General features: G+C 62.5%; 101 protein-coding genes and 2 pseudogenes (1 of these 103 only partly in view). 60 read left to right on the top strand and 43 right to left on the bottom strand.

Annotation, left to right across the window (positions count from 1 at the left end; all coding sequences use genetic code 11):
- From J2J99_RS27430 to J2J99_RS27420, 3 genes are all read right to left on the bottom strand, one after another.
- On the bottom strand, window positions 1–289 hold the 5' portion of the coding sequence (locus J2J99_RS27430; RefSeq protein WP_168296488.1) for an ABC transporter permease. Its footprint begins 416 nt before the window's first position; only the first 289 of its 705 coding nucleotides appear in the window; the start codon lies at window positions 287–289; its stop codon lies beyond the left edge, outside the window.
- A 10-nt stretch (window positions 290–299) separates the two neighbouring features.
- Window positions 300–1,025 (bottom strand): ABC transporter permease, encoded by a 726-nt coding sequence (locus tag J2J99_RS27425; RefSeq protein WP_168296487.1) that lies wholly within the window; start codon window positions 1,023–1,025, stop codon window positions 300–302.
- Window positions 1,026–1,130: 105 nt separating this feature from the next.
- Window positions 1,131–1,973, bottom strand: coding sequence for a transporter substrate-binding domain-containing protein (locus J2J99_RS27420; RefSeq protein WP_168296486.1), 843 nt, complete (start codon window positions 1,971–1,973; stop codon window positions 1,131–1,133).
- Between the two features lie 193 nt (window positions 1,974–2,166).
- Between J2J99_RS27420 and hutC (J2J99_RS27415) the strand changes: the two genes are divergently transcribed.
- Entirely contained in the window at window positions 2,167–2,922 is a 756-nt protein-coding gene (gene hutC / locus J2J99_RS27415) for a histidine utilization transcriptional repressor HutC (RefSeq protein ID WP_168296485.1), read from the top strand.
- A 33-nt stretch (window positions 2,923–2,955) separates the two neighbouring features.
- Here hutC (J2J99_RS27415) and hutC (J2J99_RS27410) read toward each other — a convergent pair whose 3' ends face one another.
- Window positions 2,956–3,678 carry a histidine utilization transcriptional repressor HutC gene (gene hutC, locus J2J99_RS27410; protein ID WP_168296484.1) on the bottom strand — a complete coding sequence of 241 codons (723 nt, stop codon included), beginning with the start codon at window positions 3,676–3,678 and terminating at the stop codon, window positions 2,956–2,958.
- A 61-nt stretch (window positions 3,679–3,739) separates the two neighbouring features.
- Window positions 3,740–5,086, bottom strand: coding sequence for a formimidoylglutamate deiminase (locus J2J99_RS27405; protein ID WP_168296483.1), 1,347 nt, complete (start codon window positions 5,084–5,086; stop codon window positions 3,740–3,742).
- 122 nt (window positions 5,087–5,208) lie between these two features.
- On the opposite strand from J2J99_RS27405, the gene hutI reads away from it, so the two are divergent.
- From hutI to J2J99_RS27375, 6 genes are all read left to right on the top strand, one after another.
- The gene (gene hutI, locus J2J99_RS27400; protein ID WP_168296482.1) at window positions 5,209–6,471 is read left to right on the top strand and encodes an imidazolonepropionase; all 1,263 of its coding nucleotides are present in this window, start codon (window positions 5,209–5,211) and stop codon (window positions 6,469–6,471) included.
- Window positions 6,468–8,003: a histidine ammonia-lyase gene (gene hutH, locus J2J99_RS27395; RefSeq protein WP_168296481.1), complete on the top strand. Its 1,536-nt coding sequence runs from the start codon at window positions 6,468–6,470 to the stop codon at window positions 8,001–8,003. The genes hutI and hutH overlap by 4 nt, the downstream gene beginning before the upstream one ends.
- Before the next feature lie 202 nt (window positions 8,004–8,205).
- Window positions 8,206–9,009, top strand: coding sequence for an N-formylglutamate deformylase (hutG, locus tag J2J99_RS27390; protein WP_168296480.1), 804 nt, complete (start codon window positions 8,206–8,208; stop codon window positions 9,007–9,009).
- A gap of 24 nt (window positions 9,010–9,033) precedes the next feature.
- Entirely contained in the window at window positions 9,034–10,707 is a 1,674-nt protein-coding gene (hutU, locus tag J2J99_RS27385; protein WP_168296479.1) for a urocanate hydratase, read from the top strand.
- A 5-nt stretch (window positions 10,708–10,712) separates the two neighbouring features.
- The gene (locus J2J99_RS27380; protein WP_168296478.1) at window positions 10,713–11,288 is read left to right on the top strand and encodes a HutD/Ves family protein; all 576 of its coding nucleotides are present in this window, start codon (window positions 10,713–10,715) and stop codon (window positions 11,286–11,288) included.
- 175 nt (window positions 11,289–11,463) lie between these two features.
- Window positions 11,464–12,093 carry a J domain-containing protein gene (locus J2J99_RS27375; RefSeq protein WP_168296477.1) on the top strand — a complete coding sequence of 210 codons (630 nt, stop codon included), beginning with the start codon at window positions 11,464–11,466 and terminating at the stop codon, window positions 12,091–12,093.
- Window positions 12,094–12,105: 12 nt separating this feature from the next.
- Here the strand turns inward: J2J99_RS27375 and J2J99_RS27370 are convergent, their stop codons facing one another.
- Window positions 12,106–12,807: a DUF899 family protein gene (locus tag J2J99_RS27370; protein ID WP_168296476.1), complete on the bottom strand. Its 702-nt coding sequence runs from the start codon at window positions 12,805–12,807 to the stop codon at window positions 12,106–12,108.
- Between the two features lie 467 nt (window positions 12,808–13,274).
- Complete coding sequence (locus J2J99_RS27365; RefSeq protein WP_168296475.1) at window positions 13,275–13,457, bottom strand: hypothetical protein; 183 nt, start codon at window positions 13,455–13,457, stop codon at window positions 13,275–13,277.
- 69 nt (window positions 13,458–13,526) lie between these two features.
- Between J2J99_RS27365 and J2J99_RS27360 the strand changes: the two genes are divergently transcribed.
- Window positions 13,527–14,165, top strand: coding sequence for an alpha/beta hydrolase family protein (locus J2J99_RS27360; protein WP_168296474.1), 639 nt, complete (start codon window positions 13,527–13,529; stop codon window positions 14,163–14,165).
- A gap of 1 nt (window position 14,166) precedes the next feature.
- Here the strand turns inward: J2J99_RS27360 and J2J99_RS27355 are convergent, their stop codons facing one another.
- The 3 genes from J2J99_RS27355 to pcaQ are packed head-to-tail and all read right to left on the bottom strand — an operon-like array spanning window position 14,167 to window position 16,373.
- Window positions 14,167–14,865: an RES family NAD+ phosphorylase gene (locus J2J99_RS27355; protein ID WP_168296473.1), complete on the bottom strand. Its 699-nt coding sequence runs from the start codon at window positions 14,863–14,865 to the stop codon at window positions 14,167–14,169.
- Window positions 14,862–15,383, bottom strand: coding sequence for an MbcA/ParS/Xre antitoxin family protein (locus J2J99_RS27350; protein ID WP_168296472.1), 522 nt, complete (start codon window positions 15,381–15,383; stop codon window positions 14,862–14,864). Before J2J99_RS27350 ends, J2J99_RS27355 begins: the two co-directional genes overlap by 4 nt.
- A gap of 57 nt (window positions 15,384–15,440) precedes the next feature.
- Complete coding sequence (pcaQ, locus tag J2J99_RS27345; RefSeq protein WP_168296471.1) at window positions 15,441–16,373, bottom strand: pca operon transcription factor PcaQ; 933 nt, start codon at window positions 16,371–16,373, stop codon at window positions 15,441–15,443.
- Between the two features lie 451 nt (window positions 16,374–16,824).
- Between pcaQ and pcaD the strand changes: the two genes are divergently transcribed.
- The 8 genes from pcaD (at window position 16,825) to J2J99_RS27305 (ending at window position 23,096) form a co-directional block, all read left to right on the top strand.
- Window positions 16,825–17,634: a 3-oxoadipate enol-lactonase gene (pcaD, locus tag J2J99_RS27340; protein WP_168296470.1), complete on the top strand. Its 810-nt coding sequence runs from the start codon at window positions 16,825–16,827 to the stop codon at window positions 17,632–17,634.
- Complete coding sequence (gene pcaC, locus J2J99_RS27335) at window positions 17,631–18,029, top strand: 4-carboxymuconolactone decarboxylase (RefSeq protein ID WP_168296469.1); 399 nt, start codon at window positions 17,631–17,633, stop codon at window positions 18,027–18,029. The genes pcaD and pcaC overlap by 4 nt, the downstream gene beginning before the upstream one ends.
- Window positions 18,030–18,038: 9 nt before the next feature.
- A complete protein-coding gene (gene pcaH, locus J2J99_RS27330) occupies window positions 18,039–18,788 on the top strand; it encodes a protocatechuate 3,4-dioxygenase subunit beta (protein ID WP_168296468.1) in 750 nt (249 codons plus the stop codon).
- 2 nt (window positions 18,789–18,790) lie between these two features.
- On the top strand, window positions 18,791–19,402 hold the full coding sequence (pcaG, locus tag J2J99_RS27325; RefSeq protein ID WP_168296467.1) for a protocatechuate 3,4-dioxygenase subunit alpha: 612 nt from the start codon (window positions 18,791–18,793) through the stop codon (window positions 19,400–19,402).
- Window positions 19,403–19,563: 161 nt separating this feature from the next.
- Window positions 19,564–20,610, top strand: a complete 1,047-nt coding sequence (locus J2J99_RS27320; protein WP_168296466.1) for a 3-carboxy-cis,cis-muconate cycloisomerase — start codon at window positions 19,564–19,566, stop codon at window positions 20,608–20,610.
- A 312-nt stretch (window positions 20,611–20,922) separates the two neighbouring features.
- The gene (locus J2J99_RS27315) at window positions 20,923–21,753 is read left to right on the top strand and encodes an MBL fold metallo-hydrolase (protein ID WP_168296465.1); all 831 of its coding nucleotides are present in this window, start codon (window positions 20,923–20,925) and stop codon (window positions 21,751–21,753) included.
- 96 nt (window positions 21,754–21,849) lie between these two features.
- Entirely contained in the window at window positions 21,850–22,224 is a 375-nt protein-coding gene (locus J2J99_RS27310) for a GFA family protein (RefSeq protein WP_168296568.1), read from the top strand.
- 29 nt (window positions 22,225–22,253) lie between these two features.
- On the top strand, window positions 22,254–23,096 hold the full coding sequence (locus J2J99_RS27305) for an alpha/beta fold hydrolase (protein ID WP_168296567.1): 843 nt from the start codon (window positions 22,254–22,256) through the stop codon (window positions 23,094–23,096).
- A gap of 108 nt (window positions 23,097–23,204) precedes the next feature.
- Here J2J99_RS27305 and J2J99_RS27300 read toward each other — a convergent pair whose 3' ends face one another.
- Both J2J99_RS27300 and J2J99_RS27295 read right to left on the bottom strand, forming a co-directional pair.
- A complete protein-coding gene (locus tag J2J99_RS27300; protein WP_168296464.1) occupies window positions 23,205–23,957 on the bottom strand; it encodes a polysaccharide deacetylase family protein in 753 nt (250 codons plus the stop codon).
- A complete protein-coding gene (locus tag J2J99_RS27295; protein WP_168296463.1) occupies window positions 23,954–25,048 on the bottom strand; it encodes a glycosyltransferase family 4 protein in 1,095 nt (364 codons plus the stop codon). Before J2J99_RS27295 ends, J2J99_RS27300 begins: the two co-directional genes overlap by 4 nt.
- A gap of 183 nt (window positions 25,049–25,231) precedes the next feature.
- Here J2J99_RS27295 and J2J99_RS27290 point away from each other — a divergent pair, with 183 nt between their 5' ends.
- Complete coding sequence (locus J2J99_RS27290; protein WP_168296462.1) at window positions 25,232–26,944, top strand: adenylate/guanylate cyclase domain-containing protein; 1,713 nt, start codon at window positions 25,232–25,234, stop codon at window positions 26,942–26,944.
- Window positions 26,944–27,822, top strand: a complete 879-nt coding sequence (locus J2J99_RS27285) for an FkbM family methyltransferase (protein ID WP_168296461.1) — start codon at window positions 26,944–26,946, stop codon at window positions 27,820–27,822. The genes J2J99_RS27290 and J2J99_RS27285 overlap by 1 nt, the downstream gene beginning before the upstream one ends.
- A 38-nt stretch (window positions 27,823–27,860) precedes the next feature.
- Here the strand turns inward: J2J99_RS27285 and J2J99_RS27280 are convergent, their stop codons facing one another.
- Window positions 27,861–28,772 carry an ankyrin repeat domain-containing protein gene (locus J2J99_RS27280; protein WP_168296460.1) on the bottom strand — a complete coding sequence of 304 codons (912 nt, stop codon included), beginning with the start codon at window positions 28,770–28,772 and terminating at the stop codon, window positions 27,861–27,863.
- A 328-nt stretch (window positions 28,773–29,100) separates the two neighbouring features.
- Here J2J99_RS27280 and J2J99_RS27275 point away from each other — a divergent pair, with 328 nt between their 5' ends.
- The gene (locus J2J99_RS27275) at window positions 29,101–31,014 is read left to right on the top strand and encodes an adenylate/guanylate cyclase domain-containing protein (protein ID WP_168296459.1); all 1,914 of its coding nucleotides are present in this window, start codon (window positions 29,101–29,103) and stop codon (window positions 31,012–31,014) included.
- A gap of 58 nt (window positions 31,015–31,072) precedes the next feature.
- Here J2J99_RS27275 and J2J99_RS27270 read toward each other — a convergent pair whose 3' ends face one another.
- From J2J99_RS27270 to J2J99_RS27230, 9 genes are all read right to left on the bottom strand, one after another.
- Window positions 31,073–31,702 (bottom strand): DUF2314 domain-containing protein, encoded by a 630-nt coding sequence (locus J2J99_RS27270; RefSeq protein WP_246735352.1) that lies wholly within the window; start codon window positions 31,700–31,702, stop codon window positions 31,073–31,075.
- Window position 31,703: 1 nt separating this feature from the next.
- Window positions 31,704–32,603 (bottom strand): RDD family protein, encoded by a 900-nt coding sequence (locus tag J2J99_RS27265; protein WP_168296458.1) that lies wholly within the window; start codon window positions 32,601–32,603, stop codon window positions 31,704–31,706.
- Window positions 32,600–33,676 carry a stage II sporulation protein M gene (locus J2J99_RS27260; protein ID WP_168296457.1) on the bottom strand — a complete coding sequence of 359 codons (1,077 nt, stop codon included), beginning with the start codon at window positions 33,674–33,676 and terminating at the stop codon, window positions 32,600–32,602. The genes J2J99_RS27265 and J2J99_RS27260 overlap by 4 nt, the downstream gene beginning before the upstream one ends.
- A complete protein-coding gene (locus tag J2J99_RS27255; protein WP_168296456.1) occupies window positions 33,676–34,995 on the bottom strand; it encodes a DUF58 domain-containing protein in 1,320 nt (439 codons plus the stop codon). Before J2J99_RS27255 ends, J2J99_RS27260 begins: the two co-directional genes overlap by 1 nt.
- Window positions 34,996–35,952, bottom strand: coding sequence for an AAA family ATPase (locus J2J99_RS27250; protein ID WP_168296455.1), 957 nt, complete (start codon window positions 35,950–35,952; stop codon window positions 34,996–34,998).
- A complete protein-coding gene (locus J2J99_RS27245; protein WP_168296454.1) occupies window positions 35,939–37,213 on the bottom strand; it encodes a hypothetical protein in 1,275 nt (424 codons plus the stop codon). The genes J2J99_RS27250 and J2J99_RS27245 overlap by 14 nt, the downstream gene beginning before the upstream one ends.
- Window positions 37,206–37,952: a hypothetical protein gene (locus J2J99_RS27240; RefSeq protein WP_168296453.1), complete on the bottom strand. Its 747-nt coding sequence runs from the start codon at window positions 37,950–37,952 to the stop codon at window positions 37,206–37,208. Before J2J99_RS27240 ends, J2J99_RS27245 begins: the two co-directional genes overlap by 8 nt.
- 3 nt (window positions 37,953–37,955) lie before the next feature.
- A complete protein-coding gene (locus J2J99_RS27235; protein WP_168296452.1) occupies window positions 37,956–38,399 on the bottom strand; it encodes a DUF805 domain-containing protein in 444 nt (147 codons plus the stop codon).
- Window positions 38,400–38,613: 214 nt separating this feature from the next.
- Entirely contained in the window at window positions 38,614–39,519 is a 906-nt protein-coding gene (locus tag J2J99_RS27230; RefSeq protein WP_168296451.1) for an NAD(P)/FAD-dependent oxidoreductase, read from the bottom strand.
- 134 nt (window positions 39,520–39,653) lie between these two features.
- On the opposite strand from J2J99_RS27230, the gene J2J99_RS27225 reads away from it, so the two are divergent.
- Entirely contained in the window at window positions 39,654–40,109 is a 456-nt protein-coding gene (locus J2J99_RS27225; RefSeq protein WP_168296450.1) for an Rrf2 family transcriptional regulator, read from the top strand.
- A gap of 10 nt (window positions 40,110–40,119) precedes the next feature.
- Here the strand turns inward: J2J99_RS27225 and J2J99_RS27220 are convergent, their stop codons facing one another.
- Together J2J99_RS27220 and J2J99_RS27215 are read right to left on the bottom strand one after the other, a co-directional pair.
- Window positions 40,120–40,629 (bottom strand): GFA family protein, encoded by a 510-nt coding sequence (locus tag J2J99_RS27220; protein ID WP_168296449.1) that lies wholly within the window; start codon window positions 40,627–40,629, stop codon window positions 40,120–40,122.
- Window positions 40,630–40,715: 86 nt separating this feature from the next.
- Complete coding sequence (locus J2J99_RS27215) at window positions 40,716–41,195, bottom strand: class I SAM-dependent methyltransferase (protein ID WP_168296448.1); 480 nt, start codon at window positions 41,193–41,195, stop codon at window positions 40,716–40,718.
- Between the two features lie 122 nt (window positions 41,196–41,317).
- Here J2J99_RS27215 and J2J99_RS27210 point away from each other — a divergent pair, with 122 nt between their 5' ends.
- Entirely contained in the window at window positions 41,318–42,493 is a 1,176-nt protein-coding gene (locus tag J2J99_RS27210; protein WP_168296447.1) for a DUF3095 domain-containing protein, read from the top strand.
- On the opposite strand, the gene J2J99_RS27205 is transcribed toward J2J99_RS27210, so the two are convergent.
- Entirely contained in the window at window positions 42,483–43,820 is a 1,338-nt protein-coding gene (locus J2J99_RS27205) for a nucleotide sugar dehydrogenase (RefSeq protein WP_168296446.1), read from the bottom strand. The two genes, J2J99_RS27210 and J2J99_RS27205, sit on opposite strands and share 11 nt — an antisense overlap.
- On the opposite strand from J2J99_RS27205, the gene J2J99_RS27200 reads away from it, so the two are divergent.
- The 11 genes from J2J99_RS27200 to J2J99_RS27150 all read left to right on the top strand — a co-directional run bounded on the left by J2J99_RS27200 (window position 43,813) and on the right by J2J99_RS27150 (window position 58,916).
- Complete coding sequence (locus J2J99_RS27200) at window positions 43,813–44,079, top strand: hypothetical protein (protein WP_168296445.1); 267 nt, start codon at window positions 43,813–43,815, stop codon at window positions 44,077–44,079. The two genes, J2J99_RS27205 and J2J99_RS27200, sit on opposite strands and share 8 nt — an antisense overlap.
- A 203-nt stretch (window positions 44,080–44,282) precedes the next feature.
- Window positions 44,283–45,626 carry an adenylate/guanylate cyclase domain-containing protein gene (locus J2J99_RS27195; RefSeq protein WP_168296444.1) on the top strand — a complete coding sequence of 448 codons (1,344 nt, stop codon included), beginning with the start codon at window positions 44,283–44,285 and terminating at the stop codon, window positions 45,624–45,626.
- A 154-nt stretch (window positions 45,627–45,780) separates the two neighbouring features.
- Window positions 45,781–47,670, top strand: a complete 1,890-nt coding sequence (locus J2J99_RS27190; RefSeq protein ID WP_168296443.1) for an ABC transporter ATP-binding protein — start codon at window positions 45,781–45,783, stop codon at window positions 47,668–47,670.
- Window positions 47,670–49,577 carry an ABC transporter substrate-binding protein gene (locus J2J99_RS27185; protein WP_168296442.1) on the top strand — a complete coding sequence of 636 codons (1,908 nt, stop codon included), beginning with the start codon at window positions 47,670–47,672 and terminating at the stop codon, window positions 49,575–49,577. The genes J2J99_RS27190 and J2J99_RS27185 overlap by 1 nt, the downstream gene beginning before the upstream one ends.
- A gap of 3 nt (window positions 49,578–49,580) precedes the next feature.
- Complete coding sequence (locus J2J99_RS27180; protein ID WP_168296441.1) at window positions 49,581–50,579, top strand: ABC transporter permease; 999 nt, start codon at window positions 49,581–49,583, stop codon at window positions 50,577–50,579.
- Window positions 50,579–51,751 (top strand): ABC transporter permease, encoded by a 1,173-nt coding sequence (locus J2J99_RS27175; RefSeq protein WP_168296440.1) that lies wholly within the window; start codon window positions 50,579–50,581, stop codon window positions 51,749–51,751. Before J2J99_RS27180 ends, J2J99_RS27175 begins: the two co-directional genes overlap by 1 nt.
- Window positions 51,752–51,847: 96 nt before the next feature.
- Complete coding sequence (locus tag J2J99_RS27170) at window positions 51,848–53,056, top strand: glycosyltransferase family protein (RefSeq protein ID WP_168296439.1); 1,209 nt, start codon at window positions 51,848–51,850, stop codon at window positions 53,054–53,056.
- 9 nt (window positions 53,057–53,065) lie between these two features.
- A complete protein-coding gene (locus tag J2J99_RS27165) occupies window positions 53,066–54,313 on the top strand; it encodes a glycosyltransferase (protein ID WP_168296438.1) in 1,248 nt (415 codons plus the stop codon).
- Entirely contained in the window at window positions 54,310–55,470 is a 1,161-nt protein-coding gene (locus J2J99_RS27160) for a glycosyltransferase family protein (RefSeq protein ID WP_168296437.1), read from the top strand. Before J2J99_RS27165 ends, J2J99_RS27160 begins: the two co-directional genes overlap by 4 nt.
- A gap of 165 nt (window positions 55,471–55,635) precedes the next feature.
- Window positions 55,636–58,350, top strand: a complete 2,715-nt coding sequence (locus J2J99_RS27155; RefSeq protein WP_168296436.1) for an ABC transporter ATP-binding protein — start codon at window positions 55,636–55,638, stop codon at window positions 58,348–58,350.
- Window positions 58,351–58,448: 98 nt separating this feature from the next.
- Window positions 58,449–58,916, top strand: a complete 468-nt coding sequence (locus J2J99_RS27150; protein WP_168296435.1) for a cyclic nucleotide-binding domain-containing protein — start codon at window positions 58,449–58,451, stop codon at window positions 58,914–58,916.
- A gap of 85 nt (window positions 58,917–59,001) precedes the next feature.
- Here J2J99_RS27150 and J2J99_RS27145 read toward each other — a convergent pair whose 3' ends face one another.
- The 3 genes and pseudogenes from J2J99_RS27145 to J2J99_RS27135 all read right to left on the bottom strand — a co-directional run bounded on the left by J2J99_RS27145 (window position 59,002) and on the right by J2J99_RS27135 (window position 61,305).
- Window positions 59,002–59,631 carry a metallophosphoesterase gene (locus tag J2J99_RS27145; RefSeq protein WP_246735351.1) on the bottom strand — a complete coding sequence of 210 codons (630 nt, stop codon included), beginning with the start codon at window positions 59,629–59,631 and terminating at the stop codon, window positions 59,002–59,004.
- A 349-nt stretch (window positions 59,632–59,980) separates the two neighbouring features.
- A pseudogene (locus J2J99_RS27140) lies at window positions 59,981–60,212 on the bottom strand (type II toxin-antitoxin system RelE/ParE family toxin).
- Window positions 60,213–60,267: 55 nt separating this feature from the next.
- A complete protein-coding gene (locus J2J99_RS27135; RefSeq protein ID WP_168296433.1) occupies window positions 60,268–61,305 on the bottom strand; it encodes a saccharopine dehydrogenase NADP-binding domain-containing protein in 1,038 nt (345 codons plus the stop codon).
- A gap of 106 nt (window positions 61,306–61,411) precedes the next feature.
- Between J2J99_RS27135 and J2J99_RS27130 the strand changes: the two genes are divergently transcribed.
- Complete coding sequence (locus J2J99_RS27130) at window positions 61,412–62,068, top strand: TetR/AcrR family transcriptional regulator (RefSeq protein WP_168296432.1); 657 nt, start codon at window positions 61,412–61,414, stop codon at window positions 62,066–62,068.
- Window positions 62,069–62,101: 33 nt separating this feature from the next.
- Here J2J99_RS27130 and J2J99_RS27125 read toward each other — a convergent pair.
- The 3 genes and pseudogenes from J2J99_RS27125 to J2J99_RS27115 all read right to left on the bottom strand — a co-directional run.
- A pseudogene (locus tag J2J99_RS27125) lies at window positions 62,102–62,227 on the bottom strand (IS30 family transposase); the annotation flags it as partial.
- 236 nt (window positions 62,228–62,463) lie between these two features.
- Window positions 62,464–62,997 (bottom strand): alpha/beta hydrolase family protein, encoded by a 534-nt coding sequence (locus tag J2J99_RS27120; protein WP_168296431.1) that lies wholly within the window; start codon window positions 62,995–62,997, stop codon window positions 62,464–62,466.
- Between the two features lie 79 nt (window positions 62,998–63,076).
- Entirely contained in the window at window positions 63,077–64,408 is a 1,332-nt protein-coding gene (locus J2J99_RS27115) for an MFS transporter (RefSeq protein WP_168296430.1), read from the bottom strand.
- A gap of 377 nt (window positions 64,409–64,785) precedes the next feature.
- Between J2J99_RS27115 and cyoA the strand changes: the two genes are divergently transcribed.
- The 5 genes from cyoA to J2J99_RS27090 are packed head-to-tail and all read left to right on the top strand — an operon-like array spanning window position 64,786 to window position 69,824.
- On the top strand, window positions 64,786–65,952 hold the full coding sequence (cyoA, locus tag J2J99_RS27110) for a ubiquinol oxidase subunit II (RefSeq protein WP_168296429.1): 1,167 nt from the start codon (window positions 64,786–64,788) through the stop codon (window positions 65,950–65,952).
- Window positions 65,953–65,994: 42 nt separating this feature from the next.
- Window positions 65,995–67,995: a cytochrome o ubiquinol oxidase subunit I gene (gene cyoB, locus J2J99_RS27105; protein ID WP_168296428.1), complete on the top strand. Its 2,001-nt coding sequence runs from the start codon at window positions 65,995–65,997 to the stop codon at window positions 67,993–67,995.
- A gap of 5 nt (window positions 67,996–68,000) precedes the next feature.
- The gene (gene cyoC / locus J2J99_RS27100) at window positions 68,001–68,621 is read left to right on the top strand and encodes a cytochrome o ubiquinol oxidase subunit III (protein ID WP_168296427.1); all 621 of its coding nucleotides are present in this window, start codon (window positions 68,001–68,003) and stop codon (window positions 68,619–68,621) included.
- Window positions 68,618–69,019, top strand: a complete 402-nt coding sequence (cyoD, locus tag J2J99_RS27095; protein ID WP_168296426.1) for a cytochrome o ubiquinol oxidase subunit IV — start codon at window positions 68,618–68,620, stop codon at window positions 69,017–69,019. Before cyoC ends, cyoD begins: the two co-directional genes overlap by 4 nt.
- 46 nt (window positions 69,020–69,065) lie before the next feature.
- Entirely contained in the window at window positions 69,066–69,824 is a 759-nt protein-coding gene (locus J2J99_RS27090; protein WP_168296425.1) for an SURF1 family protein, read from the top strand.
- A 31-nt stretch (window positions 69,825–69,855) separates the two neighbouring features.
- Here the strand turns inward: J2J99_RS27090 and J2J99_RS34220 are convergent, their stop codons facing one another.
- Window positions 69,856–70,104, bottom strand: a complete 249-nt coding sequence (locus tag J2J99_RS34220) for a hypothetical protein (RefSeq protein WP_246638791.1) — start codon at window positions 70,102–70,104, stop codon at window positions 69,856–69,858.
- On the opposite strand from J2J99_RS34220, the gene J2J99_RS27085 reads away from it, so the two are divergent.
- On the top strand, window positions 69,988–71,106 hold the full coding sequence (locus J2J99_RS27085; RefSeq protein ID WP_246638787.1) for an acyltransferase family protein: 1,119 nt from the start codon (window positions 69,988–69,990) through the stop codon (window positions 71,104–71,106). The two genes, J2J99_RS34220 and J2J99_RS27085, sit on opposite strands and share 117 nt — an antisense overlap.
- 53 nt (window positions 71,107–71,159) lie before the next feature.
- Here the strand turns inward: J2J99_RS27085 and J2J99_RS27080 are convergent, their stop codons facing one another.
- Window positions 71,160–73,094 carry a hybrid sensor histidine kinase/response regulator gene (locus J2J99_RS27080; RefSeq protein ID WP_168296423.1) on the bottom strand — a complete coding sequence of 645 codons (1,935 nt, stop codon included), beginning with the start codon at window positions 73,092–73,094 and terminating at the stop codon, window positions 71,160–71,162.
- A 373-nt stretch (window positions 73,095–73,467) separates the two neighbouring features.
- Entirely contained in the window at window positions 73,468–74,364 is an 897-nt protein-coding gene (locus J2J99_RS27075) for a LysR family transcriptional regulator (RefSeq protein ID WP_168296422.1), read from the bottom strand.
- A gap of 113 nt (window positions 74,365–74,477) precedes the next feature.
- Between J2J99_RS27075 and J2J99_RS27070 the strand changes: the two genes are divergently transcribed.
- From J2J99_RS27070 to J2J99_RS27025, 10 genes are all read left to right on the top strand, one after another.
- Window positions 74,478–75,560: a 4-oxalomesaconate tautomerase gene (locus J2J99_RS27070; RefSeq protein ID WP_168296421.1), complete on the top strand. Its 1,083-nt coding sequence runs from the start codon at window positions 74,478–74,480 to the stop codon at window positions 75,558–75,560.
- 48 nt (window positions 75,561–75,608) lie between these two features.
- Window positions 75,609–76,610 (top strand): ABC transporter substrate-binding protein, encoded by a 1,002-nt coding sequence (locus J2J99_RS27065; protein ID WP_168296420.1) that lies wholly within the window; start codon window positions 75,609–75,611, stop codon window positions 76,608–76,610.
- 12 nt (window positions 76,611–76,622) lie between these two features.
- Window positions 76,623–77,453 (top strand): ABC transporter ATP-binding protein, encoded by an 831-nt coding sequence (locus J2J99_RS27060; protein ID WP_168296419.1) that lies wholly within the window; start codon window positions 76,623–76,625, stop codon window positions 77,451–77,453.
- Window positions 77,437–78,210, top strand: a complete 774-nt coding sequence (locus J2J99_RS27055) for an ABC transporter permease (RefSeq protein ID WP_168296418.1) — start codon at window positions 77,437–77,439, stop codon at window positions 78,208–78,210. Before J2J99_RS27060 ends, J2J99_RS27055 begins: the two co-directional genes overlap by 17 nt.
- A gap of 455 nt (window positions 78,211–78,665) precedes the next feature.
- Window positions 78,666–80,474 (top strand): ABC transporter ATP-binding protein, encoded by a 1,809-nt coding sequence (locus J2J99_RS27050; RefSeq protein WP_168296565.1) that lies wholly within the window; start codon window positions 78,666–78,668, stop codon window positions 80,472–80,474.
- Window positions 80,475–80,693: 219 nt separating this feature from the next.
- Complete coding sequence (locus J2J99_RS27045) at window positions 80,694–82,601, top strand: ABC transporter ATP-binding protein (protein ID WP_168296417.1); 1,908 nt, start codon at window positions 80,694–80,696, stop codon at window positions 82,599–82,601.
- Window positions 82,602–82,790: 189 nt separating this feature from the next.
- Window positions 82,791–83,075 carry a hypothetical protein gene (locus J2J99_RS27040; RefSeq protein ID WP_168296416.1) on the top strand — a complete coding sequence of 95 codons (285 nt, stop codon included), beginning with the start codon at window positions 82,791–82,793 and terminating at the stop codon, window positions 83,073–83,075.
- A 515-nt stretch (window positions 83,076–83,590) separates the two neighbouring features.
- Window positions 83,591–83,890 carry a hypothetical protein gene (locus J2J99_RS27035; protein ID WP_168296415.1) on the top strand — a complete coding sequence of 100 codons (300 nt, stop codon included), beginning with the start codon at window positions 83,591–83,593 and terminating at the stop codon, window positions 83,888–83,890.
- 392 nt (window positions 83,891–84,282) lie between these two features.
- Window positions 84,283–85,323: a LacI family DNA-binding transcriptional regulator gene (locus J2J99_RS27030; protein WP_168296414.1), complete on the top strand. Its 1,041-nt coding sequence runs from the start codon at window positions 84,283–84,285 to the stop codon at window positions 85,321–85,323.
- Between the two features lie 81 nt (window positions 85,324–85,404).
- Window positions 85,405–86,442 (top strand): LacI family DNA-binding transcriptional regulator, encoded by a 1,038-nt coding sequence (locus J2J99_RS27025; protein WP_168296413.1) that lies wholly within the window; start codon window positions 85,405–85,407, stop codon window positions 86,440–86,442.
- Window positions 86,443–86,452: 10 nt separating this feature from the next.
- Here the strand turns inward: J2J99_RS27025 and J2J99_RS27020 are convergent, their stop codons facing one another.
- Both J2J99_RS27020 and J2J99_RS27015 read right to left on the bottom strand, forming a co-directional pair.
- Complete coding sequence (locus J2J99_RS27020) at window positions 86,453–87,745, bottom strand: MFS transporter (protein WP_168296412.1); 1,293 nt, start codon at window positions 87,743–87,745, stop codon at window positions 86,453–86,455.
- A 138-nt stretch (window positions 87,746–87,883) separates the two neighbouring features.
- Entirely contained in the window at window positions 87,884–89,083 is a 1,200-nt protein-coding gene (locus J2J99_RS27015) for a multidrug effflux MFS transporter (RefSeq protein WP_168296411.1), read from the bottom strand.
- Between the two features lie 174 nt (window positions 89,084–89,257).
- On the opposite strand from J2J99_RS27015, the gene J2J99_RS27010 reads away from it, so the two are divergent.
- The gene (locus J2J99_RS27010) at window positions 89,258–89,998 is read left to right on the top strand and encodes a TetR/AcrR family transcriptional regulator (protein ID WP_168296410.1); all 741 of its coding nucleotides are present in this window, start codon (window positions 89,258–89,260) and stop codon (window positions 89,996–89,998) included.
- On the opposite strand, the gene J2J99_RS27005 is transcribed toward J2J99_RS27010, so the two are convergent.
- Window positions 89,999–90,439 carry a response regulator gene (locus tag J2J99_RS27005; RefSeq protein WP_168296409.1) on the bottom strand — a complete coding sequence of 147 codons (441 nt, stop codon included), beginning with the start codon at window positions 90,437–90,439 and terminating at the stop codon, window positions 89,999–90,001.
- 268 nt (window positions 90,440–90,707) lie between these two features.
- On the opposite strand from J2J99_RS27005, the gene J2J99_RS27000 reads away from it, so the two are divergent.
- Entirely contained in the window at window positions 90,708–91,247 is a 540-nt protein-coding gene (locus tag J2J99_RS27000; RefSeq protein ID WP_168296564.1) for a L,D-transpeptidase family protein, read from the top strand.
- A gap of 8 nt (window positions 91,248–91,255) precedes the next feature.
- Here the strand turns inward: J2J99_RS27000 and msrA are convergent, their stop codons facing one another.
- Window positions 91,256–91,960, bottom strand: coding sequence for a peptide-methionine (S)-S-oxide reductase MsrA (gene msrA / locus J2J99_RS26995; protein ID WP_168296408.1), 705 nt, complete (start codon window positions 91,958–91,960; stop codon window positions 91,256–91,258).
- A gap of 208 nt (window positions 91,961–92,168) precedes the next feature.
- On the opposite strand from msrA, the gene J2J99_RS26990 reads away from it, so the two are divergent.
- From J2J99_RS26990 to cueR, 5 genes are all read left to right on the top strand, one after another.
- Window positions 92,169–97,640 (top strand): alpha-2-macroglobulin family protein, encoded by a 5,472-nt coding sequence (locus J2J99_RS26990; protein WP_168296407.1) that lies wholly within the window; start codon window positions 92,169–92,171, stop codon window positions 97,638–97,640.
- Window positions 97,637–99,718, top strand: a complete 2,082-nt coding sequence (pbpC, locus tag J2J99_RS26985; protein WP_168296406.1) for a penicillin-binding protein 1C — start codon at window positions 97,637–97,639, stop codon at window positions 99,716–99,718. Before J2J99_RS26990 ends, pbpC begins: the two co-directional genes overlap by 4 nt.
- A gap of 187 nt (window positions 99,719–99,905) precedes the next feature.
- On the top strand, window positions 99,906–102,512 hold the full coding sequence (treY, locus tag J2J99_RS26980) for a malto-oligosyltrehalose synthase (protein WP_168296405.1): 2,607 nt from the start codon (window positions 99,906–99,908) through the stop codon (window positions 102,510–102,512).
- Between the two features lie 137 nt (window positions 102,513–102,649).
- On the top strand, window positions 102,650–105,169 hold the full coding sequence (locus tag J2J99_RS26975; RefSeq protein WP_168296404.1) for a heavy metal translocating P-type ATPase: 2,520 nt from the start codon (window positions 102,650–102,652) through the stop codon (window positions 105,167–105,169).
- Between the two features lie 9 nt (window positions 105,170–105,178).
- Window positions 105,179–105,568, top strand: a complete 390-nt coding sequence (gene cueR, locus J2J99_RS26970; protein WP_168296403.1) for a Cu(I)-responsive transcriptional regulator — start codon at window positions 105,179–105,181, stop codon at window positions 105,566–105,568.
- Between the two features lie 17 nt (window positions 105,569–105,585).
- Here the strand turns inward: cueR and J2J99_RS26965 are convergent, their stop codons facing one another.
- Entirely contained in the window at window positions 105,586–105,879 is a 294-nt protein-coding gene (locus J2J99_RS26965; protein WP_168296402.1) for a hypothetical protein, read from the bottom strand.
- Window positions 105,880–106,064: 185 nt separating this feature from the next.
- On the opposite strand from J2J99_RS26965, the gene J2J99_RS26960 reads away from it, so the two are divergent.
- The 3 genes from J2J99_RS26960 to J2J99_RS26950 are packed head-to-tail and all read left to right on the top strand — an operon-like array spanning window position 106,065 to window position 108,089.
- Window positions 106,065–106,604, top strand: a complete 540-nt coding sequence (locus J2J99_RS26960; RefSeq protein WP_168296401.1) for a sigma-70 family RNA polymerase sigma factor — start codon at window positions 106,065–106,067, stop codon at window positions 106,602–106,604.
- Complete coding sequence (locus J2J99_RS26955) at window positions 106,591–107,358, top strand: anti-sigma factor family protein (RefSeq protein WP_168296400.1); 768 nt, start codon at window positions 106,591–106,593, stop codon at window positions 107,356–107,358. Before J2J99_RS26960 ends, J2J99_RS26955 begins: the two co-directional genes overlap by 14 nt.
- 20 nt (window positions 107,359–107,378) lie before the next feature.
- The gene (locus J2J99_RS26950; RefSeq protein WP_168296399.1) at window positions 107,379–108,089 is read left to right on the top strand and encodes a Bax inhibitor-1/YccA family protein; all 711 of its coding nucleotides are present in this window, start codon (window positions 107,379–107,381) and stop codon (window positions 108,087–108,089) included.
- A gap of 120 nt (window positions 108,090–108,209) precedes the next feature.
- Here the strand turns inward: J2J99_RS26950 and J2J99_RS26945 are convergent, their stop codons facing one another.
- The gene (locus J2J99_RS26945) at window positions 108,210–109,355 is read right to left on the bottom strand and encodes an RHE_PE00001 family protein (protein ID WP_168296398.1); all 1,146 of its coding nucleotides are present in this window, start codon (window positions 109,353–109,355) and stop codon (window positions 108,210–108,212) included.
- Window positions 109,356–109,369: 14 nt separating this feature from the next.
- Here J2J99_RS26945 and J2J99_RS26940 point away from each other — a divergent pair, with 14 nt between their 5' ends.
- Window positions 109,370–111,043, top strand: coding sequence for an IS66 family transposase (locus J2J99_RS26940; RefSeq protein ID WP_168302465.1), 1,674 nt, complete (start codon window positions 109,370–109,372; stop codon window positions 111,041–111,043).
- 269 nt (window positions 111,044–111,312) lie between these two features.
- Here J2J99_RS26940 and repC read toward each other — a convergent pair whose 3' ends face one another.
- The 3 genes from repC to repA all read right to left on the bottom strand — a co-directional run bounded on the left by repC (window position 111,313) and on the right by repA (window position 114,870).
- A complete protein-coding gene (repC, locus tag J2J99_RS26935; protein WP_168302217.1) occupies window positions 111,313–112,527 on the bottom strand; it encodes a plasmid replication protein RepC in 1,215 nt (404 codons plus the stop codon).
- 154 nt (window positions 112,528–112,681) lie between these two features.
- Window positions 112,682–113,677 (bottom strand): plasmid partitioning protein RepB, encoded by a 996-nt coding sequence (repB, locus tag J2J99_RS26930; protein ID WP_168302216.1) that lies wholly within the window; start codon window positions 113,675–113,677, stop codon window positions 112,682–112,684.
- Complete coding sequence (gene repA, locus J2J99_RS26925; RefSeq protein WP_168302215.1) at window positions 113,674–114,870, bottom strand: plasmid partitioning protein RepA; 1,197 nt, start codon at window positions 114,868–114,870, stop codon at window positions 113,674–113,676. The genes repB and repA overlap by 4 nt, the downstream gene beginning before the upstream one ends.
- Between the last annotated feature and the right edge of the window lie 9 nt (window positions 114,871–114,879).

The following is a 114,879-nucleotide window of genomic DNA, read 5'->3' as shown; positions in this document are numbered from 1 at the left end:
AAACCATCGGCTCGCGCAGGAACGGCCAGAGGAAGGAATAGCGGATGACGCCGAACTGGCCGAGGCCGTAGAACACCAGGAACATCTGGATCAAGAGCGGCGAGCCGCGAAAGACGAAGATATAGCCCTTGGCGAAACCCGACAGATAGCGGTTGCCGCTGACCCGCATCGTGACGATGACCAGCGCCAGCAGACCGCCGAAGAAGATCGACAGCGAAAACAGGATCAGCGTCGTCGGCACGGCTTTCAGCAGCGTCACCATGGTCGAGGCGAGAAAGGTGAAATCCATCGTCGTCCCCTTACGCCTGGCCCATGGCGGAGGCCGGCATGCTGCGATTGGCGCGGCGTTCCGCGCCGTTGAAGATGCGGTCGGAAAGGCTGGTCAGGATCAGGTAGAGGCAGCCGCCGGCGATGAAGAACAGAAAATATTGCCGGGTCGAACCCGCCGCCACCTGGCTGGTGCGCATCAGCTCGGCAAGGCCGGTGACGGAGATCAGCGCCGAATCCTTGAGGCTAAGCTGCCAGACATTGCCGAGGCCGGGAATGGCGAAGCGAAGCACCTGCGGGATGATGATGCGGCGGAAGCGCATGCCGCGATTCATGCCGATCGCCGAAGCGGCTTCGAGCTCACCCTTGGCGATCGCCAGATAGGCGCCGCGGAACACCTCCGCCTGATAGGAGCCGGAGATGATGCCGACGGCAAGCGCGCCGGCGGCGAAAGAAGGCAGGCCGAGGAAACCCTCGTAGCCCATCGCCTTGCCGATCGAAGTGACGGCGGAGGAACCGCCGAAATAGATGAGATAGATGATCAGCAGTTCCGGCACGCCGCGAAAGACGGTCGTATAGACATTGCCGAAGGCGACGAGGAGAGGATTGCCGGAGAGCTTCGCACCCGCGACGATGGCGCCGAGCACCGCGCCGATCGCAAGCGCCGTCGCGGTGACGGCCAGCGTCATCAAGGCGGCGAGAATGAGCAGCGCGCCCCATCCCGTCGAGCCGAAGCCAAGCAGTTCCAAGGTTGCCATAGCGTCGTTCCCCGTCCGTGGCAGTGTTCTTGTCGATCGAGAATAACACGCGGTCTCCGGCGATAAAGCCGGAGACCGGCGCCTGCGGCCAAACGGCCGAAGCGATTACTGCTGCGGACTGACGTCGACCTTGAACCACTTCATCGAAAGGTTCTTGACCGTGCCGTCGGCGAGCGCCGACTTGATCGCCACGTTGAACTTGTCCCGCAGATCGGTGTCGGCCTTGCGGACGCCGAGGCCCTCGCCCTCGCCCCAGATCGAGCCGACGATCTCCGGACCGGTGAAGTCGAGCGCGCCGTTGGCGGCCTGGAAAGCATTGGCGAAATAGACGGCGTCATCGAAGCCGAGGTCGATGCGGCCGTTTTGCAGGTCGAGATCGCGGTCGGCGCCGGTCTTGTATTCGCGGATCTCGGCAATGTCGCCGAAATTGTCATAGACGAACTTGGCATAGACGGTCGCCGCCTGGATGCCGATCGTCTTGCCCTTGAAGGCCTCTTTCAGCGCGTCGATCTCCTTAACGCCGGTCTGGCCGGGCGTCATCTTGATCGTGGCGCCGGTGCCGGCGGCTTTCGCCAGCGGGCTGTCCTTGGCGGCGGCGAAGGCGGCGGGTGTCGCGGCATAGGGAACGGTGAAGTCGATGACCTGCTTGCGCTCCTCGGTGATCGACAGCGCGTCCATGATGACGTCGAACTTGCCGGCATTGAGCGCCGGGATCATGCCGTCCCAGTCGGAAGCGACGAGCGTGCATTCGATCTTGGCGCGTTCGCACAGCACCTTGGCAAGCTCCGGCTCGAAGCCGCCGAGCGTGCCGTCGGCATTGGTGAGGTTCCACGGCGCATAGGCGCCTTCAAGCGTGATGGTCGCCTTCGTCCAGTCCTTGGCAAAGGCGGGGGCAGCAAAGGCGGAAAGAGCGGCGACGCCGCAAAACAGGATTGTGCTGAATTTCATTGATGAATTCTCCTCTGGAGTTGAAACAGACCTTGCGGCGCCACGCCGATCTTCGCCGGCTTGCCCTTTCCGTCCTATTTTTGTGTCCAGGACCGATTGGGAGGTTGTATATGGTACCATATGAGATATTTTGTGATATGCAAGAGGAAAGTCGTTTATGTGGCAAATTGCATCCGTGCAAAAGGAATAGGCAATGAAGCGTTCCGGCGAAATGAAGCGCGACCTGGCGGGAAATGACAGCACGCCGCTCTACGCCGGCGTCAAGCAGGTGATCCTCGACCGCATCCACAGCGGCGAATGGCCGCCGAAATACCGCGTGCCGTCGGAAAACGAACTGGTCGTCGAACTCGGCGTCAGCAAGATGACCGCCAACCGGGCACTGCGCGAGCTTGCCAACGAAGGCGAACTCGTCCGCATCCAGGGCGTCGGCTCCTTCGTGGCCGAGCGCAAGGGTTATTCAGCGCTGTTCGAGGTGCGCAACATCGCCGAGGAGATCGCCGAACGCGGTCATATCCACGAGGCCACTGTCGTCGTTCTGGCCCGGGAAACCGCCTCTCCCGAGATTGCTGACGCCTTGGAACTGGCAATCGGCGCGGCCGTTTTCCACTCGCTGATCGTGCACAGCGAAAACGGCGTTCCCGTGCAGATCGAGGACCGGTTCGTCCATCCGGAGGCCGCTCCCGAATATCTGGAGCAGGACTTCACGACGCTGACGCCGAACGCTTATTTGACGGCCGCCGCCCCGCTCAGCGGCTCCGAGCACGTCGTCGAGGCGGCGATGCCGCAGGCCTGGGAATGCAAGCTCCTGACCATCCTGAAGAGCGAGCCCTGCCTGACGATCCGCCGGCGCACATGGTCGGCCAAACAGGTGGTCTCGACCGCCCGCCTCGTCTATCCCGGCTATCGCTATCGGCTCGAGGCGCGCAGCGGCAAGATGTTCGAAGATTAAAACACTCGTTACCTTGTATATGGAACCTGTAGTTTATTGCGACGCCGGTGTGAATCGCGCCACCAGCGCGTGACGATCGCCGGGATAGGTGAAGCGCACGTGGGTCACCGGGCCGGCGCCGCTCCAGGTGCGGCGCTCCACCACCAGGCACGCGGTGTTGCGGGCGATGTCGAGGACGGCCGCCACCTCGGCGCTGGCGGAGACGGCGTGGATCCGGTGTTCGGCGGTGCTCCACGGCACCTGGTTGAGCAGCCACGGCCCCGGCGCCACCGTCAGGAAATCGGCATCGGCCGCCTCCGGCACGGTCGCAAGGCTGATCAGCCGCTCCTCCAAACAGAAGGGCCGTGCGCCGGCATTGTGGATGCAGACGACCTCGACGACCGAGGACCCGACCGGCAGCTCCAGCCGGCGGCTGTCTTCCGCCTTGGCCTTGCGGCTCGCCTTCTTCGACACCGCATAGGAATAGGGCAGGTTCAGCGACTGCACCTCGGCCTTGATGTCGTGGATTTCGAGAACCGCCGATTGCGCCTGCGGCTGGGTGACGAAGCTGCCGGATTTCTTGCGGCGCTCGATCAGGCCGGCCTTGGCGAGCTGGGTCAGCACCTTGTTCACCGTCATCCGCGAGACGTCATACTGCGTGGCGAGATCGACCTCGAAAGGAATGCGATGCCCCGGCGGCCATTCGCCCGAGACGATACGGCCCTCGATGTCGCCCAGGATGCGCTGATGCAAGGTGGTATCCCTGCTTTGATTCATCGCCAAGTTCCGATTTGGTTTTCCGATCTAGATCGAATGCGCCACCGTGAAAAGCGCTTTTTCAGGCAGCCAGCAACTCACCCATCGCAGCAAGGAATCGACGATCGATGGCGTCACGCTTGAGATGGCGACCGCCCTCTACCTGCCTGCGGCCGCGCGCCCAGACGCAATCGACGGAAATGCCGCCGGCAAACAGCCAGTGATCGAGGATCTGATCGCCGGAAAGATAAGGAACGGCCGTGGCATCGAGCGCAACGAGATCGGCATGACCGCCCTCGGCGATGCCCGCCGGGGCCTTCAGCGCCGCGCCGCCGCCGGCAAGCGCCTGGTTGAACAGGCAAAGCGCCGTCGAACCGCCGGGCGCGGCCACGACATTGCGGGCGCGCAGCGCCAGGCGCTGCGAATATTCGAGCTGGCGCAGTTCCTCCGGCAGGGAGATCCGCACGTTGGAATCCGAGCCGATGCCGTAACGCCCGCCCTCTTCAAGGAAGAGCGGCGCGGGAAAGGCGCCGTCGCCGAGATTGGCCTCGGTGATCGGGCAGAGGCCGGCAATCGCGCCGCGTTTCGCCATCCGCCGCGTCTCGTCCTCGGTCATGTGCGTCGCATGGATGAGGCACCAGCGCTCATCCACCGGCATATGATCGAGCAGCCATTCGACCGGCCGCGCGCCCGACCAGGCGACGCAGTCCTCGACCTCCTTCACCTGCTCGGCGACATGGATATGGATCGGGCCTTCGCCCGCCAACGGCACGACCCTGGCCAGTTCCTCCGGGGTAGCCGCCCGCAAACTGTGCGGCGCCAGTCCGAGTTCGGCGCCGTCGAGCCTGCCGATCACCGCCCGGCATCCTTCCATCAGCCTTTCGAAGCTTTCGAGCGAATTGATGAAGCGCCGCTGGCCGTCGATCGGCTGAGCGCCGCCGAAACCGGAATGGGCATAGAAGACCGGCAGCAGGGTCAGACCGATGCCCGTCTCCTGGCTCGCCGCACCGATACGTTCGGCAAGCTCGGCAATATTGGCATAGGCCGCTCCGTCCTTATCATGATGGAGATAGTGGAACTCGCCAACCCGGGAAAAGCCTGCCTCCAGCATCTCCGCGTAGAGCTTGGCTGCGACCGCCTCGACATGCTCCGGCGTCATCGCCAAAGCGAACTTGTACATGACCGTGCGCCAGCTCCAGAAGCTGTCGTTTGTCGGGCCGCGCACCTCGGCAAGACCGGCCATCGCCCGCTGGAAGGCGTGGCTGTGCAGATTGCCCATGGCCGGGACGATCAGGGCATGGCGCTCATCGCCGGGCGCGGCGCCAACGCCCACCTCGACCCGGGCGAGGCGCCCGGCCTCGAGCGTCAGCCGCACGTCCTTCTGCCAGCCTTGCGGCGTCAGCGCCGTGCCTGCGTGAAGTGTGGTCATGGCCTTTTCTCCCCTTCTGCCGCGCCGCCGATCTTTCTTTTCCAGAAGAGCGCGCAAAATTTCTCTTGTCACCTGCTTATTATGTATATACATGTTTCGGCATAAGGAAAGGCGCAAAGCTGATGACCGGGAACAATTTTTCTGAAGAGACCGCATCCGCCGACGTCAGGCCGGCGCTGTGGCGCAATGCGCGCCTGGCGACGCTCGCACCAGACAAAGCCGGGCTCGGCATCATCGAAAAGGGCGCCGTTCTGATCGAAAACGGCCGCATCGCCTTTGCCGGCGCTGAAAGCGAGCTGCCGGCATCGGCGATCGAACGCTCGGACATCATCGATCTCGAAGGCCGCTGGGTGACACCGGGTCTCGTCGACTGCCACACCCATATCGTTCACGGCGGCAATCGCGCCCGCGAATTCGAGATGCGGCTCGAAGGCGCCTCCTATGAGGAGATTGCGCGGGCCGGCGGCGGCATCGTCTCCTCCGTTCAGGCAACCAATGCCCTGTCGGTCGAGGAACTTGTCGCCACGGCGCTGCCGCGGCTCGATACGCTGCTTGCCGAAGGCGTGACGACGATCGAGATCAAATCCGGCTATGGTCTCAACCGAACCGGCGAAGTGAAGATGCTGCAGAGCGCCCGCCTGCTCGGCCATGTCAGGCCGGTCCGCGTTGCCACCAGCTATCTCGGCGCGCATGCGACGCCTGTCGACTATAAGGGCCGCAACGGCGACTATCTCGACGAAATTGTGCTGCCCGGTCTCGACGACATGTATAATCTCGGCCTAGCCGATGCCGTCGACGGCTTCTGCGAAGGCATTGCCTTTTCGACGGCCGAGATCGCCCGCGTCTTCGACAAGGCGAAGGCTCTCGGCCTGCCGGTCAAGCTGCATGCCGAGCAGCTCTCCAATCTCGGCGGCGCCAAGCTGGCGGCCGCCTATGGCGCGCTCTCCTGCGATCACCTCGAATATCTCGACGAGGAAGGCGTTGCGGCAATGGCCGCCGCCGGCACCGTCGCCGTGCTGCTGCCCGGCGCCTTCTACGCCATTCATGAAAAGCAGAAGCCGCCGGTGGAGGCGCTGCGCCGGGCGGGCGTGCCGATCGCAATCGCCACCGATTGCAATCCGGGCACCTCGCCGCTCACCTCGATGCTGCTCACCATGAACATGTCGGCGACGCTGTTTGGCCTCACCGTCGAGGAATGCATCGCCGGTGCCACCCGCGAAGGTGCCCGCGCCCTCGGCCTCATCGGCGAGACCGGAACGCTCGAAGCCGGCAAATCTGCCGATCTCGCCGTCTGGAATATCGAGAGCCTTGCCGAGCTCGTCTACCGCATCGGCTTCAACCCGCTTCATACACGCGTCTTCAAAGGCGAAAGGAACGGTCGATGACCATTACGCTCCACCCGGGCTCCGTCTCGCTCAAGGATCTGGAAAGCATCTATTGGACCGGCGAGCCGGCAAGGCTCGATCCCGCCTTCGATGCCGGTATCGCCAAGGCCGCCGCCCGCATTGCCGAAATCGCCGCCGGCAATGCGCCGGTTTACGGCATAAATACCGGCTTCGGCAAACTCGCCTCGATCAAGATCGACAGCGCTGACGTCGCCACGCTGCAGCGCAATCTCATCCTGTCGCATTGCTGCGGCATCGGCGCGCCGCTGCCGGAAAATGTCGTCCGGCTGATCATGGCGCTGAAGCTGGTCTCGCTCGGCCGCGGCGCCTCCGGCGTGCGGCTGGAGCTGGTGCGGCTGATCGAAGGCATGCTTGATAGGGGCGTCATCCCGCTGATCCCGGAAAAGGGCTCGGTCGGCGCCTCCGGCGATCTTGCGCCGCTCGCCCACATGGCGGCGGTGATGATGGGCGAGGCCGAAGCCTTCTTCGGCGGCGAGCGCCTTTCCGGCGCAGCTGCCCTTCAAAAGGCCGGACTGAAACCGGTCGTGCTCGCCGCCAAGGAAGGCCTGGCGCTGATCAACGGCACGCAGACCTCGACGGCGCTGGCGCTTGCCGGCCTCTTCCGCGCCCATCGCGCCGCGCAGTCCGCCTTGATCACCGGCGCGATGTCGACTGACGCCGCCATGGGCTCCTCGGCACCCTTCCATGCCGATATCCATACCTTGCGCGGCCACAAGGGCCAGATCGATACCGCAGCCGCGCTTCGCGGCCTGCTGGAAAACTCCGTCATCCGCCAGAGCCACATCGAGGGCGACGAGCGCGTGCAGGATCCTTATTGCATCCGTTGCCAGCCGCAGGTCGACGGCGCCTGCCTCGACCTCTTGCGCTCGGTCGCCCGCACGTTGGAGATCGAGGCCAATGCGGTCACCGACAATCCGCTGGTGCTGTCGGACAATTCGGTTGTATCGGGCGGCAACTTCCACGCCGAACCGGTCGCCTTCGCCGCCGACCAGATCGCCCTCGCCGTCTGCGAGATCGGTGCGATCTCGCAGCGCCGCATCGCGCTGCTGGTGGACCCGGTGCTCTCCTACGGCCTGCCGGCCTTCCTCGCCAAGAAGCCGGGCCTCAACTCCGGCCTGATGATTGCCGAGGTCACCTCGGCGGCGCTGATGTCTGAGAACAAGCAGATGTCGCACCCCGCCTCGGTCGATTCGACGCCGACCTCGGCCAACCAGGAAGACCACGTCTCGATGGCCTGCCACGGCGCCCGCCGCCTGCTGCAGATGACCGAAAACCTGTTCGGCATTATCGGCATCGAGGCGCTGACCGCCGCCCAGGGCGTCGAACTGCGCGCGCCGCTCGCAACGAGCCCGGAGCTTTTGAAGGCGATCGCGGCAATCCGCAGGCAGGTGCCGAGCCTGGACGTCGACCGCTACATGGCAAACGACCTCGCCGCCGCCGCGGAACTGGTGGCGACGGGCGCGCTGAACGCCTCGGTTTCGTCAGGCATCTTGCCGGTTCTGGAGGGTTGATCGTGATGGTTGCGCACTCGGTACCCCCCTCTGTCCTGCCGGACATCTCCCCCACAAGGGGGGAGATCGGCATGCGGATGGCACCTCCCCAAACAGCTGATGTTGGAGCAAGCGGGTGCCCCCAGCTGATCTCCCCCCTTGTGGGGGAGATGTCCGGCAGGACAGAGGGGGGTAACCCCCGCACCGCCGGAGCGCTTTGCCCATGACCGTCCCATACGAAATTCATCGGGGCACCTCCCCCGTCATCCTCGCCTTCCCCCATACTGGCACCGACGTGCCGCCGGCGATTTACGATCGCCTCAACGACAATGGCCGGATCCTCGCCGATACCGACTGGCATATCCACGAGCTGTATGATGGCCTGCTGTCCGACGCCACAACCGTGCGCGCCACCTTCCACCGCTATGTGATCGACGCCAACCGCGATCCCCAGGGCGTCAGCCTTTATCCAGGCCAGAACACCACAGGCCTCGTCCCGGAAACGGACTTCGACGGCAAGGCGATCTGGAAGGATGGGCAGGCGCCTGACGAGGCCGATATCGCGGCGCGGCTGAGGGACTTTCATGCGCCCTATCATGCCGCCCTTGCCGCCGAGATCGAGCGCGTCAGAACAATGCACGGCGTGGCGATCCTCTATGATTGCCACTCGATCCGCTCGCACATTCCCTTCCTCTTCGAAGGCAAGCTGCCGGATTTCAATATCGGCACCGATATGGGCAGGACATGCGACGGCGCCATCGAGCAGGCGACGCTGACCGTCGTCGAAGCCGCAGATGGCTATGACAGCGTGCTCAACGGCCGCTTCAAGGGCGGCTGGACGACCCGCCATTATGGCCGGCCCGAGACCGGCGTGCATGCGATCCAGATGGAGCTCGCGCAATCGACCCATCTGCAGAGCGAGGCGCCGCCATTTGCCTACGACACTACGAAAGCGGACAGGCTTCGCGTCCATCTCAAAGACATTCTGGTGCGCATCGAGCAGATAGCGCCAGGCCTGAAACGATAACGATCACTCGACAGGGGAACCGCCATGAGCAATCCACGCCACAATATCCGCGAAATCCGTGCGCCTCGCGGCAACGAGCTCAATGCCAAGAGCTGGATGACCGAAGCGCCGCTGCGCATGCTGATGAACAATCTCGATCCCGATGTCGCCGAAAATCCGAACGAGCTCGTCGTTTACGGCGGCATCGGCCGAGCCGCCCGTACCTGGGAGGACTTCGACCGCATTGTCGCGACGCTGAAGACGCTGACGGAAGAAGAGACGCTGCTGGTGCAATCCGGCAAGCCGGTCGGCGTCTTCCGCACCCACAAGGATGCGCCCCGTGTGCTGATCGCCAACTCCAACCTCGTGCCGCACTGGGCGACCTGGGACCATTTCAACGAGCTCGATAAGAAGGGCCTTGCCATGTACGGCCAGATGACGGCCGGCTCGTGGATCTATATCGGCACACAGGGCATCGTGCAGGGCACCTACGAGACCTTCGTCGAGGCCGGCCGCCAGCACTACGGCGGCAATCTCAAGGGCAAATGGATCCTGACCGGCGGCCTCGGCGGCATGGGTGGCGCCCAGCCGCTCGCCGCCGTCATGGCCGGCGCCTGCTGCCTCGCCGTCGAATGTAACCCTGACTCGATCGATTTCCGCCTGCGCACCCGCTATCTCGACGCCAAGGCCGAGACGCTCGACGAAGCGCTCGAGATGATCGACCGCTGGACCAAGGCCGGCGAAGCCAAATCCGTCGGCCTGCTCGGCAATGCCGCCGAAATCCTGCCGGAAATGGTCCGCCGCGGTATCCGCCCCGACATCGTCACCGACCAGACCTCGGCCCACGACCCGATCAATGGCTACCTGCCGAAGGGCTGGACGATGGCCGAGTGGAAGGCCAAGCGCGAAAGCGATCCGAAGGCGGTCGAAAAGGCCGCGCGCGCCTCGATGCGCGAGCATGTCGAAGCGATGATCGCCTTCTGGAATGCCGGCATTCCGACCCTCGACTACGGCAACAACATCCGTCAGGTCGCCAAGGACGAAGGCCTCGAGAACGCCTTCGCCTTCCCCGGCTTCGTGCCGGCCTATATCCGGCCGCTGTTCTGCCGCGGCATCGGTCCCTTCCGCTGGGCTGCCCTGTCGGGCAATCCGGAGGATATCTACAAGACCGACGCCAAGGTGAAGGAACTGCTGCCCGACAACAAGCACCTGCACAACTGGCTCGACATGGCCAGAGAGCGCATCTCCTTCCAGGGCCTGCCGGCGCGCATCTGCTGGGTCGGCCTCGGCGACCGCCACCGCCTGGCTCTGGCCTTCAATGAAATGGTCAAGAACGGCGAACTTTCCGCCCCGATCGTCATCGGCCGTGACCATCTCGACTCCGGTTCCGTCGCCTCGCCGAACCGCGAAACCGAAGCGATGAAGGACGGCTCCGACGCCGTCTCCGACTGGCCGCTGCTGAACGCACTGCTCAACACGGCGTCTGGCGCCACCTGGGTATCGCTGCACCATGGCGGCGGTGTCGGCATGGGCTTCTCCCAGCATTCGGGCGTCGTCATCTGCGCCGATGGCACCGACGATGCGGCCAGGCGTCTTGAGCGGGTGCTCTGGAACGACCCGGCGACCGGCGTCATGCGCCACGCCGATGCCGGTTACGACATCGCCCTCGACTGCGCGAGGGACAAGGGTCTGCGCCTGCCCGGCATTCTCGGGAACTGAGCCCCATGCGGATCCTGCGCGCCAGCGATCACAGGCGCATGCCGTGGAAAAACGGCGGCGGCGAGACGGTGGAGATCGCCGTTTCGCCCGAAGCGGCCGGCCTCGCCGGCTTCGACTGGCGCGTCAGCATGGCAACCGTCGCGGCCGACGGGCCGTTCTCGATCTTTCCCGGCATCGACCGCACGCTGGCGATCCTCGACGGCAACGGCATGGTGCTCGACATCGAAGGCAGGGCGCCGGTGCTGCTGACGACGGCGAGCGATCCGCTGGCCTTCCAGGCGGATATCCCAGTCACGGCGAAACTGCAGGACGGCGCAATCACCGATCTCAATGTCATGACCCGCCGCGAGGGGATTACCCACCGACTGGTCCGCATCGAAATCGCCGGCGGCAAGACCCTGCCGCTGATGTCGTCGACATGCCTGTTGCTCTGCCACCGCGGCGCCCTGTCGTTCCGGCAGGGCGCCGAGACCGGCGCGCTGGCGGCCGGCGATGTGCTGCTGATCGAGAATCGGGCAGAAAGCGTGCTTGAAGTCGACGGTGAAGCCCAATGTTATCTCGTCTCGATCGTTACAAACTGATCGCGGCACAACGACTTGAAACAATTTGATAATCGCGCAACAGTCCCGGCGTCCGCAGCGGCTATTTCCATGTCGGGCCATGGACGTCATTCGTGCTTTCGGTCTAAACTTCGCCTTTCTGATACAGAAGAAGACCTAGACTGCCCGCGAGACCAGGGGCAGCAGGGGAGCAGGCGTGACGGATCCATACGATATTCTCGGCGTTGAACGCGATGCGGACGAAGCGCAATTGAAGGCAGCCTATCGCAAGCTTGCGAAGGTCGCCCACCCGGATTCGGGCGGCGATTCGCAAGCGTTCGACAACCTGCAGAAGGCCTATGCGCTGCTCCTCGATCCGGTCCGCCGCAAGGTCTACGACGATACCGGCTATGATGTCGAATTCGCCGATGCGGCCGAGTTGCAGGCGCTGGTCATGATCGAGAAGCTCGTCACCGATGCGGTACTCGATGAGCGCGCGCCGGGAAGTTTCGATCCCGTCGCCGTCATGCAGGACAGCCTTTCGGAGGAACTGCGCAAGGCGCGTTTCAGCAAGAGCGAGTTGGAGCGCCATGCCTCGCGAATCCGGCTGCATCTAGAGCGGCTCGCCAAAGAGTCGGGCCGGGATGTGCTCGCGCACATGTTCCGTGCCCGCATCGAGGCGATCGGCAAGGCGGTGGCCGAAACCGAAGCCAAGATCAAGGCGACGGAACGCGCCGCCGACATGCTGAGCGGCTATGTCTACGATATCGACCCGACGCCGCTGCCGGAGGCCTCGGTCACCAACATCGAATGGGCCGAGGCGCCGAGAAACCGTTCCATCGGCTGACGGCCTGCAGCCTCAATAGGACAGTTTCGGATACCAGTCCGGCGCCCGGCCTTCCGGCGTGCAGTCGAGCACGGTCCAGAGCGGCATCAGATCGGGCGCGCCACGTGGATCCTCGCCCGGATCGGCCGTCACCTCGCCCATCTCGCCGCTCCAGAAATGGCGGACGGTGCCGTCGCGCCGCGTGAAGACGTTGAAGGCCGCATCATCGCCGCCGCCCCTGCCGATGGCGTGATAGTCGCGGCTGTAATCGCCCGTCGGATCGGAATAGAGCGGCAGGTGTTGCCAGCCACGCTCCTTCTTGAAGGCCAGCAGCCTGCCGATCGGCGAAAGCGCAACGACCGCAAGCGCAACGCGCTGCTGGATATCGGGCACCTCGCCGTCCCAGGCCGACAGCAGCGAGGTGCACATCGGGCACGGGCGCTCGCGCTCGGGGCCGAACATGTAGCTGTAGACGACCAGCGTTTCCTTGTCGGCAAACAGCTCGCTGAAGCTTATCGGACCGCCGGCGCCTTCGAAGCGGTAGTCTTTCGTCACCGCGCCGCCCGGCGGCAGCGCCCGGCGCTGTACCGCAACGCGTTCGATGTGGCGGCGCAATTCGATCTCTTCGGCGAGCAGCGCATCGCGAGCGATGCGATATTCCTCGCTCTCGTTGGGGAACCGGACGCCGTTCTTGGCCGCCAGTACGGCGGCGGGTACCAGCTGACTGCTATCCATGACAATCCTCCTGTCGTTGCCTGATGTGCCGACCAAAGGTGAATTGGAGCACATCGTTACAATGACGATCGGCGGACGTGAAAATCGACAGGGTAATAAAAAATTTCCCACTTCGGAATCCCGAAATTACCCCGCTTCGGTATTCCGAAATTCGAGCCGGTTTGGGCCATCGCGCCGCAGAGAAATAGTGAATGAATTCAATCCCGCAACCTATTTCGCGATCCCGAAGTGCTATATAGATCTTGGTGGGGTTCCTCCGATCTCGACACAGAAACTGCTTGGAGGCACCGAGGGCTGAAAAGCAAAAAGGGCGCTCGACCCTTGCGGGGAGCGCCCTTATCCTGTCGGACAGCGATCAGCTCGACGACGTCGATACCGGGCGCATCCATTTTTCAGGCAGGCCCGCTATATGGACGCTCCCTTTCTCGGTTTCAAGGGGTTTCTGTATCACCTTCAGCGAGTCGCCGCTAAAGCGCGGCGCCGGTGACGGGATTGACCACCGGCCGCTCGCTTTTATCGCCCTCCCCAGCCGGCTGCACCGCCGGCGGCGCCATCGATTTGGCGTCGGCCGGTTCAGGCTTGCCGGGAACGGAATTGACATCCTTGGGACGGCGCTGCTCCGGCTTTACGTTTTCGTCGTTCGTTGACATTGTCTGTCTCCTTTCCAGGAACAAGTCACGGCCGTCGACATGGTTCCGAGGGCGGATGGAGGATTGCCGATGCTTGACAGGTTTCTGCTGCAGGGCCCCGAGGATGCGCGCTTCACGATCCTGCTTGCGCATGGCGCCGGGGCGCCGATGGATTCTGCGTCGATGACGGCAACGGCGAAGGCGCTTGCCGATGCCGATTTCCGCGTCGCTCGTTTTGAATTCGCCTATATGGCCGCCCGCCGCAGCGGAATCCGCAAGCCGCCGCCGCGCGCCGAAACGCTCAATCCCGAATATGAGGCGGCGATTGCCGCGCTCGGCGCAAAAGGCCCCCTCATCATCGGCGGCAAGTCGATGGGCGGCCGCGTCGCCAGCATGATCGCCGACGATCTCCACGACAAGGGGAAGATCGCCGGCCTCCTCTGCCTCGGTTATCCCTTCCATCCGCCCGGCCAACCGGATAAGCTGCGCACGGGCCATCTCAAGCAGCTCACGACGCCTGCGCTGATCTGCCAGGGGACGCGCGACGAATTCGGCACGCGCGACGAGGTGCCGGGCTACGATCTTTCCGAGAGGATCGAAATCCTCTGGCTCGAGGACGGCGACCACGACCTCAAGCCGCGCAAGATAATCTCCGGCTTCTCCGCTACCGATCACCTTGCCACGATGGCGAAGGCGGCCAAGGCCTGGGCGGCGCGGTTGCCGATTTAGACTAAGCGCCGCCTTTCGGCTGTCGTCGCCGGCTTGCAAGCTTTCTGACGTCGATGCGCCGGTCGGTGGCCGAAACGGTGATCTCGAAATGATCGGCCTGCACCACGTCGCGAATATTGCGCGGCCGGTGTGCGGCGATGTTGACGCCGCCTCTCAGCCGCACGCTGTCGTAAAGAATGCCTGCGCCGCCGCTCGCGCGCACCTGTTCTCCGAGCAGCTGCGAGGCCGCATAGCTCGTGCCGTCATAGACGTCGGGCCGCAGCGCCTGTTCGCCGCGAATGTCGAGGTAATCGCCGATCAGGATGGCCGAATAGCTTCGATAGGTGCGCGCCATCGTCGCCACCCCCCGCGCGACAGCCTCGCGCCTGAGATGATGGCCGACCTCGGCGGCGGCTGTCTTCAGATTGTCGGCGGCATACCAGGCGCCGAGATCGGGGCCGTTGAAGCGTGTGCCGCCGGGGGCGACATGCAGGAAGGCGGCCATGACGATGCTGGCATTCGCAGTGCCGTAAACCCATTCATCCCTGGGAAGCCGCTGTATGCGGTCGGCCACGAGACGGTCGTTGGTCCAGCCGACCAGTTCCATCACCGCTTCGAGATCGGCCGCCCGCGTCACCGTCTCGAAAAGCCCGATCGGTGGAAATTGCGACGGGATCAGCCGGTAGGATGGGCGCGGCGCCTCGGCAAAACGGTCCCTCACCGGAAGACGATGTCCGCATCTTCGTAAGCCGTGAAAGCTTCGTCGAGCTTGTTCGGCTGCATATAGACGCCGCCGCGCGCGCCATCGAGGAAGCGGCGCACGGTCATCAACCCGTCCTGGGTTCCGTTCGCCACGATGTCGAGCGGCGGATGCCCACCGAAAACCGGCGCCTGGTGCGGTGTGCGCAGCCAGGCGACGCCGGCGCGTTCGTCGGAAAACAGCACGCCGAGCGCCTGATGAATGCCGAACACGGCCGAGATCCGGGTCAGCGTATCGACATCGAGCGTGAAAGCCCCGTGCTCGCGCGCCTGTTTGGCCCAGCTGTGATAGGTCGAGCGGGAGGGATAGCCGAGCACGAGCAGACGCTGTTCTTCGCTCAAGCCCCAGAGATCGGCGATCGCCAGGAAGGTTCGCAAAGCGGGTGCACTCAGCCGCCGGCGGTTGGCCGGCGCAAAGCGATCTATCTCCAGCCGCTGTGGCCCCTCGCCTTCCCTGTCCGCGCGTTGCGCATGCTGCATAATGGCCTCCTGTCTTGAATGAGATATAGTCCGAATCTGGACAATCATCAAGCAGATTTAAAGAGCCGGGCTTCGGGAAAGCTCCCCGGCCGCCTCGCGGATCGTCTGCATCAGGATCGATTGCGGCAGCGACGGCACGGCATCGGTGCGCATCGTCAGCCCGACCGGCCCCTTCGTCTCGCCGGTGTCGACCGGCAGAAGCGCCAGCCGCCCATCGGCGACATCGTCGGCCACGACGCCGTTGGAGATGATCCAGATCGCATCGCTTGCCCTGAGGAACGCGCGGCCGAAGGCATCCGATACCGTCTCGATCTGGTTAGGCAGGCTGGAAACGCCGTTGGCGATCAGGAAATTTTCGACAACCGGCCGGATGATCGAACCGCGCGTCGGCATCAGCACCGTATAGTCCCCGAAGGCCGAGAACAGCGACTTCCGACCGTCAAGCAGCGGATGACCGGCGCGCACGGCAAACACCACCTGCTCGGAATAGAGATGCTCGAAGGAAAAGCCCGCCATTTTTTCGGCGCCGGCCAGACGCCCGACGACCAGATCGAGGTCGCCGACGCGCAGCTCTTCCAACAGCACCGCATTCTCGCCGGTGACGATCTTCACCCGGCTCCACGTTTTCTCCTGGAGGAAGAGCTCCATCGCCCGCGGCATGATGCGCGACGAGACCGTCGGCAGGGCGCCGATGCGGATCGGCGGCGCTTCGGCGAACTGTTCCTGCGACACGGAATCGAGACCCTGGCGCAGCGCCGTGAGCGCCGCCCCGGCATGCCGCAGGAAAACCTCGCCGTAGCGGGTGATCTTGATGCCGCGGCCGTCGCGCTCGAAGACGTCGACACCCAGCACCTGCTCCAGTTCGCGGATCGTCTTCGTCACCGCCGGCTGGCTGACATGCAGCAATTCGGCCGCTTTCATGACGCTCTTCTGCCGCGCCACCTCGACAAAAGTCTGCAGATGGCGAAACTTGATGCGGCTGTCGATCATTCCATAACTCCGGGGTTATCGAAATGCCAGAAAATATCATTTTACTTAACCGGATCAACCATTCAGTTTTAAGGTCGAGAGATGGTGGCGAGTTTTGCCGGGAAGGCAACTCACACTCGGTCATCCTCGGGTTTGAGCCGAGGATCCAGGCCGCGGCCGGTGGTTGCCGTGTCGATGCTCGGGTCAAGCCCGAGCATGACGGAGGGCGGGAGAGCACAAGGAGCCATTCGCGGCGTTGTCGCCTGTGGCCGGGCTCCTCTGATGAGAATAGGAAAGAAAGTGCGGCTTGGTGAAAACACGCAATGCGGTGTGACACTGTTGGACGAGATCAGTTTGGCGAGAAGGCTAACCCCACATTCCGTCATCCTCGGGCTTGACCAGGCTTGACCCGAGGATCCAGGCCGCGGATGGCGGAGGCGGTGTGCCCGGACTTGAATAAGGAGGACGTAACGTGCAATTCGCCCGCATAAACGACGTAACGATCCATTATCAGGTCATCGGCGCGCCCGCCGACCGGCCGGTGATTGTCTTTGTCAATTCGCTCGGGACGGATTTCCGCATCTGGCGCGATGTCGTGGTGCGGCTTGCCGGCGACTACGCCATCGTGCTTTACGACAAGCGCGGCCACGGCCTGTCCGATCTCGGCCAGCTCCCCGCGTCGATCGAAGACCATGCGACCGATCTCGCCGGCCTGCTCGATCTGCTGTCGGTGAAGAACGCCGTCATCTGTGGCCTCTCCGTCGGCGGCCTGATCGCCCAGTCTCTCTATCAGCGGCGGCCGGATCTTGTCGGCGCCCTCATCCTCAGCGACACCGCCCATAAGATCGGTACAGCCGAAAGCTGGAATGCCCGCATCGCCGCGGTCGAGCAAAACGGCATCGGCAGCATCGTCGACGCCATCATGGAGCGCTGGTTCACCCCCGCCTTCCGCCGGCCCGAAAACACGGCCTATTCCGGCTATTGCAACATGCTGACGCGCCAGCCGGTCGAAGGTTATATCGCCGCCTGCGAAGCGATCCGCGACGCCGATTTGACCGAAGCGGCCAAGAGGATCACCTTGCCGACGATCTGCATCGTCGGCGACCAGGACGGTTCGACGCCGCCCGATCTCGTGCTTTCCACAGCGCGGCTGATCCCGGGCGCCCGTTACGAGGTCATCCCGGACTGTGCCCACATTCCCTGCGTCGAGCAGCCGGAAGCGCTGACGGCGATCATCCGCGCCTTCCTCACATCGATTTCGCCTGGAGAAAGCAGCCCATGAACGAGACTCCCTCCGAACGCTACCGGCAGGGCATGGCGACCCGCCGCGCCGTGCTCGGCGATGCCCATGTCGACCGTGCAGCCGCGACCGCCACGGAGTTCGACCGCCCCTTTCAGGAGCTGATCACCGAAGCGGCCTGGGGCCATGTCTGGTCGCGTCCTGTCCTGACCAAGCGTGAGCGCTCGATCGTCACCATCGCCCTGCTGGCGGCTCTGGGCCAGGACGATGAGGTTGCCATGCATGTGCGCGCCACCGCCAATACCGGGGCCACGCGCCAGGATATTTGCGAGGCGCTCCTGCATGTGGCGATCTATGCCGGCGTTCCCGCCGCCAATCATGCGATCAAGATTGCAAAGCAGACCTTTGCGCAAATGGACGCCGAAAAGGCGGCCTGAGGGAGAAACATGACTGAAAGAGCAAACAGCAGGCCGGAGACCGGCGCCTTCTTCGCCCGCGACCGTGCCTGGCATGCGCCGGCCCTGACCCCCGGCTACAAAACCTCGGTGCTGCGCGCGCCGCAACGCGCGCTGCTGTCGCTCGACGGCACGATCTCCGAAACCACAGGCCCGGTCTTCGGCCATTCGATCATCGGCGAACTCGACAACGACCTCATCCTGAACTACGCGCGGCCGGGCGAAAGCGCCATCGGCGAACGCATCATCGTCCATGGCCGGGTGCTCGACGAGCGCGCCAGGCCGGTTGCCGGTGCGCTGGTCGAGTTCTGGCAGGCCAATGCCGGCGGGCGCTATCGCCACAAGAAGGAAAGTTATCTCGCGGCGATCGACCCGAATTTCGGCGGCTGCGGCCGCGCCATCACCGACGAGGAAGGCCGCTACCATTTCCGCACGGTGCGCCCCGGCGCCTATCCCTGGCCGAACGGCGTCAACGACTGGCGCCCCGCCCATATCCATTTCTCGATCTTCGGCCACGGCTTTGCCCAACGGCTGATCACCCAGATGTATTTCGAGGGCGATCCGATGATCTGGAAATGTCCGATCGTCGGCACCATCCCCGACAAGGCGGCGATCGAGCAGCTGATCGCGCCGCTGGACTGGGGAAACACCATCCCGATGGATGCACGCGCCTATAAATTCGATATCGTGCTGCGCGGCCGCCGCTCGACGATGTTCGAAAACAGGCTGGAGGGCAACTGACCATGCAGCAGCTCGGCTATCTCAAGGAAACCCCGTCGCAGACGGCGGGCCCCTATGTCCATATCGGCCTGACGCCGAATTTCTGTGACATAACGGGCGTCTACAACAGCGATCTCGGCGCCCAGATGATCAACGACAAGACGCTCGGCGAACGCATCACCGTCACCGGCCGCATCTTCGACGGCGCCGACGCCCTGGTACGCGACGCCGTCGTCGAGATCTGGCAGGCCGACAGCGCCGGGCTCTACAACAGCCCCTCGGAAATGCGCGGCGCCGCCGACCCGAATTTTACCGGCTGGGGCCGCTGCCCGACACGCAGCGAGGACGGCGTCTACAGCTTCGAGACGATCAAGCCCGGCCGCGTCCCCTTCAAGGACGGCCGCCGACAAGCCCCGCACATTACCGTCTGGATCGTCGCCCGCGGCATCAATGTCGGTCTGCAGACGCGCATGTATTTCCCGGAAGAGACGGAAGCCAACGCCGCCGATCCGCTGCTATCGCGCATCGAACACCGCGAGCGCGTCGCCACGATGATCGCCACCCGCGACGGCGCGACGTGTCATTTCGATATCCATTTGCAGGGGGCAAAGGAGACGGTGTTTCTCGATATTTGAGGGGTCTCGCAGAATGCTTCTTCACGAAATCTTGCGCAAGTAGCCCCCTCACCCTACCCTCTCCCCGCGGGGAGAGGGTACAGTGCCACAAAATCCATTCTGCCCTCGCGGAAAAGGTGGCGGCAGCCGGATGAGGGGGCCGCAGCCACAAAGAGCAGACCATGACCGCATCGCCCTTCGACCATCCCTTTCTCTCCGGCCTCATCGGCGACGATGAGATCGCGCCCTATTTTTCCGCCGAAGCCGATCTCCGCGCCATGGCCGCCTTCGAAACGGCGCTCGCCAAAGCCGAAGCCGATCACGCGCTCATCCCCGCAGAAGCGGCAAAAAAGATCGCCGCAGCCTGCGCCGGCTTTTCCCCCGATCTCGCCAGTCTTCGCTCGGCAGCGGCGCGCGACGGCGTCGTCGTCCCCGATTTCATCAAGCAGCTGCGGGCCGCGGTCGGCGAGGAAGCCGGCAAGAGCCTGCATCTCGGCGCCACAAGCCAGGATGTCATCGACACCAGCCTGATGATCCGGCTGAAGGCGGTGGTTTTCCTGTTTGCCGGCCGGCTTTCCGCCGTCATTGCAGGGCTGGACGGGCTCGATGGCCGGTTCGGCCGCAACCGGCTCATGGGTCATACCCGCATGCAGGCGGCAATCCCGATTACCGTCGCCGACCGTCTCGCAGCCTGGCGCGCGCCGCTGACGACCTATCGCGACCGGCTGACCGAGCAGAATTTTCCCGTCCAGTTCGGCGGTGCGGCCGGCACCCTCGACAAACTCTGGCCGGAAGGCCCGGCAATTCGCGCCTCGCTCGCCCAGGAGCTTGGCCTTACCGATATAACCCAATGGCAGAGCACGCGCCTGGTGATCGCCGATATCGCCGGCCTATTTGCGTCGATCTCGGGCAGCCTGGGCAAGATCGGCCAGGATATCGCCCTGCTCGCCCAGGCCGGCGACGAGATCGAAATGGCAGGCGGCGGCACTTCCTCGGCGATGGCGCACAAACAGAATCCGGTCGCCGCCGAAGTCCTGGTCTCGCTTGCCCGCTTCAATGCCACGGCGATCTCCGGTATCCACCAGTCGCTCGTCCATGAACAGGAACGCTCGGGTGCCGCCTGGACGCTCGAATGGCTGCTGCTGCCGCAAATGACCGTGGCGACCGCCGCCTCGCTGCGGCTCGCCGTGGAACTCATCGGAAATATCAAGAGACTCGGAACTGCGTGACGCGGCCGGCAGCAGCCGGCATACAGCGAACATTCCGTCGCCCGGCGCGGCAATTGTTTTTTCGATCGCGCGCAACCATCTAATAGGCATGACTTGCGGAAAACGCCCCGCCCCAGCAGCCCATTTACCGAAAACCAACCATACTGGGTTGCTTTCCGACGCGAAAGCCGATTGCTTAGGAAAATCTACTTCTTCTTCCGCTAGCGGTTAGGAGAGTGAAAGGGGGCGCAGGCAAACCCGTGAATTCTGCTGCTTCGCATCGGGATAAACTATGAGTACGATGGCGAAGCGGGAAGGCCGGTTTGAAAAACGATGACGACAGAACTGTTTCAGATAAAATTTTGGGGCGTCCGCGGCAGTATTCCCGTATCGGGCCCCGAGTTCGACCGCTACGGCGGTAACACATCCTGCATCGAAATTCGCTGCGGAAACCATCGGATGCTTTTCGACGCGGGCTCCGGCCTGCGCGAGGCGGGGTTGTCATTGCTTGCCGACGGCGTCAGCGACGTCGATCTGTTCTTCAGCCATTGCCACTACGACCACATCATCGGCCTGCCCTTCTTCAAGGCGATTTATTATCCCTCGATCAACGTCAACATCTGGTCGGGCCATCTCGACGGCAAGATGAGCACACGGGAAATGGTCGAGCAGTTCATCAGCCCGCCCTGGTTCCCCGTCAAGACCGACATCTGTCAGGCGACGATGAACTTCCGCGACTTCCATGCCGGCCAGGTTCTGAGCCCGCATGAGGGTGTCGAGATCAAAACGTTCACGCTCAACCATCCGGGCGGCGCCATCGGCTACCGTATCGAATGGCGGGGTAGGTCGATCGCTCTGATCTATGACATCGAGCATATCCCCGGCAGCTATGACCCGGTCTCGCTGGAGATGATGCAGGGCGCCGATCTCGTCGTCTACGACTGCACCTACAATGAAGACGAGATGCAGCGTTTCAAAGGCTTCGGCCATTCGACCTGGCAGCATGGCACCGAGCTGGCCAGAATGGCCGGCGCCAAGCGCTTCGCTCTCTTCCATCACGCCCCCTCGCGCACGGACGAACAGCTGGCGCAGATGGAAGCGCAGGCGCAGGCCGCCTTTCCCGAATCCTTCGCCGCCCGCGACAACCAGACCGTGGTGATCTGAACCATCGGCAGCCCGCAGAGCGTGAGCTGCCAAGGGAACAGATGCAAGGTCAGGCCGTTTCCCCGCAATTGCGAGATCATGAACGGGGTATCAGCGATGACCGTGCTTTCCGGAAACTGTCTTTGCGGGCAGGTGCAGGTTTCTGTTCGGGGCGAGGCTTTGCGCGTCGGCATCTGTCATTGCACCGACTGCCGGAAGGAGAGCGGCTCGGCCTTCACCTTCTATGGAATCTGGCCCGCCGCCCAATTCGAATATTCAGGGGAAACCGGCGAATTTCGCGGCCGGCATTTCTGCACCGGCTGTGGTTCGCGGCTGTTTTCCGTCGATGACGAAGAGGCCGAAATCAAGCTCGGCATTTTGTCCGAAGCCCCGACGCCCCTCGTGCCGCGCTACGAACTTTGGATCAAGCGTCGCGAACCGTGGCTGCGACCGGTGGAAGGCGCCGAGCAGCATGAGGAGGACCGAAGGTGAGCGTGGCCGCTCTCGTCCGCCATCGCGTCATGACGATCGCCGGCATCGAGACTTTCTACCGCGAGGCCGGCCCACCGGATGCTCCGGTGCTGTTGCTGCCGCACGGCTATCCCTGTTCGTCCTACGAGTTTCGCAATCTGATGCCGCGCCTTGCCGATCGCTGGCGTCTGATTGCACCGGATTTCCCCGGCGCCGGCAACAGCGGCACGCCCGACGATTTCGACTACAGCTTCGACGGCTATGCCGCCTGGCTGGAGGCTTTCGTCGGCGCGCTCGACGTCGGCCGCTTCGCCCTCTATCTCCATGATTTCGGCTCGCCGATCGGCACGCGGCTGGCAATCAGAGATCCCAGGCGGATCACGGCGCTGATCATCCAGAATGGCGACATCCCCTATGAAGACGCCCTCGGGCCGAAATACGCGGATATCGAGGCGACATGGAGCCTCCCGCCGACGGAGATGAGGAAGGCGCTGGCCGAGGCAATCAGCGAAGAGACCTTCAAAGAGGAATTCCTCAACCACCTGCCGCCGCCTCTCGGCGAAACCATACCGCCGGATCTCTGGAAGCTGCATTGGTCGCTGGTAACGCCGCGGCGCAAGGAAATCGCCATCGAGCTGATCGCCGGACTGAAGAAGAACCGCGCCTGGTTTCCAGAGCATCGGAAATATCTCAGGGAAAACAGACCGCCGACACTGATCGTCTGGGGGCCGAACGACCACTACATGCCGGAAAAGTCGGCGCGGGCCTATTTCCGTGACCTGCCGGAAGCCGAGCTGCATCTGCTCGACGGCGGACACTGGCTGCTCGAGACGCATCTGGACGCGGTCGCTGCCCTGATGCGGGACTTCCTCGGACGCGTTCATGCCGTCTGACTTATCGACTGAAGGGCGTCACGATCTTTCAGATTCGCTCCTTGCGCATTAGCTTTTTGTTTACGCATGTCGTTGCCGCAACCGCTGCACACTTTTGCGCGATATGCGTTAAGCTCGCAGCAATGCAGGCGCCGGCAACCAGCGAACGGACGGATGCCGGCTGGTCGCCGCAAACAGAGCCGACAGGAAATTCCAGGCGGCCGCGTCGTGCACCAGGTGGTGGGTCAGCACCCCGATCGGCTCGTCGCTGCCGGCAAACCGGTCGCGCAACTCCGCCACCAGTTCGGCGACCAACTCGTCGTCGCCGCGGCCGCCGCGCGTGCCATGCCAGTCGATGATGTCGACATGGGTGTTGAGAAGCGACAGCGGGCCACCCGGCTTGGCTCGCCCGTAGACGGAAAGCGCGGCAAAGCCGAGGCCGGGCAGCGCCGGGATGAGGGCGGAGTCGATCCGGTTCCACGGCGGCACCAGCACCGGCAGGAAACGTGCGGGATGCCGCCGCTCCAGCAGCCGGAACCCTTCGGCCAGTTCGCCGAGCACTATTTCCGCCGGCCGATCGCCGCCGAGTTCCTGCTTCTTGCGCCCCGGCCCGGCATGGTTGGTATGCGACCAGCCATGCACGGCGACATTGACGGCGGATTCCGCCGTCAGCCGGGCCGCCAGCGCCTCGCCGGTCAGGCCGGGAATGACGGCGAGCGTCAGCGGCACCGCGCTCTCGCCGGTGACCGCCAGCAGCCTTTCCAGATCCGGCGTCGGCTCGATCGCATCGTCGTCGCGCAGCCAGAAGCGGGCCACGCGGCCGGCGGCCTGCCAGCGGTCGAGCTCGCGCTGCAGCGGTTCGAAGCTCGTCCCGTCGATCATCCCATCACTCCCGTTGCTGCAAGGTCGCGCAAAATTCCGTCCAGCCGCTCGGCCGCCGTCGCCAGCGAGCGTTCCGCAAGCACGAAGCGCCGTGCCGCCCGTCCCATCGCCTCGCGCTTTTGCCCATCGTCAAGCAGGGCTGCGACGGCGCCGGCATAGGCGGCGACATCCCCCTCGGGCGTGAGCAGGCCGGTCAGCCCGGACTCGACCACGGCGGGCACACCGGCCGTCCGCTGCGCGACGACAGGCAGGCCGGCGGCCTGAGCTTCCAGATAGGCAAGCCCGTAAGCTTCGCCGCAGCCGGGCCAGACATACAGGCCGCCGCATCCGAGCAAGCCGGCGATCTCTGCCCCGTCCCGCTCGCCCAGCCATTCGATGCGGCCGGCAGGGAAATCCGCAAACAGCGCCTGCACCTGCAGGCGCATCGGACCGTCGCCGATGACGGCGAGCGTCCAGGGCCGGCCTTCGACCAGCCGCAAAGCCTTTGCGAGCATCGCGTAACTCTCCATCTTGTCGCCGGCCCGCATCATCGCCACCACCATCAGCCGGCGCGGATCGGGCGCCGGCGACAGGCTCTCGAACGGCGCCGTGTCGATGAAGGGTTTGAGGCCGGCAAGGCGCGCCTGCGGAAAGGCGGCCGCAAGTCCGGCCTGGTCTCGACCGGTGAAGGAGATGTTGACTGCCGCCTGCAGGACCGCCTCGCCCACACGCGTCTGCTGCCCCGCCCAGCCGGTTTCGTCCCGCTTTGCCGCATAGGAGGCCTCGGCAGTGACATAGGGAATGGCGAATTCGGCCGAGATCGCAGGCCCGAAGGGATCGGGCGATTTGTAATAGGGGTGGTAGCAGAACCAGAGTTCGGGGCGCGGCGCGGATTGCCATTTCAGCCGCAGCCGCTCGCCTTCGCGAGCGATGGCATGTTCGAGTGCGGCTGCCGCCTCCGGCGTTGTGGCATAGCTGCGGAATTCGGAGACGACCTCGACCTCGTGCCCGGCAAGCTGCAGCGCCCGGATCAGCAGCCGCGCCATCAGCCGATCGCCCGACGGCACCGGATGGTTCGGCGATTTCATCGGCGCGTAGAAAGCCACCCGCATGCCGCATCCCTTATAAGACAGACTGTTTCCAAATCGGCGCTCGCGGCCGGACGAAAAATTCCGCTATTGTCCCATTCCCTAAAACTTGCGCATAAGCATATGGAATGTGATCGCGCTCGAAGCAATTCCGCCTTTTTCGCAATCTCTATGAGCCTGCGGTTACATCGACAAGAACGGGAATGAATGACGACGGCCTCAGTCACAGGGATTTTTTCGGAGCGCGCGATCAGACGGGCGAGGCTTGGTTCCGGCCTGATCATTTTCATCTTCGTCCTGCTGCATTTGTCCAACCATGCGCTCGGGCTGATTTCGCTCGCCGCCGCCGACAAGGCCCACCACCTTTTCCTCGCCACCTGGCGCAATCCCGCCGGCACCGCAGTGCTTTATGCCTCGGTGCTGATCCATATGGGGCTGGTGCTGCGCGCCATCTACATGCGCCGCAGCCTGGTCATGCCGAAAGGCGAAACGGCGCAGATCGTGCTCGGCCTGCTGATCCCGCTGCTTCTGATCGACCATGTCATCGGCACGCGCATCGCCCATGAGCTCTATGGCTATATCGACGATTACGAGACGGTCGTCGAGCAGCTCTGGATCAGGAACCCGGCAAATGGCGCGCGCCAGGTGCTGGGCGTCATCGCCGTCTGGTTCCATGGCTGCATCGGCATCCATTTCTGGCTGCGCTACCGACCGTGGTATGCGGGCTCCGCGCCGCTGCTGCTGGCGCTGGCGATCCTCGTGCCGGTGCTGTCGGTTCTCGGTTTCGTTGAGATGGGCCGCACCCTTGCCGATCCCTCCTATCAGTTGACGACCAATCCCTACGAGGTCAACCTCAACGCCCACTATCTCCACGACCCCGAGGTTCGCGCCCGAATCGCCACGGTCCGCGCCGGGCTCTACGGCGCCTTTTCGGCCTCGCTGCTCCTCGTCGTCGTCGCCCGCGCCCGGCGCCGGCTGAAGGAGCGCCTCGACCAGGTGACGGTGCATTATCCGGGCGGCGAGGTGATCCGCGTGCCGCGCGGCTTCACGGTGCTGGAAGCAAGCCGGCTCGGCGGTCTGCCGCATTATTCCGTCTGCGGCGGCAAGGGCCAATGCTCCACCTGCCGCGTGCAGATCCTCGGCGACTATGAAAGCCTGCCCACGCCCGACAAGATGGAACAGACGACGCTCAAGCGGATCAATGCCGGCCCCGACGTTCGCCTTGCCTGCCAGCTGCGCCCGGACCGCGATGTGGCGGTCGCCCCGCTTCTGGTGCCGGCGGTCGAAACCGCCCTTCCCGCCAACAGCCAGGAGACAAGCCCCGGCCGCGAACGCGAGATCGCCGTGCTCTTCGTCGATATCCGCCATTTCACCACGCTGACGGAAACGCGCCTGCCCTTCGACGTCGTCTTCCTGCTGAACCGCTATTTCGCCATCATCGGCAAGGCGGTGGAGCAGGCGGGCGGGCGGCTCGACAAGTTCATTGGCGATGGCGCCATGGCGCTCTTCGGCCTCGGCACGGCGCCGGAGGAGGCCTGCCGCCAGGCGCTGACCGCTGCCGCGGCGATCGTCGCTGAGATCGAAAAACTCGCTGCAGAACTCGCCGACGAACTGACGCTGCCGTTGCGCATCGCCATCGGCATCCACACCGGCCCGGCCGTCGTCGGCACGATGGGCTATGGCCGGGTGCGCAGCATGACCGCGATCGGCGATACCGTGAACGTCGCGAGCCGGCTGGAAAGTGCCGCCAAGGAATTCGAAGCGGCGATCGTCATCTCCGAGCCGGTGGCGACCCTTTCCGGCGCCGATCTTTCCGGCATCGAAAGCCGTGAAATCAGCGTGCGGGGCCGCGCACTGCCCTTGAAAGTCTATGTCATTCCGAGAGAGAAAGCGGCAGAACCGCTCGAAGGAAAAGACTGATGCCCGGCAAGCCCTGGCTTACCGCCAAATATTGGAGCCGCCGGCTGCGCAAGGCGCGCAATGCCGCGGCCTCGCGCTTCTTCGATACCCGCTTCGGCCGCCGCCTGCTGGTCGAAAATATCGGCCCGCGCGTCGTCTCGATGACGGTCGACGCCGGCGACCATCTGATGACTTTTTCGCCCGCCGACTATATCGGCCGCAAGGTCTTCCGGAAGGGCCATTTCGAGCGCGAGGCCGTCGACCGGCTGATCGTCATCCTGCGCGAGCGCGGCCTGCTTCGAAAGGAGGCGACGCTGCTCGAGATCGGCGGCAATATCGGCACCCAGACCGTCTATTTCGCCCTGAGCGGCACCTACGCCCGGATCGTCAGCATCGAGCCCGATCCGCGCAATTTCCCGTTGCTCGAGCTCAACATCCGCCAGAACCGGCTGGAGGAGAAGGTCAGCCTCGTTAATTGCGCCGCCGGCGAACGCGATGGCGAGATCGACTTTTTCCTGAACCGCAACAATCACGGCAAGAGCAGTGCCCTGCGCCAGAGCCCGAGCGACCGAAAGATCAGCGTGCCGGTAAAACCGGTATCCGAAATCCTGGCCGACCTCTCGATCGATCCAGCCGCCATCGGTCTCGTCTGGATGGATATCGAAGGCTACGAGCCCGTCGCCTGCCGCTCGATGCTGCCGCTGCTTTCCCGCCGCGTGCCGCTCCATATGGAATTCACGCCGCTCTTCTACGGCCCAGAGGGGACGAAAGCTTTCGTTTCAATGCTCTCCGGCTTCTACCAGCACTGCCTCGTCCTGTTCGAGGACCGGGAGGAGGAGATGAAGGTGCGGGATCTGCCCGGGAATGTCGATCAGTATAACGTGCTGTTTTTGTCCTAGGCGAACTTGAAAAACCATCAGGGTCGTCGTTGGCGCCGTCACGGCAGCGGCGCCGGCGTGTCGGCAAGCGTTCTGAGATAGGCGATCACATCAAGCCGATCCGTTTCATCCGGTGCAGCACGGACTTCCATGTCGACGCCCGGCGTTGTGAGCGTGGGACCGGCGAGAAAAATGTTGAGGTCCTCATAAGTCCAGGATCCCTCCCAGGCCAGCAGGGTTTGCGAATAGCCATCGAATTTCGCCGAAGCCTTGTCGCGTCCGACGACGTTCCACAAATTTGGCCCCCGCGTGGGGCCACCCTGCGCTCGCGTGGCATGGCAGGAGGAACAGTTGGGGGCAAAGTACGCCTTGCCCTTTGCCGGATCACCCTTTGCCAGCTTGGCGGAAATCGGCTCGGGCTTTAAAATGGTAACGCCATGCGCCAGCAGATAGGCGGCGATGTCGGCATGGTTGTCATGCTTTGCAAGATGATAGGGCGTGACAACGGCCGGCAGTCGGGCGGGATCGCCCCGGACCCAGACGGCGTTGACGTCCGCGCCGGCCTCCACGAGCACCCTGACGCAATCGAGGCAGCCGTTCGCGACCGCAAAGTGCAACATGCGCTCGCCCCGTGCGGCGGCGTTCGGGTCAGCGCCATGCGCCAATAACAGCCGCATGAGATCGACAGAGTTCGTCAGCACCGCGCCGGTGATCGGCAGGCCGAGCGACGAGGGGGTGTTGACCCCGGCGCCGCGCTCGATCAGCAATTCTGCTGCTTCGGGATGATTGCTGCGAATTGCCAGGAAGAGAGGCGTTGCACCCTTCTCCTGCTCCTCAATGTCGGCGCCGGCATCAAGCGCCGCCGTGATCGCGGTCAGGTCACCGCTCTTGACCGCCTCGTGAAGCGGGCCGCCATGGGCAGCGGTGAGAACCCCCAAATAGAAAAGCACGCTTCCGATCAGCTCACGCATCTGGCTCTCCCCCAAGCCAACAAGGTGATCGGCGATTATATACCCGATCAGTCCCACCGACCAGTTCGGCGTGAATCCTGTTTGGCCCGCGATCAGGCTGGTCTGGATGAATCGATATCTACGTGCCGGCAAGGAGATGGAACCACGAATCAATTTTTCGCGGCCGCAGTCGAGCTATCCGCGACATGAGGCGTGTCCACATCGACACCTTGTGCAAGCCCGAAAAAAGCAGTTAGCTGGCATCGCTGGGGACGCTCATTTCGCACAGGCGAACGAGCATCGGGACGATAGGTGCGCTGAGACGTCTCCGCATTTCGAGGGGAAGCTCGTGCGCTGGTCCAAACCCTTGAGACTGCATCTCGGCGTCCTGGTCGTCGCGTCGCTGCTTTGCACGGCGACGCCGATCATCTGGATGGCATTCAGGCAGGGAAGTGATGCCGCGCTAAACGCGGGCGCACAGCAGATGCGCCAGATGAGCTTGCGGCTGATCGAGGGGTACCGCAATACTCTGCAGGGAGGCACAGAGGCTGTCGCGCTGGCATCGACCCTGCCGCAGCTTCTTTCCCCGCCGCCTCAGGATATCCAGGCAAAACAGGAACTTTTTCTGGAAATCCTGCGAAACGTGCCGGAGGCGACAAGCATCTACACGGGATACCCGGACGGTTCGTACCTGCAGGTCATCAACGCCGCAAGGAGGGATGTTCGCCAGACCCTCGCCGCGCCGGACGGCACGGCTTTCGCGATCAGAATGATCGCAGAACGTCAGGGCCCGGACGTCATATCGACGCTTCGCTTTCTCGACATCCAGGCAAGACCGATCGGCGAACGCGACATCGAGTTTGCATTCTTCGATCCGCGGCAAAGGCCCTGGTATCAGTCCGTCGTTCAGGACGGGGTTCCGGTCTCCGTCGGCCCCTATGTCACCGGGACACTCAAGGTTCCGACGCTGACGATCGCCGCACCGATGAGAGGCGACGGCCGGGTGGTCGTCGGCATCAACATTCACTTGCAGACAATCAGTCGCCTGCTGGATACGCAGGGGATTTCACCACATGCGCGCGCCTACATCATCGATAGCGGCGGCAATCTCGTCGCCCATTCAGACCCCGGGATCATGGCCAGGATCATCGCAATATGGTCGAGAACATCGGGGGCCTTGGGCGCGACGGCAAACGGTTTCGACGTGAGCCTCGACACCGTGGCCAGGCTGCGGCGTGATCCCGCCTTCGCAAACGGCGGCCTGGCACGGCTCGACCTTGATGGCAAACGCCATCTCGTGCAGATCGCTCCGGTCAGCGTGTCCGGTCTGTTCCGGGGCAGCACCGCGGCAATCGTCGTGCCGCTGGAGGAGCTTGTGGCCGAGGCCAACCGCCTGCTCGTGCGCAATCTCCTGATCGCCGGCGCGCTCCTGATCGCGGGTGTCGGCGCATCGGTGGCGCTTTCGCGCATGGTCAGCCGCTCTCTCTATCGCCTCGCCGACGAGGCGCGCAGGATCGGTGATCTCGATGTCACCGAGAAAGCCGTGTCGCATTCCTGGATATCGGAAATCAACACGCTGGCGAGCGCACTTTCGGCAAGCCGCCGCGCCATCGGCCAGTTTGCCCTGTATGTCCCGCGGGAAGTGGTGCGACGGATCGTCAGTCCCGAGGGAGAAGCCGTCGTCAAGGCGAAGCGGCAGATTGTGACCGTGCTGTTCACCGATATCAGGGACTTCACGACCATATCCGAGGTGAATTCGCCAGAGGACGTCGTCGAGACGCTCTCGACCTATTTCGAATTGCTGAACACCATCGCCGAGCGGAATGGCGGCACGGTCGTCCAGTATCTCGGCGATTCCATTTTCGTGATGTGGAACGCCCCTGTTGAGGATGCCAGGCATGTCGAACATGGCTGCCGATGCGCGCTTGCCATGAAAGCGGCGGTCGACAGCCTGAACGAGGAAAACGGCAAGAATGGCCGTCCAGCGCTCATCACGCGATTTGGCTTGCACACCGGCCCGGCGGTCGTCGGCAGTTTCGGGGCGATCTCCAGGCAACAGTACACGGCCATGGGCGATACGATCAACGTCGCCTCACGGCTGGAAGGATTGAACAAGGAATTCGGGACGTCGATCCTGGTGAGCGCGTCCGTCCACGAGGCGGTCGGCAATTGCTTCGCGTTTCGGCCTTTGGGCCTCGTGCAGGTGAAGGGGCGGGCTGAGAAGGTGGATATCTGGGAGTTGGTTGGGGAGAGCGGTGGTTAGCGTTATTCGGGCAATTTTCGGCTTAAGCGCTATGGTGAGCCTTTGGTCAGTATCGCGATCAGTCACAAACCAGGCCGAAAACAAGGCGATATATTTCCAACTCTGCTTTCGGACCAGCCAACAGCAACGGGCAATCGGTATAATTTCCTTTTATTTTCCCATTATCGAAATAGACCCAATCGAAAATATCTGACTTCGCAAATTGGACGCGATCACCGGACTTGATGTTATGGACAGTTTCCGGCGTATCTCCAAGAAGAGCAGCAAAGTGGTCACCTGATACCTGTATGTGGCCGACCCACATGAACTCCGCCTCCGCCTCCGTCTTCTGATCCGTGATCAGCGCCACACCCTCAGCCGTGTCTATGAAACCCAGTTTGATGTTGTAATTTCCAGTTCCGGGCGGTGGGTTGCGTAATTTCTCAAGGAAGGCGCCCAAGCCCTCTAGGGATTTCTCGTGAGCTTTGGCCATGGCCGGATCGGCGGCGGCGATTCGTTGAACGTTTGAATGATTATCGGCCAAAGCGACTTCGGTAGGAACGACCTGTATGGACAGGGCAAGCGCCAGCAAACGTAAAAGAACACCGCGCAACATCCAATTGCCCCAAAATTGTTCCATTAATCGAGTCAACATAACCAACTGAAATTTATTTCCAATATTCGATTTCGTCCGCACATTCGCGCGCATATCAAACAAGCTTCTTCGCCTCTGCCCGCGCATGCTCATGAAACTTATTCTCGCGAACCGTCCCGAAAAGCTTCAGGCTCTCCAGATGCTCGCGCTGAGCGCGGTAGAACTCATTGAGAAAAAGCAGCTCCTGGCCGGGCTTGACGGTGTCTTCATACTGGATCCGCCGGGTGATGGTGCGCGCGATCTGGGCGATCTCCTTATGGTTGGAGGTCTTGGTCGCGTCGCGCAGTACGTCCTCCAGTGTCTGCAGCTCATATTTGCCGTAGACATCGAGATGTTCCGGCAGGAAATCGAAGGCCGCCTGTGATGATGCGGCTGAAGGCGCAGGCAGAGCGAGGTCGGAGAGCAGCACCGAGCGCGGATTGTCGACCACCAGGGTGCCGGCGATCATGTCGCCGAGCCTTTGCCGGCGCCGGTTGCCGAGCGGAACGATCACCACCGTCAGAAGCCAGAGGCCGGTCAAGCCGTTTTCCCAGGCCGACTGAATGCCGACCGACGCCAGAAGGGTCATGGGGGCGAAGATCTCCACCTCCTTCATGAGATTGCGGCCGGTCACCTGGTGCGGCGTCAGCCGCCGTCCATCCATGTTGATGACGCGGATGCCGGTTATCCTCTTTCCCGGCGTACGTCCGTTCCAGATGAGCTCGGAGAGAATGTAATAGGGGGTCCGCACCAGAAACCCCAGGAGGACGATCAGCATCGTCTCGGCGCTCGCAGGCAGGATGCCGGTGAAGGCGATAACGAAGGAACAGATGAAGATGAGGATCCCGGTGAAGAGGATGTCGAGGAATTGCGCCCCGAAGCGGGTTGCAAGCGCGGCGATCGCAAAGGTGATCGGCACGCCCTCCGGCGGGATGAATTGCTCGACGCGCTTGCCGTCCGTGACCGATTGGCTCATCGCACGGCCTCACGTGGCGCTTTGCCGTCACGGCCGCCGAGCAGCAGCCAGCCGAGCCAGAAGAGGCCCGTTCCCCAGCCTATGGCGAGGCGCCAGGTGGGATCCTGGATCAGCTGGCGCAGAAAGCCTTCGATGAGGGCGGCGATAATAAGCATCAGCGCGGCGAGGATCGCCAGCTTGACGGCGTCATGCGCCTGATGGCGCAAGGCTTGCCTGCGCGTTCGCGGGCCGGGGAGCAGAACGGCAAGCCCCAGCCTTGCGCCGCCCGAGCAGGCAATGGAGATTGCCGCAAGCTCGGTCACGCCGTGGATCGAGAGCCAGGCGAAGACGTCATACCCCAGCCCCCGCTGATAAAACATTGCGAAGAACGCGCCGAGGATCAGCCCGTTATAAAAGGTCAGAACGAAGCTCGGCAGCGACATGAAAACACCGAGCGTGAAGATCAGCACGACGATGCTCGTATTGTGCGAAAAGAGATATGTGGAAAATGCGGCGAGCCGATCGCTGTCATGGCCTTCATTGCCATAGATGGTGGAACGGAGATAATCGGCCGAGGCATCGGGCGTGCGCTGGTCGGCCATCTCGGGCGGCACGAGCGTATAGAACCAGCTTGGATCGCTCGTGCAGAGCCTGTAGCCGGCGACCGCGCCCAGAATGAGCGCCAGAAAACCGATGAAAAGAGGCAGGGCCGATCGGCGCACCGCCTGCGGAATGCCCTGCAGCAGCAGGCGGGTCGCCAGTCCCCCCAGGCTTTCCTGCGGCGCATAGACGACGAGATAGGCCCGGGCGCAGAGGCTTTCCAGATAGGCGATCAGTGCACGGTCGAGAGAAATGTCGCGCGCCACACTCAGCGAGTTCATCGCCTGCCGGTAGCCGCTCGCGAGATTGCGGACCTCATCATAGCCGAGCGCAGCGGCACCGCCCTTCTCCGCCCGCCTGACCAGTTCGTCCAGCTGACGCCAATGGCCCTCGCGCTCCAGCCGAAAGCGCGCCGAGCGAAGCAAATCGCTCGGGACCGCGCCGGCGGAGAGCGTCGCGCCGCTGTCTATCCTGCCGTCGATACCGATATCCATTATATCATCTCACGGGATTTTATTTCGATGTAGCGGGCGATGAGATCGGAGGTCAGCGCCTCCGGCGTGCTGTCGAGGCAGAGTACACCGAGACGCGCCAGCTTTTCCATGACGGCGCGCCTTTCATGCAGGATCTGGCGGGCCGCGACCGAGCGGGCGATGGCATCGAGCGTCATCTCCTCGGGTTCGATGAGCTTTGCCAGCATCGGGTCGCGCAGCGCGACATAGACGATGAAATGATGCCGGGCGAGCACCTGGATGTTCTCGATCATCAGCTCTGCCGTAATGCTGTCGACGAAATCGGAGAATATCACGATCAGCGAACGCCGCTTCAGGCGCGCCGAGAGATGCGTCAGGCCGAGCGTATGGTTGGTCTCCTGGGTTTCATAGCGCAAGCCGGCACACACCGTCTGCAGCCGCGCAAAGGCCGCACGTCCCGGCAGAGCCGGCACGAAGAGGCGCGGGCGGCTGTCGAAGCTGTAGAGTCCGACGAGATCGCCGGCGAGCCCCGCCCCCCAGCACATGGCAAGGGCCGCGTTGATGGCGCGGTCGAGCTTGGCGAAGCCGGCGAGCTGCTCCGCCATCAGCCGTCCGGAATCGATGCACAGGATGATCTGGTGGTTTCGTTCGGCCCGCATCTCGCGCACGACGAGACTGCGCATTCGGGCGGAGCGTTTCCAATCCATGCTGCGCGGATCCATGCCGCTTGCGAATTCCCGCAGCTGATGGAACTCCGATCCCTCGCCACGCAGCCGCAAATCCTTCTGGCCGGCTTCGAGCGGCAGGATCTGGGTCTTGATCGCCCCTGACAGCACCGGCGATATGTCGGGCAGAACGGTGATCTCCCTGACCACCGGCAAATGCGCGATGATCTCGAGCAGCCGCAGGCGCGAGGGCCATTTCAGCCACAGGCCGTGGATCGCGAATTGTCCGCGTCGCGTCAGATGAATATCCACGGAAGCCCTCGTCGGCTTTTCTCCGGTGTCCGATGTTGCCCACGGCAATCTGCCGGCGCCGATGACAAGCTCAGGCGCGAGATCGAGCCGGATATCGATCTTCCCGGGCAGCGCGCCCTTCTGTGGGCTTATGGCGACCGTGAAGGCGGCGGTGTGGCCGACAAAGCCTTGTGGCGGCAGATCGAATTCGACCGTCATCCGACCCGCCAGGGCCGACAGCGCGAGATCGCCGACCGTCACGCCGGCAAGCACGAGCCATAGACCGATGAGTGGAGTGCTCATGTCGCGCCACCACACGCTGACGAAGATCGTCACCGTCGCCATGGCAAGAACAAGCGCGATCAGATATCGGGATGGCCGCATTTACCGGGGCGCATCCACGCGGTTGTTGATGTTGCGCAGCACCTCGTCCGGCGTGCGCCCGTCGATCTCGGCCGAAGGCGAAAGCACGATGCGATGGCGCAATGCCGGCACCAGCAATGCCTGAACATCATCCGGCAGACCGTAATCCCGGCCCTCGAAAGCCGCACGCACGCGCACGGCCGCGGCAAGCGCATCAGCCGCGCGCGTCGATGCGCCGTAGAGAATGTCGGGATCGGAGCGCGTGGCGCGCACCAGGTCGACGACATAGGTCAGGATCGTCTTGTCGAGATGGATCGCATCGATCAGCGCGCGTCCCCCGGCAAGCGCGGCACTGGTGACGAGCGGTCGAATGCCGGCGTTGCGCATATCCGATTTCAGCGCCTGGCCTGCATGCTTGGTGAGGATAGCAATTTCCGTGTCGCGGTCGGGAAAATCGACGATGAGCTTGAACAGGAAACGATCGAGCTGTGCTTCCGGCAAGGGATAGGTGCCCTGCTGTTCGATCGGGTTCTGCGTCGCCAGCACGAAAAAATCGGGCCCGAGCGCATAATCAGTGCCATCAAGCGTGACCATCCGCTCGTTCATCGCCTGCAACAGGGCGGACTGTGTCTTCGGCGGCGCGCGGTTGATTTCGTCCGCCAGGAGGATGTCGGTGAAGACTGGCCCCTTGGTCAGGTGGAACTGGTTGGTCTGGAAGTTGAACAGATTGACCCCCAACACGTCGCCGGGCATCAAATCCGGCGTGAACTGGATGCGCCGGTAGTCCAGCGCCATGGCCGCGGAGACCGACCGGGCAAGCAGGGTTTTGGCGGTGCCGGGAGGGCCTTCGACGAGGCAATGACCGCCGGCAAAGAGCGAGATCAGCACGAGATCGATGATTGCATCCTGCCCCTGCACCGCTTTGCCGATTTCGCCGCGAACCGCGGCGATGAGATTGCGAAATTCACCTAGCTCCAAGCTCAATGCTCCTCAATAATTTTCTGAATGTCTCGAGATTGCGGTGCAGATCCGCCCGCGTCATGGCGTCGCCGCGATCGATCAGCGCCTGCGCCGAGGAATGCAATGCCCGCGCCGCCGCCTGATCGTGGCGCGCCAGGCGCTTGAACAGCCGGTCTATCCCGGCCTCGTTTCCGGCGCCGGGGCCGAAGAGCAGCTGCGCCTTGTCGGAGAGCAGATGCAGCACGAACTGGCCGGTCATCCGGCCGTCATTGCCCGAAAGCCGCAGCAGCCGCGCCGTGGCTTCGATCGCGGCGGTCTTCGACAGCTCGAGGTTTGCCGATGCCTCGCGCAAAGGCGGCCCGAAGCGATAGGCGCCGCGCCAGAAGCAGGTGGCCGAGACGAGGACGAGAATTCCCCAGATGACGGACAAGGGATAGGCGAAAAACCGCTTGAGGTCGGACGAGGAGCGCTCATAGGAGCGGCCCTCGTCCGCCGGTTTCTCGCTGTCCAAGGGTTCGCCAGCGGTGTCCAGATAGACCGGCCGTGTTGCGGCCCCTCGACGCAGCAGCCTCACGAGCGACACGGCAAAAGAGGCGTTGTCGGCGAGAGCCAGCCCGTGATTGTTCAGCAGGTCGGGATCCGACAGCAGATAGACTTGATTATGGTTTTCGCAGTGGACGAGAAGCGCGCCCAACGACATGCCCATGAGTTCACGGCAGCCGCTCGGGAGGCTCGACCGCTCGAAGGTCTGGGCCTGATAGAGGGCGATCCTGATTGGCTGGCCCGATTGCAGATGCGGCTGCGCCTCTTCAAAAGCGGTCTTGCTGCGGGCGAAGCCAAAATCCGAAAAACCGATCTTGTCGAGCTCGTCGCTGATGTCGCCGAACTCAACCAGTCCTGATTTATCGGCGACACCCTCCGTTGCGACACTGCCACGCCATTTCGGCAGAATGACCAGCGTCGGCAAGGCGTATCGGCTTGCCTCCTCGCTCAGGTTTTCCGGATCTGCGTCATCCGTTTCATCGCCTGACCGGGATGCGGCAGCCTCGGCATGGCCGATCGATAGGGGAATGATGCGCAACGAGATTTCCGACGGCGCCCGGGCTACATGAGGGTCGGATCGGAGGACGGATATGCCCTTGGCTTGCAGCCACAGTTCCAACCCCTTGTTGCCGAGGGGCGAGCGGTCGTAATCGCTACTGCGCGACAACGCAAAAATTGCCAGTGCCGCCAGCGCAAGCAACAGCCCGAGGGTCAGGACGGCGGCAGAGTTACGCATCGGCCAGCCTGCCGATCGACAGCAAGCCACGCGCGGTTGCGAAAAGCGTGCCGAAATGGTTTTCCGCAAGCGTGCGGCCGCCATAATGAACGAGCTCCACCGCCGTCAGGAAATTTTCCAGGCGATCGCGCTCGGGCATATCTTGCGGCAGGCGGGCAAAAACCGCGCGCTCCGTGTCCGAGCGGAAAAGACGCGTTCCGGTAATGTCGGCCGCATGCACCAGGCAATGCCTGAGCAGCAGGACAACCGCCTGCCGGCGATCCGCCATGGCGCCAATGCGCTGAAGAAAATCGCCAGGCCTTTCCTCGGCCTCGGGTAGGGACGTGCGCCAGCTTTCCGGCGCCTCGCCCCGCCGCTTCACGTCGCGAGGCGCAGACGCCAGCAGCATCCCGCCGTTTCCGAAACGCATCCAGAGGCCGATGGCCGCGAGCAGGCCGACGATCACGATGACAACCGCCAGAGGGCCGCCGATGGCTGGCCCACGTGGCATCGTCCAAGGCTTGGCGCGTGGTGAGGACGTCGTCTTCGATGCTGGTTCGTTGGCCGGGACGTCGCCATAGACGAGCGTGCAGCGCAATCCGTTCAGCGCGCACTGCGAAGCGTATTCCACTCCGGCGCCGCTCCTTGGATGACTGCCGTCGACCTGCTGACTTGCGCTGTCCTGCGCCCACGCAGGCGGAAACTGAGCAGAGGCGGCGAGCGACAGAGCCACCAGCATGCCGAGATTGCGGATAATCATGCTCTAGGCAAAGACCTCCGCTCTTGCGTCGGGACGCAGCGGATCGGGTCCGAATTTGTTCGGGCCTTCGGTGCCTGGAAGCATCGAAAAAACAATAATCGCAAGGAGTGCGACGAAACCGAGATAGGGAACGAAACAGAGGATAAACAGCGCGAGGTACCACCAGCCGGAAATGTTCCGATCATGGAAGCGGCGAACCTGCAGGGCTATGATCGGCAAAGCAATCGCGAGGGTGAACAACATCCAGAAAACTACAGCATAGTGAACCGGCGATGGGGCTCCGCCACCACTAGTAGCAATGGCGAGCGCAAAGGCAAAAATTGCAACTCCGAACAGCGCGATCGGATAGAATAGCATGAACCACCAATATTCCGAGCGGGAGGCCCTGCCGGAAAAGGTTGCGTATTTCTGCTTCAAAACAGTGCGAACAGCTTCAGTAAACCCCATGTTAAATGCCCCCCATTTCCTGCTTGCTAAGCGGTAATAACCGCGCTTGCTGTGATTGCCGTTCCGGCTGAAGAACAGCTACAATTCAAACGCATAAATTGCAATAAGCCCACCGCATCGGCTTACAATCTAAAGCAACGTTCATCATCAAGCCTTTTCCGCAGAGCACTGGGCGACATGGTCGCCGACCTCGTTGGAGACTCCTGCTTCCACCTCAAGTAGCCGACTGCATCACCAGCGACTGATGGCAATATACGCCGGCGAGCACTCCCGAGGCCGAGGCGAGCGTGCCGCTGTGCATGGAGCTCGCGGCATCGCCGGCGGCGAAGACGCCCTTGACGCTGGTCTCCTTGTTTTCGCCGATGCGGATGACCGGCCCGAAGGCACCCTCGTCGAAGGCGCAGCCGAGCTGTTCGGCCATGGGGCTCGCCATTGCCGTCTTCGGCGCGACGAATATGGCGTCGAGCGGCACGGTGCGGCCATCGGCGAGACGCACCGCCTGGAGTTTCGGGCTGGCGCCCAACAGCTCCACGATCGGGCTGCGCTCGATGCGTACCCCACGGGCCCTCAGCCGTGCCAACTGCTCTTCATCGGGCTCGAACAGCGGCTGGGTGAAGAAGGTGGTCGCGCCCCAATCAGGGATCATCATGGCCGAATGGGCCGAATGCGGATGGTTTGCCAGCACGCCGAGTTCACCACCGCTCACCTCAAAGCCGTGGCAATAGGGGCAGTGCAGCACCGAGCGGCCCCAGCGTTCGCTGAGGCCGGGGATATCGGGCAGCGTGTCGCTGATGCCGGTTGCGAGAATGAGGCGGGCAGCGCGTTCTTCGCCGCCGCCTTCGATGGTGACGACGAATTCCTCATCCACTTTCTCGGCGCGGATGACCTTGCCGTCATGCAGCGTGATGTTCGGATAAAGCGAAAGCTGCCTCTTCCCCTCACCCATGATCGCCGCCGGCGCCTTACCATCCTGGCCGAGAAAGCCGTGCGAAGCCTGCGAAAACCGGTTTCGCGGCATGCCGGCGTCGACAAGCAGGACGCGGCGGCGCGCGCGGGCAAGCTGCATGGCGGCCGACAGGCCGGCGAAATTGCCGCCGATGACGATGACTTCGTAGGACATGCGGATGACTCCTTCGACGTTGCACTTTCATGAATCATCATAAGTTACGTGAAACGATGCGGTCAAGTCTCATGTCACTTGTCTTGTTACAAGTGACCTGCAATATTGGCATGCTTGATCGACAGGATAGAACCATGCGCAACGACAGCCGCCTTTCCCGCATGCTGCACGTGCTGATCCATATGGACCGGCACGCGCAGTCGGCGACCTCCGATACGATTGCAAAAATGCTGAACACCAACCCCGTCGTCGTTCGCCGCACCATGGCCGGCCTTCGCGAGCAAGGCTATGTCCGATCGGAGAAGGGCCATGGCGGCGGCTGGACTCTGGCGCGCCCTTTGTCCGACATCAGCCTGCTCGATGTCTACAAGGCGCTTGGCGAACCCCACCTCTTTGCCATCGGCCCCGCCGACGATCAGCCGCAATGCCTGGTGGAACAGGCGGTGAATGGCGCGCTGGCAGATGCGATGAAGGACGCTGAGGCCCTGCTGCTGCGTCGGTTGGGCAGTGTGACGCTCAAGGAAATTGCGGATGAATTCGAAGCAAAACTGACGGCTCGCTCAGCGACGGCTTATTCCTGTGCCTCGTGAGGTCTTGCTCCTAGTAGGACTCAGCCTCACGCACCCTCACCGTCCATGAGGTGGTATCGCGATCGGGGTGCTGGTTGTTGCTCGCCCTGATCGCCGCGGCCCAGTCGGCGCCGTTGGTTTCGGTTGCCCCGGTATTTTCAAGGCCCGTGATCGTCTCGAACCACGTCACCATGTTCTCGGTGCAGGTGTTGGCCAGCGGCGGGAAAGCATTGGGATCGTCAAGCGAACCGATCATCAGGTTGGTGCGGCCGTTCTCCAGGTGATGGAAGAACAACGGCGTGCCGCAATTGGCGCAGAAGCCGCGCTCGACAAGCTCCGAGCTCTTCCAGACACTCGGCTTGCCACGTGTCCAGCTGAGCGCATCATCGGGCGCGGCGACGAGCGCGGCAAAGATGTTGCCCGAGGCTTTCTGGCACATGCGGCAATGGCAGAGATGCGAATTGTCGAGCATAGCGGTTGCATGGTAGCGCACGGCACCGCACTGGCAGCCGCCGCTCACCTCCATCTCGATGCGCTTCATTTTTTCTCCTCCTCAACCAGCAAGAAAGAATCGGCGTCGATAAAATTGAGCTTGTTGCGAAGGCCCATCCGCAGCCCCTTGCACCCTCAAGCTCTCCGATACAAGAAATACCGTCCTTCCTTGATCCCCTCCGGCAGCGGCAGTGCCGTGAGCTCCGGATGCTCGAGCGGCAGGCCGCTGACCGCGATGCCGTTATGAGCGAGCACGCCGGCCATCAGCTGCGGCAGCCAGGTCAGCGTCACGGCGTCGATCTCGTCATGGCCGGTGCCGATGTCGGCATGGGCAAGGGCTGCGCCGATGCCGAGGAAGGCCTGGCCGGAGTCGCGAATATTGCCGGTCACCATATCTTCCGGCTCCGGGGTCGAGGCCGAATAGGAGCGAACCTCCCAGTCGAAGGCGATGATGCGGCGGCCGTGGAAATGCTCGCGCAGATGGTCATAGGTGCGGCCATTGCCGAGGCCGAACTCCAACACCGGGCCGTCGATTTCGGCGACCAGATCGGTGATCGCGTTCAAAATATCGCGTTGGGCCGTCAACCGGCGAATGAAGCTGTCGAGGCGGCTCATCGAAATCCGTATCCGTCATGAAATCGTGACCGCGTGCTAACACTGAAACCTTGCCAAGTCGATTGCCGTAAATGGGAATTGGCGTTGCAGCACCAATATGGGTCTGTGCTAGGATCGATGACATGGAAACCGTGACCGACGAAGACTTCTTTGCCGCCGTACCGCTCTTCAGCGCCTTCGAGGGCGTGACCGATGCCGCCAACTACCGGCCGCTGCCTGATGGGTGGGTGCTGGCGCTTGCCGATATCGTCGGCTCGACCCAGGCGATCGCCGGCGGCCGCTACAAGGACGTCAACATGGCGGGCGCCAGCGTCATTTCGGCGGTATTGAACGCCGTCGGCAAGGGCGACTATCCCTTCGTCTTCGGCGGCGACGGCGCGCTGATTGCGCTGCCGGGCGCGCTCGAGCAGACGGCGCGAGAGGCGCTTGCCGCCGTGCAGGTCTGGGTCGAGGAGGATCTCGGCCTGATGCTGCGCGTCGCCATCGTCCCGGTCGCCGACACCCGCGCCGAGGGGCTCGACGTGCGCGTCGCGCGCTACTCCGCAAGCCCTTATGTCACCTATGCGATGTTCTGGGGCGGCGGCACCAGTTGGGCGGAACGGCAGATGAAGCAGGGCCGTTACGGCGTCGAGCGCGCTGCACCCGGTACGCGGCCGGATCTTACCGGCCTCTCCTGCCGCTGGAGCCCGATCGATGCGCAGAACGGCGAGATCGTCTCGATCATCGCCGTTCCCGGCGAAGGCCGGCCGGGCGAAGAATTCCGCGACCTCATCAACGGCATCGTCGCCATCACCGGCGAGCAAAACCGCGGCAGCCATCCGGTGCCGGCCGGCGGTCCGGATTTCGCCTTCTCGCTGCACGGTATCAATCGCGAGGCCAAGGCCACGGCGCCGGCCGGCCGGCGACTGCGCCAGAAGCTGATCATCTTCCTGCAGCTCGCCATCACCGTCGCCTGCTACAAGCTCGGCATTCCGCTCGGCCGCTTCGATGCGCGCCGCTACAAGCGCGACGTCGCCGGCAATTCCGATTTCCGCAAGTTCGACGACGGCCTGAAAATGACGGTCGATGTCGATGCCGAACATCTGAAACGCATCGAGGCACTGCTGGAAGCTGCGCGGGCAAAGGGCATCGCCCGCTACGGCCTGCATCGGCAGGCCTCGGCGCTGATGACCTGCTTCGTGCCGACGCCGATCTCGCGCGACCATATGCATTTCATCGACGGCGCGTCCGGCGGTTATGCGGTGGCCGCGAGCCGGATGACCGGCAAGGCGCTTTCCGGCGTTGCCGTCACGCCTTGATGACGTGATCGGCCGAAAGGCCGAGGCGGTTGAAGACGTTGCGGGTATCGATGATCAGTGCGGCGCTTTTTGCAAGCGCCGCATAATCCACGCTGTCATGGTCGGTTGCGACCAGCACCGCATCGTAGCCGGAAACGGCGTCCGGCGTCAGCGCCACCGATCGGCGGCCTTTCAGCGCCTGGTGTTCGCGCGTCGGCGGGACCTCGGCGACGAAGGGGTCGTGATAGTCTGCGCGTCCACCGCGTTCCTCGATGATCTCGATCAGCCGCAGCGACGGGCTCTCTCTTATATCGGCGACGTTCTTCTTGTAGGCGAGCCCGAGCACCAGCACCCGGCTGCGGCTCAGAGCCTTGCCCGCGCGGATGTCGAGCGCCTCGGCGAGCTTGCCGACTACATAACGTGGCATTGCCGAATTGATCTCGCCGGCAAGCTCGATGAAGCGGGTCGGCAGCTCGTATTCGCGCGATTTCCAGGTGAGGTAGAAGGGATCGATCGGGATGCAATGGCCGCCAAGGCCGGGGCCGGGATAGAAGGGCATGTAGCCGAAGGGTTTGGTCTTGGCCGCCTCGATCACTTCCCAGACATCGATGCCCATCGCCGCATAGACGGTCTTCAGCTCGTTGACGAGGGCGATGTTGACGGAGCGGAAGATGTTTTCGGTGAGCTTCACCGCCTCGGCCGTCGCATTCGAAGAGACCGGAACGACGGTCGATACCGCCGCACCATAAAAGGCTTTCATCAAGGAGAGCGCTTTAGGCCCGTCGCCGGCGACGACCTTCGGGATTGTAGCGGTGTTATAATGCTGGTTGCCGGGATCCTCGCGCTCCGGCGAGAAGCCGACGAAGAAATCCACGCCGGATTTCAGTCCGGTCTCTTCGAGAATGACCTTGACGACATCGTCGGTCGTGCCGGGATAGGTGGTCGATTCCAGCACGACGAGCTGGCCGGGTCGCAGATGCCGGGCGATCGAGCGCGACGTCGCCTCGACGAAGGAAAGATCGGGATCGCGATGTTTGGTGAGCGGCGTCGGCACGCAGATGATGATGATGTCGCAGGCGGCAAGACCGGCAAAATCGGTGGTCGCCTGGAAGCGGCCTGCATCGATCTCGGCGGCAAGGGCTGCGTCGCTGACGGCGTCGATGTAGGAGCGGCGGGCATCGAGCGCCACCATCTTGGACGGGTCGATGTCGAAGCCGGTAACCGCAAAGCCGCTGCGCGCCACCGCCATCGCCAGCGGCAGGCCGACATAGCCGAGCCCGATGACGCCGGCGCGCGCCGCGCGGGTTTCGATCTTCTGCAAAAGCGTGTCGGAGATGGAGATGGCCAAGGCGGGATCTTTCAAACGGGAAAATCAGGAAGCTGATCTAATGCATGATTGCGGTGAATTAAACCCGGAGTCCTCTTCTCCCCGGCGGCAAAAGCGACGGTTAGCGATCAAATCCCTCCTCGGTCGACGGCATGCTGAAAGATCCTTTGCCGAGTGTGGTCGAAATGCCCCGGCACAATCCTTTGTTGCAACTTTGGGGCACAAAAAAATCCTCGTCCCCATTGTTTCGCACATGCAGCACCCCTATTTTGATTTTTGATAATGAACCGCTGTGAAAGGACCACCCGTCCGATTCCCCGCCATGGGGAGCTGAGGGGCGCCACTGCCGGGCTTTCGGTAGATCGTTGACACAATATTACCGCTCGCACATCCTGATTTCCTTGTGACCTGCGCATGAAAATGTGCCGGCCAAGGGATTTTTGTCTCTGGGGGATGGCGTGCATTATGAGGATCATACCGAGAATGAGCACGATCGAATCCAGCGTGTCCTCCATCCTGTTGGACCGGGTCGCTGAATGGCTGACCAACTCTTCGCTGGCCGGGGACGAGCTTGAAAACATCGTGCGCGGTTTCTGCGAAAGGCTTGCCGCCGCCGGTCTGCCGATCGCGCGCGTGCACCTGACGTTCTCGATGCTGCATCCGCTCTACGATGCGCTGAGCTTCACCTGGCGGCGCGCCAGCGGCGTCACCATCGAGGGCTTTCGCATGCCGGCCGGGCAGAAGCCGGACCGCTTCCTGCAGAGCCCCTATTATTACCTGCTCGACAACAACCTGCAGCACATCCGCCGCCGGCTGTCGCAGGAAGGGCCGGCCGAATTCCCGATCTTCGAGGATCTGCGCAAGGACAAGATCACCGACTACCTCGCCTTCGTGCAGCCCTTCGGCGACGGCTCGGTGCAGGGCATGATGGGCTCGTGGTCGACCGACCACAATAACGGCTTTGCCGACGACATGATCGATGCGCTGCTGCGAATGCAGAACCATCTGGCGGTCGCCGCCAAGATGGCGGTGCTCGGCAAGCTCGCCAACAATATGCTGACCACCTATCTCGGCGGCGACGCCGGCAAGCGGGTGCTGAACGGCCAGATCCGCCGCGGCGACGGCGAGACGATCCGTGCGGCTCTCGTCATGGGCGACATGCGTGAATCCACCATGTATGCCGAAAAGGAGGGCCGCCAGGCCTATATCGACACGCTGAACCAGTTCTTCGACGCGATCGCCGCCCCCTTCAACCGCAATGGCGGCGAAATCTTGAGCTTCCTCGGCGACGGATTCCTGGCCGTCTATCCCTGCGGGCGCCACAAGGATCCGTCGAAGATAGCCTGCGAGGCAGCACTTTCGGCCGTTCACCAGGCCCAGGCGCGGGTTGCCGAACTCAACAGCGAACGCGAGCAGAAGGGGCTCAGCAAGATCGGCTACGGCATCGGCCTGCATGTCGGCAACGTCATGTTCGGCAATGTCGGCCTGAAGGACCGCCTGACCTTCTCGGCCTTCGGATCGGCGGTCAACGAGGTGCAGCGTCTGCAGATCCTTACCAAGAAATACGGCCGCGAGGTCGTCGCCAGCCAGGCCTTCGCCGGTTATTGCGGCGGCGAGTGGACGCGGCTCGGCGAAGAGAAGTTGCGCGGCATCCGCCAGAAGGTGACGGTGCTGCAGCCGCGCGCGCCGGCCCCGGAGATCCATGTCGACGAACATTTCCGCGAGGCCGTGCAGAACGGACTTTCCGAAGCCGAGCAGGTCATTCTGCTGCATCGGGACGCCAAGAAACAGGTCAAGCGCACCAGCATGGAGAAGTTCATCCAGTAAAAGGCCGGCCGGCACCGATAAAACTGCGTGTTTCGTCCGCACCACTACGGCGAAAGGCGGCAATATCCCCTTGATTGTCATCAACTAGACACCCCGTTTGCGGTACGATAGTGTGCCTTAACGGGAACACAGAAGACTGGGGAATTTCATTGGTATGGCGTCCGCTGCCGATTTGTTGCGTATTGAGAACCTCGATGTCTCCTTCTCCGTTTTCGGCGACCGGCTGCGTGTCGTAAAGGAAGCCAATCTCCGCATCCTTCCAGGCAAGGTCACCGCTCTCGTCGGTGAATCCGGCTCGGGCAAATCGGTGATCAGCCAGGCAGTCATGGGCATTCTGCCCAATCCGGCCAAGGCATCCGGCAGCATCCTCTTCACCGATCCGCTCGATGGCAATACGACCGATATCCTCTCCCTGTCGCGCGACAGCGAGGAAATGCGCGACCTGCGCGGCCGGCGCATGGCGACGATCTTCCAGGAGCCGATGACCTCGCTGTCGCCGCTGCACACGATCGGCAACCAGATCAGCGAAGTGCTGTTGATCCACACCGAGAGCGACAAGCAGGAGGCGCGTGAAAGGACCGAGGAAATGCTCGGCCTCGTCGGTTTTTCCAATCCGCACCGCACCTACGACATGTATCCGTTCGAATTGTCCGGCGGCATGCGCCAGCGCGCGATGATCGCCATGGCGCTGATCTGCAAGCCGGCGCTGCTGATTGCCGACGAGCCGACGACGGCGCTCGACGTGACGATCCAGGCGCAGATCCTCGAACTGCTGCGAGAACTGCAGGCCAAGCTCGGTATGGCGATGCTGCTCATTACCCACGATCTCGGCATCGTCGCCAACATGGCCGACGAGGTGGTCGTCATCTATCACGGCGAGATCATGGAAGCCGGGCCGGTCGAGGCGATCTTCCGCAACCCGCAGCATCCCTATCTCAAGGCACTGATGGCCGCCGTTCCGCATTTCGACATGAAACCTGGCGAGCGGCTGAAGGCATTGCGCGATGTGCCGGTCAATCTCGAGACGCTGGTCGGCAAGAAGAAGCCGCTGCAGGCGGAGACCCCGGGCACGCTGCTGTCCGTCTCCAATCTCTCGAAGACCTACAAGACGCGCAGGCGCAGCCTCTTCGGCAGGCATGAGGCCACCGTCTTGCGCGCCGTCGACGATGTCAGCTTCGACATTCGCCGCGGCGAATGTCTCGGCCTGGTCGGCGAATCAGGCTGCGGCAAGACGACACTCAGCAAGATTCTGATGCGCGCCATCACGCCGGACGGCGGCGCGGTGATGTTCAACGACGGCACGGACGTGATCGACCTGCTTTCCGTTCGCGGCGAGGCACTGCAGGATATGCGCACCAAGATCCAAATGGTATTCCAGGATCCGGTCTCCTCGCTTTCGCCACGCATGACGGTGCGCAACATTCTCAGCGAGCCGCTGGAGATCCACGATCGCGGCGACAGCGCCGAGCGCAAGCGCAAGGTCGAAGGATTGATGGGGGCGATCGGCCTCGACAAGCGCTATCTCAGCCGTTACCCCCACAGCTTCTCCGGCGGCCAGCGCCAGCGCATAGGCATTGCACGCGCGCTTGCCCTCGGGCCGAAACTCGTCATCCTCGACGAACCGGTCTCAGCCCTCGACGTCTCCGTCCAGGCGCAGATCCTCAACCTCTTGAAGGATCTGCAGAAGGAACTGGGGCTGACCTATCTGTTCATCTCGCACAACCTCGCCGTCGTCGATTACATGGCCGACCGCATCGCCGTCATGTGCAAGGGCCGCATCGTTGAAATCGCGCCGCGCGAAATCATCCTGCGCGATCCAGTACACCCCTATACGAAATCGCTGCTCGCCGCCGTCCCTTTCCCCGATCTCGACCGGCCGCTCGATTTCAAGGCGCTGCGCGAAAACGGCGCCGCCGACAAGCAGAACTGGGGCCCAACCTTCACCGCTGATCATGATGATGCCTCCGAGCTGGCCTATGCCGATCTCGGCGACGGCCATCTGGTGCGCGCCCGCAAGGGCGTCGATATCGAGGAGTTGCGCTGATGGTAACGCGTCGCACCTTTCTGGGCGGCCTCGTCGGCGCCGCAATCGCGCCGGCGGTGCTTCGGGCCGAGCAGGCTGTCGAACCGGAATTCCTCAAGGAGAAGCTGGCATCAGGCAGCCTGCCTGCGATGGCCGATCGCATTCCCGCCCGTCCGCGCATCGTCAATCTGAAGGAGATGGGGCTCGAACCCGGCGCCTATGGCGGCACGGTACGCACCATCATCGGCAGCCAGCGCGACATCCGCTTCATGACGATCTACGGCTATTCCCGCCTGGTTGGCTACGACAAGCACTTGCGGTTCCAGCCGGATATCCTCGCCGACTTCCGCTCCGAGGACGACACGGTCTTCACCTTCACGCTGCGCGAAGGCCATAAATGGTCCGATGGGGAGCCGTTCACCGCCGACGATTTCCGCTACTGGTGGGAAGACGTCATCCTGAACGACAAGCTCACGCCGGGCGGCGGCGCGCTTGAGCTTCGTCCGCACGGCAGCCTGCCGCGCTTCGAGATGCTCGATGCGCTGACGGTGCGCTATACGTGGGAAAAACCGAATCCGATGTTCCTGCCGACGCTGGCAGGCCCCATACCGCTCGTCATCTTCGGGCCGGCGCATTACCTCAAGCAGTTCCATAAGAAATTCCAGCCCGACGAGGCGAAGATGGAACAGATGATGAAGACCTACCGCGTCAAGAAGTGGCAGGATCTGCACATCAAGATGGCGCGCTCCTACCGTCCTGAGAATCCGAACCTGCCGACGCTCGATCCCTGGCACAACACGACGGCGCTGCCGGCCGAGCAATTTGTCTTCGAGCGCAACCCGTTCTTCCACCGTGTTGACGAGACCGGCAGGCAGCTTCCCTATCTCGACCGTTTCATCCTCAACGTTTCCTCCTCGTCGATCATCGCCGCCAAGGCGGGCGCCGGCGAAGCCGATCTGCAGGCGACAGGCATCGATTTCAACGACTACACCTTCCTCAAGGAGGCCGAGAAACGCTTCCCGGTAAAAGTCAATCTCTGGAAGGTCGCGCGCGGCTCGCGTATCACGCTGCTGCCGAACCTCAACTGCGCCGACGAGGTATGGCGCGGCCTGTTTCGCGACGCGCGCCTGCGCCGGGCACTGTCGCTCGCGATCGACCGGCACGAGATCAACATGGTCGCCTTCTACGGGCTGGGCACGCCGAGCGCCGATACCGTTCTGCCCGACAGCCCGCTCTTCAAGCAGGAATATGCCGACGCCTACGTCAAGTTCGACCCCGACGAGGCCAATCGTCTGCTCGACGAGCTTGGTTTGAGCAAGCGCAGCGATGACGGCATCCGGCTGCTGCCCGATGGGCGGCGCGCCGAGATCACCGTCGAAACAGCCGGCGAGAGCAACCTCGATACCGACGTGCTGGAGCTGGTGCACGACCACTGGGCCAATGTCGGCCTGGCGCTCTATACCCGGACGTCGCAGCGCGACGTCTTCCGCAACCGCGCCATGAGCGGCACCATCATGATGTCGATCTGGTACGGTCTCGACAACGGCGTGCCGACGGCCGACATGTCGCCGTCCGGGCTCGCCCCGACGCTCGACGATCAGCTGCAATGGCCGCTCTGGGGAATGCATTACCTCTCCGCCGGCCAGGAAGGCGTGGCACCCGACCTGCCGGAGGCAGCCGAGCTGGTCGATCTGCTCAACCAGTGGGGCTCGACCGCGAAATTCGAGGAACGTCAGGCCATCTGGCACAAGATGCTGTCTCTCTATACGCAGCAGGTGTTTTCGATCGGCCTCATCAACAGCACGCTGCAGCCGATCCTTCGCGCCGCCAAGCTGCAGAACCTGCCGGAGAAAGCGCTCTACGGCTTCGATCCCACCTCCTATCTCGGCATCTACATGCCGGATGCATTCTGGTACAAGGAGGCCTGAGGCGTGCTCAGATACATTCTCTGGCGCATCGCCGCCATGGTCCCGACGCTCTTCGTCATTTCGGCGCTGGTCTTCACGATCATCGAACTGCCGCCGGGTGACTTCTTCGAGAGCCAGATCGCCGAGCTGCGCGCTTCGGGCGAGACCGCCAATCTCCAGGAAATCGAGGAGATGCGCCAGCAATACGGCTTCGACAAGCCGGAGATCGTGCGCTATTTCTACTGGGTCGGCGGCATGCTGCACGGCGATTTCGGCTATTCCTTCGAATACCAGCTGCCGGTGTCCGACGTTGTCGGCGACCGCCTGTGGCTGACCATCCTCGTCTCCTTCACGACGATTCTGCTCACCTGGCTCATCGCTTTTCCGATCGGCATCTATTCGGCCACGCACCAGTATAGCTGGGGTGATTATGGGCTGACCTTCCTCGGCCTGCTCGGCATCGCCATTCCGAACTTCATGCTGGCGCTGATCCTGATGTATTTCGCCAATGTCTGGTTCGGTCTGTCGATCGGCCACCTGATGGGCCAGGAATATCTGAACGAGCCGATGAGCTGGGCGAAGGCGAAGTCGATCCTCGCCCACCTCTGGATTCCCGTGATCATCGTCGGCACGGCGGGTACGGCCGGCATGATCCGGCGGCTGCGGGCCAACCTGCTCGACGAGATGCAGAAACAATATGTGACGACGGCCCGCGCCAAGGGCCTGCATCCGATGCGGGCGCTGGTCAAATATCCGCTGCGCATGGCGCTCAACTTCTTCATCGCCGATATCGGTTCGATTCTGCCGTCGATCATCTCGGGCGCCGAAATCGTCGCGATCGTGCTGTCGCTGGAAACGACCGGGCCGATGCTGATCAAGGCGCTGCAGAGCCAGGACATGTATCTTGCCGGCTCGTTCCTGATGTTCCTCGCCTTTCTTAATGTCATCGGCGTGCTGATTTCCGATATCGCCCTCGGCTTCCTCGATCCCCGCATCCGTCTGCAAGGCAGGAGCACCAAATAATGTCGCCCCTTCCCGCACCCGGCGCGCCGCTTCCCCATTACGTCTCGACTGCGCCCTTCGATCCGCATGCGACCGAAACCATGACGGCGGCGCAATCGCGCATCCATCTCGCCTCGCAAAAGCAGCTGATGTGGTGGAAGTTCAAGCAGCACAAGCTCGCCTTGATTTCCGGGATCTTTCTCGCCGCCATCTACCTGATGATCCTGATCGTCGAGATCCTGGCGCCCTACGGCCTGCACACGCGCAACGTCGATTACATCCATGCGCCGCCGCAGCGGGTCCACTTCTTCGACAAGGGCAGCTTCGTCGGCCCCTTCGTCTACGGCCGCAGCATGACGCTCGATCTCGACACGCTGCACCGCATCTATGTCGACAAGCCGAACGACGTGCAGCCAATCCGTTTCTTCTGCCGCGGCGATTCCTATAAATTCTGGGGCGTCGTCGCCTCGGACTATCACCTCGTCTGCCCGGCGATCGGCGGCCAGATGTTCCTGCTCGGCACCGACCGGCTAGGCCGCGACGTGCTCTCGCGCATCCTCTACGGCGCGCGGATATCGCTGACGATCGGTCTTATCGGCATCGCGATCAGCTTCGTGCTCGGCATCGTCATCGGCGGCCTTGCCGGTTACTGGGGCGGCGTTTTCGATCTCATCGTCCAGCGCCTCATCGAAGTATTGCAATCGCTGCCGAGCCTGCCGCTCTGGATGGCGCTCGCCGCCATCATGCCGGTGACCTGGAGCCCGATCGTTATCTATTTCGGCATCACCGTCATCCTCGGCATTATCGATTGGACCGGGTTAGCGCGTGCCGTGCGCTCCAAGCTGCTGGCGCTGCGTGAGGAGGATTACGTGCAGGCCGCCCAGCTGATGGGCGCCAGCACGCCGCGCATCATCGGCCGCCATCTGGTGCCGGGCTTCATGTCGCATCTCATTGCTTCGGCCACGATTTCGATCCCCGGCATGATCCTCGGCGAGACCGCACTCTCCTTCCTCGGCCTCGGTCTCCGCCCACCGATCACCAGCTGGGGCATTCTGCTGACCGAGGCAAAAAGCGTCAGCGTCATCGCCTTCTATCCTTGGCTGCTCTTTCCGATCATTCCTGTTGTTCTTGTCATTTTGGCGTTCAACTTTCTGGGAGACGGCTTGCGCGATGCGGCAGATCCCTACAAATAGCAGAAAAGCCGGCGGCGCCTTAACGCGCCGCTCCCGCCTCATGGCCTCCGGACGGCGGGGGTGCTAAATATGTTCTTCACCCCGGAGGGAACCCCCATGGCCAGACGTCTCGAAGATGCACGCATCCTCATGTACAGCCACGACACCTTCGGCCTCGGCCACCTGCGCCGCTGTCGCGCCATCGCCCATGCGCTGGTCGAGGATTATCGCGGCCTCAACATCCTGATCATTTCCGGTGCGACGATCGCCGGCGCCTTCGACTACCGCGCCCGCGTCGACTTCGTGAAGATCCCGAGCGTCATCAAGCTCCGCAACGGCGAATATACGTCGCTCGCCAGCCACATCGACCTGCACGAGACGCTGAAGATGCGCGAATCGAGCATCCGCCACACGGCCGAGACCTTCCAGCCCGATATCTTCATCGTCGACAAGGAGCCGATGGGATTGAAGGGCGAGGTCGAAGATACGCTCGCCTATCTCAAGGCCCGCGGCACCGTGCTGGTGCTCGGCTTGCGCGAGATCATGGATGCGCCGCATCTGCTCGACGCCGAGTGGAAGAGGAACGGCATCATGCAGAAGATCGACCAATATTACGACAGCGTCTGGGTCTACGGCCCGCCCGATTTCTACGACCCGCTGATCGGTCTCGACGTGCCGGCCAGCCTGCGCCGGAAGATGGATTTCGTCGGCTTCCTGCAGCGCAGCGTCTCCAAGGGCAAGACCTCGATCAACGCCCGCAAGGACAATTACCTGCTGGTCACGACTGGCGGCGGCGGCGACGGCTCCGATCTCGTCCACGACGTGCTGAATGCCTATGAGGCCGATCCGACGCTGACGCAGAAGGCGCTCGTCGTGCTCGGACCCTATATGCCGGCGGCCGAGCGCACCAAGCTGGTGCAGAAGGGCGAAGCCATTCCCTATATCGAGGTAATCGAGTTCGACAATCACATGGAAGAGCTGATCGACGGCGCCACCGGCGTGGTCGCCATGGGCGGCTACAACACCTATTGCGAAATTCTCTCCTTCGACAAGCCGGCCCTCATCGTGCCGCGCGTCAAGCCGCGCGAGGAACAGCTGCTGCGCGCCAAGCGCGCCAGCGAACTCGGCCTCGTCGATATGCTGCTGCCGGAACAATCCGCCGATCCGACTGTGATGGCCGAGGCGTTGAAACGGCTGCCCTCCCGCCTGCCACCATCGAAGAGCGGCAGCAATATGCATCTCGAAGGGCTGGACCACATTTCGCAGACCGTCGGCCGATGGATCGACGGCCGCGCCAGCCACCTTTCCCTCGTCGGCGCAGAATAGGGCACAGCCTTGCCGCCACGCCGCAAGATCCTCGTCGTGCTGAAAGGCTATCCCCGCCTTTCGGAAACCTTCATCGCCCAGGAATTGCTCGGCCTCGAAAAGGCCGGTTTCGACCTGACGCTGATTTCGATGCGCCGGCCGACCGACAAGAAGCGCCATCCCGTGCATGACGAGATCAAGGCGCGCGTCGTCTACCTGCCGGAATATCTGCACGAGGAGCCGATCCGGGTCGTGAAGGGCCTCATCGCCGGCTTCTCCAGACCCGGTTTCAAGGCGCTGCTCAAACGCTTCCTCGCCGACCTCACGCGCGACCTCTCCCGCAACCGCTTTCGCCGTCTCGGCCAGGCGCTGGTACTGGGACGCGAATGGCCGGATCACGGCGAGTGGCTGCATGCCCATTTCATCCATACGCCGGCTTCGGTGACGGAATATGCGAGCATGCTGACGGGCATCCCCTGGAGTTGTTCGGCGCATGCCAAGGACATATGGACGTCGCCGGACTGGGAGCTCACCGAAAAACTGAAGAGCGCCCGCTGGACCGTCACCTGTACTCGGACGGGCTACGAGCACATGCGCACGCTGACATCGCGCAAGGATGCGGTGCATTTGAGTTACCACGGTCTCGATCTCGCCCGCTTCGGCCACTTTGCCGGCGAGCGTTCGCAGCGGACCGGCGATGACCCGGACGATCCAGCCCTCATCCTGAGCGTCGGCCGCGCCGTCGAGAAGAAGGGTTACGACGTGCTGCTGCGCGCACTCGCCCTGCTACCCGCCGACCTGCACTGGCGCATGGATCATGTCGGCGGCGGCGAGGCGCTGGCGAAGCTGAAGACGCTCGCCAGCGAGCTCGGCCTCTCCGGCCGCATCGCCTGGAAGGGCGCGATGGCGCAGGAAGATGTGCTCGATCATTACCGCCGCGCCGACCTCTTTGCGCTGGCCTGCCGGATCGCCGCCAACGGCGACCGCGACGGCCTGCCGAACGTGCTTGTCGAAGCCTCGAGCCAGCGGCTCGTCTGCGTTTCGACCGACGTGTCAGGCGTGCCGGAACTGTTGAGGGACGGCGAAAACGGCCTCGTCGTGCCGCCGGAAGATCCGGCGCTGCTGGCGAAGGCGCTGACGGCGGCGATCCGCGACCCGGCGCTGCGCAAGCGTCTCGGCGATGCCGCCGAAAGGCGGGTGCGCGAAGAATTCGACCATCATTCTAGCATCCGACAGCTCAGCGGTCTGTTCGAGGCCGAATGGCAGAAGGCGTCATGACGGCACCGCGCATCTTCTTCTACGTCCAGCACCTGCTCGGCATCGGCCACATCGCCCGCGCCAGCCGCATCGCCAATGCCCTCGTCAAGGACGGTTTCGACGTCACCGTGGTGACTGGCGGCCTGCCGGTGCCTGGCTTTCCCGGCGAGGGCGTCAAGACCGTGGCGCTGCCGGCGGTCGTCGCCAGCAATGCCGGCTTTTCCGGCCTCGCCGATGCCGAAGGCCGCCCCGCCGGCGAGGATTTCCTCCATGCCCGCCGCGAGCTGCTGCTCGAAGCCTTTCATGCCGCAAGGCCCGATGTCGTCATCATCGAAGCCTTCCCCTTCGGCCGCCGGCAGATGCGCTTCGAACTGCTGCCGTTGCTCGCGGCGATCGAAAGGGCCGAGCCGCGGCCGAAACTCCTGAGCTCGGTCCGCGACATCCTGCAGGAAAACCGCAAGCCCGGCCGCGACGCTGAAACCGCAGCCCTGGTCAGGGATCATTTCGACGCCGTGCTCGTCCACGGCGATCCCGCCTTCGTCAAGCTCGAGGATACCTTCCCGCTGACGGCAGAGATTGCCGACAGGGTGCGTTATACCGGCCTCGTCACTCTGCCGCCGGCACCCGAACCGGCCGAAACATTCGATATCATCGCCTCGGCGGGCGGCGGCGCCGTCGGCGCCGAACTGATCGGCGCGGCGAAAGAGGCGGCGGCGCTCATGCCCACCAAGCTTCGCTGGCTGCTGATCGCCGGGCCAAACCTGCCGGAGGCCGATTTCACCGCGCTGTCGCAGGACGCCGCCGCAAACGTGACGCTGGTGCGCTTCCGCAAGGATTTTCCCTCGCTGCTGCGCGGTGCCAAAGTCTCGATCTCGCAGGCCGGCTACAACACGGTCGGCGACCTCATGCGCAGTCAATGCCGAGCGATTCTCATCCCCTTCGTCGCCGGCGGCGAGACAGAGCAGACGGTGCGCGCCGAACGGCTGCAGGCGCTTGATCTTGCCGACATTCTGCCGGAACAGGGGCTGACGCCGGCGCATGTGAAAGAGGCGGTCGAAAAGGCACTCGCAGCTTCCCGGCGCGGGCCGGTCTCGCTCGATCTCGAGGGGGCGGTGAAAACCGCCGGCATCATTCGCTCGATGATTGCGAATCGCTCGCCTAATTCAAAAATCCTGTGATATAAGCAAAGTTCCGGCGAGAATCGGCCTGTCTACAGCCCGTCGCTCCGCCTTGTTTTCATTGCGATATCGGCGGTCCGGCTGCATGGTTCGTTCTCAAGGATTTCTCCCGTTCCGACGCCCGGATCGCGCCTCCGGAATTTCCCAGCAAGCTGACGGTTAGCCATGGAAAAAAGCCTCGCCCGCTACATCTGGAAGAACACGCGGCTGCAGCAGCTGTGGATCCTGGCTGTCGTCGCCGCCTCGATGGTGCCCTACTTCCTGTCCTTCGACCTGCCGAAGCAGATCGTCAACGGACCGATCCAGGGCGACGGCTTCGAAGGTCCCGGCGCAACCCAGACTTTCATGCACGTCGCCTACAATATTCCGCTGATCGGCCATGTCGAATTCTTCCAGGGCGTGCAGCTCAACCGCTTCCAGATGCTGATGGCGCTCAGCCTGGTGTTCCTGGCGCTGGTGGTGCTGAACGGCCTCTTTAAATTCTACATCAACACCTATAAGGGCCGGCTCGGCGAACGCATGCTGCGGCGCATCCGCTTCGAGCTCATCGACCGGGTGCTGCGGTTTCCGCCTGCGCATTTCAAGCGGGTGAAATCGGCCGAGATCGCCACCATGATCAAGGACGAGGTGGAGCCGATGGGCGGCTTCACCGGCGATGCCTTCGTCTCGCCCGCCCTGCTCGGCGGTCAGGCGATCACCGCGCTCGCCTTCATCATCGTGCAGAATTTCTGGCTCGGCATGATCGCCGCCGGCATCGTCGGCGTCCAGGCGGTGGTCATTCCCCGCATGAGGAAACGCCTCCTGGACCTCGGCCGCCAGCGGCAGCTGACGGCGCGCGAGCTGTCCGGCCGCGTCGGCGAAATCGTCGACGGCATCGGCACGATCCACGGCAACGACACCTCCAACCTCGAACGCGCCGACATCGCCTCGAGGCTCGGCCGCATCTTCTCGATCCGCTACGACCTTTACCAGTGGAAATTCCTGGTGAAGTTCATCAACAACTTCCTCGCCCAGGTCACGCCTTTCCTGTTCTACGCGATCGGCGGCTATCTGGCGCTGCAGGGCCGGCTCGACATCGGCCAGCTCGTCGCCGTCATCTCGGCCTACAAGGACCTGCCCGGGCCGCTGAAGGAACTGATCGACTGGGACCAGATGCGCCAGGATGTGCAGGTGAAGTACCAGCAGGTCTACGAACAGTTCAACGTCGAGCCGCTGATCGACAGCCGCATTCAGGAACTGGCCACCGCTCCCGTCGGCGCGTTGACGAGCGCGCTCGTCGTCACCAATCTGACGCTTTCCGACGACAGCGGCGCCCGCCTCGTCGACCACGTCTCGGTTGAAATCAAGCCGAACGAGACGGTGGCGATCGTCGGCCCGAACGGCAGCGGTGCGGAAGCCTTCGCCGAAGCGCTCGGCCGGATGATCTGGCCGGATTCCGGCCGCATTACCATCGACGGGCGCGACCTGCTGGACCTGCCGGAATCGATCACCGGCCGGCGCATCTCCTATGCCTCGGCCGACACCTTCTTCTTCCATGGCACACTCGCCAGCAATCTGCTCTACGGCCTCAAGCATGCGCCGATGACCGATGCCGTCTACAACGAAAAGGAAGCGCTCGAATATAAATGGCATTCGGCCGAGGCGGTGAAGGCCGGCAACCCGACCCTCGACCTCAACAGCGACTGGGTGGATTACCAGGCGGCCGGCGCCAGTGGGCCGGAAGACCTTCTGAAAGCGATCCGGCCGGTGCTCGACGCCGTGCTGATCTCGCAGGATATTCTCGATCTGGCGCTGCGCTCGACCGTCAACACCGACGTGCATGTGGCGGTCAGCAACCATGTCGTGGCCTTGCGCGCCTCGCTCAGGGATCGGCTGCGCGAAGAGGGGCTCGACGGGATCGTCGTCCCTTTCGATTTCGACGCCTACAACGCCCAGGCGACGGTCGGCGAAAACCTGCTCTTCGGCACGATGAAGCGGCCGCTGATGACCAACCGCAGGCTGGCCGCGCATCCTTATTTCCAGCAGCTCTTCCGTGAGACGGGCCTCAGCACCGATCTCTACGCCATGGGCCTCGAGATCGCCGAGAACGCCGTCGAACTCTTCCACGACCTGCCGCCGGACCATCCATTCTTCCAGCAGCTGACCTTCATGACGGCGGACGACATTCCGACCTATCAGGCGCTGCTGCAAAAGCTGCAAAGCCGGCGCTTCGAGGACGCCACGCCAGAGGAACGCTCCGCCATCATCCGGCTGAGTTTCGCCTATATCGAACCACGCCACCGCTTCGGCCTGTTGACCAACGAACTGATGGACAAGATCGTCGGCGCCCGCAAGCAGTTCCACGCACATATTCCGGATGATCTCGCCGAGCTGATCGAGCGTTACGACGCCGAGCGTTTTACGCCGTCAGCAAGCCTGATGGACAATGTTCTGTTCGGCCGCATCGCCTATCAGCAGGCCGATGCCTCCGACCGCATCCGCTCCGTCATGGGCGAGCTCTTCGACTCGCTCGACCTATATGACGACGTGCTGTCGATCGGCCTCGAATTCGACGTCGGCTCGGGCGGCAAGCGGCTGACCATGGTGCAGCGGCAGAAGCTGAGCCTTGCCCGCGCACTCCTGAAGCGTTCGGACTATTTCATCTTTAATCGGCCGCTGTCGGCGCTCGATCAGCGCGTCCAGGACCAGATCACCCGCAACATCATCGAAGACCTGCATAAGGAAGGCAAACGGCCGGCGATCATCTGGGTGCTTTCCAATGCGCGGCTCGCCGAGATGTTCGACCGGATCCTGCTCTTCGACCGCGGCGGCCTGGCCGAGGCCGGGAACTATCCGGAACTTTCCGAGAAAAACGGTATGTTCAAGGAACTGTTATCGTAATATTCTATGGGAGCGGCGATGGAGGCGTTCCCGGCGGAACGCCCGGGAATTTAAGGCGTCCGGTTCGAAGAACCCTGCGCCAGGGGATTGAAACGCTCATGCTGTTGAGAGACGAAGTCGAAATGCTGCGACGGGTGCCGATCTTTTCGAGGATTGCGCCGGCAAAACTCAAGCTTTTGGCCTTCACCTCCGACCGCATGACCTACAAGGCCGGACAAGATCTCTTCCATCAGGGCGATGTCGGCGACGCCGCCTATGTCATTCTCTCCGGCACCGCCGATATCGTCGTCTCTTCGCCGGCCGGCGAGATCAAGGTCGCCGACGTCGAGCTCAATTCCATCGTCGGCGAAATCGCCATCCTCTGCGACGTCTCGCGCACGGCAACGGTGCGCGCCACCTCGCCTCTCGAAGTGCTGCGCATCAGCAAGGAACACTTCCTGAAGCTGCTCAGCGACTTCCCCGAAATGGCCGTCGAAATCATGCGCGTGCTCGCCGACCGCCTGAACCACACCACCGCGGAACTGACTGCGGCGCGGGCGGCGAAGCAGCCGCAGATGGTGCAGTAAAGTCGCCGAACCACAATCGCTCCACAGAACACACGAACACCGAACGGGGTAAACATCATGCAGTCCGGAGGATTTTGCGGGCGTTTCAACCGGTCTGAAAAAGCTTCATCCGACGACCATGGATCAGAAGCGCGCTCAAAACACCTGTTTCGCAAGCTCCGGTATCCAGGTTGATCCTGTGCTGGTTGCTGAGAACGACATCGGCGATGGGTGTGTGACCATGGATGACGGCCAGCCCATTTTCATAAGGCCCCGCCGAAGACAGCCACGGCTCGCGAATCCACGCAAGGGTTTCCGCCGTCTGGCGATCGATCGGAACCTCGACGTCTATGCCCGCATGGACGAAGAGCAGGTTTCCGAGCTGCAGCTTGAAAGGCAGCGAATGCAGCCATTCAATTGTATGGCGTCCTAGAAGCTCGGACACCCGGTCTTCCCATCCGTCGCGGGGGTCAACGCCGAGTTCCTCGAAGAATTCGGTACCGCCGTGCGTCAGCCATCGCTCCATCATCTTGACGTCAGGCGCGCGAAGCAACTGAAGCAATCGATGCTCATGATTTCCGATCAGAGTGCAGTTGGTCGCGCCGGAAATGCCCTGCATCGCCAAGGTCAGCGCCCGCACGCTTTCCGGGCCACGGTCGATCAGATCGCCAAGATGGATGCAATAAGCAGCGCCCGGAGAGATGAGGTCAAATTCCCGCGCAATAGCGGCATGCATCTCTTTCAGCAGATCGGCGCATCCATGAACGTCACCTATCGCGCAAATAGCGGTCGTTTCATCGATTTCGCGGATGGCGGGCATCCATTCTGAACGGGTTATGAGCATTCGACCTTCCCAGGATTGGATATCGTCAAGGAGGGATAAGAGTCCGGCCTGAGGGCCAAGGTGGCCAAGCTATGTTAAGAGACGGAAAACCGCGCGCAATCCCTAAATCCACTGCGCCACGGGAGTTGGTCATGTGGTTTGTTTCGCTCCTTGCAGCAAACGGCCTGGCATCATGGTTCAAGCTCGTTCGATCTCAGCGTACGGTCTGGAGTGGTTCTTGTTCCGCCTCTAAGGATTAAAACTAAGATCTCGGCGGCCATTGCTTGGCCATGAAGAAGGCGCAGTATTTCCAACCTCTGCGCCTTTGTGTCGACGCGATAGATCAGCAGAAATGCGGTGCGCGGAATGACCAATTCGCGTGTTCCCTCGAGACGACCGCTGCGTCCTGTCTCGGGGTGATCGGCGAGCATTTTGGGCTGATGCCGGATAACATCGTCCAATGCGATCGCAGCCTGCGGATTGATGTGCCGAATCTGACCCTCCCGATCGAGAAGAGCTCATTTCACTTCTCTTTGTTGCAAGGCATGGTCACCTCGCGGCAATTTCGAACGCCAAGTGATCGGGCTGGAGCGCGATTAGTACCTCCTCGGCGTTGAGGATTTCGCTCGGCGCGTGTGCTCCTGCATGGCTGAACTGCCGGCCGAGAAGACGCTCGATGACCTCGCACACGAGCGGTGCGGTGAAGGCGTAAATGTCCTGTCCTCGGGCAACAGTCCGTCGGCTGGCTCCTTCGCGCCTCGCGACGACTTCGACGACGAACTGTTGCGCTGAGCGCCCGGTCGGGTCCGCCGCCTTCGGAGCGGGCGTCGCCTCGTCGCGAATGTCGCTTAGAGCGACCGCGCTCAAATAGGTGTGGAGCTCTGTTGTCTTGACGTGCCGAGAGATCAGAACGATCTCCGAGAATGGCATTTCGCTGACGATCTGGCTGCCCAGCTCGTACCCAAATTCCCAATGCTTCTGCGCGGGCGGAAGCCCTAAGGGACTGAGGCGGCCCTCGGAGACAACCATGCGTGTTGCCTTGTTCCGTTCACCGGTAACGCGGGTGCCGCGCGTCGGGTGCCAGCTGTCGAGGCCGATCAAGATGTCAATCGCGTCCGCAGAGGCCCAATCTCCCAACGTGGCGGTGACCAGCAGATCGGCGAACCCGCCGTAGAATCCCATACCGGGGATGATGGCAACGCCGGCCTCGCGCGCAGGCTCATTGAACTTCTCTAGGGTCGATCTCACACTCGGTTGCTCGGCGCTGACATCGACATAGTGGATCCCAGACTTCACAGCTGCGGCGGCGAGCGCGTCGGCGGTATCGAGGAATGGCCCTGCGCAATTGATCAAGGCGTCTGCGCCGGCCAATGCCCGCATGAGCGATCCCTCATCGTCGACGGTCGCAAGGCGGCAGAGCACCTCCGGCTCGTGAAAGTTTGCCGCTGCGAGCGCCTCGGCACTGCGGGCGATTGCGATCGGCCGAAGCCCACGGCGCAACAATTCTGCGACCACGAAGCGGCCGGTATGCCCTGTTGCTCCCAATACCGCCACCGTCCCAGCGGCTACCATCACATTCTCTGTCATTACGTCCTCCGTGCTACAGACCTGTCTGTTTCCGACAGAAACATACAGGTCTGTAGCGCGTCAAGGCCTTCCGTGCTATATTTGTTGGAGAAAGTGGAGGCTAAGCATGTCAAGAACCGCATCGGTCACTGTCGGCCAGGGCGCCGACGTCCGCAACAGGATCCTGGAAACCGCGTCAGCGCTCTTCTACAAGCAGGGCGTTCGGGCGGTCGGTGTCGACTTGGTGGTCGAGAAAGCCGGCGTCGCGAAGACGAGCCTCTATCGTCATTTCGGCACGAAGGACGATCTTGTCGCCGCATTCCTGGAGCGCGAAGATCAGGACTTCTGGGGCCACTGGGACAGCGTGACAGCACAACATCAAGACAATGCCAGGGCGGAGTTAGATGCCCATCTGGGTTGGATTGGCGAACGTGTCGGACGGCCGCACTACCGGGGCTGCCCGCAGATCAACGTTGCCGCCGAGTTTCCTGAAGCTGACCATCCCGCGCGCAAGATCGCCGAGGCTCATAAGCGCGAGATGCGGCGGCGGCTGAAAGTGATCGCGGAGCATCTCGACGTGGCTGCCCCCGATGAACTTGCGGGTCAGCTCGCGGTTCTCATAAATGGCGCCTTCGTCAGCTCACAAATTTTCGAACCGGGCGAGGCCACGCCGTTGCTTCGCCGCACGGCCGAAGCGCTGATATCCACTGGCGAAGCATCCAGGTCACGGCCCGGCCGACGGCAGCAAGGACTCGATTCCGGTACGGGGCGAAATGACATGTGAGTTCATGCCGAACTGCGACCTGCGCCTGTGACGCTAGCCGACGCGTCGCATTTGCGCGAGTAGTTTCTTGCGAAAGAATTTCGCGGGTGTTCGATAGCCTAAGCACTTCCGCGGCGTCGAGTTCAGCCGGTCACAGATGTCGTTCAGCTCGCCGTCGGTAGCATTTTTTGACGATATCCGCCGTAGGGATCGGTAGCGGTCGTATGTCCGGCCTTTGTGTGCGGCGCAGGACCGCTGGCCCCGATGAAGTCCGCATGTTCGCGATCTGATCTCCTTTCGCGTTGTTTAGATGGGAACCCAGCGCTACGCCCTCAATTAGAGCTGCAGCCGAAAATGAAAGCCTGCATGTTCGCAAAACCACGGCGACCCGCCCGCGCTGGCCGAAGCGCCATGCGCTATGCAACGAGGAAACGGCCTTCGATGAACGCGGCAATATCGGCCCGCAACGGCGATTCGGTTGCAAGCACTTCGATGCGGTAAAAGTCGTGCTGCTTGCCCGAGTATGTTTTCCAACGTTGAGGGACAGCGTGGTTCCAGCTTTCAGATGGCCGATATGGATCGAGTTCTCCCCAGACGACCATTGCAGGGATATTCAGTGGAGCCGTTTCGAAGCGCAATCTGGTTGATGACACGCAGATCAGCGCCTGAAGCTCCAGCCCTTCCTTGACGGCATTCCACAAGACGGTTTCACCGGCGCTGAAACCGATCGCCGAGCACCCGCGTCCGTCAACCTCGCGAAGTGCCCGAATCGCATGCCGCATGCCGTCATCGTTGAAAAGATGGTGATGCAGGTCGTCTCCGCGCAGATCGGGTCGGCCACTCAGGTCGGCCAGTTGCAATACGCGGTGCTGAGAAAACCCAACATCCGATAGGTCGGTAAAGGTTTCGGGAAAGCCGTGGATATCGCTGACGACCAACAAATGTTGCATCAATTCGGCGGTGCCGCTCTTCGAGACGATAGAGGATGAGCAGCACGCCGGGCTTGACGGCGTGCTGCTGCGGTTCGACCTATTCGCGCTGTTCCAGCGCCTTGCTGAAGGCGAGTGCGGCCAGCGTGCAGATGGCGCCGGAGAGCAGGTAATAGCCGACGAAGGTCAGGCCGAAGCGGCTGGAGAGGCTGAGCGCCACCAGCGGCGCGAAGCCGGCGCCGATCAGCCAGGCGAGGTCCGACGTGAAGGCGGCGCCGGTATAACGATAGCCGCGGCCGAAACGCGACGAGATCGAGCCGGTTGCCTGGCCGAAGGATAGGCCGAGCACGCCGAAGCCGATGATGACGAAAGCGTCGTGGCCACTATTGCCGGATGCGATCAGGATCGGCCCGACAAAGCTGAAGATGGCGATGATGACGGCGCAGATGGCAAGCTGGGCGCGCCGTCCGATGCGGTCGGCGATCAGCCCCGAGGCGATGATCGCGACGACACCGACCATGGCGCCGACCACCTGCACCACCATGAAGGCGCCGATCGGCTGGTCACCGTAAAGGCTCATCCAGCCGAGCGGGAAGATGGTGACGAGGTGGAACATGGCGAAGCTCGCGAGCGGCACGAAGGCGCCGATCAGAATGTCGCGGCCATGAACGCGCAGCACGTCGAGGATCGGCGCTGCCTCCAGCTCGTGCTGTTCGAGCAGCGTACCGAATTCCTTGGTCATGACCAGGCGCAGACGCGCGAACAGCGCCACGACATTGATCGCGAAGGCGACGAAGAAGGGATAACGCCAGCCCCAGGAGAGGAAATCCTCGCTGGAAAGATTGGCGACGAAATAACCGAAGAGCGTGCTTGCCAGGGCAAAACCGATCGGCGCGCCGAGCTGCGGGATCATCGCATACCAGCCGCGGTGATTGGCCGGCGCGTTGAGCGCCAGCAGCGAGGCAAGCCCGTCCCAGGCCCCGCCGAGCGCAAAACCCTGGCCGAGACGGAAGAGCGCCAGGAGCGCGATCGACCAGACGCCGATCTCCTCGTAACCCGGCAGGAAGGCGATCGAGGCGGTTGAGCCCCCGAGCAGGAAGAGCGCGATTGTCAGCTTGGTGCCGCGTCCATACATCCGGTCGATGGTCATGAAGACAACGGAGCCGACGGGCCGGGCGAGGAAGGCAAGCGAGAAGATGGCGAAGGAATAGAGCGTGCCGGTCAGCCTGTCGGGCGCGAAGGGAAAGACAAGCTGGGGAAAGACCAGGACCGAGGCGAGGCCGTAGACGAAGAAATCGAAAAATTCCGACATGCGGCCGATCACCACGCCGATGGCGATGCTGCCCGGTGACACCGGCTTGTCGTCGTGAATACGCCGCGCGTCGCGTTCCAGCGACGACGACGACGGTCCGTAATGCGATGTTGTTGCCATAAACGCCTCCTCGTTAAGGCGCTTCCGGCAAGACGCCCCAAGCGTGATCTTGATCAAACCGGCAGGCTTATCAAGTCCGTGAGACTGAAATAGTTCATCATCACGGCCCAAATGAAGCGGAGACCCAAAAAATTGCCTGATCCCGACGGCGATTTCCCCTGCAAAAGCTGGCCTGACCGGCTGTTGCGGATATATTGGAGTCAAACATGCGCAGGTCGTAAAATCCTTCCATATGTCATCAGGATTTCAAAGCACTAGCGCCCGATGATTTTTGCCGCAGTGCGGCATGATTGCTGCACTGCGACCTTCCGCCTCATGTCGCTATCCGGTTCAGTGCTTTAGTCGCGGACATAACGAAACAACAAGAGCTTAGAGACGTGCCAAAACTCATGAAGTTTTCCCGCCTTCTATCCGTCTTGCCGCTGCTTTTCCTGGCAGGATGCAACATGGTGGTCATGGCGCCCTCCGGCGACATCGCCGCGCAACAGCGCGATCTGATCGTCATCTCGACGGTGCTGATGCTTCTGATCATCGTTCCGGTGATCTTCCTGACGCTGCTCTTCGCCTGGCGCTACCGCCGCTCCAACGCGGCCGCGACCTACGCGCCGGAATGGCATCATTCGACCCGCCTCGAAATCGTCATCTGGGCAGCGCCGCTGGCGATCATCATCGCGCTCGGCGCCGTCACCTGGATTTCCACGCACAAGCTCGATCCCTACCGCCCGCTCGACCGCCTCGATGCGGAGCGCGCCATTCCGGCCGATACCAAGCCGCTGACCGTCGAGGTCGTGGCGCTCGACTGGAAATGGCTGTTCTTCTATCCCGATCTGGGCATCGCCACCGTCAACGAGCTCGCCGCTCCGGTGGACCAGCCGATCAACTTCAAGATCACTGCCTCCTCCGTGATGAATTCCTTCTACATCCCCGCCCTTGCAGGCCAGATCTACGCCATGCCGGGCATGGAGACGAAGCTGCACGCCGTCATCAACCGGGAGGGCGAGTATGAGGGCTTCTCCGCCAATTACAGCGGCGCCGGCTTCTCGCACATGCGCTTCAAGTTCCATGGCCTTAGCCGCGAAGGCTTCGACAGCTGGGTGGCCAAGATCAAGCAGCAGGGCACGATGCTCAATCGCGACGCCTATCTGAAGCTCGAGAAGCCGAGCGAGAAGGAGCCGGTGCGCTATTATGCCGGCGCCGACGCCGACCTCTACAACGCCATCCTCAACATGTGCGCCACACCAGGCAAGATGTGCATGAACGAAATGATGCACATCGACATGATGGGCGGCGGCGGCAAGGAAAGCGCCGAAAACCGTGAAAAGCTGCAATATGACAACCGCCATGCCGGCGAAGGCGTCGTCCAGCCGGGCGCAACCGTGCCGGCGACGGGTGCTCCGGCGCGCAGCGAACCGGACAGAAACACCGACGGCAACAGCATGCAGCACGACATGCCCGGCATGGACATGCAGCATGACGGCCATTCCATGCCCGGCATGAGCAACGGTGCCGATCCGGCGCCGGCGCAGCTCAACAACAATAATTAACCTGGCGCTTTGCGTCGCAAGACATAATGAACGGGTTGTTCCATGTTTTCCAATCCTGACCTCCTGAAGTTCATCTTCGGCCGGTTGACCCTCGACGCCATCCCCTATCACGAGCCGATCCTGGTGGTGACCTTCATCGGCGTCGTCATCGGCGGCCTCGCCGTGCTCGGCGCTATCACCTATTTCAAGTTCTGGGGTCCGCTCTGGCACGACTGGATCTGCAGCGTCGATCACAAGAAGATCGGCATCATGTATGTGATCCTGGCGGTCATCATGCTGCTGCGCGGCTTCTCCGACGCCATCCTGATGCGCGTCCAGCAGGCAATCGCGTTCGGGTCGGAAGGCTACCTGCCGCCACACCATTATGACCAGATCTTCACCGCCCACGGCGTCATCATGATCTTCTTCGTGGCGATGCCCTTCGTCACCGGCCTGATGAACTTCGTGGTGCCGCTGCAGATCGGCGCTCGCGACGTCTCCTTCCCCTTCCTCAACAACTTCTCCTTCTGGATGACCACTGCCGGCGCGATCATCATCATGCTGTCGCTGTTCATCGGCGAATTCGCCCAGACCGGCTGGCTCGCCTATCCGCCGCTATCGGGCGCCGCCTATAGTCCTGGTGTCGGCGTCGATTATTATATCTGGGGCCTGCAGGTGGCCGGTGTCGGCACGACGCTGTCCGGCATCAACCTGATCGCCACCATCGTCAAGATGCGCGCGCCCGGCATGACCTTCATGAAGATGCCGGTCTTCACCTGGACGGCCCTCTGCACCAACGTGCTGATCGTCGCCTCCTTCCCGATCCTGACGGCAACGCTGGCGCTGCTGTCGCTCGACCGCTATGCCGGGACGAACTTCTTCACCAACGACCTCGGCGGCAATCCGATGATGTACATCAACCTCATCTGGATCTGGGGTCATCCTGAGGTCTACATCCTGGTGCTGCCGGCCTTCGGCATCTTCTCGGAAGTCGTCGCCACATTCTCGGGAAAACGCCTCTTCGGCTACGCCTCGATGGTCTACGCCACCTGCGTGATCATGATCCTGTCCTACATCGTCTGGCTGCACCACTTCTTCACGATGGGCTCGGGTGCTTCCGTCAATTCCTTCTTCGGCATCACCACGATGATCATCTCGATCCCGACGGGAGCGAAGATCTTCAACTGGCTCTTCACCATGTATCGCGGCCGCATCCGCTACGAGGTGCCGATGCTGTGGACGGTCGGCTTCATGGTGACCTTCGTCATCGGCGGCATGACCGGCGTCATGCTCGCCGTGCCCCCGGCCGACTTTGTGCTGCACAATTCGCTGTTCCTCATCGCCCACTTCCACAATGTCATCATCGGCGGCGTGCTCTTCGGCATGTTCGCCGGCGTGAACTACTGGTTCCCGAAGGCCTTCGGCTTCAAGCTTGATCCCTTCTGGGGCAAGCTGAGCTTCTGGTTCTGGCAGATCGGCTTCTGGTTCGCCTTCATGCCGCTCTATGTGCTCGGCCTGATGGGCGTCACCCGGCGCATGAGCCAATTCGAGGACCCGTCGCTGCAGATCTGGTTCATCATCGCCGCCTTCGGCGTCGGCCTGATCGCGCTCGGCATCGCCGCCTTCCTGATCCAGATCGTCGTCAGCTTCATCAAGCGCGAGGAACTGCGTGACGACAGCGGCGATCCCTGGGACGCCCGGACGCTTGAATGGTCGACCGCCTCGCCGCCGCCGGACTACAACTTCGCCTTCACCCCTGTCGTCCACGACCATGACAGCTGGTACGACATGAAGCGGCGCGGCTACGAGCGGCCGCTCGGCGGCTTCAAGCCGATCCACATGCCGAAGAATACCGGCACCGGCGCGATCCTGTCGGCGATCAGCGTCGCACTCGCCTTCGGTCTGATCTGGTACATGTGGTGGCTGGTCGTCGTCTCCTTCGCCGCCCTGATCGTCGTGGCGATCGGCCATACGTTCAACTACAAACGCGACTTCTACATCGCCGCCGAAGAAGTCACCGAAACGGAAGGCAAGCGCACCACGCTGCTTGCCGAGCAGGTGTAATGACCATGAGCGATCACACTGTCGACACGGCCGAAAAGCCTGAATTCTACCTGACGGAAGATCATCATCCGGAGAACAGCACCAATCTCGGTTTCTGGCTCTACCTGATGAGCGACTGCCTGATCTTCGCGGTGCTGTTTGCGACTCACGGCGTGCTCGGCCGCAACTATGCCGCCGGGGCGTCGCCGGCCGATCTCTTCGATCTGCCGATCGTCGCCCTCAACACCTCGATGCTGCTCCTCTCCTCGATCACCTATGGCTTCGCCATGCTGCAGATGGAGCGGAATGCCAAGGCGGAAACGCTGTTCTGGCTCGCCGTCACCGGCCTGTTCGGCGCCGCCTTCATCGGGCTCGAACTCTACGAATTCATCCACCTGATCCATGAAGGCGCCGGGCCGACGCGCAGCGCATTCCTCTCCTCCTTCTTCACGCTGGTCGGCACGCACGGTCTGCACGTCACCTTCGGCATCATCTGGCTGATCACGCTGATGGTCCAGGTGTCGTTGCACGGCTTGATCGAGGCCAATCGCCGCCGGCTGATGTGCCTGTCGATGTTCTGGCACTTCCTCGACGTCGTCTGGATCGGCGTCTTTTCCTTCGTCTATCTGCTCGGAGTTGTCGGATGAGTTCGCAAGCACCCGCCCATGAGGATGCCCACGAGGCCCATCACGGCCACAGCCACGGCCATCAGGCCGGCCACGGCACCTTCCGCAGCTATATGACGGGCTTCGCGCTCTCCGTCATCCTGACCGCCATTCCCTTCTGGCTGGTCATGTCAGGCGTCTTCGAAAGCCCGGCGGTGACGGCCGTGCTGGTGATGGCCATCGGGGCGATCCAGATTGTCGTCCATATGGTCTTCTTCCTGCACATGAACCCCCGCAGCGAGGGCGGCTGGACGATGATGGCGCTGATCTTCACCATCATCATCGTCGCCATCGCGCTCTCCGGCTCCCTCTGGGTCATGCATCATCTCAACACCAACATGATGCCGATGAGCCCCGAGATGATGAAGAACATGCCGTGATGGCATCGGAAGGGCGGCGGCACCGCCGCCCGAAGCGGTTTCTGCCATGAGCGAAGCTCCTCCCGGAAAGGCGGAAGAACGGCATTCGCCGGTAAAGCGCGCCGCCTTTGCCGTCTGCCTCGCACTTCTTGCGGTAACGCACGCGGCCCTCGGCACTTGGCAGGTGCAGCGGCTCGCCTGGAAGCGCGATCTCATCGCCCGTGTCGACGAGCGCGTGCATGCCGCGGCCGTTCCGGCCCCGGCGCGGGCCGATTGGGACAAGGTCAATGCCGGCGATGACGAGTATCGCCGGGTGAACGTGGCCGGGAGGCTGGCCAACGACAAGGAGACGCTGGTCTATGCCTCGACGGCGCTCGGCCCGGGTTATTGGGTGATGACGCCGCTGATGCTTGCCGACGGGACTGCCATCCTCATCAACCGCGGCTTCGTGCCGACCGACAGGCGCGACCCGGCGACGCGCCGCCAAGGTCAGGTGCAGGGACCGGTCGAAATCACCGGGCTGATGCGGATGACCGAGCCGAAGGGATCGCTGCTGCAATCCAACGATGTCGGCACCGACCGCTGGTATTCGCGCGATGTCGCGGCGATCGCGCAAAAGCGCGGTGTAGCTGCGGTCGCGCCCTATTACATCGACGCCGATGCGACCGCCAATCCGGGCGGTCTGCCCGTCGGCGGACTGACGATCATCCATTTCCCCAACCACCATCTCGTCTACGCGATCACCTGGTACGGGCTGGCGGCGATGGCGCTGGCACTGCTGGTGTTCATTCTTCGCGGCGAGATCGGAAGAGATCGCCACGGATAATACGATTCCCGCAAGCAGTTGCGCCGTGGCTTCAGCGCAGCGGATTAATATCTTGTAAAGTCATGTCGGCTACTGCTTGCCTGACCAAAATAGCTAAAAGCTGCAGATGAGCCGGCCGGATTACATCCCCAGTCTCGATGGCCTGCGCGGCATTGCCGCGCTTCTGGTCGTTCAAGCGCACATCGGCCTGATCTTTCCAGGTACCGCCCAGCATCTGATGACGATGGGCAGCGAAGCCGTCGGCCTGTTCTTCGCCCTCAGCGGCTTTCTGATGGCCCATCTCTACGGTTCACGGCCGGTGACCAGGGAAAACATCCTGGATTTCCTGGTGAGCCGCTTTGCCCGCATTTATCCGGTCTATCTGGTTGCCGTCCTGCTCGTGGCGATGCTGTCCGGCATGCCAAGTCTGAACTTCGTTCAGCCGATCGTCGGCGGCACGGATTTTGTGCGCCATATCTTTCTTCTCGGCTCGAGCGGCGTTTTCTGGTCAATTCCACCCGAAATTCAGTTCTATCTGCTCTTCCCGCTTCTGTGGCTTTGCCTGGCCCGCCCGCAACGCCACAGCGGCATGATCGCCGGCTTCGCAATTGTCGTCGTCGTCGATGGCCTGCTCGAATTGCCGGGGCCCGGAATCTTGCTCCTGTCCAAGCTGCCCTACTTTCTTTTCGGCGCGCTTGCCGGTGCAATGCATTCTCATTGGGAAAGATGGACGCCATCCGCCCTCACCGGAATTGTCACGCTGTTCCTCTTGGCGGTGTTCTTCGCTTATCGGCATGTCCTGCCGAATTTCTCGCCTGAATTTTGGAGCCTGCAAAGCGCCGCCGCCGCAGCCGTCATCGTAGCCCTCGTCGCGCGACAGCCGCCCATCGCAGGCCGTGTGCTGGCCGCTGCGCCGCTCAGGTTTCTCGGGACGATCAGCTTCTCGCTCTATCTTTTCCACGTCCCCATCATGTTCCTTGTCCACCGGACATTTGAAACTGTGCTGCCTGAACCGGCGCTGATTGCGGCAGCGCTTTTCGTTGCGGTCGGCGGAGCATGGTTCCTGCATGAAACGATAGAAGTCCCGAGCCGGCGGCAGCTCGTCAGCTTGTGGCAGCAACATCGGTGGCGCTTGGACTCGCGCCAAGCCCCGGCTGGGGAGATCGAACGGGCGATCCTTGATCTGCAAGAGACCGAAAGGCGTCTTCTCGGCGGCACAGCTACGGCCACGACCGGTGACCTTCGGGAAGGAGCAGACAGCGCGGTCATCCAGGATAGTGGCGACGAGAAGCTCCGTGCATAGCGCGGACATTCGGAACGTGCCGAAGTAACGCACGTCAGAATCCTGCCCGCCCGTCACGCGCCTTGAGAAGCGACCCGGCTGATCGCATCGGCGAGCTGCGCCTGCGAGAAGGGTTTGCCGAGGCGGGGCAAATTGGCGCCTGCCCCATCGGGCAGATCGGCATAGCCGGTAGCGAGAATGATCGGCATCTTGGGCCATTCGCTGCGGATCGCCTCGGCGAGCTGCGCACCGGTCATGCGCGGCATGGCGTGATCGCAGATCACGAGATCGACCGGCTCCTTGCGCAGGATGTCGAGCGCCTCGGGACCGGCCATCGCCTCGAAAACCGTGTGGCCGAGGTCCTCAAGCATCAGCGTCGTGTTCATCAGAACCAGACCGTCGTCGTCGACGGCGACGATCCGCAGCCGGCGCTGTGCATCGTCATCCCGTTGCGGCGGCTCGGCCACTACCTCCGTTCCCTGTTCGACTGCTACGACCGGGAACCATAGTTCCGCCGTCGTCCCTTGGCCCGGGCTGCTCTTCAGCGTCAGCCGGCCGCCGGACTGGGTGGCAAGACCCTGCACCATGGAAAGGCCGAGACCGGTGCCCTTGCCGACGCCCTTGGTGGTGAAGAATGGCGTGACCGCCTGCTCCAGCGTCTTCGCATCCATGCCCTCGCCTTCATCGATCACCGCGATTCTGACATAGCGGCCGGCTGACAGCGGCCCGTTGCCGGCGGCGATCGATTCTTCGGACGCGCGCAGCGTGATGCGGCCACCGGCCGGCATGGCGTCACGGGCGTTGACGACGAGGTTGAGGATCGCCATCTCCAGCTGATTGGGGTCGGTAAGGATGGTCGGAAGCCGGACGGGATAGTAGGTCTCAATCGTGGTAAGGGGGCCGAGCGAACGGCTCAGAATATCCATCATGCCGCGCACCAGGCCGGAAACGTCGATCGGCTCGATGTGGAGTTCCTGCCGGCGGGAAAAGGCCAGCATGCGCTGGGTCAGGGCAGCACCGCGCTGTGCGCCCTGCATGGCATTGTCGACCAGCGACGTCAGCGAGCGATCCTGCGGCATGCGCTTCTTCAGGATCTCCAGGCTGCCGAGCACGGCCATAAGCAGATTGTTGAAATCATGGGCCATACCGCCGGTCAGCTGACCGATCGCCTCCATCTTCTGCGATTGGAAAAGTTCTTCGCGCGCCTGCTCCAGCGCCCGCTGCGTCTCCATCTTCTCGGTGATATCGCGGGTGATCTTCGCAAAACCGAGCACCTCGCCGTCATCGCCCCGGATGACGTCGACGACAACGCTGGCCCAGAAGCGGGTGCCGTCCTTGCGCACACGCCAGCCTTCCCGCTCGAACCGGCCTTCGGCGCGGGCGACTCGGAGCGCGGCTTCCGGCAGGCCGGCGGCGCGGTCCTCGGGCGTATAGAAGGTCGAGAAATGTCGGCCGATGATCTCGTCCGGCCGATAGCCCTTGATCCGCTCGGCGCCGAAATTCCAGCTGCTGACATTGCCTTCGGGGTCGAGCATGTAGATCGCATAGTCCGAGACCCCCTGGACAAGCCGGCGGAACTGTTCCTCGCTCTGACGGATCGCGGTTTGGGCCGCCTTGCGCTCCGTCAGATCGCGGGTGATCTTGGCAAAGCCGATGAGCTCGCCGGAAGGGTGGCGGATCGGATCGATGACGACGTGGGCCCAGAAGCGGCTGCCGTCCTTGCGCTGACGCCAGCCCTCCCCCTCGTACCGTCCCCGCTCGATCGCCATGGCAAGCGCGCGCTCGGGAATTCCGGCCGCACGATCCTCTTCGACATAGAAACGGGAAAAATGCTCGCCGAGGATCTCCGAAGGCTTGTAGCCTTTGAAGCGCTGGGCACCGGTATTCCAGCTGGTGACGATGCCTTCGGGGCTCAGCATGTAGATAGCGTAGTCGGTGATGGCATCGACCAGAAGACGAAAGCGCCCCTCCTCGTTAAGAGACGTATCATGTCGATCCAGCACTTCCATCTGCCCCTCTTGGTCACCAGCGCTGTTAACGCGGCGACGCGCAGATGGTTCCCAAAAGATCACACTTTTTCAGGCGGCCTTGGCCTGAAGGTAGAACCGCTCGCCATCCGTTCTGCAGCCGCATGGGCCTGCGAGACGATCTCGGCACGACATCGATATCGGGCAGGCTGCTCTTTTCCGCAAGAGTCAGTGGGGCGGCGGAGATATCGGCTGACCAGCGCATTGCGCTCGTCGGCCGCGGCGCCCGCATGATGACGGCCATCGCGATGATCAAGACGGTGCGCGCCCTTCCATCTGCGCTTCCTCCTGGCGCATCTTCAGCGTGATCAAAGTCTAATCGCGTTGCTCGAACGGTCATCGCGGAGCCTTTCAATCATCCTCCCCATACACCTATCAGCATCTCGAGAAACCGCTCTGCCGCCGGCGACAAGGTTCCACCGCGACGCCGAACCACACCGATTGTTCGGGATATGTCGGGATTGCGGATGGGACGGGTGATCAGGAATGGATGGTCTTCCCTGGGGGTGGCCATTCGTGGCAGCACCGAAATCCCAAGGCCCGCTTCCACCAACCCCAGCGAGGTAGACAGATGGGTTACCTCGTAGAACCAGCGGAGCTTGATGTTCGATTTTGCCAGCGCCGCGTCGAGCAGCGTCCGGTTGCCGCTCGACCGATGAACCGTAATCAAGTGATAGGGCTCCAGCTCCGCCCACTCGACCCATTGTTTTCCTGCAAGAGGATGATCCTTTCGCGCGGCAAGCACGAATGGATCCTCCGCAAGCCGCTCGAAGGTGAGGTCGGGGTCGGAGGTGCCCATGATGTTTATGCCGAACTCCACCTCGCCGCTTGCCACGGCTCGAAGGCCGTCCGTGGCAGGTAGATCGAGGATACGAAAGCGGATGTTTGGATATTCGTCATTGAACTGCCGGATGACCGTCGGCAGGAAGTAGAATGCTGCGGTTGGAAGACAGGCAATCGTCACCAATCCGCCTCGCTTGGCGCCAACGTCGCGGACAGCAAAGAGAGAGCCGTCGAACTCCTCCAGCATGCGTCGGACGAGCGGCACGAGTTCTGTGCCGAGAGCCGTTGCGGACACATGCCTGGTCGTCCGCTCCAAGAGCGGCGCCCCGATGACCAGCTCCAGTTTTTGAATACGGCGGCTCAACGCGGGCTGTGACATATGCAGGGCATCGGCCGCGCGATTGAAGCTCTCCAACTCTACGACGCTCAGAAAGGCTCGCAGGTCAAGGATTTCGCAATTAATGCTCATTTCGCATCAATCCTCCGATTCTTAGCATTTTACAAATAAACATCTCTTCCGATAATTGGATCAACAACGCTGATTGATGCGGCGATGACATAATTCTGCTGGAAGCACAAGTGATGAACGACCTGATGCCTATACCTTGCGTTCTGATGAGAGGCGGCACCTCGAAAGGACCGTTCTTCCTGGCACGGGATCTTCCCGCGGCGGCTGATCAGCGTGACAAGATCCTGCTGTCCATCATGGGCTCGGGGCATCCCTTGCAGATTGACGGAATCGGCGGCGGCAATCCGGTTACGAGCAAGGTGGCCATCATCGGACCTGCCAGCGTTCCTGGCGCGGACGTCGATTATCTCTTCGCCCAGGTGCGGGTCGACCAGCAAATTGTCGACACCTCCCCGAATTGCGGGAACATGCTTGCCGCAGTCGGGCCGTACGCCATCGAAGCTGGGCTTGTCCCGGTTGGTGGAGAAGCGACGCTCGTCCGGATTCATAACGTCAACACCGGCAAGCTGATCGAGGCCGAAGTTCCTACTCCGGGCGGCAGCGTCTCCTACCTCGGTGACGCTGCAATTGACGGCGTGCCCGGCCGCGCTGCGCCGATCGCACTGACTTTCCTGGACGCAGCCGGGGCTCGCACCGGACAACTCTTTCCCACGGGCAAACCCATCGACTTAATCGATGGCGTAGCTGTCACCTGCATCGACTGCGCCATGCCGATGATCTTGATCGAGGCCGCGTCGATCGGCGCAACCGGCTTCGAGCCAGCGGCTGAACTCAATGCTGATCGGAACCTGTTGGAACGGCTGGAGAAGTTGCGCATTGAAGCCGGCGAACGGATGGGCCTTGGAGACGTGCGCAATCAGGTAACGCCGAAGCCAGTCCTGCTGTCGAGACCAAAGGCAGGAGGCGACGTCAACGTGCGGTATTTCATGCCGCACCAATGTCATCCGTCTCTCGCAACCACGGGCGCTGTCGGAATCGCCACAGCCTGTATCACCGAGGATACGGTCGCTTCACGCATGATCGGCAGAAGGGCCCCTCCGGTGGTTCTTTCCATCGAGCACCCGAGCGGTCAGCTGGACGTTAAACTTTATCAACGCGACGGCAAGGTCGTCGCCGGAATCCTTCGCACCGCCCGCCGGCTGTTCGAAGGACATGTGTTAGCAAAACCTGTCACGCAACGGGGTTGCGCGGCATAATAACCGTGGCCTCCGGGAGGGCGCCATCAACAGGAGGAGAATATCATCATGCGCAAGCTCATGCTCGCCCTCGCGGCAACCGTCGCGCTTGCTGGCTCTGCACTCGCAGACCCAGTCCGCATCAGCGTCGGCTCTTACAACCTCAACAATCTTCCTTTTCCGGTTGCACAAGGTCTTGGCCTTTATGAGAAGGAAGGCTTGGAAGTGACCGTCGAAAACTTCGCATCGGGCGGCTCGAAAACCCTTCAGGCGCTGGTTGCTGGCTCGACGGACATCGCCGTCGGCTTCTACGATCATACGATCCAGATGCAGTCGCAGAAAAAGGCCGTCGTGGCGTTCGTGCAGCTTGCCCGCAATTCCGGGCTCGTAATGGCTGGCGGCAAGGACAGCAAATTCGATCCGGCAAAGCCGGAAACAATCAAAGGTGCAAAAATCGGGATCACCTCGCCGGGTTCGTCTTCCGATTTCTTTGTCCGCTATTACTTGCAGCGCAACGGATTGTCCGCAGACGACATCTCGCTGATCGGCGTTGGTTCCGGGTCCGCCGCCGTCGCCGCGCTCGAACAGCAGAAAGTCGATCTGCTCGTCAACTATGATCCGGCTGCGACCTTCATTGAAGCCAAGGGCGTCGGCAAGATCCTGATCGACGGGCGCAGCGATGACGGTGCCAGAGCGATCTATGGCGGGATTTATCCAACTTCCGTCCTCTATGCCACACAGAGTTACATCGAGGAAAATCCCGAGACGGTCCAGAAGGTCACGAACGCCACGGTCAAAGCGCTCGAATGGATGAATAGCCATTCCGCGGAAGAGATCGTGGAGAAGCTCCCGAAGGAGTTCATTTCCGGCGATCGCGACACCTACGTCAAGGCGGTCGAGAACGCGAAGGCGATCTTCTCGAAAGACGGACGCATCAACGAGGAAGACATCAAAATTCCACTCGCTGTGCTGAAGAGCTTCAACGAAAAAGTCGCCGCGGCGGAAATCGACCTTGCGAAAACCTACACGAACGAGTTCGTCGGCAAGGTCCCGAACGTCGCCGCCAACTGACAGGAGGAGGTCATGGCATTGGCTGTAGTGAAACCCACACCCCCGACCAACAGTCCGGATCATGCAAAGCCGATGGTTTCCATCGATGCGGTCACCATGTCCTTCGGCTCCTATGTGGCTGTGCAGGATGTCAATCTGAGCGTCGCTGATGGCGAGTTCCTGGCCATCGTTGGACCGACTGGATGCGGCAAGAGCACCATACTAAACGCAATTGCCGGACTTCTGAAACCTGCCAGCGGCACTGTTTCCATCGATGGTCAGAAGGTGCAGGGGGTTCAGCACAACATCGGCTACCTGTTCCAGCAGGATGCATTGCTTCCATGGAAGACCGCAATCGAGAACGTGGAACTCGGTCCCATGTTCAAGGGTGTCGGCGCCACCGACCGCCGAGACCAGTCGATGAGATGGCTGGCGAAAGTCGGACTCAAAGGGTTCGAGCATCGCTACCCGCACCAGCTTTCCGGCGGTCAGCGCAAGCGCGTGCAAATGGCGCAGGCGCTGATCACCGGGCCGAAGGTCATCCTGATGGACGAGCCCTTCTCAGCGCTCGACATCCATACCCGCCACCTGATGCAGAACGAGCTGTTGCGGCTTTGGCAGGAGGAGCGGCGCGCAGTGGTGATGATAACGCACGACCTCGAGGAGGCGATTGCTCTCGGCGATCGGGTCGTCGTGCTTGCCGCCGGACCGCGCTCGCGCGTGATCGACAGCTTCCCCGTCGATCTCGCACGTCCGCGTGATGTTGCGGAAATCAAGCTCGATCCGCGGTTCATGGATCTCTATCGCAACATCTGGTCATCGCTGCGCGGTGAAGTGGAGAAAAGCTATGAACGTCATGACTGAACGCCTCATTCAAATCGTGCTGCTGGTGGCAATTGTCGGCGGCTGGCAGCTCGGTGTCGCGGCCGGCGTCATTGACGTCTTCTTTTTTCCGGCTCCGGTCGACATCTTCGACCAGGTCGTGTCCTGGTTGGCGGACGTCAGCTTTTATAGCCATGTCGCCATCACCCTCACTGAAACTGTGCTCGGGTATCTGGTTGGAACGGCACTTGGCGTGGCAGCAGGCGTGTGGCTCGGTCTCAGCCGTTCGGCCGCGCGCATTCTCGACCCCTTCATCAAGGGGCTGAACGCAATTCCTCGTGTCGTGCTCGCCCCGATCTTCGTGCTATGGCTCGGCCTTGGGCTGTGGTCCAAGGTGGCGCTCGCCGTGACGCTGGTGTTCTTCGTCACCTTCTTCAACGCGATGCAGGGCGTGCGCGAAGTCAACCCAGTGGTCCTGTCGAACGCCCGCATTTTGGGAGGCAATCGGCGGGACCTGCTTCGCCACGTGTATTTCCCTGCAGCGGCAAGCTGGATTCTGTCGTCGTTGCGCACTTCGGTCGGCTTCGCCGTTGTGGGGGCGATCATTGGCGAGTATCTCGGCTCCTCTGCCGGGCTCGGCTATCTGATCGCTCAGGCCGAAGGCAATTTCGATGCAGTCGGCGTCTTCGCCGGCATCCTGATCCTCGCGATCTTTGTCCTGATTATCGATAGCATTCTGGACATCGCCGAGAAGCGCCTCATCAAGTGGCGAACAAGCACTTCCGAACGGCCGGCGTAACAATCATTGACTGCAGCTTGAAAAAGCGGCTTGCGAGCGCTCTCCCTTTCCCAGAAGGGGAGAGCGCAAACGTTCTGGGCGACGCAGCACTGCGGTTGCAAACGTGACACTCGCTCCCTGTCTTGTCGATCGGTCAGTCGAAGACTGCCAGGCGCCTTCGGCGCCCTTCGCGCGAGGGCCTTCGGCGACATGGTTCTCTCCGTCACCGGGGTCGCGGTGCTGCTGCAACCCACCGCGCGCTCATGCTCCTGCGGGGATTCGAGACGGCCTCACGTAAAAATAACCAGTTGGTGAATTCTTTACTTGAACCCCCAAATGGAATCGGCAAAAGTGAGCCTGCTATCAATCCCTTCATGGATTTGCCGTCTTTTCGGGCCAGCGTCCGAGCACCACATCTATTGGAAAATACCGTGAGCAGCGAAGCGTCAACACGCGCGACGAAGCCTTCGGCTTCGATGGCGCTTGCAACTGCGGCAGGCTGGGGCCGAGGCCTCTATACACTGGTGCGCATCACCGCGATGGCCTTCCGCCACCCCTGGCAGGCGGGCCTTGCGATCGGCGCCACGCTCATCGCCTCCACCTTCCAGCTGATGATCCCCCGTCTTCTCGGCCAGGCCGTCGACCACACGCAGATGGCGATGGACGGCGGCGCGGCGGGCCAGGCGGCGCAGGATGCGCTCTTGACCACGGCGCTGCTTCTGCTCGGCGCCAGCGTGCTGCGCGGCCTCTTCACCATGGTGCAGAACTATTTCAGCGAATCCGTCGGCCACCATATGGGCTACGAGCTGCGCCTGGCCTGCTACGAAAAAATCCAGCGCCTGTCCTTCAGCTTTCACGATACGGTGCATTCCGGCGACCTGATCACCGTCGGCATGCTCGATCTCGAAGGCGTGCGCATGTATTTTTCCACCGCGCTGGTCCGCATGGTTCTGCTCACGATCCTGATCGGCATCGGCGCCTATATGCTGCTGGCGACCGATGTCGTGCTCGGCCTTCTCGCGCTCTCCTTCGTGCCCTTCGTCGGCTGGCGCTCCTCGGTGACGCAGCTCAGGCTGCGGGCCACCTGGCTCGACCTGCAGGAGCGGCTGTCGGTGCTGACCCGGATCATGGAGGAGAATCTCGGCGGCATCCGCGTCGTGCGCGCCTTTGCCGCACAGGAGCATGAACTGACGAAATTCGAGGCGGCCTCGAAGAACGCGCTGGTGCTTGCGCATCAGCGCGTCGGCATCCGCGTCGTCAACACCAGCGCCATGACCTTCTCCTTCTTCGCGGCGATGGGCCTCGTGCTCTGGGTCGGCGGCGGCAAGGTCATGTCCGGCGAGATCACCGTCGGCACGCTCGCCTCGTTCCTGACCTTCATGACCATCCTGCAGATGCCGGTGCGCCAGCTCGGCCTGATGGTCAATGCCTTTGCCCGCGCCTCCACCTGCGGCTCGCGCCTCTTTGCTCTGCTCGACCTCGACATATCAATCAAGGACGCGCCGGACGCCAGGGAATTGGCAGTGACGGACGGCGTGCTGCGCTTCGAGAATGTCAGCTTCGCCTATCCCGGCGCGGAAAAGCGCACCGTGCTCCACGATGTCTCCTTTGAAGCCAGGCGCGGCCAGACCGTCGGCATCGTCGGCCCTCCCGGTAGCGGCAAGTCGACCATCGCCCATCTGATCCCGCGCTTTTACGACGTCAGCGGCGGCAGGATCACCATCGACGGCCAGGACATCCGCAAGGCGACGCTGCAATCGCTGCGCCGTTCGGTCGCCGTCGTGCAGCAGGACTCCTTCCTGTTCACGACGACGATCGAGAACAACATCGCCTATGGCGATCCCTGGGCCAAGGAAAGCCGCATCGAACGCGCCAGCGAAAGCGCCCAGCTGCACAATTACGTCCTCGGCCTTCCCACCGGCTACGGCACCGTCGTCGGCGAGCGTGGCGTTTCGCTTTCCGGCGGCCAGCGGCAGCGCCTTTCGATCGCCCGGGCGCTGATGCTGAAGCCGGCTGTCATGGTGTTCGACGATTCGACGGCGGCGATCGACGCGGCCACCGAGCAGCGCATCCGCAGCGCCATGCGCCGCTACGCCGCCGACCGCGTGACCATCATCGTTGCCCATCGCCTGAGCTCGCTGATGCATGCCGACCTGATCCTGTTCGTCGAAGACGGACGGATCGTCGAGCGCGGCACGCATCAGGCGCTGCTTTCGATCGGCGGCCGCTACAAGGCACTCTACGACCTGCAGGTGCGGCCGGGCGACGAGGTGTTGAGCGCCTAACGAGATGCCCCTTCTCCCAGGGGGAGAAGTGCCGAGCAAAGCGAGGCGATGAGGGGCGAGGCGCGCCGCGACGAGTGCCCTGAGCGGAGGCAAAGGGCAAATAGGGGTGCCGTGCGGCCCCCTCATCCGCCCTTCGGGCACCTTCTCCCCGCTGGGGAGAAGGGCGGACAAAGAATTGATGCGCGGACCACCTCAAGTGATGGCCGCAGGAGGAATGTGATGGCCGAGGAACTGGAAACCGAGCGTCCCGACGTTCGCGAGGACGGCCGCCGCCCGCCGCGGGCGGTCGTTGGTTCGCATCGCGTCGAGGAGGAAATGTTCGGCAAGGCCTTTGACGGCAACATCGTCAAGCGCATCTGGGCTTTCGTTCATCCCTACCGCCGGCAGGTCGCCTGGGCGGTCGTCGCGGTCCTGACTTTCACGACCATGCAGTTGCTGATCCCGCTGATCATCCGTTACGCCATCGACCACGGCATGTCGCCCGGCGGCAATCCTTCCGCACTGGTCTGGTCGATCGCCGCCTTCGCCATCGCCATCCTTATCAATTATGCTGCAAGCTATGCGCAGGAGACCCTGGTCGGCAATGTCGCGGAAGAGGTGCTCTTCGACATCCGCAAGGCGATGTTCTCGCATCTCCAGCGCGTCTCGCTCTCCTTCATGGACAAGACCGAAGTGGGGCGGCTGATGTCGCGCCTGCAGGGCGACGTCAACTCGATGCAGGAATTCCTCGAAACCTCGGTTCTCTCCGTCGGCGATATCGTGCTGCTCTTCGGCATCGTTTTCGTGATGCTCTATCTCGATTTCAAGCTGGGCCTGCTGACGCTCGCGGTGCTGCCGGTGCTCTTCGTCGTCCGGCTGTTCTGGCTGCCGCTCGCCCGCAAGTCCTTCATGGCCGCACATGAGACCAATTCGGTGGCGAACGGCGCGCTCGCCGAGGCGATCCACGGCGTGCGCGCCGTCCAGAGCATGGACCGGCAGGGCGTCAACTTCACGCTCTACGACGACAAGGCGCATGCCAATCTCAGGACGCATCTGACGGCGGCCCGTTATGCGCAGGTGATGGTGCCGATCGTCGACAGCCTGACGGGTGTGGCGATGGCGCTCGTCATCGTCGTCGGTGGCGCCCGCGTTCTCAACCAGGCGCTCGATGTCGGCGTGCTCGTCGCCTTCCTGTTCTACATCCAGCGCTTCTTCGACCCGATCCGTTCGCTGACCCTGCAATATTCGGTGATGCAGCGCGCCATGGCGTCGGGCCAGCGGCTGACCGAAGTGCTCGACGTGCCCGTCGACATCAAGGATGCGCCGGATGCCAAGGTCCTGTCGCGCGACATGGACGGCTCGGTGGAATTCAAGGATGTCGTCTTCGGCTACAATCCGAAGCATCCTGTGCTGAAACATGTGAGCTTCAAGGTCAATCCCGGTGAGACGGTGGCGCTGGTCGGGCCGACGGGCTCCGGAAAATCGAGCTGCATGTCGCTGATCCACCGCTTCTACGACGTGCAGCAAGGCCAGGTGTTGGTCGGCGGCCACGACGTGCGTGACCTGACGCAGGATTCGCTCGGCGCACAAATCGCCATGGTGCTACAGGAGCCCTTCCTCTTCACCGGCACCGTCTTCGAAAACATCCGCTACCACAAGCTGGAAGCGACACGCGAACAGGTGATCGAGGCGGCCAAGGCGGTCGGCGCCCATGATTTCATCATGCGCCTGCCCGATGGTTACGACAGCGTTCTCGGCGAGCGCGGCGGCAATCTTTCGCTCGGCCAGCGCCAGCTTTTGAGTTTTGCCCGCGCCCTCGTGGCGGATGCGAAGATCCTCGTGCTCGACGAGGCGACGGCCAATATCGACAGCTATACGGAAATGCTGATCCAGAAGGCGCTGGTCAAGCTGCTTGAAAATCGCACCGGCCTTGTCATCGCCCATCGCTTGGCGACGATCCGCGAAGCCGACCGGATCATCGTGCTGCAGAACGGCGAAATCATCGAAAGTGGCAACCACCGGCAATTGATGAAGAACGGCAAGCTCTATTCCAGGCTCTATAACCTCAACTACGCCTCCTTCGACGATATCCCCGAAGATGTGCTGGACGCCACTGGGTATGACCTAAAACATGCCGGTATGACCTAAACAACGGAGCGACGATTAGTCGTTGAAGGCTCTGCTAACCCTGAACGGTCGCCTCGGAGGGTGAAGGAGTCGGCGCCGAGGTATGTTCAAACGGCCGCATTCACCTTTTGGCGATGGAACCAATCCCTTTTGCCGGATGTGCGCGTCGGGAATTTTGCATCAATCTCGCCATACGACCGGAGGGACGAAATGGCGAGCAATTACCGGCTGGAAGCGAGGGATACCACTTGGGCCATCATCGACATCGCAACTGATGCACCGGCCCGACTGGATGGCATACCACTCGTCACAATGGAGGCTGCGGAAGCCCGACACATGCTTCGTATACTTTATGGCATCGATCGGATCCGGAGCAATTCGAAGTGGTGGGCGAAGCTCGCCAAAAAGCGGGCAAAGATGATAGCCTCCTCGGACGATGTGCAGGCGGTGGAGTTCGAGCCGCTGCGGCCGTTTGGTTCAAGCAATTGGACTTGAGACAATGAATCGCATCGTTAAAAGCGTGCCGCGGGCGCTCGCCTCCGCGGCGCGGCCATTCATCGACAATTGCAGGTTTTCGATCTTCAAATCGACCTTGTCGACGCCCACCTCCACACTGATATGCCTTCACAAATAGCGATGCACCAGATCCGTCCGAAACGGGCAAAACACCTTTCCATGCACCATTAGCCCCGCGAATTGCGGGGCGTTTTATTCACCGTCGGGAAGTGGCCCGCGCGGCGCACTCCACTCAAAACCCGACTAGACCGCTAAGGCGGGCTTCCTTTATGGAAGTGGTTCATCAGCTGATTTTCAGCCAGCGCCTCAGGCAACTCACGGCCCCGTCGCTTCTATAAGCAACAATGCCCTGCGACGACCGCTGCGGAATCGGCGACCTGATATGGTGTTCGGCAATGACATGCGTTAATGCATGTCGCAAAGTTTGAACGAACAAACGCCTTGCTGCCGCATTTTACTTTTATCCGGGGCCTGTGCCCACTGAGGAGAAGGTTATGAAGAGAATTATTAGCAGCCTGTTGATCGCGACGGCCCTTGTTGGATCGGCTATTCAGCCCGCTGCCGCGCGTGACCACCATCACCACCACGATAACACCGGCCGCATCATCGCCGGCGGCGTTGCCGCAGGTGTCGTCGGCGGTCTGATCGGGGGCGCCCTCGCCAATAACGGCCCGCGTTATGTCGATGGCCCCCGCTATGTCGAACCGGCGCCGAGATGCTGGTATGAGGATCGCGATGTCCGCAACCGCTATGACGGCGGTTATCACACTGAAACCGTGCGGGTCTGCGAGTAGACCTGAGCTTTTTTCGAAGTGGTCGTCGGCACCGCTCGACCCTCAGCCGAGGTTGCGTTCCGCATCCTCGGCTTTTTTAGTTCAATATCAATGGCAGGCCGGCCAGGAGAGCCGCCGCTCATCCGGCTGCTGCCACCTTCCCCCCGCAAACTGGGCGAAGGGGATATGCCGCGACCTCTCCGTTCCTCGCCAATGTCTCGTGGGCCACGTCCTTCCCCGTCAGAACCGGGTCCGCAGGACGGGTCGAGACCAGCGGCTCGATCCCGGCAAGGGCCAGGGGCAGCTTTCGGCGCGCATCGGTCGCTCATGCTGACAACAGTACCTTCGCAAAATTTCCACCCACCCCACCGCCTGTCATCCGGCTGTCAGAGACGCGCAATAGCTGAGAGCCGATGAATGATGGTCCCGGGAACGGCGGCAGGATGCCGAAAAAAGAGCGCATGCGTTTCGTCAGCGCCGAGCAGGTGGCGCAGCTGGCGGGCGTTTCGCGTTCCGCCGTGTCGCGCACCTTCACGCCGGGCGCCAGCGTGGCGCCTGCGACGCGCGAAAAGGTGCTGCGGGCCGCTGAAGAACTCGGCTATCACGTCAACGATCTCGCTCGCGGCGTGCTCGCCAATCAGAGCCGCCTCGTCGGGATCGTCGCGACCCGGCCGGAAGTGGGATTTCGCGCACATCTGGCAGCAGCGCTTGCCAAATTGCTGATCCGGCGCGGCAGCATTCCGATCCTCGTCAATACCGGTGAGACGGAAGAGGAGCTGCTCGCCGCCCAGAAGATGCTCATCGGCCACCGGGCTGAGGCGATCATCATCCTGTCCGGCTCGCCGCCGGCAAGTTTCCTCGAACTCGCGCAGCGAAACGGCCAGCCGCTCGTCGTCATCGGCCGTTCGGAGCCCGATGCCGACCACGTGCGCGCCGGCAATTCCGAAGCCTCGCACAAGGCGGCGACAGCCCTTTACGAAAGCGGTCGGCGGCGGCTGGCGGTCATCGGCTCCAACACGGGAACGCCTGCGATCGTCGAGCGCGAAAGCGCCTTCCTGTCGACCGCCGAGGCGCTCGGCGCATCCGTCGTCGTCGCCCGCGGCGACGATTCCGATTATGACGGCGGCGTCACCGCCGGCCGCGCGCTGTTCTCGAACAAGATAAAAGCCGATGCCGTCTTCTGCGCCAATGACCAGATCGCCTTCGGCCTGATGGATGTGGTGCGCCTGGAAACGCAATTGCGCGTGCCTGAGGATGTCGCCGTCATCGGTTTCGACGACGTGCCAGAATCCGCCTGGCTCAGCTATCGGCTGACCACCTTCCGCCAGGACCCGCTTGTTATGGCGCAACGCGCCGTGGAGCTGATGGAGCGGCGGCTTGACAATCCGGACGCTCCTGCGGGTTCCGAACGCGTCATTCCGGAACTCGTCATCCGCCAGAGCTTCAGGCCATAATGCCTCCCCCGACTTTTCGCAGCCGCCGTCCTGTGGCAAGAAAGGGCAAATGCGATCCAATCGGGAGGAAAATCATCGGAGATGAAGGGAATTCGCCAGCTCGCCGAGCATCTCGACATTTCGATCGGTACCGTGTCCCGGGCGTTGAACGGCAAGCCTGACGTTAATGAAGACACGCGCCGGCGGGTGCTCGCCGCCGCCGAAGAGCTCGGCTACGTCGCCAACCAGTCGGGCCGCAGCCTGCGCCAGGGTATGACCAATGTCATCGGGCTGATGCTGGAAGTGAGCCGCGAGACGGTCGAAAACAGCGACGACTTTTTCCTCGGCGTCACCGACGGGCTGCAGAGCGTCTTTTCCCGGCACAAGCTCGATCTGGTCATGCTGCCCTGCCCTGACGACGAGGATCCGCACGAATATCTGAAGCGCATGGTGGCGCGCCGCCTCGTCGATGCGCTGATCATCTCGGCGACGCGGCGCACCGACCGGCGCATCGAGCTTCTGGAAAAGGCCCGCATCCCCTTCGTAGCGCTCGGCCGCAGCGCGTCCGGCGGCAGCTATACCTGGATCGATCTCGATTTCGAAGGCGTGGCGGCGCGCGGCGTCGACCGGCTGGTCGCAAAGGGCCATCGGCGGATTGCGGTGGCGGTCCCCTCCTCCGACATCAATCTCGGCTACATCTTCCTCGACAGCTACCGTCAGGCGCTCCAACGTCACGGCCTTGGCTTCGACCCCGCCCTCGTCATCCGCGTCAAGTCGAGCGAACAGGGCGGCTATCAGGCCGGCCACGAACTGCTGATGATCGAAGACCGACCGACGGCGATCATCCTGATCCACGAGCTGATGGCGATCGGGCTTTACCGCAGGCTGGCCGAGGCCGGCATCGTGCCCGGCCGCGACCTCGCCGTCGTCGGCTTCCGCGAGGAGCCACGCACCCTTTTCCTGCAGCCGTCGCTGACCTCCTTCCGCATGTCGCTGCGCGATCTCGGCGCCCAGCTCGGCGAAACCCTGCTTGCCACCATGCCGGCCTATGCCGATCATTATCCGCAGGGCGCCCGCAACAGGATTTGGCCGATGGAGCTCGTTCCGGGCGAAAGCGACGCCTTCACGCTGACGGCCTGAAGCACATCACTCAGGTCCGGCTGGGTGCCGCCGCATCTTCGCGGCTCGACAACTGACGCGTCACGAAGAAGACCAGCAGCGCGCCGGCGGCAAGGCAGGCGGCGAGGAAGAACATCGGCGCGATGGTGCTGCCGCTTTCATCCTTGATCCAGGGCACGACGTTCTGGGCGACGAAGCCGCCGAGATTCCCGACCGAATTGATGGCGGCAAGCCCGGCCGCCGCACCCGCCCCTTTCAGGAACCGCGAGGGCAGGCTCCAGAACACCGGCTGCGGCGCAAAGATGCCGGCGGCGGCGACGCAGAGGACGGCGAATTGCAGCGTGTGGTTCGGAATCAGCGCCGACAGCAGCAGGCAGGCGGCGCCGATGAAGGCCGGGATGACGATAAAGGGCGTCTTCGTTTGCGCCTTGTCGGCCATGGCGGGAACGGCATAGAGCGCGACGGCGACCAGCAGCCAGGGGATGACGTTGAGGAAGCCGTTCACCGTGTTGCTGACGCCGAAGGCCTTGACGATGGTCGGCAGCCAGTAGCTCAGCCCATAGGCCGACAGCGGAAAGGCGATATAGCAGAGCGCCATCAAGAGGACGCGCGGGTCGATCAGCGCCTTGAAGCCGTTTCCGGCATTTTCGTCCATGCCGGCATTTTCCGAAGCGAGCCTTCGTTCAAGCCAGTTCTTCTCCTCGCTGCTCAGGAAGTTCGCGTTTTCAGGCCGGCCGGGAAGATGGAAAAAGGTGACGACGCCGGCGATGACGGCCGGAATACCGGTCGCCAGGAACACCCACTCCCAGCCGGCAAAGCCGTAAAGGCCGTCGAGATCGAGCAGCGCCCCGCCGAGCGGTGCTCCGACGGCATTGGCGATCGCGCTGAAGATCATGAACAGGCCGACCATCCGGCCGCGATAGGCCGAAGGGAACCACAGCGTCAGGAGATAGAGGACGCCCGGAAAGAAGCCGGCTTCGCAGACGCCGAGCAGGAAACGCAGGATATAGAACATCGCCGCATTCTGGGTGAAGGCGAGACCGATGGTGACGAGGCCCCAGGAGACCAGGATGCGGGCGAACCAGACACGCGCGCCGAGCCTGTCGAGGAAGAGATTGCTCGGCACCTCGAAGAGAAAATAGCCGATGAAGAAGAGCGAAGCGCCGAGCCCGTAGGCATACTCGCTCAACCCGAGCGCATCGACCATCTGCAGCTTGGCGAAGCTGACATTCTGCCGGTCGATATAGGCGATGAGATAAAGAATGCCGAGAAACGGCATCAGCTTCCAGGTGATTTTCGAGATCAGCCGCTTCTCGTCGACCATACATATTCTCCGCAATGACAATGTCGTTAACGCCTAGATAGCGCTATCGACCAATATTCAATTGTGCGAAGTATTTTCTCCGATGCCGCAACCCTGATTGGTGGCCGCAACCGGCTGACCGGCTGCGGCCCGTCCTGATCATTCAGCGGCGGCGACCGCAGCACGGCGGCCGATCGTGGCCTGCGTCAGCACGAAGGCCAGGAAGGCGCAGACGGCGATGCCGGCGGCCATCGGAACGGCCGTGCCGTCGAAGAACAGGCTCGAGATCACCATGGCGACGGCGGCGATGACGAAATGCAGCGTGCCCATCAGGGACGAGGCGGTGCCGGCGATTGCGCCGTGATCCTCAAGCGCCAGCACGGCACTCGTCGGGATGACGAGGCCGAGGAAGCCGTAACCGATGAACAGGAAGCTCGCCATGACAGGCAACTGATTGAAGCCCGCGGCCATCACCACCGCCATGACGACCATGGCCAGCGCGAAGGCGCTCACGGCAATCCGCATGACGCGCACCAGGCCGAAACGCTCGCCGAGCCAGCCCGTCGCCTGCGATACCGCGAAGAAGGACACGGCATTGATCGAGAAGGCGAAGCTGTATTGCGTCGGCGTCAGCCCGTAATGCTGAATCAGCACGAAGGGCGAGTTGGCGAGATAGACGAGAAAGCTCGAAATGCCGAGGCCGCCGATGAAGGTCAGCGTCAGGAAATTGCGATCGGACAGCAGCAGCCGGTAGGCCGTCATGGCGCTCCCGAGGCCGCTGCCGCTGCGCTCTGCGGCCGGGCGGGTCTCGTCAAGCTGCGTGGCGAGCAGGACGAGGCCGATCAAGGCGGCTGTTGTCACGGCCCAGAACACGCCGCGCCAGCCGTAAAACTCGATGACGGCGCTGCCCGTCAGTGGCGCCAGGATCGGCGAGATCGAGAAGACCAGCATCAGCAGCGACATCAGCCGCGCAGCCTGAACGCCGGTATGCATGTCGCGGACGATGGCGCGCGGAACGACCATGCCGGCCGCACCGCCTATGCCCTGGACGAAACGCAAGGCAATCAGCGTTTCGATATCGGTCGCAAGCGCGCAGCCGATCGAGGCGAGCGCGAAGAGGCCGATGCCGAGATAGAGCGGCAGCTTGCGACCCCACATATCCGACAGCGGACCGTAGACGAGCTGAGAGAGCGCAAAGGCGATGAAGAAGGCGAGAAGGGTCAGCTGGGTGACGTTGTTGTCGGCATGCAGATCCTGGCCGATCGAAGGCAGCGCAGGCAGATACATGTCGATGGCAAAGGGGCCGATGGCCGACAAAAGGCCGAGAATGAGGGCAATGCGGAAGAAGGGAGCCGTCATAATGGTGATCTTTCACAAAAGCGCGAGCGAAGACGCCGGATCGTCGCTTCGCCGCAGTGCTCTTAGGGGTACAATGATGATCGTTCGCGCGAAGACGAAGTTGGGAGCTCATATCTTCAGCGGCGGAACCAAGAGTGTCAATAAATTTGGACACACCTGTAAACCTAGACGCCATTGTCTAAAACGTCAAGACGTCTTATCTTCACTCTCATGAAAGATCGCATGACACCGGTAGTCCGGACGACGGGGCATAGCCAGCGCGGGCAATGTGCCAAGCGCATGTCGATCCTCGATGCCGCCGCCGACGTTTTCTGCCGCCAGGGCTTTGCCGGCGCCAGCATCGACGAGATTGCCGCCGTCGCCTGTGTCTCCCGCCAGACGATCTACAATCACTACAGCGAGAAGGAAACGCTGTTCGTCGCCGTCGTCGAGGATGTCATGAACCGCGCCAACGCGATGCTCTTTTCCGTGTTGTCGGCCTTCCCTGACAACGCCGACAATCTGGAGGACGAGCTGACCGCCTTCGTCGTGCGCCTCAACAAGAATTGCATCTGCAACCATGACGGAAAATTCCTGCGCAAGCTGGTGCAGACGGAGGGAGAGCGATATCCGCACCTCTTCGAAAGCTGGCGCCAGCACAGTCCCGGCAAGCTGACGACCGCGCTTTCCGCCCTTCTCGCACGGCTGGCGCAAAAAGGGGCGCTCGTCATAGACGATTTCGACGTCGCCGCCCGGCAGTTCGTCGCGCTCGGTAATGCCGACCTGCAGATGATGACCCTTTTCGGAGGAATTCCGACTGACGCGGAATTGGAAAAGGCGGCCCGCAATGCAGTTCGTACCTTTCTCAGGGCCTATGGTCGACCACAGCCGGAGAAGGCCGACGCTCAGCCGCAGCTCGCAGCCGCATCCGGCTGATCAGGCAAAAACCGTCATCTGCGCCGGCACGACCGCGAACATGCCGGCGCGACGCGCGGCAAGATATTTGACCAGCTGTTCGACAACCGAAGGCATGACCGGCTTCTGGACGACGCCGACTGCGCCCTTGACGCCGTCGGCGACGGTCTCGGGATTGCCGGTCATGAAGACGACGGCGATGCCATGCTCTTGCGCCAGCCGCCTGCCGAGCTCAGGACCTGTCGGGCCATCGGCAAGATTGACGTCGACGAAGGCGATATCGGCCGACGGCGCCAACCGCAGCGCCTGTTCGCGATCATTCGCCAAGCCGGCGACCTGCATGCCCATGCCTTCGACAGTCGCGCCGAGATCGAGGGCGATGAGGAATTCATCTTCAACGATCAATACGCGCTGTTTCATGAGATCATCTCGCTGCCAGCGCCGTACGACATTGATGGCCATGATACGTCCCCTTGTTACGCACATACTTCGAAGGAAGGATCCGCTCCGGCAGCTGTGCCTGCCGAAACTCATTGTCGTAACGGCGAACGTGACGATATGTTCCGCGGTGAAACGCGATTTTTGTGATTTAAGATATTGTTAACGTTGATGAATTCTTAACAGGTCGGCAACAAGGCGAAAACCAATGGCCAATCTCGAGGGCGCATCTCTGGTTGCGGGCGCGACGACACGATATGATTATTCATTCGACTAAGGATTGAGGATCGGCTTGAGAAACAAAATCATCATCCTGGCGATCGCGGCCGCCGGCCTCTTTGTCTACACCAAGGTGATGGCGAGGATCGGCTCCGGCTCACCACCCCCCGCCGCGCCGATGGAACAACGTGCCGATCTTATTCGCGTCTACAAATCCGAACGACGCATGGTTCTTCTTAAAGGCGACGCTCCCATCGCGACCTATCGAATTTCTCTGGGCAGTGCTGCCGATGCCGGCCCCAAACAACGCGAAGGCGACGAGAAGACGCCTGAAGGGCGCTACGAGATAGACTGGCGCAATCCGAAATCGATGGCGCATCTGAGCCTGCACATCTCCTATCCCAACCCGAAAGAGCAGCGCGAGGCTGAAGCGAACGGCTTTCCGCCCGGCGGCAGCATCATGATCCACGGGCTGCCCAATGGCTTGGGCCTGCTCGGGCAAGCCCATCGCCTGTGGGATTGGACCGATGGCTGTATTGCCGTCACCAATACGGAAATGCGCGAGATCTGGGCTCGCGTCCCCGACCACACACCGATCGACATCATGTCCTGACAGGCCGATCAGCCCTTGGTCTTGCCGACGAGGATCGGCTGGCTGCGGTAGTCGGCGGGAAACAGCGACTTCAGGTTCTCGATTTTCGGCAGGTCGTTATAGACGATATAGGGGTAGGTCGGGTTGAGCGTCAGGAAATCCTGATGATAGGCCTCGGCAGGATAGAAGCCGGCGGCATCCGACACCTTGGTGACGATCGGCCGCGGAAATGCATGCGCCTTGTCGAGCTGGTCGATGTAGCGCTCGGCGACCTTGCGCTGCTGTGGATCGGAGACGAACAGCGCCGAGCGATATTGCGTGCCCCGGTCCGGTCCCTGGTAGTTCAGCTGCGTCGGGTTGTGCGCCACCGAGAAGAAGATCTGCAACAACTTGCCGTAGCTGACCTGTTTCGGATCGAACTTCACCTCGACGGCTTCGGCGTGACCTGTCGAGCCGGTGCTGACGGTTTCGTATTGCGCCGTCTTTGCTTCGCCGCCGGCATAACCTGAGACGGCGCTTTCGACGCCTTTCACATGCTGGAACACGCCCTGGACGCCCCAGAAGCAGCCGCCGGCGAAAATGGCGGTCTCAGTACCCGAACTGGCAGTCTCGTCGATATCCGGCGGCGGAATGACGACCGCCTCTTCGGCAGCGGCGGCTACATCCGCACCGAGCAAGATGGTTGCGACGGTAAGGAAAGCGGCGAGGCGCCGGCGGTTGTAAGACATGGACATAGCGCTACCTCCACGGGGTCGCCCAAATCCTTGCTCACCCTTGCAAAAGCTGCAAATCAAAAACCGGTTGCTCACGCCGATGTGACAGCCCGAAGAAAGCGCATGTGCGAGGTTGCAACAACCCTCAAGTTGAGTTGACAATCTCGTGAGGAGTGAGGAGAGTGCGGCCGGTCAGAGCCAGCATCGCCTGTATCCTTGGGGGGAACCTATGTCCGTGCGCTCGTTCTTTGCTTTCGCCAGCATCGCATTTTTGTCCATGATCGCCGTCGGTTTTCCAGCCGTCGCCGCGGAAACCAAGCGTGACATCCAGACGATCAAGGACGCCGATTTCTTCGGCTTCGACCTTCGCACCGAGCAGAACGTCTCGCTCGATCAGTGCAAGACCTCCTGCATCGGCGACAAGAGCTGCAAGGCCTTCACCTACAATCCCAAGGTGAAATGGTGCTTCCTGAAATCCGATTTCAAGACAATGAACGCCTTCCCCGGCGCCATCGCCGGCAAGATCGTCGAGACCGCCGCCCAGAAGGAGCCGGATATCGGTGCGGCGCCGCGCCTGACCTTCCTGAGCAATGACCTGATCCAGCAGGCCCATGACTTCAGGGACAATCTTGCCCTGACCGACGCCCAGCAGGGCCAGAACGTCGACAGCCTGACGGCCGGCGCCCGTCTCGACATGACCGCCAACAATCTGACTGACGCGGTGATCGCGTTCCACGGCGCGCTGTCGATCACCCCCGGTGATGCCGATCTCTGGCTCGAAACCGCGCGTGCGGCCATTTCCTACGGCAGCACCGAGAGCAGCGTCACCGGCCAGGCCGTGCTCGACGCGCTGAATGGCTACGAGCTGACGCGCACCAAGGCCAAGCGCGCCGAGGCGCTCTCCGTGCTCGCCACCGCGCTGGAACGAAACGCCAATTACCGACCGGCGCTCGACGCCTACAAGGCGAGCCTGGCGCTGGTTCCCTCCGACGACGTGCAGACGGCCTATCTGCAGCTGAAATCGACGCAGGGCTTCCGCATCACCGAACACAGCGTCGATGCAGACAGCGCCACGCCGCGGGCCTGCGCCACCTTCTCCGAAGCGCTCATCAAGACCACCGATTACACGCCCTTCGTGACGCTGAACGGCGCCGCCCCCAAGGCGCTGGAAACCAAGGATAAGCAGATCTGCGTCGAGGGGCTGACGCACGGCGAGACCTATAAGATCACCTTCCGCACCGGCCTGCCGTCTTCGGTCGACGAGAGCCTTGAAGCACCCGTCACCATCGACGTCTACGTCAAGGACCGCAGCCAGATGGTGCGGTTTACCGGCGACAGCTTCGTGCTGCCCTCGACGGCGCGCCGCGGGATCCCGATTGTCTCGGTCAATATGACCTCGGCCAACCTCAAGCTCTACCGCATCGGCGATCGCGCCATCGCACCGCTGTTGACCAACTCGCAGTTTCTGAGCCAGCTTGACGGCTACAGCGCCCAGAACATCGAGGATCAGAACGGCGAACTGATCTGGCAGGGCTCGATCGACATCGCCAACGATCTCAACAAGGACATCGTCACCAGCTTCCCGGTCGACGAGGCGCTGCCGGAGCGCAAACCCGGCATCTACGTGCTGACCGCGACGGCGCCGAACGCCCCGGCGCAGGAGTGGGATTCACAGGCGACGCAATGGTTCCTCGTCTCCGATATCGGCATCACCACCTATGCCGGCACGGACGGACTCAACGTCTTTGCCCGCTCGCTTGCCTCGGCCAAGCCGCTGTCAGGCGTCGAGTTGCAGCTGCTCGCCAAGAACAATGAAGTGCTCGGCACCGCGACGACCGACGAAAACGGCCGCGCCACCTTCACCGCCGGCCTGATCCGCGGCACCGCGGCGCTGACGCCCGCCGTCATCGCCGCCAAGAACGGCACGTCGGACTATGTCTTCCTCGACATGACCCGGGCCGGCTTCGACCTCTCCGACCGCGGCGTCACCGGCCGCGCCGCACCCGGCGCGATCGACGTCTTGACCTTCACCGAACGCGGCATCTACCGGGCCGGCGAGACGGTGCACGCCCAGGCGCTTGCCCGCGACACCGATGGCAACGCCATAGAGAATCTGCCGCTCACCTTCATCTTCAGCCGCCCGGACGGCGTCGAAGACCGGCGGATCGTCAGCCAGACCAGCAATCTCGGCGGTTATTCCGTCGATTTCGCCACCCAGGAAAATGCCATGCGCGGCACCTGGACGATGAACATCTATACCGATCCCAAGGGCAGCGCGATCGCCAGCAAGAGTTTCCTCGTCGATGATTTCGTGCCCGATCGCACCGAGATGGAGATCAAAACCGAGGCCAAGGAAATCGGCCCGGATACGCCGGCGAATGTCACCATTTCGGGCAAGTATCTCTATGGCGCCCCGGCCGCCGGCCTGACGCTTGAAGGCGATGTCGTCGTCAAGCCGACGCGCGAGAACCCCGCCTATAAGGGCTTCCTGTTCGGACTTGCCGACGAAGAGGCGAGCGAAGATTCCCGCCTTCCGATCGACGGTCTGCCGGAGCTCGACGAGAACGGCGAAGCTTCGACCGACCTCACCGTCGGCGACCTGCCGGCAACGACGCAGCTGCTCAACGCCACCGTCTATATAAGGATGCAGGAAGCGGGTGGGCGCGCCATCGAACGCTCGCTTGTCATTCCGGTCAAGAGCGAGCGCGCGACGATCGGCATCAAGCCGGAATTTTCCGACGAGCTGCCCGAGAATTCAATCGCCAGCTTCACGGTGATCGGCGTCGATGCCGACGGCAAGAAGCAGGAGGCCAAGGGCCTGCGCTGGAAATTCTACAGCCTCAACCGCGAATATCAATGGTATCGCGAGGGAACCGCGTGGAAATACGAGCCGGTCTATACCGCCGAGCAGGTCGCCAACGGCAGCGTCGACGCGACGATGGACGGCGGCAAGATCTCGGTGCCGGTAACATGGGGCCGCTATCGCCTCGAAGTGGAAAGCCCGGATGCCGACGGCCCGACCTCCAGCGTCGAATTCGACGCCGGCTGGTTCGTCGCCTCGACGTCGACCCAAACGCCCGACGGCCTGGAAATCGCCCTCGACAAGGACAGCTACAAGATCGGCGAGACTGCCAAGCTGAAAGTCACCTCGCGCTACGGCGGCGAGCTGATGGTGACCGCCGGAACCGAAAAGCTTGTCGCCGTGCAGAATGCGACGATCGGCGAGATCGGCGGCGAAGTCGACATCCCCGTCACTGCGGACTGGGGCGCCGGCGCCTATGTGACCGCAACGCTCTTCCGTCCCGGCGACGCGCAGGACAGCCACATGCCGATGCGCTCGATCGGCATCCAATGGCTGAAGGTCGATCCTGAACAGCGCGCCCTGCAGGTCAAACTCGACACGCCGGAAAAGATGTTGCCGCGCGGACCATTGAACATCGGCCTGCAGGTGGCCGGTGCGGGCGCCAACGAGGATGCCTATGTCACGGTTGCCGCCGTCGATGTCGGCATTCTCAACCTGACGCGCTACGAGCCGCCGAATCCTGAGGACTGGTATTTCGGCCAGCGCCAGCTCGGCCTCGAAATCCGCGACCTCTACGGCCGCCTGATCGACGGCTCGCTGGGTGCGACCGGCAAGCTCAGGACCGGCGGTGACGGCGGCGCCATCGCGCTGCAGGCAAGCCCGCCGACGCAGAAGCTCGTCGCCTTCTTTTCCGGCCCGGTGAAGCTCGACGCCGAAGGCAAGGCCAACGTCTCCTTCGACATTCCGCAATTCAACGGCACGGCGCGCGTCATGGCGGTCGCCTGGTCGAAATCAGGTGTCGGCCACGACGTCAAGGATGTCATCATCCGTGATCCGGTTGTCGTCACCGCGAGCCTGCCGAAATTCCTCGCCCCCGGCGACAAGGCCGATCTGCGCCTCGACATTGCCAATACCGATGCACCGGCCGGCGACTTCAAACTGCAGCTGACCGGCAATGAGGCGGTTGGCATCGAGCAGGCCTCCGCCGCGCAGACGATCCGCCTCGAGGCCGGCGCGAAGACGGAACTGACGCTTTCACTGATCGGCAGGCAGCCGGGCGCCGGCAGCGTCTCAATCAATCTTTCCGATGCTTCCGGCCTGTCGCTCGACAAGACCGTCGACGTGCCGGTGCGCCCGGCATCCCTGCCGATCACTCAACGCAGGGTGCTGGCGCTGAAGCCGGGGGCCAAGCTCACCGTCGACAAGAATCTCTTGGCCGACAGCGTGCTGCCCGGGGCCGCAATCAGCGTCAACGTCACCCGTTCGGCCGCCTTCGATATCCCGGCGCTGCTGATGACGCTCGACCGCTATCCCTTCGGCTGCGCCGAGCAGACCACCAGCCGGGCGCTGCCCCTGCTCTACTTCGCCGAAGTGGCCAAGCAGGCCGGCATCGAAAACGACGACGACGTGCACAAGCGCGTGCAGGACGCGATCTACCGCGTGCTGTCCTACCAGGCCTCGGCCGGCAGCTTCGGCCTCTGGGGGCCGGATTCGGGCGACGTCTGGCTCGATTCCTACGTCACCGATTTCCTGACGCGCGCCCGCGAAATGAAATATGACGTGCCGGAAAGGGCCTTCGTGCAGGCGCTCGAAAACTTGCAGAATACGCTCTCCTACACGACCGACATCAAGGGCCAGGGCGACCAGATCGCCTACGCCATCTATGTGCTTGCCCGGAATAAGAAGGCGGCGATCAGCGATCTGCGTTATTACGCCGATACGATGATCAACGACTTCCCGACGCCGCTCGCCAAGGCGCATATCGCCGCCGCATTGGCGCTCTACGGCGACGCCCAGCGCTCGAAGAACATTTTCATCGACGCGCTGCAGATGTCGCAGCAATCGATGGTATCGCGCGTGAACCTGTCGCGCACCGATTACGGCACGATCCTGCGGGACGGCGCGGCGATCCTGGCGCTTGCCGCCGAAAGCCGGCCGGTGCCGCCTGTCGTGCCGGACCTCGCCAAGGCCGTCGCCAAGGAATGGGGCCGCAGCAAATACAAGAGTACCCAGGAAGAAAGCTGGATGTTGCTTGCCGCCCGCGCCATTCAGGGCGGTGATGACGGCCTGAAGGTCGACGTCAACGGCGCGCCGCACACCGGCGCCTATATGGCCCGGATGACCGGCGAGGCGCTCGCCGACCATCCGCTGACCTTGACCAACCAGACTAACGACGCGGTCTCGGCTGTCGTCACCACCGTTGCCGCGCCGACCGTGCCGCTGCCGGCCGGCGGCGACGGCTTCCTCATCGAGCGCAGCTATTACACGCTCGACGGCGAAGAGGCGAATGTCAGCGAAGCGCAGCAGAACCAACGCTATGTCGTCGTCATCCACGTGCGCGAGACCAACGACTGGCAGTCGCGCATCGTCATCACCGATCTCCTGCCGGCCGGTTTCGAGATCGACAATCCAAACCTCGTCGACAGCGCCCAGATGACGAATTTCGACTGGATCGGCGAGATCTCCGCTGCCCATACCGAATTCCGTTACGATCGTTTCGTCGCCGCCTTCAACCGGGCGCCGGGTGACGAACGGGAATTCAACGTCGCCTATGTCGTGCGCGCCGTCACTCCCGGCACCTACGACCATCCGGCCGCAAGCGTCGAGGACATGTATCGACCCGAGCTTTCGGCCCGCACGGCGACCGGCAAGATGGAGGTCGTGGCGGCGCAACAATGAGGCTGTGGCGCAAGTTTGCGATCGGATCCGCCGCCGGCATCGTTCTTGCCGGCGCAGCCCTCCTTACGCTCGACGCCGCCGACAAGGCCTTTCCGCCGCCGCTCGACAAGGCGGATACGGTTTCCCCGGAGGTGCTGGATGCCGATGGGCAGTTGTTGCGCGCCTTCGCGACCGCCGAAGGCCGCTGGCGGCTGAAGACGACGGTCGCCGATGTCGATCCGCAATTCCTGCGCATGCTTGTTGCCTATGAGGATCAGCGTTTCTACGATCACGGCGGCGTCGACGCCTGGGCCCTCGGGCGGGCCTGCCTGCAATTCGTCCGCAATGGCCGCATCGTCTCCGGCGCCTCGACGCTGTCGATGCAGGTGGCGCGGCTGATCGAGCCGCGCGCGGAACGTTCGTTTTCGGCAAAACTCCTGCAGCTCGCCCGCGCCATGCAGATCGAACAGCGCCTGTCGAAGGAAGAGATCCTCGATCTCTATCTCACGCATGCGCCCTATGGCGGTAATCTGGAAGGCGTACGCGCCGCAAGTCTTGCCTATTTCGGCAAGGAGCCGCGGCGCCTGACGATCGCCGAAGCCGCCCTGCTCGTCGCCCTGCCGCAATTGCCGGAACGGCGCCGGCCGGACCGCAATCTCCAGGCGGCGCAAGAGGCGCGCAAGCGCGTGCTTGATCGCGCCGCGGTGGCCGAGGCGATCGGCAACGGCGAAGCGGAGCGGGCCGAGGCGGTCGCCATCCCCATGCGGCGCATGCAGCTGCCGGCATTGGCCGCCCATGCCGCGGAAGCCGCGCTTCGCAAGGAGCCTGGTGTCCTCAAGCATCAGACGACTTTGAAAAAGCAGGTCCAGCAAGGGCTGGAAGCGGTCGCCCGGGCCGCGGCCATGAAGCTCGGGCCAAAGCTTTCGCTCGCCATGGTGATGGCCGACGCCCAGACCGGCGCGATCGTCGGCGAAGTCGGCTCGGCCGATTATTTCGACGCCAGCCGCTCCGGCTGGATCGATATGACACGTGTCAACCGCTCGCCCGGCTCGACGCTGAAGCCCTTTATTTACGGGCTCGCCTTCGAACAGGGCCTTGTTTCCCAGGAGACCATCATCGAGGACCGGCCGGCCGACTTCTTCGGCTATCGGCCGCGCAATTTCGACATGAGCTACCAGGGCGACGTCACCGTGCGCGAGGCGCTGCAGCTGTCGCTGAACGTTCCGGCCGTCAAACTGCTCGATGCCGTCGGGCCGTCGCGGCTGCTGGTGCGCTTCCGCCGCGCCGAAGTGCGCCCGGCTTTGCCGCCGAACGAGACGCCGGGACTGGCGATAGGTCTTGGCGGCGTCGGAATCACGCTCAGGGATCTGGTGCAGCTCTATACCGCACTCGCCAATCGCGGCCAGCCGGCAAGACTCGGCGACGGCATCACCGGCGCGCCTGGCAAGCTCGACGGCGAACCGCTGCTGGAGCCGGTCGCGGTCTGGAACGTCGCCGATATTCTCTCCGGCGTCATCCCTCCCGCCGGCGCGCCGCAGCGCGGCATCGCCTACAAGACCGGCACCAGCTACGGCTATCGCGACGCCTGGTCGGTCGGCTATGACGGACGCTATGTGCTCGGCGTCTGGGTTGGGCGGCCCGACAACAGCGCCGTGCCCGGCCTGACCGGCTATGGCACCGCAGCGCCGATCCTGTTCGAGGCTTTTGCCAAATCAGGCATCGCGACGACGCCCTTGCCGCGACCTCCGGCGGGGGCCGTGCGCATCGCCCAATCGGAGCTTCCGATCAGCCAGCGGCGTTTTGCGCTGAATGCCAGCGGCCTGCTCGTCGCCTCCGGGCGCGAACCCGCACCGCAGATCGTCTATCCGCCCGAAGGCGCCCATATCGATCTCGGCGCAAAAGGCGGCGATCTGTCGCCGTTGATGCTGAAGCTGCAGGGCGGCCGTGCGCCCTTCCGCTGGCTTGCGAACGGCAAGCCGCTGCCTGACCTCTCGCGCCGGCGCACCCAGCAATGGCAGCCCGATGGCGGCGGCTATTCGAAGCTGACCGTCATCGATTCGGCCGGACGAGCCGCGAGCGTCGGCGTCTTCATCGACTGAAGCGCCTCGCGTTAAATAATTCATGCGGCGCGCTTCAGCTCTTTTGTTTTGATGCATGCCGTTGTCCCGCAACCGCTGCACACTTCCGGGCGACATGCATGAGCGCACCAGCCGCTCGGCGCCATGCGGGAACAAAGACCCGGCCACAACCGTTGAAGAGGGTCTCCCTCGAACGTCAGACGGCTTCATGACATTTCCGACAGCGACCTACCGGATACAGTTCCGCAACGGCATGACCTTCGATCGCGCCGGCAGTCTTGTTCCCTATCTCAAGGCGCTCGGCATCAGCCACCTCTACGCTTCACCCATCTTCACCGCCGTCAGCGGTTCGACCCACGGCTATGACGTCACCGACGCCAATGAGATCGACCCGGCGCTCGGCGGCCGGGCAGGCTTCGACCGGTTGACGGAACGCCTCGCGTCGGCGGGCATGGGCCTCATCCTCGACATCGTCCCGAACCATATGGCCGCCTCGCCGGAAAACGGCTGGTGGCGCGACGTGCTGGCATTCGGCCGGCACAGCGCCTATGCCGGTCATTTCGACATCGACTGGCGCGAACCGCTGACCCTGCCGCAGCTCGGCCAGCAGTTCGAAGAGGCGCTGGCAGCAGGCGAACTGCGTCTCGTGCTCGACGAGACGCACGGCAACTTCGCCCTGGCTTACTTCCAGACCTTGTTGCCGCTGAACCCCAGCAGCTACGGCGCGCTCGCCAATCGCCTCGACGATCCGGTGGCCATGCGGATGGCAGAGGCGGCCGTGACGTCGGGCGCGGATTTTGCCCGCGCGCTGCGCAATATCCTCTTCGAAGGCGGTGATCGGGCGATCCTCCGGCAAAAACTCGAGGACGTCTCGTCCGATCATGATTTTCTCAGAAGCCTGCACGAGGAACAGCATTGGCGCCTGACGCATTGGAAGGAGGCGGCGCGGCATCTGAGCTATCGTCGTTTTTTCGAGGTGACCGGTCTGGTCGGCACCCGCGTCGAAGATCCCCCGGTTTTCGAAGACCTGCATCGGCTGGTGCTCGAGCTGGTGCGCCAGGGCAAGGTGCAGGGTCTGCGCATCGACCATGTCGACGGGCTCGCCGAACCGAAGGCCTATCTCGACAGGCTGAGGGCAGCGGTCGGAGCCGATATCTATATCGTCGTGGAAAAGATTCTCGGGACGGGCGAGGTGCTCCCGGAGAGCTGGCCGGTCGCCGGCACGACAGGATATGAATTCATCGCCGCGCTGAGCGAACTCTTCATTGACGCCGGCGGACTGCGCATATTGGACGATGCCTATCGCGGCCTAGCCGGCGAGACGGCCGATCCCGAAGAGGGCCGGCGGCTTGCCAGGCAACAGATGGTGGAGCGCAATTTCGCCGGTGAGTCCGGCCGGCTGGTAGCGATCGCGGCCGGCATCTTCCCTCACCTCGACAGAGCAGAGATCGCCAATGCGCTCACCGCGCTGCTCATCGCGTTTCCCGTCTACCGCACCTATGGCGATGGCGGTCCGCTTTCCTGGCAGGATTCGGCCGTCCTTGCCGCGACCGCATCGCAAGTCATGACAGAGCTCGACGACCAGCGCGCGCTCGATCATGTGCTGAAGCTTCTCGAAGGCAGGATCGAAGGCGATGCGGCCCACGAATTCCGCATCCGATTCCAGCAGCTGAGCGGGCCGGTCATGGCGAAGGCGATGGAGGATACGCTGTTCTACCGCTACAACAGGCTGCTTGCCGCAAACGAGGTCGGCTGCGAACCGGGCAAAGCGCCCGAGGGCCTGGTCGGCTTCCATCGCCGCATGGCCGAACGCGCCCGACTGCAGCCGCATGGGCTTTCGGCAACGGCCACCCACGACACCAAGCGCGGCGAGGATGCGCGCGCAAGACTCTATGCCTTGAGCGAAGGGGCAGATGTTTTTGCCCAGGCTGTGGCGCGGTGGCGCGAGATGAACCGGCCGTTGCTACAGGATCTGCCGGATGGCCTTGCGCCGGAGCCGAACACCGAATGGATGCTGTATCAAGCGCTCGCCGGCTTCTGGCCGGAGGATTTCGATAGCGGTCAGACGGAGGAGCTTTGCGACCGCTTTGCCGATTACGCGGTCAAGGCGGTGCGCGAAGCGAAATTGCGCACCGCCTGGACGAACCAGGATGCCGCTTATGAGGAGGCAGTCACGCGCTATGCAGTGGCGCTGGTGTCACCGGACAATGACGCTTTCCTCGAAGATTTCGAAAGGGTGCTGCAGCCCTTCATTGCGGCGGGCTACGTCAACAGCCTGTCGCAGACGCTGCTCAAGCTGACGGCGCCTGGCATTCCGGACATTTACCAGGGCGCGGAAGGTTTCGATTTCAGTCTTGTCGATCCCGACAATCGCCGACCTGTCGATCATGAACGTTTAGCCGCCTGGCTCGTTGAAGCCGGCCCGATCGCCAAGCTTCAGGCGGCGGCGTTGAAGCAGCGCATCATCGGAATCGGCCTGCAACTGCGCCGGCGGCAACCGGCTCTGTTTGCAAAAGGCGACTATCTGCCGTTGAAGGTGACGGGCAGCCGGCGTGACCATCTGCTCGCTTTTGCCCGGGTGCAGCATGGTGATTTCGTCATCATCGCCGCGCCCCGGCTGATGTTTGGCTGGCTCGATCCGGGCGTGCTTTTTGCAGGCCCGGAATTCTGGGAGGATACCACGATCGCCGTCCCCTCCCCTCTTCACGGCCTGAAGGCGGATCTGCTGACCGGAAAGACGATCGAGCCGGGTGGCAGCATCTCGGTCTCTGCCCTGCTCGGGAGCCAGCCGGTCGGGCTCATCAGCCCGATCTGAGGATCGGGTCAAGCCGTCCGCATGGAAGCGAGCGGCGGCTGTCGAAAAATCAATCTCGCCGAAAATACCACTTGACCTTCCAGCTGCTGGAAGGTCGATAAGTCTCTCCAATTGCCCGATGGGCATAGGAGACAGGCATGAACATGAAACACGACCACCATCACGGCCACACCCAGGACGATGATCATAGCCATTGCAGCCATGATCGGGAGAAAGCGGCCGACACTGTCGTTCGTGATCCCGTCTGCGGCATGACCGTCCATCCGGAGGCGGGCAAGCCCTCGCTTACGCATGCCGGCCGCATCTACCATTTCTGCTCCGAGAGCTGTCGGACAAAATTTGCGGCGACGCCGCAGGACTACCTGACAGCGAAGGACCCTGTCTGCGGCATGGCCGTCGATCGTTCGACGGCAAAACATTTTCTGAAGGTTGAGGGCGAGAAATTCTACTTCTGCTCGGCCGGCTGCAAGACAAAGTTCGAAGCCGACCCCACGGCCTATCGCGACGGTGCCCGCCCGGCGGCAAAGCCGGCGCCGAAGGGCACGCTCTATACTTGCCCGATGCATCCAGAAGTCGTCAGCGATCGTCCCGGCGATTGTCCGAAATGTGGCATGGCGCTGGAACCGATGGGTATTCCGCCTGATGACGAAGGCCCGAACCCGGAGCTTGCGGATTTTACCAGACGGCTTTGGGTCAGCGCCATCCTTGCGCTGCCGCTGCTGGCGCTCGGCATGGGGCCGATGCTCGGCCTGCCGCTCCGCGAAGCGATCGGCGAACCGCAGGCGAGCTACATCGAGCTGTTGCTGGCAACTCCCGTCGTGCTGTGGGCTGCCCTGCCCTTCTTCCGCCGCGCTTGGGCGTCTCTGGTCAACCGCAGCCCGAACATGTGGACGCTGATCGGTCTTGGCGTCGGCACCGCCTATGTCTACAGCCTCGTCGCCACACTTGCGCCCGGGATCTTCCCGATGAGCTTTCGCGGCCATGGCGCCGCCGTGCCCGTCTATTTCGAGGCGGCAGCCGTCATCGTAGCGCTCGTCTTCGTCGGCCAGGTGCTGGAATTGAAGGCGCGTGAACGCACTGGCTCGGCGATCCGCGCCCTGCTGGACCTTGCGCCGAAGACGGCGCGGCGCATCGCTGTCGATGGCAGCGAAAGCGACGTGGCGGTCGAGGAAATTCAGAGCGGAGACCGGCTGCGCGTGCGTCCCGGCGAACGCATTCCGGTGGACGGTTCCGTCGTCGAGGGCCAGTCGACCGTCGATGAATCAATGCTTACAGGCGAGCCGTTGCCTCTGGAGAAGTCGAAGGGCGATGCTCTGACCGGCGGCACGATCAACAAGAATGGGTCGCTCGTCATGGCGGCCGAGAAAGTCGGCGCCGACACGATGCTGTCGCGCATCGTCGACATGGTCGCCGCGGCGCAACGCTCGCGGGCGCCGATCCAGGGCGCGGTCGACCGGGTATCGGCTTTCTTTGTACCGGCCGTCGTCGCCGCGGCCATCCTTGCCTTCATCGTCTGGGCCGCTATCGGACCGGAACCGAGCCTGGCAAACGCACTGCTGGCCGCCGTCGCCGTTCTGATCATCGCCTGCCCCTGCGCGCTCGGTCTTGCGACGCCGATGTCGATCATGATCGCGACCGGGCGCGGCGCTCAGGAAGGCGTGCTGATCAAGGATGCCGAAGCGCTGGAACGCTTTTCCAGGGTCGACACGTTGATCGTCGACAAAACCGGCACGCTGACCGAAGGCAAGCCTGTCCTCACCGACATCCACGCCGCCGGTGGCGTCGAGAAAACCCGGCTGCTGTCGCTGGCCGCAAGCCTGGAGCGCGGTTCCGAACATCCGCTGGCCGAAGCGATCGTTTCCGGCGCAGAAGAGCGTGGTGTAAGCTTCGTAGAGGTCACCGGGTTTGAGGCAACGACAGGCAAGGGTGTGAAGGGTCTGGCCGACGGCACCACGGTCGCGCTCGGCAATGCGGCAATGCTCGCCGATCTCGGCATCGATCCCGCAGCGCTGTCGGAGAAGACCGAAGCCCTGCGCGGCGATGGCAAGACGGTGATGTTCGTCACGCTCGACGGCAAGCTTGCCGGCCTCCTCGCCGTCGCCGACCGGATCAAGCCGACAACGGCCACCGCCATCAAGGCGCTGCACGACAGCGGGTTGAAGATCATCATGGCAACGGGCGACAACGAGCGGACGGCTCGGGCAGTGGCGAAAAGCCTGGGCATCGATGAGGTCCGCGCCGACGTCCTGCCGGAAGGCAAGAAGGCGCTGATCGAGGAATTGCGCGCCAAAGGTGCCGTGGTCGCCATGGCCGGCGACGGCGTCAATGATGCGCCGGCACTTGCTTCGGCCGATGTCGGCATCGCCATGGGCACCGGCGCCGATGTTGCGATGGAAAGTGCGGGCATTACATTGGTGAAGGGCGATCTCAACGGCATCGTCAGGGCACGACGGCTGGCGGAGGCGACGATGCGCAATATCCGCCAGAATCTCGGTTTCGCCTTCGGCTATAATGCCCTCGGCGTTCCAGTCGCCGCCGGCGTGCTCTATCCGGTCTTCGGCCTGCTGCTGTCGCCGATGATCGCGGCGGCGGCAATGAGCCTCTCGTCCGTGTCGGTGATATCAAATGCGCTGAGACTGCGCTTTGCAAAATTATAGGAGATGGCAATGAACATCGGCGAGGCATCTGAGCGGTCCGGCCTGCCTTCGAAGACGATCCGCTATTACGAAGATATCGGCCTCATCCGCCCTGAAAGGGGCGGAAACGGCTATCGCGACTATGCTGCCAGCGACGTTCACAAATTGCGCTTCCTGCAGCGCTCGCGCGGTCTCGGCTTCTCCGTCGAGGAATGCCGGCAATTGCTGGCGCTCTATGAGGACAAAAGCCGGGCAAGCGCCGACGTCAAGGATATCGCCGAGACCAAGCTTGCCGAGATCGACCGCAAGATCCGCGATCTTTCGGAACTGCGCCGCACGCTGGAGCAGCTCGTGTATGCCTGCCACGGCAATGACAGGCCGGACTGTCCGATCCTCGAAGAGCTTTCGGATGGCAGCTGACGATTGAGGCGACTGGATCAGGAAAATTGGGGGGTGTTCTGGTTGGCCGCCTGCGAGGATTGAACCTGCTCGTCGGCCTCCTCGTCTTCGCCGTCATCCAGCCGATGCTTGATCGCCAGCGCGTAGATCACGTCGAGAATATTGCGGTCCTTGAGATGAGGATCGGTCAGCGCGAGAAGCGAGGCCCGGACGATCTTCTTGCTGGTGGCTTTCGGACAACGTGCCTTGACGAAATCATAAAGCGCCTGATCCGTCAGCCCTTCCATGGCGCCGTCCACGAGAGCTTCGTAGACCCGCTTCTTTTCCTTCATTCTTTATTTCCCCTCAAATCAGCGGCGTCATGATCTGTCATGTAATTGTCATAAACAATCGCCGATTTAAGGTGCACATCCGCCGGAGAACGAAATTTTGATTATTTTTCAGGCGACGATCTTCGGCCCGGACGATTTTTTGCGCCCGCCGGAATAAAATACGTCGCAGTTCCGTATACTCAATCATGGACCGCAAAGAACGCCCCTTCGATGTCATCGGACAGCTTGCAGCGCTAAGGCGCTATGCGCGCTCGCTGGTGCGCAATGCGGATGAGGCGGAAGATCTGGTTCATGATGCGCTGGTGCGCGCCTTCGAGAAGCGCAAGAGCTTCCGCAGCGGCAGCAACCTGCGCACCTGGCTGCTCTCCATCCTGCACAATGCCCATATCGATCGCCTTCGCCAGAACCGGTCGCTGACGCGCCGTCACGATGAAGCGGCTGTCGAAGCCGAGCAGTCCTTGCCCGCCGGCCAGGAGCATGCCGTGCGTCTGCAGCAGGTACGCGACGCCTTCTTCGCTCTGCCGGAGGAACAGCGCGAGGCGCTGCATCTCGTGGCGATTGAAGATCTTTCCTATCAGGAAGCCGCCAGTGCGCTTGGCATTCCGATCGGCACCTTGATGTCGCGCATCTCCCGCGCCCGCGCGCAGCTGCGCGAATTCGAGGAGAAGACGCCGCGCGTTTCGTATCTGAAATTAATCGGAGGGAACGGCAATGAAAGCAGTTGATCCGATCGTTGATGCCGATCTCGACGCCTATGTGGATGGCGAACTCGATGTCGCCCGCCGCATCCAGGTGGAGTCCTATCTTTCGGAGAATCCGGCGATTGCCGCCAAGGTGATGGCCGATCTCAGCGTGAAGGGCGAGTTGCGCCTGGCGCTTGCCGGCGAAAGCGCCTTCGGCCGTCCCGAGACCCGCGACGCCGCCCGCCGGCTGGAGCGTGGCCTTTCCTATGGCCGCATCTTCCACTCCATGCAGCGCATCGCCGCCGTCGGCATTCTGGTTACCGCCGGCTGGGTGGCGCACAATTCCTTTGCCGCCTTCTCGGCGACCGAGGTGGCGGCTTCCGTTCCGGCGCCCGCCTATGTCGAGGATGCCGTCCGCGCCTATAAGACCGCGACCCTGCGCGCCTCGATGCCGGCGCAGACGCCGACGATCTTCAGCGCTGAGGACATCCGCGCCGCCACCGCGATCGTCGTGCCCGAATTGCCGAAAGACTGGAAGGTCGTCGACGTGCAGATCTTCCCCTCCGAATTCGGTCCCAGCGTCGAGATGGCGATTAAGGTGCCGGACGGAAAGCGGCTGTCGCTTTTCGCCGTCCGGCCGGGGGCCTTCGAAGTCCAGCCGGTCAGCCATCTCGCGCTCGAGAAGGCAGAAGCCGCCTATTGGCAGATCGGCGAGGTCGCCTATGCGCTGATCGCCGAGAATAGCGGCCTCAATCTCGATCAGGCAGCCGAACGGCTCGCCCGCTCGCTCTATTAGTTGAAACCGAGGAGATCAGCATGAACCCGATCAATCCCCGCTACGGTGCCGTTGCCGGCTCCCAGGCCTTTTTCGACGAGGGGCTGCGCCAGCATATGCTGCGCGTCTACAATTATATGGGCCTTGGCCTCGTCATAACAGGCATTGTCGCCTTCATCGTCGGCTCGACGCCGGCGCTTTATGTCCCGATCTTCGGCTCGCCGCTGAAGTGGGTCGTGATGCTCGCGCCGCTCGCCTTTGTCTTCTTCTTCTCGTTCCGCATCCAGACGATGTCGGCGAGCACAGCGCAGATTACCTTCTGGGCCTTCTGCGCCGTGATGGGCCTGTCGCTTGCCTCCGTCTTCCTGGTCTTCACCAAGACGAGCATCGCCCAGACCTTCTTCATCACCGCCGCCATGTTCGGGTCCACCAGCCTCTACGGCTACACGACAAAGCGTGACCTCACCAGGATGGGCTCGTTCCTGATGATGGGCCTGTTCGGCATCATCATCGCTGCCATCGTCAACATCTTCCTGGGTTCGAGCGCGCTGCAGTTCGCGATCTCCGTGATCGGCATCGTCGTCTTCGTCGGCCTGACCGCTTACGACACTCAGAACATCAAGGAACAATATTCGGAAAACTACGATCAGGAATCGAACCAGAAGCTCGCCGTCTTCGGTGCGCTCTCGCTCTACCTGAACTTCGTCAACATCTTCCAGCTTCTGCTCAACTTCACCGGCGAGCGGGAATAGGACCGCGCTTCCGGGGGCAATGGAAGCGCAAGAGCCCCGGTCTGCACTCTGTGACAGGATGGCAGACCGGGTGCTCATCTCAAAACGAAGCGGCCGGGTTCACGACCCGGCCGCTTCATTTTAGATAATGCCCCAGGCGCGATAGCGGCCGCGGCCGGTGATTTCGCGGATGCCGATCTCGTTGACGAGGTTCAGCGCGCCGCGCGGCGTGATCCTGAGATGACGAGCGATCATCGCCGCCGAGACCATCGGCCGCGACAGGATGAAATCGGCAAGGTCCGGCAAGCTGCTGTTCGAGCGGCGGCCGCGATAGCGCAGCTCCATCTGCGTGCGTGCGAGCGATAACCGGTCGATTTCCTTGAGACCGGCCGCGGCGCCGAGATGCATCGCCTCCAGAAAGGCTTGCAGCCGTGTGGCCCGATCGCGGGCCCGACGCCGCTCGTGGCGCACCAGCTTCAGGCCGCCGTAAAAGGAAAAGAGATGCGAGGCGACCTTGCCGCGGGCGCGCAGATAACTTGCGACCAGAAGACCACCGAGCCAATGCTGACGCCGTAGCGGCTCGATCCTGTCCCAGGCTTCGAACAGAATGACCGCGCCGAGAACCGGCGGCAGGCTGTCGGCCAATGGCAGCACGCCTCGCCACTCCGCAAGCCGCTGTTCCTCGTCCCATTCCTCGTCACCGAGCAGCCCGAGCGGGTCGTCGTTGCGCTTGGCCCGAATGGCCGCCGTCTCGACGGCCGGCACTTTGCCCGTATGGATGTCGATGAGCTTCTGCGAGCGGGCCAGCAGCGCATCGATCTCCGCCATCTCGGCAGCGAGCGGCCCGTCTTCATCTCCGTCCTCGTCGTCGGTCTTGACCACGATCGCCGGGCTCTTGCTTACCTGGGCCGTGCCCTCCCCTTCCCCAATCGTCGCGGTCAGCGTTGCCAGACCCGAGACGCCGAGGGCCCAGGCAGGTTCCCCGGTCCAGATGCGCCGACGCGTCCGCAGCACCGAATGGGCGATCGTCAGCTCGTGGCTGGGCGCGCGGCTATCCATATGCGCGTCGTGCAGAACGAGATCCTCGACATGCACGAGTTCGCCGGCGACCCAGAGCGCACCGGCAGCATCGAAGAAATGACTGCGTTCGGCAAATCCTTCGCCGACCGGCGAGCGCAACACCCGCTCGTCCAGCCGCGCCAGTCCATCCTCTGCCGCTGCAACGGATGGAAGCAGTACCTGGAGCAAATCCGGTGGCAGGAGGGATTCCTGTTTCCTGCAAATCATGAGATTCTTCTTTCATGACGAAACGCCGCCTGCCCATGGCCGAGCATGCCGACACGCTGTCGCTGAAGGCGCTGCGCGAGCTCGTGACGGGTTTGGTGGAGCGGGCTGATCGAGCAGATGCCCGGATTGAGAAGCTCGAAGCTGAGAACCAAAGGCTTCGGGATGAGAACGACCAGCTCAGGCTCGAGAACACCCGGCTGAAGATCGACAACCAGCTTTTGCGTGACGAGATTGCTCGCCTGAAAAACCTGCCGCCGCGCCCGCCCTTCAGACCGTCGGGGATGGAAAAGGCAACGGGTGGCAAGACGCTCACCGGCAAGAATCCGGCGCCCAGGCCGCGAGGGCCGAAGAACGATACGAAGCGGGTCACGCGTGAAGAGGTGCTGGCTGTCAATGTACCGCCTGGATCGCGCTTCAAGGGCTACAAGGACTGTTTCGTCCGGGATCTGGTGTTGCGGGTCGAGGTGGTTCGTTACCGTCGGGAATGCTGGGTGACGCCGGAGGGAGACACCATCATCGCGCCGCTGCCTGTGGGGATACGAGGCGGGTTTGGGCTCAATCTGCGGCGATTTTGTCTGATGCTGCATGCGCATGGGCAGGTCACGACGCAGCGAATGACGACGTTGCTCAACGACGTCGGTGTCGAAATCTCCAAACGCCAGGTGGTTCGTTTGCTGACAGAACGGCTGGACGGCTTTCATGCGGAGGATGCAGCCGTCCTCCACGCCGGCCTGGTCTCGGCGCCCTATGTGACGGTCGACGACACCGGTGCCCGTCACGCCAACCGCAATTTTTATACGACGCATATCGGTGGCGAGCATTTCACCGCCTTTCGCACGACGTCCTCGAAGTCGCGACTGAACTTCCTGGCGCTGCTGCGCGGCAACTATCAGGACTATGTCCTTAACGATGCCGCCTTCACTTTTCTCGAAGACCGACAGGTCGACCCTGCCCTTCTGGCACGGTTGAGCACCCACGAACCGCAGCGGTTTGCCAATCAGGTTCCGTTCCTCGCCTATCTGGCTGAGAAGGGTATCGACATCTTTGACCGGGACATTATCCGCCCGTTTGCCGAGGCCGGTATCTGGGGCTCCATTCGCCATCATGGGCTGGTCGGTAATGCGGTGATCGTCTCCGACGATGCCGGGCAGTTTCGGGTCGGTACCCACGCGCTGTGTTGGGTCCATGCGGAACGGCTTCTGCACAAGCTGATGCCGGCGACGCCGCGCCAGGGAAAACATGTCGAGACCCTGCGCGAGCTGATCTGGCTCTTCTACAAGCAGCTGAAAAACTACCAGCGAAGTCCAGGACGGCGTGCAGCCCGCGGTCTTCAGGTTCGGTTCGATCGGATATTCTCCATCCGCACCGGATATCGCGACCTCGATCAACTGCTGTTGCGGCTGAAGCGCCGCAAGGCCGAGCTGTTGCGGGTTTTGGAGCGGCCTGAGACGCCGCTGAATACGAACGCCTCGGAACGGGATCTGCGCGGGTTCGTCATCAAGCGAAAGATCTCGGGTGGCACGGTCAGCCGCAATGGCCGACAAGCGCGCGACAGCATGCTCGGGCTGATGAAGACCTGCCAAAAGCTTGGTCTGTCGTTCTGGCACTATCTTGGCGATCGGCTGGGCATGGGTGATGACGACCATCCTGTTCCGCCCCTCCCTTCCATGGTTGCGGCACGCGCCTGACGCCTCATCCTTGCCCATTGGGCTGGCACTGCCACCAGATTTGCTCCACTTACTGGAAGCAGGCTTTGAAGCATCGCACCGTCAATATCGTAGCGCATTGTTAAACTTTACAGTTTTTCACAAATGGAAGCAAAATACACGTTGTCTTCCGTCACTATGACATGGTTAACGGTGTATTTCAATAAAAGCGGTGGGAAGAAAGCGGTTAGAGATCTCGTCGACAGGCCGCAACTTCTCTTAAGCTTCGCAGCTGGCGCCAGGCTTTATAGTCACCCGGTTCTCCTCGCCAGCGGACCATTTGCACGCATCAACGCCATCAGCATCGGTCCGATTGAGAATTCGCCACGTTCCGCCCGCCGGGTCAGGTCGCGCAGATAGCCGCCGGCCGAGTTGATATGGCCGCCCCGTTCCAGAATGCAGGCGATCACCGTGGCGGCGTTTTCCGGCCCCATGATATCGCAGGCCAGCTGATAGGCGCTCGGGCTGACGCCCAGCATCGAGCGGACGACGACGGCCGCGACCATCAGATCGCGCCAGCTGCCGATGCCACCGCCCGGCCCATAAGCGGCGATCTCGGGGCAGGCCTGCAGCACCATGGCAAGCGGGAAGGACTTTGGCGGCTCCCGCGACGCCCGCGGCTCTTCCTCCGACTTTGCGCCCTGCTTCGGTTCGAAGCTTGGTTCAAATTCATATTTGTGGTGTGGGTTTGAATTATGTATGTGCCGACCGTTTTGGCTGTCATTGGCGTCTGTTTTTTCTGTTTTTGTTTTCGATTCCAGCGTCTTAATGATCATCTCGCGGAACGCTTCGAGATCCGCCAGCAGGCATTTCATTTCCGCGGCCGACGGGCGACGCGGCAGGCCGGCCGAAAGCAGATTGAAATGCTTCTGCATCTCGATCCATTCGCCGGCAATTTCCTCTTCCAGCGCGATCTCGATCAGTTTGGCTATGTCACGTCGGCAGAGCGTCAGGCGCTCCCTCAGACGCTTCCATTCGAGCCTATCGGCCGCGACCTGAGCCGCCTGCGCTTCGATCTCGCCGGCGCGGGCTAGAAGGGGCGCCAGGCTGAAGCCGAAGGCCTCGCCAAGGCCACCCTCGCGGTTGCGGCGGGCAAACCGTTTGCCGTTCGGACTATCGCGCCGGATAATCAGGCCGGCTTCCACCAGCATCGCCAGGTTTCGCCGCAGCGTCGTGCCGGCCATGCCATGCGTGCGCAGCGAAAGCTGCTCATTCGAAGGAAAAACGACGAAACCGTTGGCCTCGGCAATCTCGTTCTTCGGATAGAAGGTCAACAGCGCGTTGAGAACGGCAAGCGCACGATCGGATACGCCGATCATGTCCTTTGCCTCGCAGAGCGAGCGAAAGATCTTCCATTTGTCGACCGATGCATCCGGGTCGACCTTGCTGGCGCTTTCCTGGCTTGCCAGCATGCCAAGCGTCATCGATCGCCGCCCGAAGGGCGTCGATACATATTGAGGCTCCATGTCCCTCACCTTTTTCAAGGCAAAAGAAATCTGACCATCCAAAAGGATGCCGAAGGTGCTTGACAGTGATTCGAGGAAGTGCGATTCTCAAATTGTCCAGATATGAGAAAGGCTTCCGCGACGGCAACGTTCGGAGGCTTTTTTCTTTTGCGGCCTATTCTCCTGCTTGCAACTTGCCTTCCCGATAGGCTTCGTAAAGCTCATCGAGACGGCCTGAAATGTAAGCGCCGAAATCAGGCGCATCGCCTGTTTTCAACGCGATTGTAAAAGAATTGCCGGCGCTTCTGATTCGGCCGGCAATCTTGCCGCCGCTCTTCGGCTTCCAGTTATATTCCGTAGGCTCCGGCTTCGCCTCTTTCCGGGCGAGCTCGGCAACCAAAAGTTCGAAGCGGCGATCGCTCTCTTCCGCCATGAACCGTTCCGAGGCGATCAACTTGGCAAGCCGCGCCGCCGTCATCCCGTTCCAGTCCTGGGCAAGAGCCATCCATTTGCGCCGTCCGATGCCGGGGGCAGCTCCCACGCAGCGGACGATCTCGGCCGGGATGGCTTTTGCGACCGATAATAGCTTCGACAGCTCCGTCTTATCGGTGGACAGCGCCTTCATGATGACGGGACGCTCAAATCCCTTGAGCTCGAGATTGAAGGCAAAGACGGCGCGTTCAATATAGGAAAGGTTGCGGCGCGCCGAGTTCTCGATACCCTGGGCGATGACGACATCGGTATCGTCGAGCTGGCGGACGATCGCCTGCACCTTGCGTCCGAGCAGCCTGACGGCCTGTAGGCGCCGATGGCCGTAGGCGATCTGGTAACGGGCCTCGTCATCAGGGTGGCGGCGAACGAGAACCGGCACTTCCTGGCCGTTCTCGGCAATCGACTGCACCAGTTCGTCTTCCATATCGAGCGGCTGGTCGGCCAGTCGATCGCGCACGAAGGAGGAATCGATCAGATCAGGATCGAGTTCGACGATGCGTTCGCCGGAGAGCAAGGCCTCCTGCATCGCCCTGCTCTCTTCCTCCATGCGCCCGAGGGTCAGCGCCATCGTCCTGACCGGCCCAGCCGATCCACGCGAAGACGATTCTTCGTAGTTGGCCGCGGCCAACTCCTGAGCCGTGTCGTCAAAAAGACCTTTGAGGCGATCGCGTCTGCTCATGTCCTGCCCCAGGCTTTGTGAATGCCGGCAAGAACCTCGCTGTTGGCGGCATTGACCGATTCCAACGCCCGATCGTAGGTCGAGCGGCGCACCTGCCCCTTCTCGATCTCGAAGAGAGTCTGCTTGGTCAGGCCGGCATCGGCAATCGCCGTCGACTTGAGAATGGTTGCCGTCAACACGTCATCGCCGAACAGGCTGCGCAACAGCGCAACGATCTGCGATTGCGGTGCATCGAACGGCTCGTGGCGGGTGACGACATATTTGATGAAGTCGTGCTGCAGGTCGCCGCCGGCCTTGCGCACGACGGAGAGCAGATCCGAGGTCATCAGCAGAAACTGCGACATGGACGCGACGTCGACCATCTGCGGATGGATGGTGATGAGCAGCGATGTGGCGGCGCAGACGGCCCCGAGGGTGAGATAGCCGAGCTGCGGCGGGCAATCGATCACCACCACGTCGTAGTCGGCCTCGACCTCGGCAATCGCCACGCCGACCCGGCGGAAGAACAGCTCGGCCGGCTTTTGACGATCATTGAGCGCCCGCGGGGTCTCGTGCTCGAACTCCATCAGCTCGAGATTGCCCGGCACCAGATCGAGCCCGTCGAAATAGGTCTTGCGGACAATCTCCTTTAACGGCTTGCGGGATGCATCGTAGCGAATTGCGCCATAGAGCGTATCGCCATCCGAGAGATCGAATTCTGGCTGCACGCCGAGCATCGAGGAGAGCGAGGCCTGCGGATCGAGATCGATGGCAAGCACCCGGTAACCGGCCAGCGCCAGATACTGCGCCAGATAGAGCGTCGTCGTCGTCTTGGCCGAACCACCCTTGAAATTGGTAACGGCGACCGTCTGCAGCTTTTCGCCGGGACGCCGCCAGGGAAGATAGCCGAGCGCATCCTTAGGCTTCAGCTTCGCCATATATTGGCGCAATTCATTAATCTGGCCGAGCGTATAGGAGCGCCTGCCATTCGGCGAAAGCTCCGGCTGCGGCCCCTTGCCATCCAGCGAGAGCTGGCGAAGATAGCCGTCGGAAACGCCGATCATCTGCGCGGCCTCGCCGGAGGAGAATGTGCGCAGCGTCTTCTGCGAAAGCGGCGGAAACAGCTTGTCACGCAACAGCTTCAATTGCCGCGAAAGCTGGTTCGCATGCCGCTCGATCCGCACATCTGTCGTCGATACGCTAATGTTGTCCAAAACACCCAA

The organism is Rhizobium binae (assembly GCF_017357225.1).
Taxonomy (GTDB): domain Bacteria; phylum Pseudomonadota; class Alphaproteobacteria; order Rhizobiales; family Rhizobiaceae; genus Rhizobium; species Rhizobium binae.
The sequence above is the reverse complement of the archived record's forward strand: the minus strand, read 5'-3'. Positions and strand labels throughout refer to the sequence as shown.

What these genes read in the sequence shown, in the direction of transcription:
- J2J99_RS27425 (WP_168296487.1), bottom strand. Translation starts at nt 1,025, where the DNA reads ATGGCAACCTTGGAACTGCTTGGCTTCGGCTCGACGGGATGGGGCGCG.
- J2J99_RS27420 (WP_168296486.1), bottom strand. Translation starts at nt 1,973, where the DNA reads ATGAAATTCAGCACAATCCTGTTTTGCGGCGTCGCCGCTCTTTCCGCC.
- hutC (WP_168296485.1), top strand. Translation starts at nt 2,167, where the DNA reads ATGAAGCGTTCCGGCGAAATGAAGCGCGACCTGGCGGGAAATGACAGC.
- hutC (WP_168296484.1), bottom strand. Translation starts at nt 3,678, where the DNA reads ATGAATCAAAGCAGGGATACCACCTTGCATCAGCGCATCCTGGGCGAC.
- J2J99_RS27405 (WP_168296483.1), bottom strand. Translation starts at nt 5,086, where the DNA reads ATGACCACACTTCACGCAGGCACGGCGCTGACGCCGCAAGGCTGGCAG.
- hutI (WP_168296482.1), top strand. Translation starts at nt 5,209, where the DNA reads ATGACCGGGAACAATTTTTCTGAAGAGACCGCATCCGCCGACGTCAGG.
- hutH (WP_168296481.1), top strand. Translation starts at nt 6,468, where the DNA reads ATGACCATTACGCTCCACCCGGGCTCCGTCTCGCTCAAGGATCTGGAA.
- hutG (WP_168296480.1), top strand. Translation starts at nt 8,206, where the DNA reads ATGACCGTCCCATACGAAATTCATCGGGGCACCTCCCCCGTCATCCTC.
- hutU (WP_168296479.1), top strand. Translation starts at nt 9,034, where the DNA reads ATGAGCAATCCACGCCACAATATCCGCGAAATCCGTGCGCCTCGCGGC.
- J2J99_RS27380 (WP_168296478.1), top strand. Translation starts at nt 10,713, where the DNA reads ATGCGGATCCTGCGCGCCAGCGATCACAGGCGCATGCCGTGGAAAAAC.
- J2J99_RS27370 (WP_168296476.1), bottom strand. Translation starts at nt 12,807, where the DNA reads ATGGATAGCAGTCAGCTGGTACCCGCCGCCGTACTGGCGGCCAAGAAC.
- J2J99_RS27365 (WP_168296475.1), bottom strand. Translation starts at nt 13,457, where the DNA reads ATGTCAACGAACGACGAAAACGTAAAGCCGGAGCAGCGCCGTCCCAAG.
- J2J99_RS27360 (WP_168296474.1), top strand. Translation starts at nt 13,527, where the DNA reads ATGCTTGACAGGTTTCTGCTGCAGGGCCCCGAGGATGCGCGCTTCACG.
- J2J99_RS27350 (WP_168296472.1), bottom strand. Translation starts at nt 15,383, where the DNA reads ATGCAGCATGCGCAACGCGCGGACAGGGAAGGCGAGGGGCCACAGCGG.
- pcaQ (WP_168296471.1), bottom strand. Translation starts at nt 16,373, where the DNA reads ATGATCGACAGCCGCATCAAGTTTCGCCATCTGCAGACTTTTGTCGAG.
- pcaC (WP_168296469.1), top strand. Translation starts at nt 17,631, where the DNA reads ATGAACGAGACTCCCTCCGAACGCTACCGGCAGGGCATGGCGACCCGC.
- pcaH (WP_168296468.1), top strand. Translation starts at nt 18,039, where the DNA reads ATGACTGAAAGAGCAAACAGCAGGCCGGAGACCGGCGCCTTCTTCGCC.
- pcaG (WP_168296467.1), top strand. Translation starts at nt 18,791, where the DNA reads ATGCAGCAGCTCGGCTATCTCAAGGAAACCCCGTCGCAGACGGCGGGC.
- J2J99_RS27320 (WP_168296466.1), top strand. Translation starts at nt 19,564, where the DNA reads ATGACCGCATCGCCCTTCGACCATCCCTTTCTCTCCGGCCTCATCGGC.
- J2J99_RS27315 (WP_168296465.1), top strand. Translation starts at nt 20,923, where the DNA reads ATGACGACAGAACTGTTTCAGATAAAATTTTGGGGCGTCCGCGGCAGT.
- J2J99_RS27310 (WP_168296568.1), top strand. Translation starts at nt 21,850, where the DNA reads ATGACCGTGCTTTCCGGAAACTGTCTTTGCGGGCAGGTGCAGGTTTCT.
- J2J99_RS27305 (WP_168296567.1), top strand. Translation starts at nt 22,254, where the DNA reads ATGACGATCGCCGGCATCGAGACTTTCTACCGCGAGGCCGGCCCACCG.
- J2J99_RS27300 (WP_168296464.1), bottom strand. Translation starts at nt 23,957, where the DNA reads ATGATCGACGGGACGAGCTTCGAACCGCTGCAGCGCGAGCTCGACCGC.
- J2J99_RS27295 (WP_168296463.1), bottom strand. Translation starts at nt 25,048, where the DNA reads ATGCGGGTGGCTTTCTACGCGCCGATGAAATCGCCGAACCATCCGGTG.
- J2J99_RS27290 (WP_168296462.1), top strand. Translation starts at nt 25,232, where the DNA reads ATGACGACGGCCTCAGTCACAGGGATTTTTTCGGAGCGCGCGATCAGA.
- J2J99_RS27285 (WP_168296461.1), top strand. Translation starts at nt 26,944, where the DNA reads ATGCCCGGCAAGCCCTGGCTTACCGCCAAATATTGGAGCCGCCGGCTG.
- J2J99_RS27280 (WP_168296460.1), bottom strand. Translation starts at nt 28,772, where the DNA reads ATGCGTGAGCTGATCGGAAGCGTGCTTTTCTATTTGGGGGTTCTCACC.
- J2J99_RS27270 (WP_246735352.1), bottom strand. Translation starts at nt 31,702, where the DNA reads ATGCGCGCGAATGTGCGGACGAAATCGAATATTGGAAATAAATTTCAG.
- J2J99_RS27265 (WP_168296458.1), bottom strand. Translation starts at nt 32,603, where the DNA reads ATGAGCCAATCGGTCACGGACGGCAAGCGCGTCGAGCAATTCATCCCG.
- J2J99_RS27260 (WP_168296457.1), bottom strand. Translation starts at nt 33,676, where the DNA reads ATGGATATCGGTATCGACGGCAGGATAGACAGCGGCGCGACGCTCTCC.
- J2J99_RS27255 (WP_168296456.1), bottom strand. Translation starts at nt 34,995, where the DNA reads ATGCGGCCATCCCGATATCTGATCGCGCTTGTTCTTGCCATGGCGACG.
- J2J99_RS27245 (WP_168296454.1), bottom strand. Translation starts at nt 37,213, where the DNA reads ATGCGTAACTCTGCCGCCGTCCTGACCCTCGGGCTGTTGCTTGCGCTG.
- J2J99_RS27240 (WP_168296453.1), bottom strand. Translation starts at nt 37,952, where the DNA reads ATGATTATCCGCAATCTCGGCATGCTGGTGGCTCTGTCGCTCGCCGCC.
- J2J99_RS27235 (WP_168296452.1), bottom strand. Translation starts at nt 38,399, where the DNA reads ATGGGGTTTACTGAAGCTGTTCGCACTGTTTTGAAGCAGAAATACGCA.
- J2J99_RS27230 (WP_168296451.1), bottom strand. Translation starts at nt 39,519, where the DNA reads ATGTCCTACGAAGTCATCGTCATCGGCGGCAATTTCGCCGGCCTGTCG.
- J2J99_RS27225 (WP_168296450.1), top strand. Translation starts at nt 39,654, where the DNA reads ATGCGCAACGACAGCCGCCTTTCCCGCATGCTGCACGTGCTGATCCAT.
- J2J99_RS27220 (WP_168296449.1), bottom strand. Translation starts at nt 40,629, where the DNA reads ATGAAGCGCATCGAGATGGAGGTGAGCGGCGGCTGCCAGTGCGGTGCC.
- J2J99_RS27215 (WP_168296448.1), bottom strand. Translation starts at nt 41,195, where the DNA reads ATGAGCCGCCTCGACAGCTTCATTCGCCGGTTGACGGCCCAACGCGAT.
- J2J99_RS27210 (WP_168296447.1), top strand. Translation starts at nt 41,318, where the DNA reads ATGGAAACCGTGACCGACGAAGACTTCTTTGCCGCCGTACCGCTCTTC.
- J2J99_RS27200 (WP_168296445.1), top strand. Translation starts at nt 43,813, where the DNA reads ATGGCCAAGGCGGGATCTTTCAAACGGGAAAATCAGGAAGCTGATCTA.
- J2J99_RS27195 (WP_168296444.1), top strand. Translation starts at nt 44,283, where the DNA reads ATGAGCACGATCGAATCCAGCGTGTCCTCCATCCTGTTGGACCGGGTC.
- J2J99_RS27190 (WP_168296443.1), top strand. Translation starts at nt 45,781, where the DNA reads ATGGCGTCCGCTGCCGATTTGTTGCGTATTGAGAACCTCGATGTCTCC.
- J2J99_RS27185 (WP_168296442.1), top strand. Translation starts at nt 47,670, where the DNA reads ATGGTAACGCGTCGCACCTTTCTGGGCGGCCTCGTCGGCGCCGCAATC.
- J2J99_RS27175 (WP_168296440.1), top strand. Translation starts at nt 50,579, where the DNA reads ATGTCGCCCCTTCCCGCACCCGGCGCGCCGCTTCCCCATTACGTCTCG.
- J2J99_RS27170 (WP_168296439.1), top strand. Translation starts at nt 51,848, where the DNA reads ATGGCCAGACGTCTCGAAGATGCACGCATCCTCATGTACAGCCACGAC.
- J2J99_RS27160 (WP_168296437.1), top strand. Translation starts at nt 54,310, where the DNA reads ATGACGGCACCGCGCATCTTCTTCTACGTCCAGCACCTGCTCGGCATC.
- J2J99_RS27155 (WP_168296436.1), top strand. Translation starts at nt 55,636, where the DNA reads ATGGAAAAAAGCCTCGCCCGCTACATCTGGAAGAACACGCGGCTGCAG.
- J2J99_RS27150 (WP_168296435.1), top strand. Translation starts at nt 58,449, where the DNA reads ATGCTGTTGAGAGACGAAGTCGAAATGCTGCGACGGGTGCCGATCTTT.
- J2J99_RS27145 (WP_246735351.1), bottom strand. Translation starts at nt 59,631, where the DNA reads ATGCATGCCGCTATTGCGCGGGAATTTGACCTCATCTCTCCGGGCGCT.
- J2J99_RS27135 (WP_168296433.1), bottom strand. Translation starts at nt 61,305, where the DNA reads ATGACAGAGAATGTGATGGTAGCCGCTGGGACGGTGGCGGTATTGGGA.
- J2J99_RS27130 (WP_168296432.1), top strand. Translation starts at nt 61,412, where the DNA reads ATGTCAAGAACCGCATCGGTCACTGTCGGCCAGGGCGCCGACGTCCGC.
- J2J99_RS27120 (WP_168296431.1), bottom strand. Translation starts at nt 62,997, where the DNA reads ATGCAACATTTGTTGGTCGTCAGCGATATCCACGGCTTTCCCGAAACC.
- J2J99_RS27115 (WP_168296430.1), bottom strand. Translation starts at nt 64,408, where the DNA reads ATGGCAACAACATCGCATTACGGACCGTCGTCGTCGTCGCTGGAACGC.
- cyoB (WP_168296428.1), top strand. Translation starts at nt 65,995, where the DNA reads ATGTTTTCCAATCCTGACCTCCTGAAGTTCATCTTCGGCCGGTTGACC.
- cyoC (WP_168296427.1), top strand. Translation starts at nt 68,001, where the DNA reads ATGAGCGATCACACTGTCGACACGGCCGAAAAGCCTGAATTCTACCTG.
- cyoD (WP_168296426.1), top strand. Translation starts at nt 68,618, where the DNA reads ATGAGTTCGCAAGCACCCGCCCATGAGGATGCCCACGAGGCCCATCAC.
- J2J99_RS27090 (WP_168296425.1), top strand. Translation starts at nt 69,066, where the DNA reads ATGAGCGAAGCTCCTCCCGGAAAGGCGGAAGAACGGCATTCGCCGGTA.
- J2J99_RS34220 (WP_246638791.1), bottom strand. Translation starts at nt 70,104, where the DNA reads ATGGGCCATCAGAAAGCCGCTGAGGGCGAAGAACAGGCCGACGGCTTC.
- J2J99_RS27080 (WP_168296423.1), bottom strand. Translation starts at nt 73,094, where the DNA reads ATGGAAGTGCTGGATCGACATGATACGTCTCTTAACGAGGAGGGGCGC.
- J2J99_RS27075 (WP_168296422.1), bottom strand. Translation starts at nt 74,364, where the DNA reads ATGAGCATTAATTGCGAAATCCTTGACCTGCGAGCCTTTCTGAGCGTC.
- J2J99_RS27070 (WP_168296421.1), top strand. Translation starts at nt 74,478, where the DNA reads ATGAACGACCTGATGCCTATACCTTGCGTTCTGATGAGAGGCGGCACC.
- J2J99_RS27065 (WP_168296420.1), top strand. Translation starts at nt 75,609, where the DNA reads ATGCGCAAGCTCATGCTCGCCCTCGCGGCAACCGTCGCGCTTGCTGGC.
- J2J99_RS27060 (WP_168296419.1), top strand. Translation starts at nt 76,623, where the DNA reads ATGGCATTGGCTGTAGTGAAACCCACACCCCCGACCAACAGTCCGGAT.
- J2J99_RS27055 (WP_168296418.1), top strand. Translation starts at nt 77,437, where the DNA reads ATGAACGTCATGACTGAACGCCTCATTCAAATCGTGCTGCTGGTGGCA.
- J2J99_RS27050 (WP_168296565.1), top strand. Translation starts at nt 78,666, where the DNA reads ATGGCGCTTGCAACTGCGGCAGGCTGGGGCCGAGGCCTCTATACACTG.
- J2J99_RS27045 (WP_168296417.1), top strand. Translation starts at nt 80,694, where the DNA reads ATGGCCGAGGAACTGGAAACCGAGCGTCCCGACGTTCGCGAGGACGGC.
- J2J99_RS27040 (WP_168296416.1), top strand. Translation starts at nt 82,791, where the DNA reads ATGGCGAGCAATTACCGGCTGGAAGCGAGGGATACCACTTGGGCCATC.
- J2J99_RS27035 (WP_168296415.1), top strand. Translation starts at nt 83,591, where the DNA reads ATGAAGAGAATTATTAGCAGCCTGTTGATCGCGACGGCCCTTGTTGGA.
- J2J99_RS27030 (WP_168296414.1), top strand. Translation starts at nt 84,283, where the DNA reads ATGAATGATGGTCCCGGGAACGGCGGCAGGATGCCGAAAAAAGAGCGC.
- J2J99_RS27025 (WP_168296413.1), top strand. Translation starts at nt 85,405, where the DNA reads ATGAAGGGAATTCGCCAGCTCGCCGAGCATCTCGACATTTCGATCGGT.
- J2J99_RS27020 (WP_168296412.1), bottom strand. Translation starts at nt 87,745, where the DNA reads ATGGTCGACGAGAAGCGGCTGATCTCGAAAATCACCTGGAAGCTGATG.
- J2J99_RS27015 (WP_168296411.1), bottom strand. Translation starts at nt 89,083, where the DNA reads ATGACGGCTCCCTTCTTCCGCATTGCCCTCATTCTCGGCCTTTTGTCG.
- J2J99_RS27005 (WP_168296409.1), bottom strand. Translation starts at nt 90,439, where the DNA reads ATGGCCATCAATGTCGTACGGCGCTGGCAGCGAGATGATCTCATGAAA.
- msrA (WP_168296408.1), bottom strand. Translation starts at nt 91,960, where the DNA reads ATGTCCATGTCTTACAACCGCCGGCGCCTCGCCGCTTTCCTTACCGTC.
- J2J99_RS26990 (WP_168296407.1), top strand. Translation starts at nt 92,169, where the DNA reads ATGTCCGTGCGCTCGTTCTTTGCTTTCGCCAGCATCGCATTTTTGTCC.
- pbpC (WP_168296406.1), top strand. Translation starts at nt 97,637, where the DNA reads ATGAGGCTGTGGCGCAAGTTTGCGATCGGATCCGCCGCCGGCATCGTT.
- treY (WP_168296405.1), top strand. Translation starts at nt 99,906, where the DNA reads ATGACATTTCCGACAGCGACCTACCGGATACAGTTCCGCAACGGCATG.
- J2J99_RS26975 (WP_168296404.1), top strand. Translation starts at nt 102,650, where the DNA reads ATGAACATGAAACACGACCACCATCACGGCCACACCCAGGACGATGAT.
- cueR (WP_168296403.1), top strand. Translation starts at nt 105,179, where the DNA reads ATGAACATCGGCGAGGCATCTGAGCGGTCCGGCCTGCCTTCGAAGACG.
- J2J99_RS26965 (WP_168296402.1), bottom strand. Translation starts at nt 105,879, where the DNA reads ATGAAGGAAAAGAAGCGGGTCTACGAAGCTCTCGTGGACGGCGCCATG.
- J2J99_RS26960 (WP_168296401.1), top strand. Translation starts at nt 106,065, where the DNA reads ATGGACCGCAAAGAACGCCCCTTCGATGTCATCGGACAGCTTGCAGCG.
- J2J99_RS26955 (WP_168296400.1), top strand. Translation starts at nt 106,591, where the DNA reads ATGAAAGCAGTTGATCCGATCGTTGATGCCGATCTCGACGCCTATGTG.
- J2J99_RS26950 (WP_168296399.1), top strand. Translation starts at nt 107,379, where the DNA reads ATGAACCCGATCAATCCCCGCTACGGTGCCGTTGCCGGCTCCCAGGCC.
- J2J99_RS26945 (WP_168296398.1), bottom strand. Translation starts at nt 109,355, where the DNA reads ATGATTTGCAGGAAACAGGAATCCCTCCTGCCACCGGATTTGCTCCAG.
- J2J99_RS26940 (WP_168302465.1), top strand. Translation starts at nt 109,370, where the DNA reads ATGACGAAACGCCGCCTGCCCATGGCCGAGCATGCCGACACGCTGTCG.
- repC (WP_168302217.1), bottom strand. Translation starts at nt 112,527, where the DNA reads ATGGAGCCTCAATATGTATCGACGCCCTTCGGGCGGCGATCGATGACG.
- repB (WP_168302216.1), bottom strand. Translation starts at nt 113,677, where the DNA reads ATGAGCAGACGCGATCGCCTCAAAGGTCTTTTTGACGACACGGCTCAG.